At 71.0% G+C, this 115,343-nt stretch carries 93 protein-coding genes and 2 tRNA genes (1 of these 95 running past the window's edge); 50 read left to right on the forward strand and 45 right to left on the reverse strand.

The window, feature by feature from the left end:
- The first annotated feature begins 97 nt into the window (after window positions 1–97).
- Window positions 98–616, forward strand: a complete 519-nt coding sequence (locus tag N1031_RS02760) for a hypothetical protein (RefSeq protein ID WP_259478064.1) — start codon at window positions 98–100, stop codon at window positions 614–616.
- A 352-nt stretch (window positions 617–968) separates the two neighbouring features.
- Here N1031_RS02760 and N1031_RS02765 read toward each other — a convergent pair whose 3' ends face one another.
- From N1031_RS02765 to N1031_RS02785, 5 genes are all read right to left on the reverse strand, one after another.
- Window positions 969–3,425, reverse strand: coding sequence for a S8 family peptidase (locus N1031_RS02765; RefSeq protein ID WP_259478065.1), 2,457 nt, complete (start codon window positions 3,423–3,425; stop codon window positions 969–971).
- Window positions 3,426–3,519: 94 nt separating this feature from the next.
- Window positions 3,520–4,488: an AAA family ATPase gene (locus tag N1031_RS02770; RefSeq protein ID WP_259478066.1), complete on the reverse strand. Its 969-nt coding sequence runs from the start codon at window positions 4,486–4,488 to the stop codon at window positions 3,520–3,522.
- Window positions 4,489–5,118: 630 nt separating this feature from the next.
- Window positions 5,119–5,209: transfer RNA gene (locus tag N1031_RS02775), tRNA-Ser, on the reverse strand.
- Window positions 5,195–5,893, reverse strand: coding sequence for an alpha/beta family hydrolase (locus N1031_RS02780; protein WP_259478067.1), 699 nt, complete (start codon window positions 5,891–5,893; stop codon window positions 5,195–5,197). The genes N1031_RS02775 and N1031_RS02780 overlap by 15 nt, the downstream gene beginning before the upstream one ends.
- Window positions 5,894–5,900: 7 nt before the next feature.
- Complete coding sequence (locus tag N1031_RS02785; protein WP_259478068.1) at window positions 5,901–7,178, reverse strand: LCP family protein; 1,278 nt, start codon at window positions 7,176–7,178, stop codon at window positions 5,901–5,903.
- 117 nt (window positions 7,179–7,295) lie between these two features.
- On the opposite strand from N1031_RS02785, the gene N1031_RS02790 reads away from it, so the two are divergent.
- From N1031_RS02790 to N1031_RS02805, 4 genes are all read left to right on the forward strand, one after another.
- Window positions 7,296–7,676, forward strand: coding sequence for an ArsR/SmtB family transcription factor (locus tag N1031_RS02790; RefSeq protein ID WP_259478069.1), 381 nt, complete (start codon window positions 7,296–7,298; stop codon window positions 7,674–7,676).
- Window positions 7,673–8,143 (forward strand): SRPBCC family protein, encoded by a 471-nt coding sequence (locus N1031_RS02795; protein ID WP_259478070.1) that lies wholly within the window; start codon window positions 7,673–7,675, stop codon window positions 8,141–8,143. The genes N1031_RS02790 and N1031_RS02795 overlap by 4 nt, the downstream gene beginning before the upstream one ends.
- Before the next feature lie 84 nt (window positions 8,144–8,227).
- A complete protein-coding gene (locus N1031_RS02800; protein ID WP_259478071.1) occupies window positions 8,228–9,412 on the forward strand; it encodes a Fic family protein in 1,185 nt (394 codons plus the stop codon).
- Between the two features lie 167 nt (window positions 9,413–9,579).
- Window positions 9,580–10,311, forward strand: a complete 732-nt coding sequence (locus tag N1031_RS02805) for an alpha/beta fold hydrolase (protein ID WP_259478072.1) — start codon at window positions 9,580–9,582, stop codon at window positions 10,309–10,311.
- Here the strand turns inward: N1031_RS02805 and N1031_RS02810 are convergent.
- Entirely contained in the window at window positions 10,289–11,308 is a 1,020-nt protein-coding gene (locus tag N1031_RS02810; protein ID WP_259478073.1) for an AraC family transcriptional regulator, read from the reverse strand. The two genes, N1031_RS02805 and N1031_RS02810, sit on opposite strands and share 23 nt — an antisense overlap.
- Before the next feature lie 138 nt (window positions 11,309–11,446).
- On the opposite strand from N1031_RS02810, the gene N1031_RS02815 reads away from it, so the two are divergent.
- The 8 genes from N1031_RS02815 to N1031_RS02850 are packed head-to-tail and all read left to right on the forward strand — an operon-like array spanning window position 11,447 to window position 19,145.
- Window positions 11,447–12,793 (forward strand): phenylacetate--CoA ligase family protein, encoded by a 1,347-nt coding sequence (locus N1031_RS02815; protein WP_259478074.1) that lies wholly within the window; start codon window positions 11,447–11,449, stop codon window positions 12,791–12,793.
- A 53-nt stretch (window positions 12,794–12,846) separates the two neighbouring features.
- Window positions 12,847–13,053, forward strand: coding sequence for a hypothetical protein (locus N1031_RS02820; protein ID WP_259478075.1), 207 nt, complete (start codon window positions 12,847–12,849; stop codon window positions 13,051–13,053).
- 57 nt (window positions 13,054–13,110) lie between these two features.
- Window positions 13,111–13,548, forward strand: a complete 438-nt coding sequence (locus tag N1031_RS02825) for a cupin domain-containing protein (protein ID WP_259478076.1) — start codon at window positions 13,111–13,113, stop codon at window positions 13,546–13,548.
- The gene (locus N1031_RS02830; RefSeq protein ID WP_259478077.1) at window positions 13,548–14,513 is read left to right on the forward strand and encodes an acyl-CoA thioesterase; all 966 of its coding nucleotides are present in this window, start codon (window positions 13,548–13,550) and stop codon (window positions 14,511–14,513) included. Before N1031_RS02825 ends, N1031_RS02830 begins: the two co-directional genes overlap by 1 nt.
- The gene (locus N1031_RS02835) at window positions 14,510–16,909 is read left to right on the forward strand and encodes a bifunctional salicylyl-CoA 5-hydroxylase/oxidoreductase (RefSeq protein ID WP_259478078.1); all 2,400 of its coding nucleotides are present in this window, start codon (window positions 14,510–14,512) and stop codon (window positions 16,907–16,909) included. The genes N1031_RS02830 and N1031_RS02835 overlap by 4 nt, the downstream gene beginning before the upstream one ends.
- A 41-nt stretch (window positions 16,910–16,950) precedes the next feature.
- Window positions 16,951–17,409 (forward strand): RidA family protein, encoded by a 459-nt coding sequence (locus N1031_RS02840; protein ID WP_259478079.1) that lies wholly within the window; start codon window positions 16,951–16,953, stop codon window positions 17,407–17,409.
- Window positions 17,406–18,260, forward strand: coding sequence for a fumarylacetoacetate hydrolase family protein (locus tag N1031_RS02845; RefSeq protein WP_259478080.1), 855 nt, complete (start codon window positions 17,406–17,408; stop codon window positions 18,258–18,260). Before N1031_RS02840 ends, N1031_RS02845 begins: the two co-directional genes overlap by 4 nt.
- Window positions 18,261–18,293: 33 nt before the next feature.
- Entirely contained in the window at window positions 18,294–19,145 is an 852-nt protein-coding gene (locus tag N1031_RS02850) for a PaaX family transcriptional regulator (protein WP_259478081.1), read from the forward strand.
- Between the two features lie 32 nt (window positions 19,146–19,177).
- On the opposite strand, the gene N1031_RS02855 is transcribed toward N1031_RS02850, so the two are convergent.
- From N1031_RS02855 to N1031_RS02875, 5 genes are read right to left on the reverse strand one after another with little or no spacing between them, the layout of a single operon-like run.
- Window positions 19,178–20,410, reverse strand: a complete 1,233-nt coding sequence (locus tag N1031_RS02855; protein WP_259478082.1) for an amidohydrolase family protein — start codon at window positions 20,408–20,410, stop codon at window positions 19,178–19,180.
- A gap of 56 nt (window positions 20,411–20,466) precedes the next feature.
- Window positions 20,467–21,756: an ABC transporter permease gene (locus tag N1031_RS02860; protein ID WP_259478083.1), complete on the reverse strand. Its 1,290-nt coding sequence runs from the start codon at window positions 21,754–21,756 to the stop codon at window positions 20,467–20,469.
- Window positions 21,753–22,856: an ABC transporter permease gene (locus tag N1031_RS02865; RefSeq protein WP_259478084.1), complete on the reverse strand. Its 1,104-nt coding sequence runs from the start codon at window positions 22,854–22,856 to the stop codon at window positions 21,753–21,755. Before N1031_RS02865 ends, N1031_RS02860 begins: the two co-directional genes overlap by 4 nt.
- The gene (locus tag N1031_RS02870; protein WP_259478085.1) at window positions 22,853–24,382 is read right to left on the reverse strand and encodes an ABC transporter ATP-binding protein; all 1,530 of its coding nucleotides are present in this window, start codon (window positions 24,380–24,382) and stop codon (window positions 22,853–22,855) included. Before N1031_RS02870 ends, N1031_RS02865 begins: the two co-directional genes overlap by 4 nt.
- Window positions 24,383–24,405: 23 nt before the next feature.
- Window positions 24,406–25,446 carry a BMP family lipoprotein gene (locus N1031_RS02875; protein ID WP_259478086.1) on the reverse strand — a complete coding sequence of 347 codons (1,041 nt, stop codon included), beginning with the start codon at window positions 25,444–25,446 and terminating at the stop codon, window positions 24,406–24,408.
- A gap of 178 nt (window positions 25,447–25,624) precedes the next feature.
- Between N1031_RS02875 and N1031_RS02880 the strand changes: the two genes are divergently transcribed.
- Entirely contained in the window at window positions 25,625–26,665 is a 1,041-nt protein-coding gene (locus N1031_RS02880) for a LacI family DNA-binding transcriptional regulator (RefSeq protein ID WP_259478087.1), read from the forward strand.
- A complete protein-coding gene (locus N1031_RS02885; RefSeq protein WP_259478088.1) occupies window positions 26,662–27,402 on the forward strand; it encodes a creatininase family protein in 741 nt (246 codons plus the stop codon). The genes N1031_RS02880 and N1031_RS02885 overlap by 4 nt, the downstream gene beginning before the upstream one ends.
- A 24-nt stretch (window positions 27,403–27,426) precedes the next feature.
- Here N1031_RS02885 and N1031_RS02890 read toward each other — a convergent pair whose 3' ends face one another.
- Together N1031_RS02890 and N1031_RS02895 are read right to left on the reverse strand one after the other, a co-directional pair.
- Window positions 27,427–28,836: an amidohydrolase gene (locus N1031_RS02890; RefSeq protein ID WP_259478089.1), complete on the reverse strand. Its 1,410-nt coding sequence runs from the start codon at window positions 28,834–28,836 to the stop codon at window positions 27,427–27,429.
- 950 nt (window positions 28,837–29,786) lie between these two features.
- Window positions 29,787–29,874: transfer RNA gene (locus tag N1031_RS02895), tRNA-Ser, on the reverse strand.
- Window positions 29,875–30,018: 144 nt separating this feature from the next.
- Here N1031_RS02895 and N1031_RS02900 point away from each other — a divergent pair.
- The gene (locus N1031_RS02900) at window positions 30,019–30,282 is read left to right on the forward strand and encodes a hypothetical protein (RefSeq protein WP_259478090.1); all 264 of its coding nucleotides are present in this window, start codon (window positions 30,019–30,021) and stop codon (window positions 30,280–30,282) included.
- Window positions 30,283–30,361: 79 nt separating this feature from the next.
- The gene (locus N1031_RS02905) at window positions 30,362–30,847 is read left to right on the forward strand and encodes a hypothetical protein (RefSeq protein WP_259478091.1); all 486 of its coding nucleotides are present in this window, start codon (window positions 30,362–30,364) and stop codon (window positions 30,845–30,847) included.
- Window positions 30,848–30,885: 38 nt separating this feature from the next.
- Here N1031_RS02905 and N1031_RS02910 read toward each other — a convergent pair whose 3' ends face one another.
- Together N1031_RS02910 and serS are read right to left on the reverse strand one after the other, a co-directional pair.
- Window positions 30,886–31,695: an HAD family hydrolase gene (locus tag N1031_RS02910; protein WP_259478092.1), complete on the reverse strand. Its 810-nt coding sequence runs from the start codon at window positions 31,693–31,695 to the stop codon at window positions 30,886–30,888.
- On the reverse strand, window positions 31,692–32,954 hold the full coding sequence (gene serS / locus N1031_RS02915) for a serine--tRNA ligase (RefSeq protein ID WP_259478093.1): 1,263 nt from the start codon (window positions 32,952–32,954) through the stop codon (window positions 31,692–31,694). Before serS ends, N1031_RS02910 begins: the two co-directional genes overlap by 4 nt.
- Window positions 32,955–33,054: 100 nt before the next feature.
- On the opposite strand from serS, the gene N1031_RS02920 reads away from it, so the two are divergent.
- Entirely contained in the window at window positions 33,055–34,104 is a 1,050-nt protein-coding gene (locus N1031_RS02920) for a diacylglycerol/lipid kinase family protein (protein ID WP_259478094.1), read from the forward strand.
- 21 nt (window positions 34,105–34,125) lie between these two features.
- Here the strand turns inward: N1031_RS02920 and N1031_RS02925 are convergent, their stop codons facing one another.
- Window positions 34,126–34,944: a LysR family transcriptional regulator substrate-binding protein gene (locus N1031_RS02925; RefSeq protein ID WP_259478095.1), complete on the reverse strand. Its 819-nt coding sequence runs from the start codon at window positions 34,942–34,944 to the stop codon at window positions 34,126–34,128.
- 56 nt (window positions 34,945–35,000) lie between these two features.
- On the opposite strand from N1031_RS02925, the gene N1031_RS02930 reads away from it, so the two are divergent.
- Both N1031_RS02930 and N1031_RS02935 read left to right on the forward strand, forming a co-directional pair.
- Entirely contained in the window at window positions 35,001–35,408 is a 408-nt protein-coding gene (locus tag N1031_RS02930) for a DUF5997 family protein (RefSeq protein ID WP_259478096.1), read from the forward strand.
- Between the two features lie 133 nt (window positions 35,409–35,541).
- Entirely contained in the window at window positions 35,542–36,954 is a 1,413-nt protein-coding gene (locus N1031_RS02935; RefSeq protein ID WP_259478097.1) for a maltokinase N-terminal cap-like domain-containing protein, read from the forward strand.
- Between the two features lie 7 nt (window positions 36,955–36,961).
- On the opposite strand, the gene N1031_RS02940 is transcribed toward N1031_RS02935, so the two are convergent.
- Both N1031_RS02940 and pheA read right to left on the reverse strand, forming a co-directional pair.
- Entirely contained in the window at window positions 36,962–37,783 is an 822-nt protein-coding gene (locus N1031_RS02940) for an HAD hydrolase family protein (protein WP_259478098.1), read from the reverse strand.
- A complete protein-coding gene (gene pheA, locus N1031_RS02945) occupies window positions 37,780–38,712 on the reverse strand; it encodes a prephenate dehydratase (RefSeq protein WP_259478099.1) in 933 nt (310 codons plus the stop codon). The genes N1031_RS02940 and pheA overlap by 4 nt, the downstream gene beginning before the upstream one ends.
- 34 nt (window positions 38,713–38,746) lie before the next feature.
- Between pheA and pgm the strand changes: the two genes are divergently transcribed.
- Window positions 38,747–40,375, forward strand: a complete 1,629-nt coding sequence (pgm, locus tag N1031_RS02950) for a phosphoglucomutase (alpha-D-glucose-1,6-bisphosphate-dependent) (protein ID WP_259478100.1) — start codon at window positions 38,747–38,749, stop codon at window positions 40,373–40,375.
- Window position 40,376: 1 nt separating this feature from the next.
- Here pgm and N1031_RS02955 read toward each other — a convergent pair whose 3' ends face one another.
- Window positions 40,377–41,246 (reverse strand): DMT family transporter, encoded by an 870-nt coding sequence (locus N1031_RS02955; protein ID WP_259478101.1) that lies wholly within the window; start codon window positions 41,244–41,246, stop codon window positions 40,377–40,379.
- 87 nt (window positions 41,247–41,333) lie between these two features.
- Between N1031_RS02955 and N1031_RS02960 the strand changes: the two genes are divergently transcribed.
- On the forward strand, window positions 41,334–42,248 hold the full coding sequence (locus N1031_RS02960; RefSeq protein WP_259478102.1) for a LysR family transcriptional regulator: 915 nt from the start codon (window positions 41,334–41,336) through the stop codon (window positions 42,246–42,248).
- Here N1031_RS02960 and N1031_RS02965 read toward each other — a convergent pair.
- The 8 genes from N1031_RS02965 to N1031_RS03000 all read right to left on the reverse strand — a co-directional run bounded on the left by N1031_RS02965 (window position 42,238) and on the right by N1031_RS03000 (window position 53,195).
- Window positions 42,238–42,960 carry a helix-turn-helix domain-containing protein gene (locus N1031_RS02965; protein WP_259478103.1) on the reverse strand — a complete coding sequence of 241 codons (723 nt, stop codon included), beginning with the start codon at window positions 42,958–42,960 and terminating at the stop codon, window positions 42,238–42,240. The two genes, N1031_RS02960 and N1031_RS02965, sit on opposite strands and share 11 nt — an antisense overlap.
- Before the next feature lie 47 nt (window positions 42,961–43,007).
- Window positions 43,008–45,554: an ATP-binding cassette domain-containing protein gene (locus N1031_RS02970; protein ID WP_259478104.1), complete on the reverse strand. Its 2,547-nt coding sequence runs from the start codon at window positions 45,552–45,554 to the stop codon at window positions 43,008–43,010.
- Window positions 45,555–45,571: 17 nt separating this feature from the next.
- Window positions 45,572–46,753, reverse strand: coding sequence for a substrate-binding domain-containing protein (locus tag N1031_RS02975; RefSeq protein WP_259478105.1), 1,182 nt, complete (start codon window positions 46,751–46,753; stop codon window positions 45,572–45,574).
- On the reverse strand, window positions 46,750–47,838 hold the full coding sequence (locus tag N1031_RS02980; RefSeq protein ID WP_259478106.1) for an ABC transporter permease: 1,089 nt from the start codon (window positions 47,836–47,838) through the stop codon (window positions 46,750–46,752). The genes N1031_RS02975 and N1031_RS02980 overlap by 4 nt, the downstream gene beginning before the upstream one ends.
- A complete protein-coding gene (locus N1031_RS02985) occupies window positions 47,835–49,238 on the reverse strand; it encodes an amidohydrolase family protein (protein WP_259478107.1) in 1,404 nt (467 codons plus the stop codon). Before N1031_RS02985 ends, N1031_RS02980 begins: the two co-directional genes overlap by 4 nt.
- A gap of 44 nt (window positions 49,239–49,282) precedes the next feature.
- Window positions 49,283–50,785, reverse strand: a complete 1,503-nt coding sequence (locus tag N1031_RS02990; RefSeq protein ID WP_259478108.1) for an amidohydrolase family protein — start codon at window positions 50,783–50,785, stop codon at window positions 49,283–49,285.
- Between the two features lie 92 nt (window positions 50,786–50,877).
- Entirely contained in the window at window positions 50,878–51,903 is a 1,026-nt protein-coding gene (locus N1031_RS02995) for a ketopantoate reductase family protein (RefSeq protein WP_259478109.1), read from the reverse strand.
- 74 nt (window positions 51,904–51,977) lie between these two features.
- Window positions 51,978–53,195: an ROK family transcriptional regulator gene (locus N1031_RS03000; protein WP_259478110.1), complete on the reverse strand. Its 1,218-nt coding sequence runs from the start codon at window positions 53,193–53,195 to the stop codon at window positions 51,978–51,980.
- Window positions 53,196–53,274: 79 nt separating this feature from the next.
- Here N1031_RS03000 and N1031_RS03005 point away from each other — a divergent pair, with 79 nt between their 5' ends.
- Window positions 53,275–55,545 (forward strand): alpha-galactosidase, encoded by a 2,271-nt coding sequence (locus N1031_RS03005; protein WP_259478111.1) that lies wholly within the window; start codon window positions 53,275–53,277, stop codon window positions 55,543–55,545.
- Window positions 55,546–55,666: 121 nt separating this feature from the next.
- Here N1031_RS03005 and N1031_RS03010 read toward each other — a convergent pair whose 3' ends face one another.
- Window positions 55,667–56,152, reverse strand: a complete 486-nt coding sequence (locus N1031_RS03010) for a MarR family winged helix-turn-helix transcriptional regulator (RefSeq protein WP_259478112.1) — start codon at window positions 56,150–56,152, stop codon at window positions 55,667–55,669.
- 89 nt (window positions 56,153–56,241) lie between these two features.
- On the opposite strand from N1031_RS03010, the gene N1031_RS03015 reads away from it, so the two are divergent.
- Window positions 56,242–57,039: an SDR family NAD(P)-dependent oxidoreductase gene (locus N1031_RS03015; RefSeq protein WP_259478113.1), complete on the forward strand. Its 798-nt coding sequence runs from the start codon at window positions 56,242–56,244 to the stop codon at window positions 57,037–57,039.
- A 61-nt stretch (window positions 57,040–57,100) separates the two neighbouring features.
- Here the strand turns inward: N1031_RS03015 and N1031_RS03020 are convergent, their stop codons facing one another.
- The gene (locus N1031_RS03020) at window positions 57,101–57,730 is read right to left on the reverse strand and encodes a TetR/AcrR family transcriptional regulator (RefSeq protein WP_259478114.1); all 630 of its coding nucleotides are present in this window, start codon (window positions 57,728–57,730) and stop codon (window positions 57,101–57,103) included.
- Window positions 57,731–57,755: 25 nt separating this feature from the next.
- On the opposite strand from N1031_RS03020, the gene N1031_RS03025 reads away from it, so the two are divergent.
- The gene (locus N1031_RS03025; RefSeq protein WP_259478115.1) at window positions 57,756–58,595 is read left to right on the forward strand and encodes an alpha/beta fold hydrolase; all 840 of its coding nucleotides are present in this window, start codon (window positions 57,756–57,758) and stop codon (window positions 58,593–58,595) included.
- Window positions 58,596–58,632: 37 nt separating this feature from the next.
- Here N1031_RS03025 and N1031_RS03030 read toward each other — a convergent pair whose 3' ends face one another.
- Complete coding sequence (locus tag N1031_RS03030) at window positions 58,633–59,547, reverse strand: amidase domain-containing protein (RefSeq protein ID WP_259478116.1); 915 nt, start codon at window positions 59,545–59,547, stop codon at window positions 58,633–58,635.
- Window positions 59,548–59,669: 122 nt separating this feature from the next.
- Between N1031_RS03030 and N1031_RS03035 the strand changes: the two genes are divergently transcribed.
- Window positions 59,670–60,254 (forward strand): hypothetical protein, encoded by a 585-nt coding sequence (locus N1031_RS03035; RefSeq protein WP_259478117.1) that lies wholly within the window; start codon window positions 59,670–59,672, stop codon window positions 60,252–60,254.
- 9 nt (window positions 60,255–60,263) lie between these two features.
- Here N1031_RS03035 and N1031_RS03040 read toward each other — a convergent pair whose 3' ends face one another.
- Complete coding sequence (locus tag N1031_RS03040; RefSeq protein ID WP_259478118.1) at window positions 60,264–61,283, reverse strand: M15 family metallopeptidase; 1,020 nt, start codon at window positions 61,281–61,283, stop codon at window positions 60,264–60,266.
- A 92-nt stretch (window positions 61,284–61,375) separates the two neighbouring features.
- Between N1031_RS03040 and N1031_RS03045 the strand changes: the two genes are divergently transcribed.
- The 16 genes from N1031_RS03045 (at window position 61,376) to N1031_RS03120 (ending at window position 88,460) form a co-directional block, all read left to right on the forward strand.
- The gene (locus N1031_RS03045) at window positions 61,376–62,329 is read left to right on the forward strand and encodes a sigma factor (RefSeq protein WP_259478119.1); all 954 of its coding nucleotides are present in this window, start codon (window positions 61,376–61,378) and stop codon (window positions 62,327–62,329) included.
- Between the two features lie 195 nt (window positions 62,330–62,524).
- Window positions 62,525–68,602, forward strand: a complete 6,078-nt coding sequence (locus tag N1031_RS03050) for an Ig-like domain-containing protein (protein ID WP_259478120.1) — start codon at window positions 62,525–62,527, stop codon at window positions 68,600–68,602.
- A gap of 40 nt (window positions 68,603–68,642) precedes the next feature.
- Window positions 68,643–69,617: an AAA family ATPase gene (locus tag N1031_RS03055; RefSeq protein ID WP_259478121.1), complete on the forward strand. Its 975-nt coding sequence runs from the start codon at window positions 68,643–68,645 to the stop codon at window positions 69,615–69,617.
- Entirely contained in the window at window positions 69,614–70,867 is a 1,254-nt protein-coding gene (locus N1031_RS03060; protein WP_259478122.1) for a DUF58 domain-containing protein, read from the forward strand. Before N1031_RS03055 ends, N1031_RS03060 begins: the two co-directional genes overlap by 4 nt.
- An 11-nt stretch (window positions 70,868–70,878) precedes the next feature.
- The gene (locus tag N1031_RS03065; RefSeq protein ID WP_259478123.1) at window positions 70,879–73,323 is read left to right on the forward strand and encodes a transglutaminase-like domain-containing protein; all 2,445 of its coding nucleotides are present in this window, start codon (window positions 70,879–70,881) and stop codon (window positions 73,321–73,323) included.
- Window positions 73,320–74,708, forward strand: coding sequence for an RDD family protein (locus tag N1031_RS03070; RefSeq protein ID WP_259478124.1), 1,389 nt, complete (start codon window positions 73,320–73,322; stop codon window positions 74,706–74,708). The genes N1031_RS03065 and N1031_RS03070 overlap by 4 nt, the downstream gene beginning before the upstream one ends.
- Window positions 74,705–75,571, forward strand: a complete 867-nt coding sequence (locus tag N1031_RS03075; protein ID WP_259478125.1) for a PP2C family protein-serine/threonine phosphatase — start codon at window positions 74,705–74,707, stop codon at window positions 75,569–75,571. Before N1031_RS03070 ends, N1031_RS03075 begins: the two co-directional genes overlap by 4 nt.
- A gap of 1 nt (window position 75,572) precedes the next feature.
- Window positions 75,573–77,042 carry an FHA domain-containing protein gene (locus tag N1031_RS03080; protein WP_259478126.1) on the forward strand — a complete coding sequence of 490 codons (1,470 nt, stop codon included), beginning with the start codon at window positions 75,573–75,575 and terminating at the stop codon, window positions 77,040–77,042.
- The gene (locus tag N1031_RS03085) at window positions 77,039–78,748 is read left to right on the forward strand and encodes a serine/threonine-protein kinase (RefSeq protein ID WP_259478127.1); all 1,710 of its coding nucleotides are present in this window, start codon (window positions 77,039–77,041) and stop codon (window positions 78,746–78,748) included. The genes N1031_RS03080 and N1031_RS03085 overlap by 4 nt, the downstream gene beginning before the upstream one ends.
- A complete protein-coding gene (locus N1031_RS03090; protein ID WP_259478128.1) occupies window positions 78,745–79,467 on the forward strand; it encodes an FHA domain-containing protein in 723 nt (240 codons plus the stop codon). The genes N1031_RS03085 and N1031_RS03090 overlap by 4 nt, the downstream gene beginning before the upstream one ends.
- Before the next feature lie 5 nt (window positions 79,468–79,472).
- Window positions 79,473–83,972: a type VII secretion EssC family protein gene (locus N1031_RS03095; RefSeq protein WP_259478129.1), complete on the forward strand. Its 4,500-nt coding sequence runs from the start codon at window positions 79,473–79,475 to the stop codon at window positions 83,970–83,972.
- Between the two features lie 119 nt (window positions 83,973–84,091).
- Window positions 84,092–84,358, forward strand: coding sequence for a WXG100 family type VII secretion target (locus N1031_RS03100; RefSeq protein ID WP_259478130.1), 267 nt, complete (start codon window positions 84,092–84,094; stop codon window positions 84,356–84,358).
- A 72-nt stretch (window positions 84,359–84,430) separates the two neighbouring features.
- Entirely contained in the window at window positions 84,431–85,528 is a 1,098-nt protein-coding gene (locus N1031_RS03105; RefSeq protein ID WP_259478131.1) for a hypothetical protein, read from the forward strand.
- A 46-nt stretch (window positions 85,529–85,574) separates the two neighbouring features.
- Window positions 85,575–86,066, forward strand: a complete 492-nt coding sequence (locus tag N1031_RS03110; RefSeq protein ID WP_259478132.1) for a hypothetical protein — start codon at window positions 85,575–85,577, stop codon at window positions 86,064–86,066.
- A gap of 4 nt (window positions 86,067–86,070) precedes the next feature.
- A complete protein-coding gene (locus tag N1031_RS03115) occupies window positions 86,071–86,565 on the forward strand; it encodes a hypothetical protein (protein ID WP_259478133.1) in 495 nt (164 codons plus the stop codon).
- Between the two features lie 164 nt (window positions 86,566–86,729).
- Window positions 86,730–88,460, forward strand: a complete 1,731-nt coding sequence (locus N1031_RS03120; RefSeq protein WP_259478505.1) for an MDR family MFS transporter — start codon at window positions 86,730–86,732, stop codon at window positions 88,458–88,460.
- A gap of 34 nt (window positions 88,461–88,494) precedes the next feature.
- Here the strand turns inward: N1031_RS03120 and N1031_RS03125 are convergent, their stop codons facing one another.
- Window positions 88,495–89,826, reverse strand: a complete 1,332-nt coding sequence (locus N1031_RS03125) for an LLM class flavin-dependent oxidoreductase (protein WP_259478134.1) — start codon at window positions 89,824–89,826, stop codon at window positions 88,495–88,497.
- Window positions 89,823–91,319 (reverse strand): O-acetylhomoserine aminocarboxypropyltransferase/cysteine synthase family protein, encoded by a 1,497-nt coding sequence (locus N1031_RS03130; RefSeq protein WP_259478135.1) that lies wholly within the window; start codon window positions 91,317–91,319, stop codon window positions 89,823–89,825. Before N1031_RS03130 ends, N1031_RS03125 begins: the two co-directional genes overlap by 4 nt.
- A gap of 150 nt (window positions 91,320–91,469) precedes the next feature.
- On the opposite strand from N1031_RS03130, the gene N1031_RS03135 reads away from it, so the two are divergent.
- A complete protein-coding gene (locus N1031_RS03135) occupies window positions 91,470–92,918 on the forward strand; it encodes a glycoside hydrolase family 1 protein (protein ID WP_259478136.1) in 1,449 nt (482 codons plus the stop codon).
- A 46-nt stretch (window positions 92,919–92,964) separates the two neighbouring features.
- Window positions 92,965–94,008: a LacI family DNA-binding transcriptional regulator gene (locus N1031_RS03140; RefSeq protein WP_259478137.1), complete on the forward strand. Its 1,044-nt coding sequence runs from the start codon at window positions 92,965–92,967 to the stop codon at window positions 94,006–94,008.
- A 28-nt stretch (window positions 94,009–94,036) separates the two neighbouring features.
- On the opposite strand, the gene N1031_RS03145 is transcribed toward N1031_RS03140, so the two are convergent.
- Window positions 94,037–94,873, reverse strand: coding sequence for a DNA-methyltransferase (locus N1031_RS03145; protein WP_259478506.1), 837 nt, complete (start codon window positions 94,871–94,873; stop codon window positions 94,037–94,039).
- 129 nt (window positions 94,874–95,002) lie between these two features.
- On the opposite strand from N1031_RS03145, the gene N1031_RS03150 reads away from it, so the two are divergent.
- Window positions 95,003–95,290: a GNAT family N-acetyltransferase gene (locus N1031_RS03150; RefSeq protein ID WP_259478138.1), complete on the forward strand. Its 288-nt coding sequence runs from the start codon at window positions 95,003–95,005 to the stop codon at window positions 95,288–95,290.
- A gap of 59 nt (window positions 95,291–95,349) precedes the next feature.
- Entirely contained in the window at window positions 95,350–96,417 is a 1,068-nt protein-coding gene (locus N1031_RS03155; RefSeq protein ID WP_259478139.1) for a TIGR03617 family F420-dependent LLM class oxidoreductase, read from the forward strand.
- Here N1031_RS03155 and N1031_RS03160 read toward each other — a convergent pair.
- Both N1031_RS03160 and lplAB read right to left on the reverse strand, forming a co-directional pair.
- Window positions 96,397–96,912, reverse strand: coding sequence for a heme-binding protein (locus tag N1031_RS03160; protein WP_259478140.1), 516 nt, complete (start codon window positions 96,910–96,912; stop codon window positions 96,397–96,399). The genes N1031_RS03155 and N1031_RS03160 overlap by 21 nt on opposite strands.
- Window positions 96,909–97,958, reverse strand: coding sequence for a lipoate-protein ligase LplAB (gene lplAB, locus N1031_RS03165; RefSeq protein ID WP_259478141.1), 1,050 nt, complete (start codon window positions 97,956–97,958; stop codon window positions 96,909–96,911). Before lplAB ends, N1031_RS03160 begins: the two co-directional genes overlap by 4 nt.
- A gap of 93 nt (window positions 97,959–98,051) precedes the next feature.
- On the opposite strand from lplAB, the gene N1031_RS03170 reads away from it, so the two are divergent.
- From N1031_RS03170 to N1031_RS03180, 3 genes are all read left to right on the forward strand, one after another.
- Window positions 98,052–98,798 (forward strand): HAD family hydrolase, encoded by a 747-nt coding sequence (locus N1031_RS03170; RefSeq protein WP_259478142.1) that lies wholly within the window; start codon window positions 98,052–98,054, stop codon window positions 98,796–98,798.
- 137 nt (window positions 98,799–98,935) lie between these two features.
- A complete protein-coding gene (locus tag N1031_RS03175; RefSeq protein WP_259478143.1) occupies window positions 98,936–101,518 on the forward strand; it encodes a glycoside hydrolase family 65 protein in 2,583 nt (860 codons plus the stop codon).
- Between the two features lie 213 nt (window positions 101,519–101,731).
- Window positions 101,732–103,882, forward strand: a complete 2,151-nt coding sequence (locus tag N1031_RS03180; RefSeq protein WP_259478144.1) for a cell wall-binding repeat-containing protein — start codon at window positions 101,732–101,734, stop codon at window positions 103,880–103,882.
- Here N1031_RS03180 and N1031_RS03185 read toward each other — a convergent pair whose 3' ends face one another.
- The 5 genes from N1031_RS03185 to N1031_RS03205 are packed head-to-tail and all read right to left on the reverse strand — an operon-like array spanning window position 103,883 to window position 109,676.
- On the reverse strand, window positions 103,883–105,202 hold the full coding sequence (locus N1031_RS03185; RefSeq protein ID WP_259478145.1) for an alpha/beta hydrolase: 1,320 nt from the start codon (window positions 105,200–105,202) through the stop codon (window positions 103,883–103,885).
- Entirely contained in the window at window positions 105,199–106,167 is a 969-nt protein-coding gene (locus N1031_RS03190) for an alpha/beta fold hydrolase (RefSeq protein ID WP_259478146.1), read from the reverse strand. The genes N1031_RS03185 and N1031_RS03190 overlap by 4 nt, the downstream gene beginning before the upstream one ends.
- 52 nt (window positions 106,168–106,219) lie before the next feature.
- The gene (locus tag N1031_RS03195) at window positions 106,220–107,065 is read right to left on the reverse strand and encodes a transglutaminase family protein (protein ID WP_259478147.1); all 846 of its coding nucleotides are present in this window, start codon (window positions 107,063–107,065) and stop codon (window positions 106,220–106,222) included.
- Window positions 107,062–107,994 carry an alpha-E domain-containing protein gene (locus N1031_RS03200; RefSeq protein ID WP_259478507.1) on the reverse strand — a complete coding sequence of 311 codons (933 nt, stop codon included), beginning with the start codon at window positions 107,992–107,994 and terminating at the stop codon, window positions 107,062–107,064. Before N1031_RS03200 ends, N1031_RS03195 begins: the two co-directional genes overlap by 4 nt.
- Window positions 107,995–107,999: 5 nt before the next feature.
- The gene (locus N1031_RS03205) at window positions 108,000–109,676 is read right to left on the reverse strand and encodes a circularly permuted type 2 ATP-grasp protein (RefSeq protein ID WP_259478148.1); all 1,677 of its coding nucleotides are present in this window, start codon (window positions 109,674–109,676) and stop codon (window positions 108,000–108,002) included.
- A 98-nt stretch (window positions 109,677–109,774) separates the two neighbouring features.
- Between N1031_RS03205 and N1031_RS03210 the strand changes: the two genes are divergently transcribed.
- Window positions 109,775–111,946, forward strand: a complete 2,172-nt coding sequence (locus tag N1031_RS03210) for a putative Ig domain-containing protein (RefSeq protein WP_259478149.1) — start codon at window positions 109,775–109,777, stop codon at window positions 111,944–111,946.
- Between the two features lie 34 nt (window positions 111,947–111,980).
- On the opposite strand, the gene N1031_RS03215 is transcribed toward N1031_RS03210, so the two are convergent.
- From N1031_RS03215 to N1031_RS03230, 4 genes are all read right to left on the reverse strand, one after another.
- Window positions 111,981–112,565, reverse strand: coding sequence for a hypothetical protein (locus tag N1031_RS03215; protein WP_259478150.1), 585 nt, complete (start codon window positions 112,563–112,565; stop codon window positions 111,981–111,983).
- A gap of 263 nt (window positions 112,566–112,828) precedes the next feature.
- A complete protein-coding gene (locus N1031_RS03220; RefSeq protein WP_259478151.1) occupies window positions 112,829–114,025 on the reverse strand; it encodes an ABC transporter substrate-binding protein in 1,197 nt (398 codons plus the stop codon).
- A 55-nt stretch (window positions 114,026–114,080) separates the two neighbouring features.
- Window positions 114,081–114,809: a flavin reductase family protein gene (locus N1031_RS03225; RefSeq protein WP_259478152.1), complete on the reverse strand. Its 729-nt coding sequence runs from the start codon at window positions 114,807–114,809 to the stop codon at window positions 114,081–114,083.
- A protein-coding gene (locus N1031_RS03230; protein WP_259478153.1) for a DUF1989 domain-containing protein crosses the window boundary here: on the reverse strand, window positions 114,802–115,343 show its 3' portion. Its footprint extends 577 nt past the window's final position; the window shows 542 of its 1,119 coding nt (coding positions 578–1,119); its start codon lies beyond the right edge, outside the window — the gene reads right to left on this strand; the stop codon is at window positions 114,802–114,804. Before N1031_RS03230 ends, N1031_RS03225 begins: the two co-directional genes overlap by 8 nt.

Raw genomic sequence — 115,343 nt, forward strand, 5'->3', positions numbered from 1 at the left:
CTCCAATCGTCGAGTGTTCACTTTTCACCGCCACAACTGTCCAGTTTTCAACCGCCGCCGACAATCAAGAACTGGCAGCAAACTCTAGGATCGGGCCGTGGACTTCGCTGAATTGACCAGGGGCGTGCTCGCGACGCTCGCGTCAGCAGGAATCATCGCACTCGTTGCGCTCATGATGCCCGCTGTACGGTGGTCGCGTCAGTTGGCTCGCGAGGTGAGCATCGTCAATGGTTTACCCAAAGGGGAAGAACGGACGGCTTGGGAGGAGCGGGTCAACGCTCACGCACGACGGCTGCGACTCTTCAACGAGGTAATGCCTCTGCGGCACAAGATCACTCCCTGGGTGCCGGTTCTCCTCTTCGTCGGGTCCGTCGTCTGGCTCATTCTGGATCCGAGGCAGATCGACGGTGTTATTGCCGAAGGGCCGATAATGATCCCCTTCGCACTCATGGCGCTGCTCAGTACTGGCGTGTTCGTAATGACGGGAGTCCTCGGACTCACGCCCAATGCGCGCTCTGCGGAGGATCTCGCGCGGCAACGCGGTCTGGTAGTCGATGAAGCGATTCCGCAGCAGCCCCCAAGTCCCGATGTCGAGCCGCCGCCACCGGGCCAGTGACGGCTAGAAACCAGGACGTCAACCCACCTGATCTTCGACCATTTTGAGTGTCGCCGACGTGGAGCAGATCGCGACAAAAATGTAGTCACGTCCCCGAACTGGGAGAGCTAGCGCCTCGGCACGACTGGCGGAATGCGAGTCACCTGACGCAAGCACAGGAGGCCTGATGGCCAGCAATGTGGATCGCGGAGCGGTTGAGCGCTCAAGTCGTCAGAGGGCGCCTCCCAGTGGAGCAGGCATGAGCGACACGCTCAAATCGCGGACCGCATTGGTGACGGTTCGACGAGCAACATCGGCAAGGCGATCGCGCTGCAGTTCGGTGCGGAGGGCGCCCTGGTGATCACGGCTGCGCTCAGACGGTGTCGATTTCGATCGGCAGCTGCAGGTCAGTCGCGATCGGCGTGTAAAGATCGACGTCCTGTTCTTGAGACTTCAGAGAAACGATCAACGAGTAGCGCACAGGTAGGTCGAGTCGATCCTTTCGCTGATTGCGCTTCCACCATCCACCGACGGGATACACGCCGAGCACGCCGCTGGCTGCAAGTTCTTGACCTGAGCCCTCCCAGATATCTTGGTGGAGCGATCCCAGGTTGCGCTGATTGGGACCGATGAACCAATGGTCAGACCCCGACGCGGGCGAACCGGCGGCAGCATCCTCGTCGTTTTCCGCCTCCCGATTGATTCGAGAGATGAACTCGGCCTCGGTCTCCGTCGGCGATTTGAGTTCGAAGCGAAGCAGATGGGACGCATAGGAGTACCGCTGTCTCCAACCGCGTCGGGAGGCCGACGGCTCCACAAAGTAAGACAGCGTGACCTTAAGTGAAACGTCGCCGGGCCCGATTTCCTCTAGAACTTCCGTAGGCCATGGCATGGCGTGAAGTCTGAATCTGCGCATCTTGTACTCAGTTCCCTCGAACGGGACGAATGTGTCCTGCGTCACGAGAGTCACTGATTGCCGGGACGAACGCAGAACTGCATCCTCGGTGGGCACACCCCACCCGTACCGCCTGAGGAGTTCAAGCTTCGGTTCCTTCTTGGTGCCAGTCGCGTCGAACTCGGCACGCATGGCAGGAGTCCACTCGGCAGCATGTACCAGAAGACCTCGAACAGTTTCCGGCCAGTATTCGGGGTATTGCGCCATCGTGAGCGCGGCAAGGCGTGATGCTTGTGCTGTTGCCGCACTCGTAGCGTTGGCAGAGGTGAGGGAGAGGTCGTTGTGGAATCCCGTCGATCGCAGGGAGAGCAGTGGGTGACGATCCTCGAACCCCATCCCCCCGTCGGTTAGCACGTTGCCGCCCTCGAAGCAGATGTCGGGCTTGATCGGCCACGTTCTCTTGCCGAAGAGAAGTGAGGTCCGGCTGTGCGGTGATAGCTCTCCTTCTGCAGCCATCGCGGTCCATCCGGCATATTCGGGGTCACCAGGGACCGCGACGAGTTCTGTGTGCGCGCCGACGGTCAGGGCATTCCAGGACTGAGCAGGGTCTTCTACGGGAGACGTGTCGGACTCGAGTCGGTGATCCGAGTGGTACCCATCCACGTTCCCTGTGGCAATGACCAGCAATCGGCTGGCAGCGTGATCGGGCGCCGAGAGCAACCGGAGTTGATTACCGTCCCGGACGATTTCTGTTCCTGCTGCCAGGGCATCGACGCTCGCAGACCAGAGGGTGGGAACTCCTGGTCGGTCCGGATCTGTAGAGATCGGCATGCAGAACACGCGCCTACGCTGGGCTGTAACCTCGACGAGCGCTACTGCCTCGACAGTGACTGTCCCATAGTCGAGAGGATCGGTATCCGGCTCCCCAGGCTCAGGGAGGATGCGCACAGATTCGAGTCGGTGATGAAGGTGGACCGTCCCTGCGCCCGTGAGCAAATCTTCGAGGCCGCCGAACAACGCCAATCCGGCCATCGATGTACCGTGACCTTGCCTGTCGAACCCTGACGTTCCGACGACGGTGTGCATGTCCCCCGTGTTGAGAGAGTCGGCGAGTAGTCGGTGTGTGCGGGCGACACCCGTGTCGAGGTGACACACTGCTGGGGCATCGGTGGGCGCTGCCACCACCCGCATCACAAGATCTTCGACGTATTCATCTTGCTCATCCGGAAGAAGATCTTCGATGGTGTCGACGAACTCCGGGCGTCGGATTTCGGCAACTGGGATGCTCGTGAATGGCAGCACTTCCAACTGTTGCCATGTCGCTCTGATCCAGGCAACAACTCTGTCGTTCAGCGCGAGCGAACGGTCGAGGAGCCCGAGGTCGTAGGCGGTCGCGAACTTTTGGAGGAGGGTGATGTTCTCCTGCGAGGGATCAAGCCACAGTTCCCACCACCGGACTCCGCTCTTGGGCGGTTCACCTTCGGATTGCCAGAGATCGTCGAGTATCGCTCGTCGGATGCGGGAGATGTTGGCAACTAGCGCACGGTTCGCAGGATTGCCGTCGGGCGTCTCCCATGCATTTTCAGCTGCTCGGGTGCTCTTCTTCGCGAGATAATCTTCAAAGATCTTGAGGAACCGCGAACGGTAGGTGTCGGCAATCCAGACGACGGCCAGCTCCGGACTGGTCTCTGTCGCGGGTTGAACCGACAGCAGCAACCACTGCGGCACCTTCGGTGTTTTTCGGTGTCTCGAGAAAGCCTGAAGCGACTCGATCTTCAGTGGATACGCTGCATCGTCTCCTTCGAGAGTCACGATGGTTCCGAGCGCCTTAAGTTCGTCCGCGCTCAGGCTCGTGCGGCCACGCTCGTCGTCGACGTCGGAGAACGCTTGTTGAAGTTGTCCTTTGATCGCAAGACCATGGGCGCGGAACTCCACCGGTCGGATCTTGGGGTTGCCTTGCCCACCTCGGGAGAAGTTCTCATTGCGTGCTCGATCGAGGACGTAGAGATGGGTGAGGTGCCGTAGCCCGTCAGCCAATGCTCGCCGTTCGCCGGGTCTTCAGCGCAGCGATGAGATCGTCCGCCGTGACCTGCGTGTGCCCACGCATGAGCACAGACTTCGCCGAGGCTTCGGCGGCTTTGACCAAGTCGGCGTGGCTGAGTCCGTCGGTGTGAGAATCGACGATGTCCCAGCGCAGTCTTTTCATCAGTGAGCCCAGCCTGCCCTTGATGACTGACCTCGCCTCCATCCTGTCCGGGAGGTGGTAGGTGAGCACCATGTCGAAGCGCCGGAAGAGCGCCTTGTCCAGAATCGAACGGTGATTTGTCGCAGCGATGACGATGCTCTCCGGACTCGACTGCTCCAGGAAGACCAGAAAGGAATTCAGGATCCGTCGAGCTTCGCCGACATCGTTGCCAGACCGATCGGCTCCGAGAGCGTCGAACTCATCGAAGAGATATACGCCTCGACGTTCTGCTACCTCGTCGAACACCAACCGCAGCTTTCCCGCGGTCTCACCCATGTATTTGCTCAACAGGCTATCCAGCCGAACAGTGAACATCGGAAGTGCGAGCTCCCGCGCGAGAACCGCCGCAGTCATAGTCTTGCCGGTGCCCGGTGGGCCTTCGAGAAGAAGCCGGTGGGTGGGCTCAAACCCATGCTCGAGCAGGGTCATCCGTTGGCGTTGCTCTGCGATGACTTGCTTGAGGCGTTCGACGAGCTCGCTCGGACCCACCAGATTCTTCAGCGTGACTTCGGGGTGAGAAGTCTCGATGAGATCCGCGACCTCACCGCGAGGCTTCGCCAGTTTTGTGACATTGCTGCGCGGAGTTACTTGCCGAGAAGTGTCAACGGCCTTCTTGATGTCGTCCGCGAGCACGTGGTGACCCTGCCGGGCCTCACGTGCAGCGATCTGCAACGCCACCGAGTAGAACGCCGAATCGTCGCCTGACGCGTGGCTACGTACCATGGCCGTGATGTGTTCCCCCAAGCCAGCCATCACGCCTCCTCGCAAGTTCTGCTGATTCTGTCACTATCCCCGAGCCGAGTGTACGTGATGGGGATCCCTGAATCTTGATGACTCGATGGGGGAATCAGTATCGCAGTCGGCACCGACAGTGGGGGACCCGTAATCCCTTCCCCATCTAGGTGGCCCTCAATCTTCGGAGGACGGCAGCAGACGACTGATCTCGGGCACCACGATCTCGGGGTCGTTTGCGTGATCTCGCATATCCGAAGACGCGTCTTCTGCGAAGCGAGCATTGTGCCTACGAACGCGTGGGGGCCGGTGATCTTGTCGTTGACACCCACGACGAGGGAGCCACCTGCAGCGTTCGCAAGACAGGCGACCGCTTCTCCAAAGTTTTGCACAACCCTACACAGTGAAGGGTTCGGCAAAACTATTGCAAAACTCGAACACACGGTAGCGAACCGTAAACGGCATCGCCCGCGCATCCGGCGGACGGCGGATCGAAGGCCACCGGGCAACCCTAGACGAGGTCGACCCAATCTTCGAAGGCATTCACACAATCAGCTAAGACACGGAATGGCGGGAGTGCTCCGGCATGAAGTGTGGGCGAATTGTGGGCAAGAGCATACGAAAATCACCGCCTGACCAGGGATTCTACTGCGGAGACGGTGGGATTTGAACCCACGGTGCCCAATAAAGGGCACTCCACCTTAGCAGGGTGGTGCACTAGGCCGAACTATGCGACGTCTCCTTGGCTTGCGCCTTGGCCATCATAGCCGATGGTGTGCGTGAACTCGGCCACCGCATCCGCCGCCGCAGCGAGGTGTTCGGCGTGGGTGTGCCCCGAGATCTTCACGCGCGGCTTGAACTCGTGCTCGCCGTCGTCGAGCCAGAACACGCGGATGCTCGGCGGCAGCCCGTACCCCGGCACCTCGTCGATCGTGCCGAAAGGGTCGCGGGTGCCCTGGCAGATGAGGGCGGGGGTCTGCAGGTCGAACAGGTGGGCCGTGCGCGGCTTCGCGGACGACCCGGGCGGATGGAACGGATAGCCGAGGCAGACCAGACCCGCGACCGGGCCCGTCCCGCCGCCGTGCAGCTCGTCGGCGACGAGGCTGGCGACGCGACCGCCCATCGACTTGCCGCCGATCAGCAGGCGTGGTCGCGCATCCGGAGTCTCGGCTGTGAGCTGGGCGACGACCGCGTCGACGGCGTCGCGGTACTCCCCCGCGAGCGTCTCGGCCCGCGGGGGCGGCTTGCGCGCACCGGTGCGGCGGGCCGCCATGTAGGCGAACTCGAAGCGGGCTGTGCGCACCCGGCGCTCGGCGAGGAGCTCGGCGAAGGTGGTCATCCAGGCCGAGTCCATCGCGGCGCCCGCGCCGTGCGCGAGCACGAGCACGGGGGCGTCGACGGGGCCGGTCCAGAGGAGGTCGGTCATCGCACGTCTAATCGTTGCCGACCGAGCAGGTGTAGTCGGCGGCGCTCTGGCCCTTGACCGAGTCGGGGAGGACGGTGACTCCGGATGCGGCCGGGTCGACGGGCGCGGGGGTCGCGGCCGGGTCGACGGGTGCCGCAGGGTCGACGGGCACGGCAGGATCGACGGGCGCAGCCGGATCCGCCGTCACCACCGGCGCGTTCGGGTCGGGTACCGATGCGATCCCGCCCGCCGCGGCCACGGCCACCGGCTGGTCGGCCTGGATCGCCGCGAACAGGATGGCCGCCGCCTCCTCGTCGGGCGCCACCTTGCCCGCGGGCACCCAGTCGGCGTAGTAGTTCGGGTAGGCCACGAAGGTGAGCCGCGAGAGGTCCATGTCTTTCAGGCTCAGCGCGATCGACACCATCGTGTCGGGCGAGGCGAGCCGCTGCGAGAGGATCATGTTGCTCGCCGCCGCCTTCGCCAGCCCGTAGAGCTTGCCGAAGTCGGTGAGGGTGGAGTCGCTTGTGACGGTGCGCACGAGTGACGACAGGAACACCTGCTGCGACGAGATGCGCCCCAGGTCGCTGCCGTCGCCCACGCCGTGCCGGGTGCGCAGGAATCCCAGCGCATCCGCCCCCTGCAGCGGGTGCGTGCCGGGCTCGAGGTACACCCCGGTGTACGGGTCGTCGATCACCTCGGCCACGCACACCGGCACGCCGCCGAGCGCGTTCGACATCTCGATCACGCCGTTGAACTGGATCTCGGCGGCGAAAGGGATGCTGAGCCCCGACAGCGCCTCGACCGTCAGCACCGTGCAGGCGAGCCCGCCCTGCGAGAGCGACTCGTTGATCGGAGCGGTGTAGCCGCCGCCCTCGGGGCAGTCGGGGATGTCGACGACGAGGTCGCGCGGAAAGCTCACCACGGTCGCGTTCGAGTGGTCTTCGGAGATGTGGAGCAGCATCGTGACGTCGTTGAGCTCGCCGCCCTCGTCCTCACCGTAGGCGTCGCCCTGGCCGGTGCGGCTGTCGCTGCCCACGAGCAGCAGGTTGACCCCGCCGTCGATGGCCGAGATGGCCGGCGGGGGCTCGGCGCCGGCGGCTTGCGCGACGGCGGCCTCGTCGTCGGAGACGAGCGAGACCGTGGTGATGGAGCTCGTGACGTCCCACATGGCGTAGGCGGCGATCGACACCCCGCTCACGAGCACCACGGCGAGCGCGGCGGCGAGCATGGTCACGATGGCGCGGGCCGGATGCGGGGTGTGCTGGCGCCCGTGGCGCGCGACCGGCGCCGAACCGTCTCCGTGCATCCCCACCCCCGATGTCGTTCCGATTCTGGCAGAACACGACCCGCAACCCGGCATTGACGGGATGCGGGAGACGGCATACGCTTTATTCAATTAGTTAGTTGATAAAGGATGAACGCGATGGTCACCGACGACGAGCACCTCGACCGGGCCTTCCTGGCCCTGGCCGACCCCGTGCGCCGGGCGATCGTGGCCCGGCTCAGCAGAGGGCCCGCCACCGTGAACGAGCTCGCCGAACCGTTCGCCATCTCGTTGCAGGCGGTGTCAAAGCACATCCAGGTGCTCGAGCAGGCAGGCCTCGTGACCCGCACGCGTGACGCCCAGCGCCGGCCCGTGCACCTCGCGCCCGCCGCCCTGGAACGGCTGACCGCTTGGATCGACGGCTACCGACTCGCCCACGAGCAGAGCTTCCGCCGTCTCGACGCCGCACTGCGCTCATCCGCCACCCCACCGGCGACGCCGTCGTCGCCCCCGTCGAATCACAAGGAGAAGGAATCATGAGCAACCCCGTCACCATCACCGCCCCCGAGGGCCTGCCGTTCATCGAGATCGTGCGCGACTTCGACGCACCGGTCGACGCCGTCTACCGCGCCTACGCCGACCCCGAGCTGGTGCGGCAGTGGGTGGGCCCGAACGGTTACGAGACCACCGTCGACACCTACCGCCTCGAGACCGGCGGGCGCTGGCGCTACATTCAGCGCAATCCGGCGGGCGACGAGTTCGCGTTCAACGGCGTGTTCCACCGGGCGGTGCCGAATCAGGAGATCGTGCAGACGTTCGAGTGGGAGGGCCTGCCCGAGTTCGTCTCGATCGAGACGATGCGCTTCACCTCTCTCGGCGACGGGCGCTCGCGCGTGACCGGCTGGAGCGTCTTCCCCAGCGTCGAGTCGCGCGACGGCATGATCGACAACGGCATGGAGCACGGCGTCGTCGAGGGCTACGAACGCCTCGACGCCCTCCTCCGCTGACGCCTTCGCACCATGTCACCAAACGGCACATCTCGACCAACAATGTCCGTGATCGGCCCGTAGACTGACATTGTGGATGTGACTATGTTCGTCAAGGGCGCCCCGGGGGCACTTGTGCCCATCAGCGGCACCGACCCGACGCTGGGCGCCTGGACACACCGCGCATTCGTTCCCGACCCGCTCGCGCTGTCGATGCCTGCATTGACTCCCGAGACCTTCTTGGCGGTATCCGAAGCGCGAGCCGCTCTGGCCGCGCTCGACAGCACGGCACGGCAGCTGCCGAATCCGACGCTCCTCCGCATGCCGACCCTCCGCAGGGAAGCCCAGAGCACCTCCGCGCTCGAGGGAACCTATGCGCCTCTCGCCGATGTGCTGACCGCAGACGAGGATTCACCCGCGAGCGCAGAGCTGACGGAGGTCTTGAACTACGTGCGGATGGCGACCACGGGCTACGACCGCGTCGCCGAAGGACGCCGCCTCACACCGTCGCTCATCAGCGACCTCCAAGGCATCCTCATGAGAGGCACACCACTCGAATCCGTGTCGGGCCGCATCAGGGACGGTCAGGTCGTAGTCGGGAGGCGGCCGTCCGCCGACCCGTTCGGATTCCCCGTGCACGCCGCGAGATTCGTCCCCTCCCCGGCGGGACTTCCTTTGGAGGCAGGCGTTCGGGATCTCACCGACTGGATGCTCACCGATCACACCGGCCGAATCGATCCCGTCGTCGTGGCGGCGATGTCGCACTACCAGTTCGAGACCCTCCACCCGTTCCGCGACGGCAACGGCAGGTTGGGGCGCTTCCTCGTCGTGATCCAGCTGCTGCTCACAGGCGTCCTGAGCGAGCCGACTCTGACTGTGTCGCCTTGGTTCGAGGCACGGCGAACCGAGTACTACGACCACCTCCTCGGCGTGAGCGCCCGAGGGGATTGGGACTCGTTCGTGCGGTTCTTCGCCTCTGGCCTGCAGGCCGCCGCGCACCAGACGCGCGAGCAGATGATCGCTCTCGTGAAAACGCAGGGCGAACTGAAAGAGATCGTTTGCTCTTCGCGCCTGCGCGCAGACACCGCCCACGCCCTGGTCGACCTGGCTATCGCGAACCCGTCGTTCACAGTCCGCCGAGTGCAGGCAGAACTGGCCATCTCGTACGGCAGGGCGAACGCACTCGTGGCGCAGTTGACAGAGCTGGGTGTACTTGCAGTCGTCGACGCCCAGGCCTATGTTCGTCGCTTCTACTCACCCCAGGTTCTGGGCGTACTCACCTCGAACTGATCCGTCGGCAGCCGCGCGCGGTGTTTCGCGCGCATTTCGCGTTTTTCGGCCGTCGGGGGCGTGCTGGGCGTCTCTGCGGTGGAGCGGCGGATCCGTAGCGTCTCAGCTACCACAGCGGGTGGCCGCATCGAGAGCGGGCCACCCCTCACGAGGGAGCGAGATACGACATGACGGAATTCGTCCTGATCCACGGATCGTGGCACGACGGCGCACTCTGGGAGCCGGTGGCGACGCACCTGCGCGACGCCGGCCACACGGTGCACACCCCCACGGTCGCCGGGCACGGCGTCGGGGTGGACAAGGCGGTCGACCACGCCGACTGTGTGGCCTCGATCGTCGACTGGATGCTCGAGGCCGACCTGAGCGACGTGGTGCTGCTCGGCCACAGCTACGGCGGCACCATCATCGCGCGGGTGTTCGAGGAGATCCCCGAGCGCATCCGCCGACTCGTCTTCTGGAACGCGTTCGTGCCGGCGCCGGGCAACAGCCTGCTCGACGAGGTGCCGCCGCACTACCGCGAGCTGTTCTCGCAGCTGGCCGCCGCCTCCGACGACAACACCGTCTCGATGCCGTTCCCCATCTGGCGCGAAGCCTTCATCCAGGACGCCCCGCTCGAGCTCGCCCAGTCCACCTTCGAGCAGCTCTCCTCCGAGCCGTTCCAGCCCTTCGTCGACAAGCTGCCGCTCACCCGCTTCTACGAGCTGCTGCCCACCGTCGGCCGCAGCTACATCAACGCGACGGAGGACACCGCGCTGCCTCCGGGCGAGTGGGGCTGGCACCCGCGCATGTCGGGCCGCCTGCTCGGCGCCCGCCTGGTGCAGCTGCCGGGCAGCCACGAGGTGATGTTCACCGCGCCCGCGCTGCTCGCGCAGAAGATCATCGAGGCCGGACGGGACTGACGCGGGCACCCCGCCCGTGCAGCGCCTCATTCGGCGACATCCCGAAGGCCTCGCGATGCAGCTGCGCGAACCGGCCGAGGTTGCCGAACCCCCACGTCGCGGCCACCGACGACACGGTGACGGCGGAGCGGCCGTACGGATCGGCGTCCAGGAGATCCTGGTGCGCCCTCCGCAGCCGCTCCGCCCTCAGCACCGTGAGCGGTGTGGTGCCGAGGTGGCGTCGGAACCCCTCCTGCAGCGACCGCGGACTCGTGTGCACGGCCGCGGCGATGTCGGCGAGCGTCACGTCGTCGGCCGCCGAGGCCTCGATGAACTGCACCGCGCGGTCGATCACGGCCGACGGGGCGGCCGGCGCCACCTCTGCGGTGAGCACGGGGTAGGCCTGCAGCACGGCGGCGATGAGCAGCCGCTTCAGCTCGGTGCGGATGAGCGGGGCCTGGTCGAGCAGGCCCGTCTCGACGAAGTCACGCACCAGCACCGTGCTCACCTGGTTCCAGGCGGCCATCAGCTCGGGCGGGGGCGGCGCGACGGGGAAGGCGAGTGCGGCCCTCGAGCCCGAACGGCCACGACGGGGTCCGATCGCCGCCTCGACGTCGGCACGGTCGAGACGGACGGTGAGCAGCTCGCAGCCGTCGAGCCACCGCATGCGATAGGCCGACGACGGATCGAGTGCGACGGCCTGGCCGGGCCCGAGCACGGCCGACTCCCGGCCGCTGCTCACGGCGAACCTTCCCCGCAGCGGCCTGGACAGCAGCACGAAGTCACGGAACGGCTCCGCCTGCACCTGGGCGACGCCCTCGCCGTACGACAGACGGTAGAGATCGAGCTTCGCGGTGCCGCCGTGGAACTGGGTGGCCCGGAACCGTCCGGAGCGGGGCGAGACCGCGAGGGAGTGGGGGCAGTAGCTCGTGCTGAGCCGGCCTCGCGCCTCGTCGACGTCGGCGGTGTCGACCTGGAGGCTCATGCCTCGCGGAGCCGTCTGCGAGCGGTCGTGCATCAGGACCTCCCTCATCGGGCTCGAGGCCCGTAACGAGAATCTGACTCTCGTCAAAACCGTAACATGCTCCTATCATGGCGAAACATAACTGAAATTTGACGATCGTAGTGTCGGAGATGCGATCAATGAGCCCCACCGATGACAGTGAGGAAGTGGATGATGAACTCGGCGTTCTGGAACCCCAAGACGGAGACCCTCGAGCGCGACGAGCTGCGCGCCCTGCAGCTGGCGAAGCTGCGCCGGGTGGCGACCTGGGCCCAGGAGCGCAGTCCCTTCTACAAGAAGCACTTCGCGGCCGCGGGCTTCGACCCCGAGCAGCTGCGCACCTTCGCCGACATCGACCGCATCCCGTTCCTCACCCGTGAGGCCTGGATGGCGAGCCAGCTCGCGTTCCCGCCGTTCGGTGAGCTGCCGGTCGCCGGTGCCGACTCCGCCATCCGCCTGCACACCACCAGCGGCACCAGCGGCAAGCAGCCCCTGCGCGCGCTCGACAGTCGCAAGGACTGGTCGTGGTCGGCCGAGATGTGGTGCTACGCCCTCTGGGCCGCGGGCGTGCGGTCGACCGACATCGCCTACGTGGCGTTCGGCTACGGCTCGTTCATCGGTTTCTGGGGCCTGCACAACGGCCTGGAGAAGATCGGCGCGCTCACCATCCCGGGCGGCGCCCAGACCACCCCCGCCCGCGTGAAGCAGATCATCGACTTCGGCGCCACCGTAGTGGCCTCCACCCCCACCTATGCCCTCCGCCTCGCGCAGGAGGCCGAGGCCCTCGGCTACGACCTCGCGGCCTCACCGGTGCGTGTCGTGATGCTCTCGGGCGAGCCCGTGCCCGAGTCGACGCGCCAGCTGATCGAGCAGCAGTGGGGCGCCATCGCCCTCGACACCGCCGGCATGACCGAGATCTCGACCATCTTCATGTTCGAGCCCGCCGACAAGCCGGGCGGCTGCCACATCATCGAGGACAGCTTCATCGAGCAGGTCATCGATCCCGAGACCGGCCTCGAACTGCCCTACGGCGAGGCCGGCGAGCGGGTCACCACCTCCTTCGGGCGCGGCATGATTCCCCTGCTGCGCTATCGCACCGCCGACCTCGTGGTGAAGCTGCCGCACACCGCGGCGGCCAACGGGCGCACCTGGGACTTCTACGAGGGCGGCATCATCGGCCGGGTCGACGACATGAAGCTCGTGCGCGGCACCAACGTGTACCCGCGGGCGATCGAGGGCATCGTGCGCACCTACGCCGAGGTCGACGAGTTCCAGATCGAGATCCTGCGCGAGGGCATCCGCGACGAGATCGTGCTGCGGCTCGAGACCGTCGAGGCCTTCGACGACGAGCGCTGGGACTCGCTGCACGAGTCGCTGCGCGTCGACCTCGCCGACGCCCACGAGGGCCTGCGGTTCAAGATCGACCGCGCCGCGGCCGGCAGCCTGCCCCGCTACGAGCTCAAGGCGCGCCGCCTCACCGACTCGCGCCCGACGAACTGACCACCCGGACGAACCGACCACACCGGCGAACTGACCCCAGGGAGAAGAAGCAGATGACCGCCACCGACCTGATCGGCAACCCCCTCACCGCGCAGGAGCAAAGCCTCCTCGCGATCTACCGCGAGCTCGAGAGCTTCGCCGCCGACGACACCCTCGCCCCCACCACCCACGCGAACGTGCTCGCCGCCCTCGCCCCGCTCGGCGTGGCCGTGACGGGCCTCGGCATCACGCTTGAGCACCTGGTCGACATCGGGGCCTGAGAAACCCGGATGCGCGGCGCACCCGCCGCCGCATCCCACCCAGAGAGGAAGAACACCATGACCGATCAGCGAGGGCTCGACGTCGAGCCCGTCGTCACCCGAGCCGGGCACGAGTACGGCGACACCGGACAGTCCGGCGGAGCACACCGCGTCTCCGGCGTGAGCGTGCAGCACACGCCCGCCACCCGCATCTGGTTCGGGCGAGTGAGCAACGAACCCGGGTTCCGCTCGCTGCCGCACCACCACGGCGAGGCCGAGACCGGCGGCTACGTGCTCACCGGCCACGGCCGCATCTACTTCGGCGAGGGGTTCACGCGGTTCGTCGACCTCACGGCGGGCGACTTCGTGTTCGTGCCGCCGTTCATGCCGCACGTCGAAGCGAACATGTCGACCACCGACGAGCTCGTGTGGCTCACGGCGCGCACGCCCGACAACATCGTGGTCAACCTCGACGACGTGCCCGACGAGAGCCTCGAGGGGTACCGGCGCGCCTGATGAACACTCTCCCCTTTCTCTCGGCCATCGAGCTGACCGAGCTCCCCGGCACGGCTGAGACCAGCAGCACCGCCGTGTTCAGCGCGCGCACCCAGCACGTGCCGTGGCCGAAGTCGTACGGCGGCGACGTGCTGGCGCAGGCTGCGGCCGCGGGCATCCGCACCGTCGGCGACGACCGGAGCCTGCACGCGATGCACTCGCTGTTCGTGGCGCCGGCCTCGGTGGGCGAGGAGATCGAGTACCGGGTCACCTCGCTGCGCGACGGCCGCTCGTACTCCTCGCGCGAGGTGAAGGGATACCAGCACGGAGCCGTGGTGGTGTCGAGCGTGCTCTCCTTCCACGTGGGCGAGGAGTCCGCCACCGTCGCCGTGCCACTGCCCGAGGTGGCACAGTCGGAGGATCTGCCGTCGGCGGCCGAGGCGGTCGAGGCGCTCGACCGTGCGAACCCCGGGCGCATCCCGGCCGCCGCGGCCGCGTACTGGTCGGCGACGGGCGAGGGTGGGCGCAGCTTCGACCTGCGGCACGTCGAGGGGGCGCTCTACGCCTCGCCCGCGCATCCTGCCCACGCCTCGGTGGAGACGCCGACAGGCACCCCCACGGGCGCCCCCACCGTCGACCACGTCTGGGTGCGGCCGTTCGCGCCACTCCCCGCCGACCAGATCGTGCACGACCTCGCCCTCGTGCACGTGTGCGACTACTCCATCCTCGAACCCGTGCTGCGCGGCCAGGGTCGCGCCTGGACCGACCCGGGTCTCACCACCGCCAGCCTCGACCACTCGTTCTGGCTGCACGAGCGGGTGCCGTTCGACGACTGGGTGCTCTACACGCAGACGGTCGAGTCGTACGGCCACGGGCGCGCGCTCGTGCGCGGCACCATGCACAGCCGAGACGGGAGGCTGCTCGCCTCCGTCGCCCAGCAGGGAATGATCCGCGACCGCGGGCCGGAAAGGAACGAACGCTCATGAAGGTGGCCGTGATCGGCGGAGGCCCCGGAGGCCTCTACTTCGCCTGTCTGATGAAGCAGCTCGATCCCGAGCACCGCATCACCGTCTGGGAGCGCAACGCCGCCGACGACACCTTCGGCTTCGGCGTGGTGTTCAGCGACGAGACGCTGCAGGGCATCCGGGGCTCCGACCCCGTGTTCCTCGGCGAGATGGAGCGCTCGATGGCGCAGTGGAACGACATCGACATCGACTACCGCGGCGAGACCCACACGGTGGGCGGCCAGGGCTTCGCGGCCATGAGCCGGCGCGACCTGCTCGGCCTGCTGCAGGCCAGGGCGGTCGAGCTCGGCGTCGACGTGCGCTTCTCCACCGTGGCCCCCGACGTGGAGGAGCTCAGCCGCGACTTCGACCTCGCCATCGCCGCCGACGGGCTCAACTCGGCGGTGCGCACCCGCTTCGCCGACACCTTCCGCCCGGACCTCGACGTGCGCAAGTCGAAGTACATCTGGCTCGCGGTCGACGAGCCCTACGAGGCGTTCCGTTTCATCGTGAAGCAGACCCCCTACGGTGTGATGCAGGTGCACGCCTACCCGTACTCCGACACGGAGAGCACCTTCATCGTCGAGATGCACCCCGACGTGTGGGAGCGGGCCGGATTCGCGGCGTCGGCCGCGCAGACCCCCGCGGTGCCCGGGGTGAGCGACGAGGGCTCCATCGCCCTCATCCACGAGCTGTTCGCCGAGGAGCTGGGCGGAGCCCGCCTGCTCAGCAACAACTCGAAGTGGATCACCTTCACCACGGTGCGGAACGCGAGCTGGCGGCACGGCAACATCGTGCTGCTCGGCGACGCCGCGCACACCGCCCACTTTTCGATCGGCTCGGGCACCAAGCTGGCGCTGGAGGACGCGCTCGCCCTCGCCGCGAGCATCCACGAGAACGACACCCTCGACGCCGCGCTCGACTCCTACGACGCCGAACGGCGACCGGTCGTGGCGTCGATCCAGCGCGCGGCCCAGGCGAGCCTGGAGTGGTTCGAGAACATCGGCGTCTACGCCGACCAGGAGCCGGAGCAGTTCTGCTTCAACCTGCTGACCCGCAGCCGCCGCATCACGCTCGAGAACCTCAAGCTGCGCGACCCCGAGTTCGCCGCGCGGGTCACCTCCCACTTCGGGCGGGGCCAGGCCGATCCGAGCGCCCCGCCGATGTTCCAGCCGGTGTCGATCGGCGGCCTCGAGCTGCCGAACCGCGTGGTGCTTGCCCCCATGGACCAGTACTCGGCGGTCGAGGGCCTCGCCAACGACTTCCACCTCGTGCACCTGGGCTCGAAGGCGCTGGGCGGCGCCGGTCTCGTCATGACCGAGATGGTGTGCGTGAGTGCCGAGGGCCGCATCACGCTCGGATGCACGGGGCTGTACACGGATGCGCAGCGCGACGCCTACACGCGCGTGGTCGACTTCGTGCACGAGCGGTCCTCGGCCCGCATCGGGGTGCAGCTCGGCCACTCGGGCCGCAAGGGCTCCACCCGGCTCATGTGGGAGGGCATCGACGAGCCGCTCGACGAGGGCGGCTGGGAGCCCGTGGGCCCGTCTGCGGTGCCCTACGCATCCGGCGGCCGCCCGCCGCGCGAGATCTCGCGCGCCGAGATGGACGAGGTGCGCGAGCAGTTCGTGGCCGCCGCCCGCCGCGCGGGTGAGGCCGGCTTCGACCTGCTCGAGCTGCACGCCGCGCACGGCTACCTGCTCTCGTCGTTCCTCTCGCCGGTGTCGAACCACCGCACCGACGAGTACGGCGGCACGCTCGAGAACCGGCTGCGCTTTCCGCTCGAGGTGTTCGACGCCGTGCGCGCCGCGTTCCCCGCCGACCGCCCCGTCACCGTGCGGCTCTCCGCCGTCGACTGGGTGGAGGGCGGCAACGAGATCGACGACGCGGTGGCCATCGCGCGCGCCTTCGTCGAGCACGGGGCCGACGCCATCCACGTCTCCTCGGGCCAGGTGGCCAAGGAGGAGCGGCCCGCGTACGGGCGCAGCTACCAGGCGCCGTTCGCCGACCGCATCCGCAACGAGGTGGCGGCCGCCGCGGGTGTGCCCGTCATCACCGTGGGCGCGATCTCGTCGTTCGACGACGTGAACTCGCTCATCCTGGCGGGGCGCGCCGACCTCTGCGCGCTCGGCCGGCCGCACCTCTACGACCCGCAGTGGACGCTGCACGCCGCCGCCGACCAGGAGTACCGCGGGCCGGGAGCCGAGTGGCCGCTGCCGTTCCGGGCCGGGCGCCGCAAGCCGCCGACCGGGCGCACGGAGGCGGTGCGGCCGAGGCTCGAGCTCGTGCGCGCCTCCGCAGGCGACTCCTCCTCCGACGCCGCCGGCGCGGAGCACACCCGCTGGCGCCCGGCCACGCGCGTCGAGCCCGCCCGCTGACGCGGCATCCGCCTTTCACTCGCAACCGAACGGAGTCCTCTATGACCCACCGACTCGTCAACCCCGCCGAACTCGTCAAGCCCTCGGGGTTCGCCCACGCCGTGGTGGCCGGCCGGCACGTGCACCTCGCCGGGCAGACCGCCATGGACGCCTCGGGCTCGATCGTGCCGGGCGGCATCGTCGAGCAGTTCGCCCAGGCGTTCGGCAACCTGCTCACCGCGCTCCGCGCCGCCGGCGGGGCGCCGGACGACCTCGTGGAGGTGACGATCTACCTCACCGACGTCGACGACTACCAGGCCAACGGCCGCCGCATCGGGCAGGTGTGGCGCGAGCTCGCCGGTGCGCACTTCCCCGCCATGGCGGGCATCGGCATCACCCGGCTGTGGCAGCCGGAGGCGATGATCGAGATCGCGGGGGTCGCCATCCTGCCCGAGGATGCGCGCCAGGTCGTCGAGGGCGTCGAGGGCTCGGGCGACGGGGCCGACGAGGCGGCCGCGTGAGGCTCGCGACCCTGAGGATCGACGGCGGCACCCTGGCGGTGCGCGTCGACCCGGAGCACAGCTCGGCCGTCGCGATCGAGGGCGTCGCCGACGTCGGCGCCCTGCTCGCGGCCGGCCCCGACTGGCGCGAGCGCGCCCTCGCGGCCGACGGCCCGCGCATCCCGCTCGACTCGCTCGGCACCACGGCGTGGGCCCCGGTCGTGCCGCGGCCCTCCAAGATCGTGTGCGTGGGGCTCAACTACCGCGACCACATCCTCGAGATGGGGCGGGAGCTGCCCGCCTACCCCACCCTGTTCGCCAAGTTCGCCGAGGCCCTGATCGGGGCGGGGGACGACATCCGCGTGCCGGCGCACTCCGCAGAGGCGCTGGACTGGGAGGGTGAACTCGCGGTGGTCGTGGGCCGGGCCGTCCGCGACGTCGACCCGGCCACTGCGGCCTCCGCCATCGCCGGGTACAGCGTGCTCAACGACGTGACCATGCGCGACCGCCAGTACCGCACCACGCAGTGGCTGCAGGGCAAGACTCTCGAGGGCAGCTGCCCGTTCGGCCCGGTGCTCGTCACCGCCGACGAGTTCACGCCCGGCGCCGCGCTCACCACGAGCATCGACGGCGAGACGGTGCAGCACGCCGCCACCGACGACCTCGTGTTCGGGCCGGCCGAGCTGGTCTCCTACATCTCGTCGATCGTCACCCTCCAGCCGGGCGACGTGATCGCCACCGGCACCCCGGGCGGGGTCGGTCACGCCATGCCGACGCCCCGCCACCTCGCCCACGGCGAGACCGTGCGGGTGGAGATCGCGGGGATCGGGGCGGTCGGGAACCGCGTGGTCGTGCTCGACGGCGGGCACTGAGCCGGGTCTGCGGACTCGGTAGTGTGGAGCGCGATGAACCAGGAAGCACCGGCCAGGGGTATCGGCGCCCGCGACCTCCTCGTGGAGTTCCTCGGGGCGTTCGTGCGCGAGGAGGGCGACTGGTTCGCCGTCGCCCCGGTGGTGGCGCTGCTCGGCGAGGTGGGCATCGACGACTCGTCGGTGCGCATGGCGGTGTCGCGCCTCAAGACCCGCGGCTGGCTCGAGCAGAGCCGCCGCGAGGGCGCCTCGGGCTACTCGCTCACCCCGACCGCGCTCGAGCTGCTCGAGCAGGGTGACGCGTTCATCTACCACTCCCGCACCCTCACCGACCTCAGCGCCGGCTGGGTGATCGTGGCGTTCTCGGTGCCGGAGCACTCGCGCTCCAAACGCCACGCCCTCAAGTCGCGGCTGGTGTCGGCGGGGTTCGGGCACGCCGGGCCCGGTCTGCTGATCGCACCGGCCGGGATGCTCGGGGAAGCCCGCCGCATCGTGCACGAGCTCGAGGTCGACGAGTTCGTCGACCTGTTCACCGGCCGCTACGAGAGCGACGACCTCGCCCGCCTGGTGGCCAGGGGATGGGATCTCGCCGACCTCGGTGACCGGTATCGCGGTTTCCTCGCGGCGACCGATCCGCTCGTGCCGCTGTGGGCGGAGCCCGAGGAGAGGTCGGAGCGGTCCGGGCGGGAGGCGCTGCGCGACCTGCTGTCGGTACTGCACGAGTGGCGCACGGTCGCTTACTCCGACCCGGGTCTGCCCCGCGACCTGCTCGGCGAGGACTGGCCGGGCGACACGGCGCAGCAGCGCTTCACCGACCTCGTCTCGCGGGTGCAGCCGATCGCCACCCGCTACGTGCACGCCCGGCTGCGGCCTGCGCCGGAGGCCTGAAGCCGCCACGCACGCGCGATCGCGCTCCCGCCTCAGGCGGGCAGCGACCCCGCCACCACGCGCCCGCGCGAGACCACGGCGACGATGTTCGCCGTGTCGAGGTCGTCGAGGCGCTCCCACGGCCGGCCCCGCAGCACCACGAAGTCGGCGAGGTGCCCGGTGTCGAGACGGCCGATGCTCGACTCCCGCCCGATCGCGCTCGCGGCCCGAGTGGTGGCCGCCTGGAGGGCGCGTTCGGCGGTCCAGCCGAACACGGCGGCCATGTGCCGCACCTCCTCCATCTGGTCGCCGAAGCGCACGTGGTGGCCGTTGGCGTCGGTGCCCAGCACGAAGTCGACTCCCGCGGCCGCCGCCGCGGCGAAGAGCGCGTCGCGCGCCGCGATCAGCTCGGCGGCCTGCCCGGCCTGCTCCGGCGTCACCCCCGCCTCGCCGGCCGCGATGCGGTCGTTGATGAGCAGGGTGGGCGCCACGGTGATGCCCGCCGCGGCGATGCGCTCGGCCTGCTCGAGCGTGAGCTGCGTGGCGTGCTCGATGGAGTCGACGCCGTGCGCGATCGCCACCTCGATGCCGGCGGTCGTGTGCGCGTGGGCCGCCACGCGCATCCCCAGTGCGTGCGCCTCGTCGACGATCGTCTCGATCTCAGCGGCGGTGTAGTTGCGCCAAGCGCTCTTGTCGCCCACCGAGAGCACGCCGCCGCTCGTGGCGATCTTCACGCCGTCGGCCCCCGCTCTGGCCCAGTGCCGCACCAGCTTGCGGCATTCGTCGGGGCCGTCGGCGAGGAGCTTGCGCAGCGGGAAGGCCGGCGGGGTGAACAGGTCGCCGTGGCCGGCGGTCATGCTCACCATGCCGTGCGCCAGGGTGCGCGGGCCCTCCACCACGCCGTCGTCGATGGCGCGGCGCAGCGAGAACTGGGTGTCGTCGGCGGCGAGGTCGCGCACCGTGGTGACGCCGTTCACGAGCGCCGTGCGCGCGTTCGCGAGGCCGTGCAGGGTCTGCTCCTCGGGCCGGGTGACCAGCGGCCAGCTGAGGAAGTCGACGCGCCCGCGGCCGGCGTAGCCCATGAGGTGCACGTGGGTGTCGATGAGGCCCGGGATGACGCTGAACGGCGAGGCGGCGGCGCTCGCGCCCGCGGTGTCCGCAGCGCTCGTCCCGTCCGCGGGTGCGATCCCGGTGATGACCCCGTCGGTCTCGTCGGTCGCCCACGTCAGCGTCGAGGGGCCGAGGTCGCGCTCGCCGTTCCAGAGGTGTGCGGTGATGCGGTGCATGATGGTGCTCTTTCGGTGGATCGGGGGATCGGCGGGTCGGAGGGTCGGACCCGGGCTCAGCCGCGCGAGTTCTTGCGGGGGAACAGCTGCCCGAGCGCCGCCGGTGGGCGCATGGTGGTGCCCGCCACCACGAGCACCGCGAGGGTGACGAGGTAGGGGGCGGCCGTGGCCAGGGCGCTCGGCAGCGGCACGAACAGGAACACCACGAGCAGCACGACCCCGAGGGCGAGCGGCGCGATGCCGGCCTTGCGGGCGCCGCGGTAGACGCGCAGCAGACCCAGCACGATGAAGATCACCGCGAGGATGAACAGCAGCGCCCGGAAGGTCTCGGGCCGGCCGAGCCCGACGGCGTCGCTGAAGCCGAACAGCGACGAGCCGAGGAACACGCCCGAGGGCATCCAGTTGCCGAAGATGAGCGTCGCGAGGCCGATGAAGCCACGACCCGCCGTCTGGTTCTCGACGTAGGCCTGCGAGATGAGCGCGAGGTAGCCGCCCGCGAAGCCGGCGAGCCCGCTGCCCACGAGCAGGGCGATGTAGCGGGTGCGGTGAACCTTGCCGCCGAGCGCCTGCAGGGCGGCCGGCTGCTCGCCCGCCGCCCGCCAGCGCAGACCGAAGCGGGTGCGCCAGAGCACGTAGGCGGTGGCCGGGATGAGGAGCAGGCCGATGATCGCCGCCAGCGACACGTCGTGGGTGAGTCCGCCCACGATGCCGCCGATCTGGCTGACCACCGGGATGCCCGACGCCTCCATGGTGCGGGTGAGATCGGGGGTGCCGAGGCCGCCCGAGAGGAAGGGCACGCTGAGGTTCGGCAACGAGCCGTCGATGCGCGGCGAACGCGCGATCGTGCCCCCGTCGACGCCGTTGAACACGATGTCGGCCATGAACCGCGCGAGCGCGGCCGCGATCACATTGATGGCCACACCCACCACGAGCTGGTTGAGCCCCATCTCGATGCAGAGCACCGCCATCAGCAGCCCGAAGATCAGCCCGCCCACGATGCCGCCGCCGAGGGCCGCCCAGGGCCCCCACCACCAGCCGAACAGGCCGGCCACCCAGGTGCCGCCGATCATCATGCCCTCGAGCCCCACGTTGATGATGCCCGCGCGCTCCGAGTAGAGGCCGCCGATGGCGACGACCGCGATGGGGACGGTGAGCCGCAGCGCCGAACCCCAGGTCGACGAGGCGGCGATGCCGGGGGCGTCTGCCACGTACTGCGCCACGATGATGAGCCCGAGGCCGAGCAGTCCCCAGCGCAGCGCGGCGCGCATCCGCTGACGGCTCGGCGTGAGCGAGCGGGGCGCCGCAGCAGGGGCGGAGGGGCTCGCCGTGTCGAGGGTGCCGGTCATCGTGCCGTCTCCAATCCGGTCGTGGCCGCATCCGTTCGCCGGCGCCGCCGGAGGGCGTTCCAGAGGGCGATGCGCTGGTCGGCCCGCTCGGTGAGCCAGTAGCCGATGGCCGAGCTCAGCAGGATGACCGCCATGAACACCGAGCCCACCTCGGTGGGGAGCTTCACCAGCCCGAGCACCTGCGAGCTGCGCTCGACGAAGGCGAGGATGAACGCGCCCACGGCGATGCCGATCGGATGCGAGCGGCCGAGCAGCGCCGCGGCGAGACCGGTGAACATGAGGTCGGTGGGGAGGGTGCCGTCGAAGCGGAACGCCGTGCCGAGCACGTGCGGCAGCCCCACCAGGCCCGCGATCGCGCCCGAGCCGAGCATCGCCCAGATGATGCGGCGGTTCACGCCGATGCCGGCCGACTCCGCCGCCTCGGGCGAGCGGGCCGCCACCTGCAGGGTGAAACCGAACACCGTGCGGTACTGGAGGAGATAGAACAGTACGCCCACGACGATCGCGAGCACCAGGAAGCCCGAGATGGAGGTGCGGTTGCCGATGCCCAGGTCGATCAGCACCGGCATCGCGCCGTCGGCGCCGATGATCGCGGTGCCGGTGTTCTGGCCGCCCCCGTCGCGAAAGACGTCGGCGAGCAGGATGGCCACCACGGTGGTGGCGATGGCGTTCATGAGGATGGAGGTGATGACCTCGCTCACACCCCGGTACACCTTGAGCAGCGCGGGCACGAGCGCCCAGAGCGCACCCACCAGGCAGCACACGAGCAGTGTGATCGGCAGGCGCAGGTAGAGCGGAAGTGGCAGGTTCGCCGCCACGACGGCGCCCGCGAGCGCGGCGACGCGGTACTGCCCGTCGACGCCGATGTTGAACAGCCCCATGCGGAGGGCGAAGGCGGCGGCGACGCCGGCGAGGTAGAGCGGCACCGCGTTGTTGAGCGCCGAGACGAGGGAGGCCGGCTCGATGCCGTAGTTCCACATCACCTCGTAGGCCGAGGCCGCGGAGTAGCCGCTGAAGGTGAGGAAGAGGGTGGTCACCAGGAGAGCCAGCAGGACCGAGACCACGGGCCCGGCGAGGGTGACGGCGATGCGCCGGATCATGCGACTCCTCCCGTGCGGGTGCGCACACCCGTCATGTACTCCCCGAGCTCCTGGGCGTCGACCGCGCGCGGGTCGAGCTCGGCCACGATGCGCCCGCGGTAGAACACCAGCAGGCGGTCGGAGAGGGCGAGCAGCTCGTCGAGGTCGGCCGAAACGAGCAGGGTGCCGAGGCCCTTGTCGCGCGCGGCGGTGAGCTCGCTCCAGACGGCCGACTGGGCGCCGATGTCGACGCCTCGGGTGGGATGCGCGGCGATGAGCACGCGCGGGTCGGAACCGAGCTCGCGGCCCACGATGAACTTCTGCTGGTTGCCGCCCGAGAGCGCGGAGGCCGGAGTCGACACGTCGCCGCCGCGCACGTCGAAGCGGGAGATGATGGAGCGCGCCACACCCGCGGCGCCGCTGCGGCTGAACCACGGGCCCCGCTTCACGGGCGGTCTCGCGTGGTAGCCGAGCGCCGCGTTCTCGCGGAGCGCCATCGAGAGCACCACGCCGTCGCGGTGCCGGTCTTCGGGGATGTAGGCCATCCCCCGGGCCCGCCGGGTCTCGGTGGGCAGCGCGCTGATGTCGCGACCGCCCATGGCGATGGTGCCGGTGTGCCTGGCCCGGCCGAGCAGGGCCATCAGCAGCTCCGATTGGCCGTTGCCCTCGACACCGGCGATCCCGACGATCTCGCCGCTGTGCACGGCGAGGCTCACGTCGTCGAGCGCCGGCACCTCGCCGGCCTCGCCGACGGTGACGCCCTTCGCCTCGAGCACCACGTCGTCGCCTACAGGCACCTCGCGCGGGGCCACCGTGGGCATCGCCACCTTCACCATGAGGGCTGCGAGGTCGGAGGCCGACGAGTCGGCGGGGGTGGTGCGGCCCACGACCGCACCGGCCCTGATGACCGTGATCTCGTCGGCGAAGTCGAGCACCTCGTCGAGCTTGTGCGAGATGAAGATGACCGCGGCGCCCGCCTCGGTGAAGCGGCGCATGGCGGCGAACAGCGACTGCGCCTCGCTCGGCACGAGCACGGCGGTCGGCTCGTCGAGGATGATGATGCGCGCGTCGCGGTAGAGCACCTTGAGGATCTCGACCCGCTGACGGCCGCCCACCCCCAGGTCGCGCACCACCGCGTTCACGTCGACCAGGAAGTCGTTCTGCTCGGCCAGCGAGGCGACCCGCGACCGGGCCGCCTTGCTGTCGAGCCTGAACGCGGAGCCCGGCTCGTCGGCGAGGACGACGTTCTCCCACACCCGGAGGGCGTCGGCGAGCAGGAAGTGCTGGTGCACGATGCCGATCCCGGCCTGCTGGGCATCCCGCGGCGAGCGGAACGAGCGCGGGGTGCCCGCGATCTCGATCGTGCCCTCGTCGGGATGCTCCTCGCCCGCCAGGATCTTCATGAGAGTCGACTTGCCCGCGCCGTTCTCGCCGACGATCGCGTGCACCGTCCCCGCCTTCACGGTGAGGTCGATGCGGTCGTTGGCGACGAAGGCGCCGAACCTCTTCACGATGCCTGTGAGGCGCACCAGCACGTCCTGCTCCATCCGGATGCTCCCGGTGCTGTCCGCTAGACGGCCGACGGCACGGTGACGGTGCCGTCGATGATGTCCTGCTTGGCCTGCTCGAGCTGGTCGGCGTAGGCGTCGAGGAACCCGCCGCTGGTGGCGTAGCCGACACCGTCGTTGGAGAGGTCGAAGGCCTGCTCGCCGGGCTCGAGAGTGCCGTCGAGGTAGGCCGCGATGGAGTCCTCGACCGCCACGTTCACGTTCTTGATGGCCGAGGTGAGGATGAACGGCTTGATCGAGTCGTCGACCTGGCTGTAGACGTCGCCGTCGACCCCGATGGCCCAGTTCTTCTGCGCATCCGTCGAGCTGGCCGCGGCCTGCTCGTACACGCCCTGGCCCGAACCGCCGGCGGCGGCGTAGATGACGTCGGCGCCGCCGGCGTACATCGAGGCGGCGGCCTCCTTGCCCTTGGTGGGGTCGGAGAAGCCGGTGAAGTCGCCGAGCGGGGCGAGGTAGGTGGAGTCGACCACGATGTCGGGGTCGACCGACTTCGCGCCGGCCTCGTAGCCCACGAAGAAGTTCTGGATGCTCGGCTGGTCGACACCGCCGATGAAGCCGACGTGGCCGGTGGTGGAGGCCAGCGCCGCCGCGACGCCCACGAGGTACGACGACTGCTCGGCCGCGAACGAGATGGTGGTCACGTCGGGGATGACGGTGCCCTTGTCGATGTCGACGGCCACGAAGGCGGTGTCGGGGTGGTCGGTGGTCTGCTCCATCGGGGTCGCCCACTGGAAGCCGATGCCGATCGCGAGGCCGGCGTTCTGCGAGAGCGCGAGGTCGAGGCGGTCCTGGTAGTCGTCGGTGTTGGGGCTGGAGAGGTCGAGCGGGGTGAAGTCGAACTCGGCCTGAGCGGCGGTGAAGCCCTCGTAGGCGCTGTCCATGAACGAGAAGTCACCCGTGGTGCCGTAGAGCATGGCGATGGTGGGGCCGTCCGACGAGGCGGTCGACGAGGTGCTGGCCGTGGTGCCTGAACAACCGGTGAGCACGAGGGATGCGGCGAGGACGGTGCCGCCGAGGGCTGCCATCTTTCGGGTGAATGACATGGGTCTCCTTGGTAATCGTTTGCAAGACGAAACGTAGCTTAGTGCGCTGATGGAACCCACTCAGTGTTCGTGCTGGCCGTTGCAGCCTGATTTCTCGGATGTTTCCGGCGTGTTTAAGCTCGGCAAAAGCAGGCAAACGATTACCAGTCACTTGCCCCGGGTGCCCTAGTGTGTGGGTGTGGATCCGCACGAGCAACCGACCCTGGCCGACGTCGCCGAGCGCGCCGGAGTGAGCGTGGCCACGGCGTCGCGGGTGCTCACGGGTGCCCGTCCGGTGAGCGACGACCTCCAGCGTAAGGTGCGCGATGCGAGCCGCTCGCTCGGCTACCGGCGCAACACCGTGGCGAGCTCGCTGCGGCTGCAGCGCACCGAGACCGTCGGTCTCGTGCTGCCCCGCTACGCCACCAGCTTCCTCTCCGCGCTCATCGAGTCGGTCAGCACCGAGCTCGAACGCCACGAACTCTCGCTCGTGCTCCGCTACTCCGAACCCGACGCCCTGCACGACGCCGACAACATCGTCTCGCTGCTCGACCGGAGGGTCGACGGCATCATCGTGTGCCCGCCCTCGCTCGAGGTCAGCCGCGAGTCGATTCAGGCGGCGGCCTCGGTGCCGGTCGTGCAGGTGGGCCGCTTCGTCGACACCGACCGGTCGGACTCGGTGGGGCTCGACGAAGACCGCGCGACGGCCCTGCTCGTCACGCACCTCGCCGATCGCGGTGCCACGAGCATCCGGGCCGTCGGCTTCGACGAGTCGGTGCCCGCTGACGCACGCCGACTGCAGGCGCTCGGGTCGGCGGGGGCACCCCTGGGGGTCTCGCTGGCGGCGGCGCCGTTCACCCCCGCGGTGCTCGAGGGCGGCATCCGCGCGGCCGAGCGGCTGCTCGACGAGGGCGCCCTCCCCCGAGCGATCGTCTGCGCCAACGACGACGTGGCGTCGGGTGTGCTCGCGGTGCTCCGGATGCGCGGGGTCGCGGTGCCGGGATCGGTGCAGGTCGCGAGCATGCTCGACCTCTCCCCCGGTCGTGAAGACCACTCCATCACCACGCTTCGGCATCCGTGGCCCGAGATGGGCCGGGAGGCGGTGCGGCTGCTCGTCGACGCCGCCGCTCGCGGGAGCGACGACAGGATCGCGCGGCGGGTGAGCCTGGCGCCACAGCTCGTGCCGGGTGGGTCGACCCTCCCCTCACCCGTCATCACCCCGCAGGAGCAGAGCGCATGATCGAGGCGTACCGCGCGGCGTGGACCGACCTGGAAGCGCACTTCGCCGGCGCGACCGCGGCAGCCGGTCTCGCCTTCCTCCCCTTCGGCGCCCTCGAGCAGCACGGCCCGCACCTCCCGCTCGGCACCGACACCGCCACGGCCTCCGCTGTCGCGCGGCGGCTGGCGGAGCGGCTCGACGGCGTGCTGCTGCCGCCTGTGCACTACGGCGACACCTGGAACAACGCCGGCTACCCCGGCACCGTGGGTCTCTCGCCCGCCACCGTCACCGCCATCGCGGTCGACCTGGGCCGGGCTCTGGTGGGTTCGGGCGCCCGCGGTCTCGTCATCGTGAACGGCGACTGGGGCAACCGGCTGCCTCTCGCGTCGGCCGTGCGCATCCTGAACGACGAGGGCGTGCTGCCGGCGATCGCGCTCGACTACCCAGGCATGGCCGAGGCGATCGAGCTGGTGAGAGAGAGCGTTCCGGCGGCCCCCGGGCTCAACCACGCCGAAGAGGTGGAGACCTCGATCATGCTGGCACTCGAGCCGGAGCTGGTGCGCCGGGAGCGGTTCGTGGCGGAGTATCCCGAGTTCCCGAGCGACTTCGGGGTGCGGCCGATGCAGCTGCACGGGTTCTCGGCGTCGGGGGTGTTCGGCGACCCGGCGACGGCGTCGGCCGAGAAGGGCCAGGCCATCCTGGGCGCGACCGTCGAGGGGTCGCTCGCGGTGCTCGCCGACTTCATCCGGGGTCTCTGACCGGCTCGTTGCGGGCTCGCCCGCTCAGGCGTCGTAGTTCTGGATCGACCCGCCGTGGCTGCGGTCGGTCAGTCGCGCCAGGCGCGGCTGCAGCTCTGCCACGACCGCGGGCACGTCGACCGTGAGCAGCTGCTTGCCGCGCATGAGCACGCGGCCGTCGACGATGGTGGTGTCGATGTCGTTCGAGCGGGCGCTGTAGACAAGGGTGTTCGCGAGGTCGTGCACCGGTCGCGTGCGCGGCTCGGAGAGGTCGACGAGCACGAGGTCGGCGCGGTAGCCCGGGGCGATGCGCCCCACCGAGGAGCCGAGCTGCACCGCTTGGGCGCTCTGGGTCGTGGCGTGCTGCAGCAGCTCGCGCGAGGTCAGCCAGGAGTTGTCGTTCTCGGTGGCCTTCTGCACGAAGGCCATGTAGGTCATCGACTCCCACACGTCGAGGGTGTTGTTCGAGGCGGCGCCGTCGGTGGCGAGCCCCACCGGCACCCCGCCCGAGCGCAGCAGGCGCACCGGCGTGGTCTCAAGTCCGTTCTTGAGGTAGCCCTTCGGCCCACTGCCGATGCCGACCCGGCCCTCGGCGGCCGCCGGTGCGAGTAGCGGGATGTCCTCCGGCACGATGCCGATGCCGTGGGCGATGAGGGTCTTGCCGTCGAGCAGGCCGGTGCGGTGCAGCACGCCGATGGGGGTGGCGCCATGGCGCTCGCGGCTGTGGACGGTCTGCGAGCGGCCCTCGGAGGCGTGGATGTGCACGAGCAGGTCGTGCTCCTGGGCCGCGCGGGCGGTGCGCTCGAGGTCGTCGTCGGTGACGGTGTAGGGAGCGTGCGGGGCGAGCGCGGTCGTGATGCGGCCGCCGGCGGCGCCGTTCCAGCTCGTGGCGAACTCGAGCGAGCGCTCCAGCCCGGCCTGGCCGTCGGAGGAGAAGTAGGTCGAGCCGAGCACGCCGCGGAGGCCGGTCTCGTCGGTGACCCGGGCGATGCGGTCCATGCTGAAGTAGTGGTCGGCGAAGGTCGTGACACCGCTGCGGATCATCTCGGCCGCGGCGAGGCGGGCCGCGAGTTCCACGTCGTCGGCGGTGAGGTTCACCTCCATCGGCCAGATGAACTCGTTGAACCAGCGCTCGGGCTCGATGTCTTCGGCGGCGCCCCGGAACATCACCATGGGCGTGTGCGTGTGGCAGTTGATGAAGCCGGGCATCGCCACGAGGCCGGTGGCGTCGATCGTCTCCCGCGCCGGGGGAGTGACCGGTGCACCCGCGGCGTCGCGCGTCTCGCGCGCGTCCAGCACCGCGTCGATCGCGCCGTCGCGGACGACGATCACCCGGTCGGTCTCGAACGACACCGCCCCCGCGTCGTCATGCACGAGCACTGTCGCCCCCGTGATGACGAGATCGGCGGGCGGAAGCGACGCGACCTGCGCCGCCGAGTCAGAACGAGAAGCCATACGTCCTATTCTCCGCGACCCGGAGCCGCACCCGAGCGCACCGGCCTACCGGCCTACCGGCCTACCGGCCTACCGGCCTACCGGCCAGGCGTCGCTCAGGGTTGAGGTCGAAGCGCGAGAACCCTCCGCACACGATCGAGGTCCTTCAAGGCGAGAGCAGCCCCGGGGTTGATGCTGCGCAACAGCAGGGTGGTGTCTTTGAGCCGCCTGGCGTGTTGGACCCGGAAGGTCTGCTCGTGGTGGCCGACCCGATTGCGGAGTCGTCGCAGCCGCTCGAGCGCAAGCCCGACCGCATATCCGTCTTCGACACCGGCGGGGAGGCCCGCCGGGAGATGAGACTGCCAGCTCTTGGTCAAGTCGGGGGTCAGCCCGGGAAAGGCGGCACTCAGTCCGTGGGTCCAGAGATTCTCTCGTCCACTCCGACCAGACCCGCGCCGGCTGCGTTGGGTGGGCGGATCGACAGGAACAGATAGACGAGGCTTCCGAATTCGAGCTGCGCGACACGATCGTCCAGCACCACGGGAGCCTTGTGTCGGGGATGTGTCGGGCCAGTCGCGCAGCGTGCGATCCACCGCATGACGGACGATCGCTTCCGTGTAAGCCAAGACCTCGTACCAAGCGGAGCTGAGCGACACCTGCCACGCGTAGAGCGCCGCTAGCGCAGGTCTGCTGACATCAGCTGGCGTGGTGTTCGCGGCCCGGGCCCATTCCCCAGCGTAAGTCGCCAGGCGGGCGTCGTTCATCGCAGCAATCAGTCTCTGCGGCACTCTGCTTCCCCTTTGAAACAGCGAAAGCCCCACCTGATGTGGGGCTTTCACACTAATAACGAACAGATCCTGCCTGCCGTTGTTCACGACAAGAATAGCACGCGGTGTGTATCTTGTCGTGTTTTTCTCAGGAATTAAGGCGAGCTCGGTCGGGACGGACGAGAACCGTGGTGGTGCGCAGTATGGCGGAGGGCGTGGGATTCGAACCCACGAGACATTTCTGCCCACCAGTTTTCAAGACTGGCTCCATCGGCCGCTCGGACAGCCCTCCTTGCGCCTAACTTTAGGGCACATTGCTGATCCCTCTCGCGACTCGGCATGGCCGAGCAGCGTCGAGGTGCGAGACGGTCCGCCGCCGGGCGGTTACGATTCACCTGATCGGCCACCGTGGGCCGTAGGGGTGTCAGGGGCAATCATGGCGTCGGCCACATCGCGGGAGATGAAGTACGCAGCACCCGGGGAGAAGTATCCGGGCAAGACGCTGAGCACCATGGGAGTGATCTTCGTCTTCTTGGTCAGCCCTGTCGGCATCGTGTTGTGCATCATCGCCCTGGTCAAGTCACGCGAGGCCGGCTACAAGAACAGTCGCGCCTTGAGCGGGCTGATCCTGGGCAGCCTCCTGTTCCTCCTGGGCGTCGCGCTCGCCTTCGCCAGCGTTGCGGGCTACGGGAGCGCGTAGATACGTTCGCCGGGGTTCCGCTGCGCGCGGGGGTGGCCTACTCTGAGCGGCACGAGTATCCGTGGGGACGGAGAGGCGCATGACCGAAGACGACGGGCGACAGGGCGGAGTGAGCCGCCGCACGGTGGTGACGGCGGGAGCGTGGGCGCTGCCGGTGATCGCGGTGGCGGTCGGAGCGCCGGCCGCGGCGGCGAGCACGACCGGCGGTGTGTTGTATGTGACCGGGAACGCGTTCGGCGGTGCCGGCATCTTCTTGAGCGGGTCGAACTACAACGGGTTCGGTGCCAGCGGTGACTATGCGCCGGGTGAGGTGACCATCACGTTCGTGCTTCCTGAGGGGGTGGAGTTCACCGTGGACTCCCCCGACCTGTGGCTGGTGACGGTCACCGACAACGTCGTCACCATCTCCAACGGCGCCGCGCTCACCCCGAGCGAGACCGGCGATCTCGGAGACTTCTCGATCACCGGCGACTTCGCCCAGGGCAGCACCTACGACGTGAGCTCGGCGCCGCCGGGGCTCGACGTGCAGTACGTGGGCAACGTGGGCGGTGGAGTGTTCGCCTGAGCGAAGGATGCGCGTCGCGACCGGATGCGCGCAGCCGCTCAGAGGGTGGCGAGCACCTGGGCCACGCCGTCGTCGTCGATGGAGGCGGTGACCTCGGTGGCGACCGCGAGCACGTCGTCGGGCGACTGCGCCATCGCGACGGCGCGGCCCTGGGCGCCCGCCCAGCGGAACATGTCGATGTCGTTGCGGCCGTCGCCCACCGCCATCACCCTGGAGCGCGGAACGCCGAGGATATCGCGCACCCGCTCGAGCCCGGTGGCCTTGTTCACGCCGTCGGGGGCGATGTCGAGCCAGGCGGTCCAGCCGATGGAGTAGCTCACGCGGTGCAGGCCCATGCGCTCCACCACGGCGAGGAAGTCCTCCATGTCGTGGCCGGGCGAGATGACCACCACGCGGGTCGCCTCCACCTGCTGCAGCTCGTCGAAGCTCACCAGGGTGTTGCCCTCGCCGAGCACCGTCTCGGGAAAGGCCTCGGTGTGCAGGAACTGCCCGTTCGAGTCCTCCACAGCGAACAGCGCCTCGGTGAGGTGTGAACGGATGCGCGTGAGCACGGGGCCCGGATCGAACGTCTCGATGTGGAACGAGCGGTAACCGAGCGGCGCCTCGGGGTCGCGGATGAGCGTGACCGCACCGTTCGCGCACACGACATAGCGCGGTGTGATGCCGAGACGGTCGAGCACGGGCAGGGTGGAGCCCACCGAGCGCCCGGTGGCGAGCATGACCTCGTTGCCGTCGGCGACGACGCGGCGCACCTCGGCGCCGACGATGTCGCTCAGCGTGCCGTCTTCGTGCAGCACCGTGCCGTCGATGTCGAGCGCCACCAGCCAGCCGGGCGCCTCGACGCTCACGGGGCCTCGATCAGCTCGAGCCCGCCGAGGTAGGGCCTCAGCACCTCGGGCACCACCACGGTGCCGTCGGCCTGCTGGTGGGTCTCGAGCAGGGCGACGATCCAGCGCGTGGTGGCCAGCGTGCCGTTGAGCGTGGCGACGGGAGCCGTCTTGCCCGACTCGGTGCGGTAGCGGGTGTCGAGCCGGCGCGCCTGGTAGGTGGTGCAGTTCGAGGTGGAGGTGAGCTCGCGGTAGGTCTCCTGCGTGGGAACCCAGGCCTCGGTGTCGAACTTGCGCGCGGCACTCGACCCGAGGTCGCCGGCCGCCACGTCGATGACCCGGTAGCGCAGGCCCAGGTCGCTGAGCATGCCCTCCTGGTAGCCGAGCAGCGCCTCGTGCTCGGCCTCGGCGTTCTCGGGCAGCACGTAGCTGAACATCTCGAGCTTGTTGAACTGGTGCACGCGCAGGATGCCGCGGGTGTCTTTGCCGTGCGACCCGGCCTCGCGGCGGTAGCAGGTCGACCAGCCGGCGTAGCGCTTGGGCCCGGTGGACAGGTCGAGGATCTCGCCCATGTGGAACCCGGCGAGCGCCACCTCGCTCGTGCCGGTGAGGAACAGCTCGTCGGCCTCGAGGTAGTACACCTCGTCGGCGTGCTCGCCGAGGAAGCCCGTGCCGTCCATGGTCTCGGGGCGCACCAGCGTGGGCGTGATGAGCGGGGTGAAGCCGGCGGCCAGGGCGCGGTCGAGCGCGAGGTTCATGAGGGCGAGCTCGAGGCGCGCACCGACCCCGGTGAGGAAGTAGAAGCGGGCACCCGACACCTTCGCGCCGCGCGCCAGGTCGAACAGCTTGAGCGACTCGCCGAGCTCGACGTGGTCGCGCGGCTCGAAATCGAAGGTGGGCATCTCGCCCACCTCGCGGAGCGTGACGAAGTTCTCTTCTCCGCCCTCGGGCACGCCCTCGATGACGATGTTCTGAATCTGGCGGGCGGTCTCGGTGAACGCGCCCTCCGCATCCGTCACCCTCTGGTTGGCGGTCTTCACCTGGGCGGCCAGCTGTTGGGCCTGGGCGACGAGGGCCTTCTTCTCGTCTTTGGGGGCCGACGCCACCTGCTTGCCGAAGGCGTTCTGCTCGGCTCGCAGCCGCTCGAACTCGCCGATGGCGGCGCGTCGCTCGGTGTCGGCGGCGATGGCCGCATCGACCAGGGCGAGAGAGGAGCCACGCGCCCTCTGCGAGTCGCGGACGACGTCGGGGTTCTCGCGCAGGAGCAGGGGATCGATCACGCCCGACAGTCTACTTCGTGGCTCTCGCCGCACTCGCGGCCGACCACAAGCTGTGGAGAGGTACGTTATGCCTGGGACTTGTGCAGGAGGGGTGGATCCGATGGCTGACGAGACGGCCGGCCCGGCGGGCGACAGGCACGCCGCGATCGTGGTCAACCCCGTGAAGGTCGACGCCGAGAAACTGCGGCGCCTCGTGGAGGCCGCCGAGGAGCAGTCGGGCTGGGCACCCACCCGCTGGTACGAGACCACCGTCGAAGACGCGGGTGACGAGGTGACCCGCCGCGCGATCGCGGAGGGCGCCACCGTGGTGATGGCCGCGGGCGGAGACGGCACCGTGCGCGCGGTGGCGGAGGGCCTGCGCGGCTCGGGCGTGCCCCTCGGCCTGCTGCCCGTGGGCACCGGCAACCTGCTCGCCCGCAACCTCGGCCTCACGCTCACCAACGTTGAGCAGGCCATCGGCACGGTGTTCACCGGCACCGAACGCGCCATCGACGTGGGCGTCGCGCACTACACGCGCGAAGACGGGTCGGCCGGCGAGAACGTCTTCCTCGTCATGGCGGGCCTCGGGCTCGACGCGAAGATGATCGCGAAGACCAACACCAGGCTCAAGAAGGCCGTCGGCTGGCTCGCCTACGTCGATGGCATCGGGCGCGCGCTGCCCGAGCTCAAGCCGGTGAAGCTGCGGTTCAGCCGCGACGGCGGGCCGTGGAAGTCGACGACGGCGCACACGGTCATCGTGGGCAACTGCGGGGTGCTGCCCGGCGGCATCCTGCTGATTCCGGATGCGCGGCCCGACGACGGACTGCTCGACGTGGTGGCGCTGCGGCCGCAGGGCTGGTTCGGCTGGGTCAAGGTGTGGAACAAGATCGCCTTCGAGAACGGCGTGCTGCGCAAGTCGGCGGCGGGCCGGCGCATCATCGACCTCAACCACGACGTGCGCTCGGTGCGCTACAGCACCGCCCGGGAGTTCGAGCTCACGCTCGACGGCACCGAGGACATCCAGCTCGACGGTGACGCCTGGGGCCGCGCGACGGCCGTGCACACCTGGGTCGACCCGGGTGCGCTCCACGTGCGCGTGCCGCACGGCAGCACCGGCGAGCTCACCGGCGCGGCGAGCAGCGAGCTCGACGCCGCCGCCCCCGCGGCCTAGTCGGCGGACGCCGCCACCCGCTCAGCGCCCGCGGCCCCTCCCGCGCCCTCGGGCCGCGGGAGGGCGAGGACGCTTCTTCGATGACGGGGAGCCGCCACCGGACGCCTTCTGCTTCTTCGACCCCCCACCGCCGGCGGCCGCGGCGGCCCGCGCCTCCGCCGCCCGCGCCTTGGCGGCGGCGGTCGGCTTCTGCGCCGACGCCGCCGCGATCGCCGCCGTCGTCTCCGCCCCGCGCGTGCTGTTCGTGGTGCGCCCGCGCACCACCCCCACGAAGTCGTCCACCATCGCCGCCCGGTCCTCGCCCAGACCCCGCCGCCACACCAGCGCCACGCGCCGTCGCCACGGCTCCGCGTCGGCCTCGTCGAGCGCCCGCGCCACCACGTCGCGCCGCGAGAAGGCGCGCGCCACGGCCTTCGGCAGCACGAGGTACCCGACCCCGGCCGCCACCAGCTCCACCGCCGCCGCGACGTCGTCACCCGGCTCCAGCATCCCGAGCCCGGGCGCCCCGTTCTCGCGGTCGACCCGCGCCAGCTCCTCGAACGCCCCGAACGACACCGTCTCGAGCAGGGTCGCCTCGTGCTCCTTCGGCAGCACCACCACGGGCTCCTCGGTGTAGAGCGGGATGGCGTGCAGCTGCGACGCTGCGCCGGCCGAGAGCGGCAGCCTCACCAGGGCGACGTCGAGCTCGTCGGCGGCGAGCATCCGTTCGGCCTCGGCGGTGGCGTCGAGGTAGGAGGCCAGCGGATGCGCGTGGGCCGGGTCGTCGGGAAACCGCTCGTCCCAGATGCGCAGCCACTTCGCCGGCATCACACCGGGCGCGAACGCGAGTCGGAGTCGCATCGGCCGTTCCTCCCGTCGCTCAGCCACCACCCTACTCACCCGGCTACGCTGTGCAGATGAGCGCCGCGAAGACCCCGCAGACGATGAAGCCCGCCACGGCGGCCAAGAAGCTCGGCATCTACCTGCCCGCCGCCCCCGCCGAGTTCGCAGCGGCCCCCGTCTCCCGCGCCGCGCTCGACGAGCTGCTGCAGTCGCCGCCAGAGTGGCTCGTGCAGCTGCGGCTCGAGGGCCCGCACCCGCGCGACGTGGTGGCACGCAAGCTCGGCGTCTCCAACTCGGGCCTGGCCAGGGCGGGCGTGACGGATGCACTCACCACCGCCGAGATCTCGGCCCTCCTTCAGGCCCCGCCGGAGTGGCTCGTGACCGAGCGGGCGATCCAGGCGCAGGTGCGCGCCGAGAACCGGCGCATCAAAGAGGAGCGCCTCGGCAAGGCCGCCGCGGCGGTGTTCGACGACGAGGACTGACCGCCGCACACCGCGCCACTCGCCCCTGGCCCCTCGCACCGCGCGATGCACCGCGCATCCCGCCCGGCATTCTGAGGGGATGCCCAGGCCCGGGCCCCTGGCCGAACCGCCGGGCTCGGCGTAATGTCCGAGCATGAGCGTCTCTACGGTGAGCCTTCCTCCCGCCCGGAACGTGCGACCCGCGCTCGCCGACTGGATGCGAGCGCAGCGCTGGTTCACCTCGCCGCCCGACGCGGAGCTCATCCGCGTGGGGGTGTGGACGCTGCACGACCACCGGCATCAGGTGGCCATCGAGGTGCACCTCGTGCGCGACGACTCCGAGCCCGCGCCGACCGTCTACCAGGTGCCCCTCACGCTGCGCACGGCACCTCTCCTCGGCGGCGAGCGGGCCGCCATCGAGACCGCCACCATCGGCACCCGTCAGGTGTACGTCTACGACGGGCCGCATGACCCCGCCTTCACACGCGCGCTGCTCGCCCTCATGCTCGACGACGAGAGCGAGCAGGCCGGCGGCATCGACGACGTGGAGGTCGCCGGCCACCACTCGCTCACGACTTCCGACGTGCGGGTCGCCGACTCGCACGTGCTGCGCGGCGAGCAGTCCAACACCTCGATCGTCTACGACCTCGTGCACCCCAACGGCAAGCCGGCCGGCCCCGTCATCTGCAAGGTGTTCCGCACCCTCGCCGACGGGCAGAACCCCGACGTGGTGATGCAGTCGGCACTCTCCGACGCGGGGTCACGACTCGTGCCCCGGGCCGTCGGGCACGTCACCGGCGACTGGCTCGACGAGCGTCGTGAAGGAGGACGCGCCTCGGGGCACCTGGCGTTCGCGCAGGAGTTCATCCCCGAGGTGGAGGATGCGTGGCGCGTGGCGTTGCGGGCCGCCGACGCCGGGGAGTCGTTCCAGGCGCTCGCCGCGGCGCTGGGCGAGGCGACCGCGCAGGTGCACGCCGAGCTGGCGCAGCTGTTCCCCGTGCGGGCGGCCTCCGCGGCCGACGTGTCGACGATCGTGGCGAGCATGCGGCAGCGGGCCGCGCTGGCGGTGGCCGAGGTGCCCTCGCTCGCGGCGGAGTCGGAGGCGGTGGAGCGCGTGTTCGGCCTCGCGGAGGCCGCGGCGTGGCCCGCGTTCCAGCGCATCCACGGCGACTACCACCTCGGCCAGGTGCTGGCCGTGCCGGGCCGCGGGTGGGTGCTGCTCGACTTCGAGGGCGAACCGCTGCGGCCTCTGGCCGAGCGCCTGGCTCCGGATGTGACACTCCGCGACGTGGCCGGCATGCTGCGCTCGTTCGACTACGTGGCGGGGTCGCTCGCCGCCGGCGCCCACGCCGAGCGGGCGCGGGCGTGGGCGCACGAGGCGCGCGACGCTTTCCTCGACGGGTACATCGCACGGTCGGGCGTCGACCTGCGCGCGCAACGGGCGCTGCTCGACGCCTTCGAACTCGACAAGGCCCTCTACGAGGTCGTCTACGAGGCGCGCAACCGCCCCGACTGGGTCTCCATCCCCGCGAGCGCCATCCACTACCTAGCCCACCGGCCGCGCTGAGGCCCGGTCAGCGGTCGCGCAGGGCACCCTCGAGGTACTGGGCGACACCGTGGGCGTGGTTCATGGCGGTGACGACGCTGGCGGCAGCGAGCACGGGCGGCTGAGCGTTGGCCACGGCGACGGCGGTGCCCACGACGGCGAAGGCGGGGAGGTCGTTGTGGTTGTCGCCGAAGAACACGCACTCCGACGCGGGCACGCCCAGCGACTCCGCCACGGCCAGCACGCCAGACCCCTTCGAGCACGCGGCGTTCGCGATCTCGAGGTAGGTGGGCTTCGAGCGGTACCCCACGACCCCCGGCAGCCCGTCGACCACGGCGGCCATCGCGTCGATCGCGGCCGGCTCCCCCATCGCCATGATCTTGTGCGGCGGCCGCTGGTCGACGAGCCCCGACGAGACGTATTCCATCGCCGGCATACGCTCGGGATGCACGCCCGTGTTCGCGACCTCGCGCTCGGTGAAGCGATCATCGGCCCACGCGAACCACGAGTCGCCCGCGTAGAAGCTGCCGTGCACCCCGAGCCGGGCGCACGCCTCGTGCACCACCCGCGCGTCCGGGGCCGCGATCGGCACGTCGAGCACCACCGCGCCCGAGCCGTCGAGCACGAGCCCGCCGTTGTAGGCGATGAGCGGCCCAGCGGCTGCGGCCGACTCCCCCGGGGCACCCCACGCGCTCTCCACCAGCCGCATCGACTCCGGCATGCGAGACGACGCGAGAACGAAGGGATGACCCGCCGCCACCACCGCGGCGACCGCCCGCGCCGTGCGTTCGTTCACCCGCCGGGTGGAGTCGAGCAGCGTGCCGTCGATGTCGGAGAAGAACAGCGTCACAGCTCGGGCTCGCCCGACACGATCCCGCGCAGCCAGTCGCGCGCCTCGATGAACACCTCGTTGTCGTACCGGGCCACGTACTCCACCGGCACCCGGTCGGCGCGCGGATACGACCCCAAGAAGATGACGCCCGGGCTGAACCTCCGCACGCCGAGCAGGGCGTCGGCCACGCGCTCGTCGGTGACGTGCCCATCGGCGTCGATGACGAAGCGGTACCGCCCGAGCGCGTCGCCGATGGGCCGCGACTGCAGCAGCGACAGGTTCACCCCTCGGGTGGAGAACTGCTCGAGCAGCTCGAGCAGCGCACCCGCGCGATCGGCGGGCAGCTCGGCGATGATGCTCGTCTTGTCGGCACCGGTGGCGGCAGGGAGCGCGGTCGACGTCGACACGAGCACGAAGCGGGTGACGGCGTTCGCGTTGTCGGAGATGCCCTCGGCCAGCACCTCGAACTCCCCCTGCGACACGATCTGCGGCGGGGCCACGGCCGCGTCGGCGAGCTCGCTGTCGAACAGCGACAGCGCCGCGGCCACGTTCGAGGTCGACGGGATGTGCCCATGGGTCGGCAGGTGCGCATCCAGCCACCGCCTCGTCTGCGCGTAGGCGACCGGATGCGCGTTGACGACCCGCACATCCTGCAGCCGGGTGCCGGGCCTGGCCACCAGCACGAACTGCACCTTCACGAGGTACTCGCCCACGATGCGGAGGCCGGGGATGTTGGCGAGCGCGTCGAGCGTGGCGGTCACCCCGCCCTCGATGGAGTTCTCGATGGCGATCATGGCGGCGGTGGAGCGGCCGGACACGACGTCGTCGAGCGCCTCGCCCACGTTGTTCACCGAGCGCCAGGGCTTGCCGGCGGCCTCGGGCACCTGGGCGAGAGCGGCCTCGGTGAACGTGCCCGAGGGCCCCAGGTAGCTGTAGCTGTCGGACATGTACCGAGCCTATCGACCGTGCCAGACTTGGGGCATGCATGAGCGCGCCGGCACAGTCGCCCTTCCCGAAGACCTGATCGATCTCAACGCCCTGGTGAGCGCGTACTACGACCTGCATCCGGATGTCGACGACCCGGAGCAGAAGGTGATCTTCGGCACCAGCGGCCACCGCGGCTCGAGCCTGAAAACCGCGTTCAACGAAGACCACATCGCGGCGATCACCCAGGCGATCGTGGAGTACCGGGCCTCGCAGGGCATCACCGGCCCGCTCTTCATCGGCCGCGACACGCACGGCCTCTCCGCCCCGGCCGAGCACACCGCGCTCGAGGTGCTGAACGCGAACGGCGTGACGGTGTGGAACGACTCGCGCGACAGCTGGACCCCGACACCCGCCGTGTCGCACGCCATCCTGGCCTACAACAGAGCAGGGCACGACGACCAGGCCGACGGCATCGTCGTGACGCCGAGTCACAACCCGCCCGCCGACGGCGGCTTCAAGTACAACCCGCCGCACGGCGGCCCGGCCGACTCGGATGCGACGGGCTGGATCGCCGCGCGCGCCAACGAGCTCATCGCGGGCGGCCTGGCCGACGTGAAGCGCGTGGGGCGGGGCGAGGGCGTCGCGACCGCGGGCTACGACTTCCGCGAGCACTACGTGGCCGACCTGGTGAACGTGATCGACCTCGACGCGATCGCGAAGTCGAAGATCCACATCGGCGCCGACCCGCTAGGCGGGGCGAGCGTGGAGTACTGGGAGCTCATCCGCGACCGCTACGGCCTCAACATGGAGGTGGTGAACGAGACGGTCGACCCGCGCTGGGCGTTCATGACGCTCGACTGGGACGGCAAGATCCGGATGGACTGCAGCTCGCCCTACGCCATGGCCTCGCTGGTGTCGCGTCGGCACTCCTACGACATCGCCACGGGCAACGACGCCGATGCCGACCGGCACGGAGTGGTCACGCCCGACGCCGGCATCATGAACCCGAACCACTACCTCGCGGTCGCCATCCAGTACCTCTACTCACGGCGCGAGGGCTGGCAGCCGGATGCCGCGATCGGCAAGACCCTCGTGTCGTCGTCGATGATCGACCGCGTGGCGGAGTCGCTCGGGCGCACCCTGTGGGAGGTGCCGGTGGGCTTCAAGTGGTTCGTGCCCGGGCTCATCGACGGCTCGGTCGGCTTCGGCGGCGAGGAGTCGGCGGGGGCGTCGTTCCTGCGCTTCGACGGCTCGGTGTGGACGACCGATAAGGACGGCATCCTGCTGGCGCTGCTGGCGTCGGAGATCCTGGCCGTGACCGGAAAGACCCCCTCGCAGCTCTACGCCGAGCTCACCGAGGAGTTCGGGGCTCCCGTGTACGAGCGCGTCGACGCTCCGGCCTCGAAGGCGCAGAAGGCGGTGCTCGCGAAGCTCGACGGCGAAGCCATCACGGCGACCGAGCTGGCGGGCGACCCGATCGTGGCGAAGCTGTCGCACGCGCCGGGCAACGGCGCGGCGGTGGGCGGCGTGAAGGTCGTCACCGAGCGCGCTTGGTTCGCAGCTCGTCCGTCGGGAACCGAGGACGTGTACAAGATCTACGCCGAGAGCTTCGTGGGGCCCGAGCATCTCGCCGAGGTGCAGGCCGAGGCCAAGCGCATCGTCGACGCCGCCCTGGGGGCCTGACTCAGCGCCGCCGAGCGCGCGCCGCCCACGAGATGACGGCGACCCCCACGATCACCACAGCGCCTCCGAGCAGCTCGGCGGGGACGGGCAGCTCGCCGAGCCACACCCACGCGATCAGCACCGCGACCGGCGGCACCAGGTAGAGCAACGAGGTCGACACGACCACGGGCATGCGCGCCACCGCGTAGGCCCACAGCACGAACCCCGCCGCCGAGGGCAGCAGCCCCAGGTAGACGGCGGCCAGCCACGGGCCGGGCCCGGCGCCGAGGAGCCCCCCGAGATCGAACGGCACCAGGGGCAGCGTCATGACCGTGCCGGCGACCATGGCGTAGCAGGCGACCTCGACGCTGCTGTACCGCGCCAGCAGCGGCCGTTGCAGCGGGTGGTAGATGCCCTGCACCACCATGGCGGCGACCACGATCCACACCGAGGCCGACAGCGACACCCCGGTCCGGGCGAGGCACACGAACGCCACACCCCCGAGCGCGATCGCACTGCCGGCGATCATGACCGGCGAGACGCGCTCGCGGAACAGCACCCGGGCCACCGCGACGGACACCAGCGGCGCAGCCGCCACGATGATGCTGGCGGTGCCGGCCGGCACCGCCAGCTCGCCCGTGTTGAGCAGCAGCTGGTAGGCCGCCATGCCGAAGAAGCCGCACGCGGCGATCCAGCCCAGGTCGCGCGGCCTCGGCAGCCGGGCCCGGGTGATCGCCGCGAACGCGACCAGTGCGACCGTCGCCACCGCGAGGCGCGCGAACGACAGTCCGATCGCCCCCATCGCCGGCGCAGCCACCTGGATCGCCGGGAACGCCGAGGCCCAGAGCACCACGACCGCCAGGCCCGCCCACACCGCACCATGTCTACTCACGCGACCGATCGTGGCAGCGCAAAATCATCAGCACCAGTGACTATTTGTGATTGATGACCAAATTTGCGCTGAGCATAGACTGACGGCGTGATCGACGTCAGAAAACTCCGGATGCTCGCCGCGCTCGAGCGTCTGGGTACGATCGCGGCCGTGGCCGAGGAGCTCCACCTGACGGCCCCCGGGGTGTCGATGCAACTCGCCGCCCTGGAGCGAGAGCTCGGACTCGCGCTCACCCGGCGACAGGGCCGGCGGGTCGTGCTCACCCCGGCCGGCACCGTCCTCGCCCTGCACGGCCACGACATCCTCGACCGCCTCTCGATGGCGGAGCTCGAGCTGGAGGCGCTGCGAGCAGGATCGTCGGGGCGGTACGCACTGACGGCGTTCCCCTCGGCGGCCCGCACCATCATCGCCGAGGCCTGTCGTCATCTCCTCACCGACCCGGGCTCGGGACTCGAACTCACGCTCACCACCCTGGAACCCGAGGATGCGCTGAGCGCCCTCGCCACGGGAACGGCCGATCTCGCGGTCGTCCACTCCTACTCCAACGTCGCGCGCGAGCTGCCCGCGGGTGTGAACAGCACGATGCTCGGCTCCGAACCGGTGCGGCTCGCCGTGCGTTCGGCCGACCGCCGGAGCTCGACCGGCGGCACCATTGAACTCGGCGAGTACGACCGCACCCCCTGGATCACCCCGACCCGCGACGTCACCTGCTTCGACATGGTCGATCGCGCCTGCGGTCTGGCGGGGTTCCGCCCCCGAGTCGTCGCCGAGACGATGGACTTCGCCGTTCAGCTCGAACTCGTCGCCGCCGGTGTCGGCGTCGCCCTGGTGCCATCGCTCGCCGTCGAACGGCTCCCCGACGGCGTGGAATTGCTCGACCTGGCACACCCGGTCGAGAGGGCGCTGGCTCTGGCCGTCAGGGAGCCGAGCCGCGCCGACGCGGGAGTGCGCGCCATCTCGGGCGCGATCACCGCCGCGGCGGCGGCGCGGCTCACTCGGTGAAGTGGTGGGCGCCGCCGAAGTGCATGGTGGTGGAGCCGCCGCCGTGCTCGGCGAGGCGTTTGGCGATCTCGTGGGGGGCGGCGAAGCCGTGTCGGCCCACGACCGCCCACACCGAGACGCAGTCGACACCGTAGGGGTTCGCGATGCGGTGCGGCACCGCGGCGTCGAAGGTGAGGCTGTCTCCGGGCTGCACGGTGTCGTGGTCGAAGCCGACCTGCACGTCCATCTGCCCACTCACCACGTGCATGTACTCGAGGCCGGTGTGCCGCATCATGTTGTCGGCCGGGCTGGACTCGCTGCCCGGTGAGTAGGTGACCCGCACGAACTCCACGAGCGGGTCGTCTCCGGGCGTCAAGCGTTCCCAGCGCACCCCGCCGATGCGGATGTCGGGCGAGGTGCCTGCCCGGCGGAGGCCCGGGATGCCCACGGTGGTGAGACGCTCGGGTGCCGCCGCGCCGCCCGGCGCGAGGGCGGGGTCGCCGTTCGAGACGGTGCCGAGCAGGGCGTCGAACGAGAGGTCGAGCTCCGACACGATGGTCCACAGCGTGCCCATCGAGGGCATGGCCCGGCCGAGCTCCACCTGGGAGAGGAAGCTGGCCGAGACGCCGACCCGGCTGCCGAGCTCGCGCAGGGAGATGCCGGCGGCCTGTCTGGCCTCCCGGATGCGCTCTCCCACTCCCGCCGTCGCCCCCTGCGGTGTGCTGCTCGACATGGCCGCTCCTCGATGATCGTGCTCTCCAGGGTAGACCGAAGCACCCGCTACTCCGGGATCGCGCGCCTCCTCCGCAGCCTCAGCGCCATCGGCAGCACCGCCGCCACGAGCACGAAGATGCCCTGCAGCCAGTACTGCCACGACAGATTCACCCCGAGGAAGGGCAGCGCGCTCGTGATGGTCTGCAGCATCAGGGCGGCCGCGGCCACGGCGAGCGCCGACCCCGATCCACCGAAGATGCTCACCCCAGCGATCACGATCGCGGTGACCGAGGTGAGGGTGAACGCCTGCGCCGCCCCCGCGTCGCCGAGCCCGGTACGGGTGTAGAGCACCACGCCGGCGATCGCCGCGAGGGTGCCGGACCCGATCGTGGCGACCAGCCGCATCCGGCCCACGTCGACGCCCATGCGCGTGGCCTTCACCGCGTCGGAGCCGGCGGCGCGGAAGCCGCGGCCGAGCCCCGTGTTGGCGAGCACGAACCAGAGCAGCACCGCGACGAGCACGGCGACGACGAGCACGAGCGGCACCCCGGCGACCGCGGTGCCGAGAGCGGTCATGAGGTCGGCGCTGGCCTGCCCGCCCGGCTGCGGCCGCAGGAGCTGGGCGATGCCGAGCACGGCGATCGACGACACCAGGGTGGCGATGACCGGCGGCATGCCGAGGCGGGTGACCAGGATGCCGTTGACGACACCCACGACCGCACCGGCCACCAGTGCGAGCACGACGCCGAGCGCTAGCAGACCGGGCCCGCCCTCACCGAAGAACGAGAGGATGACCGCCGAGAGCGCCACCACCGACCCGATGGAGAGGTCGATGCCGCCCGTGATGACCACGACGAGCTGCGCGAGGCCGACCAGCACGAGGATGGCGGCCGAGGCGAGCAGCTGCCCCATGCTCAGCGGGCTGAGGAACGACGGCGCGATTCCCGTGGTGACCGCGGCGAGCGCCACGGAGATGAGCACGAGCGCCACCGTCTGCACCTCGCCGCGCTGCGTGAGGGGCAGCCCCTTCTTCGAGGTGAGCTCGGCCGCATCCGTCTCCTCCGAGATCGAGGTCTCCGTGGCGAGCACCGCGGCACCCGTGATGGCGCGCTCGGTGAGGGCCGAACCGGCGAGCTCGGCCTGCACCCGCCCGCGCGAGAACACGACGACCCGATCGCAGAGCCCCTCGAGCTCGACGGCGTCGGTGGAGAGGATGACCACGGCCACGCCGTCGTCGGCCATCGCCCGCAAGAAGGAGTAGATCTCCACGCGGGCACCCGCGTCGACACCCTGCGTGGGGTCTTCGACGAGCAGCACCGCGGGGCTGCCGAGGCGCGCCCGTGCGAGAAGCACCTTCTGCTGACTGCCGCCGGAGAGGGAGGTGATGGGGGTCTCGATGGTGGGGGTCTTCACGGCGAGGCCGCCGATGGCCTGGTGCACGAGGCGTTCCTCGGTGCGCGGGGCCACCACGCCCGCGGGCATGGCCTGCCCGAGGTTGGGGGCGATCACGTTCTCGCGCACGCTGAGCTGGCCGAACATGGCCTCGCCGATGCGGTCGCCGGGCAGGTACACGATGCCCGAGCCCGCCGCCCGCTTCGCGGTGAGCCCGCGCAGCTCGCGGCCGTTCAACCGCATCCCGCCCGCCGCCCGCACCGAGCCCGCGAGCGCCTTCATGAACTCGCGCTGCCCGTTGCCCTCCACCCCGGCGAGGCCCACGATCTCGCCGCCGCGGGCCGCGAACGACACCTCGCGGAAGGCCCGTCCGGTGAGCCCTTCGACGGTGAGCACCTCGGCCCCCTCGCCGGCCGCCTTGGCCGGGAAGGTGGTCTCGAGCGAGCGCCCCACGATGAGTTCGACGATCTCGTCGGCCGTGAGGCCCTCCACGTCGCCGCGCCCCACGACCCGGCCGTCGCGCAGCACCGTCATGCGGTCGCCGATCTCGAGCACCTCGGGGATGCGGTGGGTGATGTACACCACGGCCGCGCCCCGGGCCAGCAGCCCGCGCACCTGCTCGAACAGCCACGCCGTCTCGTCGGCGCCGAGCGCCTCGGTCGGCTCGTCGAGCACGAGCACCGTGGGGTCGGAGGCGAGCGCCGCCGCGATCTCCACCAGGTGCGCGTCGCGCTGCGAGATGGCCGACACCCTCCGCCGCACGTCGATCTCGAGCCCGAGCCGGGCGAACAGCTCCGCGGTCCACCGGGTGGCCTCGCGGCGGCGGGGCCGCACGGCGTCGGGCAGCAGGAGCAGCATGGCGTCGACGACCGTGAGCGAGGGCGCGAGCGCGGGGATCTGGTAGACGATCGCCAGCCCGCGCTCGCGGGCGTCGCGCGGGTGCATGCGCGGCGCCGAGACCCCGCCGAAGTCGATCGTGCCCGTCGTGGGCACGACCGACCCGGCGGCGATGCCCACCAGGGTCGACTTGCCGGCGCCGTTCTCGCCGAGGATCGCGTGCACTTCGCCGGGCAGCACCGCGACGGAGACGTCGTCGAGCGCCCGCACCCCCGGGTACTGCTTCGTGATGCCCGAGAGGGTGAGGAGGGCGCCGCCCGGCGCACCCGGCGCGGGGGATGCGGCGGGCGCATCGGATGCGGCGGGTGCGGCCGGAACGACCATGGCGGTTGTCTCCTTCATCAGTTCGCGAACGTCGTCTCGACCTCGTCGGGCGTGAGCAGCGACGACGGCGAGCCGTCGGCCGGCGCACCCTCGGAGCACACCTCGCTCGGCGTGGAGGCCCCGGCGGTGCCGCCGGTCGAGTCCTCGGCCAGGGAGAGGTTGTAGATCGAGGGCTCGGTGTCCGACTCCCCGGCGAGCGAGGCGAGTGCCTTGCGGAGGGCGACGCGGCCCACCCAGGTGCGCGACGAGACGGTCGCGAGCTCGTAGGTGGGGTTGTCGGCCTTGAGCGCGTCGAAGCCGCAGCTGAGGCTGTTCTGGTCGGTCGTGGCGATGGGGGGCAGCGGGATGCCGGCGGCCTGGTAGGCGCGGATCACGCCGTCGGTCGACGCCCCGTAGTCCACGATCACCGCGTCGATCTGCGGGTACTGCGAGAGCAGACCGCTCATGGCCTGCTGGGCCTGGGCCGGGTCCCAGTTGGTGGTGACGGGCTCGTCGGTGAGCAGGGTGATCTGCGGGTTGTCGGCGAACACCGCCTTGATGCCCTCGAGCTCCTGCGCCGCCACGGCGCTGCCGGCCGGGCCGCCGAGGAAGACGACGTTGCCGCCGGCCTCGCCCAGCTGGTCGACCACCCACTGCGCCCAGGTGCCGCCGCTGAAGGTGGGCGACCAGTCGGTGTAGTCGAGGTAGTCGGCACCGGCCGAGCCCTCGGGGTCGGAGGCGAAGGTGACGACGGTCGAGCCCGACGACACGGCCGTGCGGAGGGCCGACAGGTGCGCCTCGCCGGGTCCCGCATCCGGGATCACCAGCACGATGTCGGTGCCCTGGGCGGCCATGCTCGTGATGGCGGCGGTGGTGGCCTGCAGATCTCCGCGGCCGGCCTCGTAGCTGATGTCGGTGATGGCCGGGCACTTCGCGGCCTCGGCCTCGATCTCGGCGCGCACGGTCTTCGACCACGAGTTGGTGCCGAAGCCGTCGACGATGCCGAGCGTGTACTCGCCCTCGGAGGGGCAGATGTCGCTGATGTCGATCATCTGGTCCATGGTGCCGACGCTGCCCACGGCGATGTCGGCGGCGGATGCGGTCGACGCGGCCCCGGAGGAATTGGTCGACGAGCACCCCCCGAGCGCGAAGGCGAGCGCGGTGACCGTGACGGCGCTGCCGACGACGAGAGGGATGCGGTGGCGGGGTGCTGTGTTCATGATGACTCCTCGTTGAGTGCTGTGGATTTCTTGGACGGGGACCGGGTGACCATCGCGCGCAGGCGCGAGGTGTTGCCGCCGAGCTTGATCTGCACGACGATGCCGACGGCGATGATGACGGCCTGGATGATGTTCTGGGCCGCGGTGGTCTGGGTGAAGGTCTGCACCAGCTGACCGAGCTGGCCGAGGAAGAGGGCGCCGAGTGCTGTGCCCACCACGCTGCCCTTGCCGCCGGTGAGGGCGGTGCCACCGAGCACGACGGCTGCGATGGAGGGCAGCAGGTAGGCGTCTCCGGCGGTGAGGGTGGGCGAGCGCAGCAGCCCGGCGAGCAGCACGCCGCAGGCGGCGGCGAGCAGGGCCGACAGCGTGTAGGCGCCGACCACGTAGGCGTTGGTGGAGAAGCCGATGGTGCGGGCGGCGCGCGGGTTGGCGCCCACGAGCTCGAATCGTCGGCCCACCCGGATGGCCTTGAGCAGCACGTGCACGACCAGCACCACGATGGTGGCGATGATGGCGAGCACCGGGATGCCGAGCCAGCGCGAGAGCGAGAACTGCGAGAGCGAGTCGACCACCTGCCCGCCGTAGCCGCCCGACACCGCCTGCACGGTGCCCACCATGAGCGCGTTGCTCGCGATGGTGACGACCAGCGGGGGCAGGCCGAACAGGGCGATGACCAGACCGCTCAGCAGACCGAAGAGGGCGGGCACCACGAGCGCCACCACGATGGCGAGCCCCAACCCGAGCTGGTCGGGGCCGCCGAACTTGGCCACGATGAGCGCGCCGAGCGTGATGGCGCCGGCCACCGACAGGTCGAGACCGCCCTGCATGATGACGAGGGTCTGCCCCACGGCCACCACCGCGGTGAGGGCGGCGAACGGCAGCATCGACGACATCGCGGTGGCCGACACGCTGCCGGGCGCGATGAGCGGGCTGATGGCGAAGAGCACCGCCACGGCCACGAACGCCCGGGCCGCGGGCCACGACGCGACGCGGGCCCACGGGGTGACCGGCTTGATCGGCGGCCTCCCGCCTCCCTCCGCCACGGCCGCGGGCCCGGCCGGAGGCCGCGCCGAGTCGATGCTCATGCGTGCGCCACTTCGGGGTGCCAGGCTCCGTCGACCGAGGCCGCCGGCATCTGCGACAGGATGTAGTCGCGCGCCTCCGCCGCCTCGTCGCGCAGCTTCTTCACGTCGACGCCCACGAGCCGGCCGTCGCGCTTGCGCACGACGCCGTCGACGATCACGTCGGTGACGAGGCCGGGATGCGCGTTGTAGACGATGCCGCCGAAGGGGTTGTTGAGCGGCGACATGGCGAGCGAGTTGCCGCTCACCACGATCACGTCGGCCTTCTTGCCCACCTCGAGCGAGCCGGTCTGGCCGCCGAGGCCCGCCGCGTTCGCACCGTCGAGGGTGGCGAACTGGATGACGTCGGCGCAGCCGAGGCCGATGCGCTCGATGATGACGCCCGCGTCCACCAGCTCCTTGTTGTCGGCCGCGCGCTGCAGGCCGATGGCGGTGCGCATGGTGCCGAACATGTCGCCGCCGTTCGACGAGCAGACGTCGATGGAGAAGGAGGGACGCACCCCGGCGGCGAGCAGCCGCCCGGTGGCGGGGTAGCCGTGCCCCATCTGCGCCTCCACGTCGGGCGCCACGGAGGCGGATCCTCCGGTGGCGGCGATGATGCGCAGCTCCTCGTCGGAGAGGGTGGTGCAGTGCACGTAGGTGATGGTGTCCGAGAGCAGGCCGTCCTCCTGCAGCATGATGATGGGGCGCATCTTGCCCCAGTGGCCGTCGCCCACGTGCACCGTCACGCGCAGGTCGAGGTCGCGGGCGAGGGCGAAGTCGGCTCGGTTCACCTCGCGGGTGGTGAACTGGGGGCCGCGGAGCGCCAACGCCATCGTCACCAGGCCGTCGTTCGAGGCGAAGTGCTCGGTGCGCAGTCGCGTGGCGTCGTCGCGCGGGTGCTCGACCGGGGAGGGCATCTCGCCGCCCCACTGCGCCGCGCCGCCGCCGTGGGCGAACACCGCGCGCATCCCGGTGTCTTCGAGGGCCTTCACCGCCGCATCCGCGTGCTCGGTGGTGCGCAGGTTGTGCGACCAGTCGACGAGGGTGGTGATGCCCGAGTCGAGCGCCTCGAGGGCGCCGAGGTAGTTGCTCACGTAGGTGTCTTCGGGGCGGAAATGGCGGCTGAGCCCCACGTGCAGGCCGGCCATGTACTCGTCGAGCGACCAGTCGGAGGCGATGTTGCGCACGATCGCCTGCCAGGTGTGGCGGTGGGTGTCGACGAAACCGGGCATCACCACGCTGCCGGCGGCGTCGATCACCTCGGTACCGGCCGGCACGATGCCCGTGGCCGCGAGGTCGGGGCCGATCGCGGCGATGCGGCCGTCGAGAATGAGCACGTCGGCGCCCGGCTGGGCGGGATCGGTGGCGACGCCCGTCAGCACGGTGCCTCCGGTGATGAGGATGTCTTTCGACTCGGTCATTCCATAGCTCCTTCGGGATGGATGTGAGGCGGAGAGGTAAGCGTTCAGGCCCGTTCGCGGTAGAGCGGGATGTCGATGGGAGGCTGCGGGATGAACCCTCCGTGGCGGTCCATCTGCTCGTAGAGATAGTCGTGCGAGGCGCGGGTGCGCGCCAGGGCGGCGTCGACGTCGACGTGAACGAGCCGCCCGCCGCGCTTCACGACCCGGCCGTCGACGAGCACGGTGTCGACGTCGCCGGAGTTCGCCTGCGAGATGACGGCGCCGGTGGGGTCGCGGCGGTTCCATCCGGCTTTGCTGATGCCGCCCATGTCGAGCAGCACCACGTCGGCGCGCTTGCCCGGGGTGAGCGAGCCCACCTCGTCGCCGATGCCGGCGGCCACGGCGCCGTTGAGGGTGATCCATGAGAGCGCGTCGCGCGTGGTCCAGCGCATCTCCTGCGGGGCCACGAGCCGCTCGTAGCCGGCGGCGTCGTCGCGCCAGCGGGTGGCCTGCAGCACGAGACGGGCGTGCGAGAGCATATCGCCGCTGTCGCCGCTCACGCAGTCGATGCCGAGGCTCGGCCCGGGCGTGAACTCGGTGGCCTCGCGGATGGCGGGGAACCCCATCCCCATCTGCATCTCGGTCTCGGCGCACACCGACACGGTCGTGCCGGTGCCGCGCAGCAGCTCCCACTCCTCCGGGGTGTTGAAGGTGCAGTGCACGAGCAGCAGGTCGGGGCCGAGCAGGCCGTGCTCGGCGAGCACCTTGACGTCTTGGAAGAGCTGGCGCACGGCCACCTGGTTGGCGTGCATCGTGAGGCGGGCGCCGAGCTCGCGGGCGAGGGCGAACTCGGTCGCCACGTCGGCCACGGGGGCGATCGGCAGCTCCTGCGGGGCCATCCCGAAGCGCAGCGGCTGCGACTCGTCGCGGAAGTACTGCTCGCGGATCTCGCGGGCCAGCCGCGCCCGCGGCTCGAACGCGGCGGGGTCGGCGACGCCCTCGCGCCCGCCCGCGCTCTCCGACCAGGTGTTCGAGGTGACCGGCGTCATCCCGTGCCCGTAGAGGCCCCGGATGCCCGCATCCAGCAGACCCGTCACCGCGCCGTGGGCGCACTCGGGGTCGAGGATGTTGTGGCAGTAGTCGACGATCGAGGTCACGCCGCAGTTGAGGGCGTCGAGGGCGCCCGCGTAGTTGCCGGCGTACATGTCCTCGGCGCGGTAGCGGATCGCCATCTGCAGGCGCATGCCGCGGAGGTAGTCGGGGATGGTGCCGTCGGCCAGGATGCCGCGCAGCTGCGCCTGCCAGGTGTGCCGGTGGGTGTCGACGAGTCCGGGGATGGCGATCATCTCGCCGGCGTCGATGACCTCGGCGTCTCCACCCGCATCCTGGCCGGCGGTGTTCAGGATGCTCGTGCCGGTCTCGGCCGACCACCCCTCGACGGCGGCGATGCGGTCGCCCTCGATCAGGATGTCGGCCCGCTCCAGGTCGCCCAGGGCCGGGTCGACCGTCGCGACCGCCGCGCCCCGGATGAGGGTGCGGTGCGCGGGGACTCCGTCGTGTGCAGCCATGATTCTCCTCGTTGAGCAGCTGGTTCTGAATCAGTATGTGAAGTGAGACGACGTTTGTCAATCAGCACTTTACATTGTCATACAGTCTGAATTCACACTGTGGTGGCGGGCGCGAGCAGTAGCTCGATGTTCTCCGGGGCGGGGCGCAGTTCGCCCGCCTCGACTCGGGCGGCCAGCTCGACGACGAGCGCGTTGTACGGCGCTTCGGCGCCCACCGCGGCGAGCTCCTCCACGACGCGGCCGTTGATCTCGGCCACCTCGCTGCGACGGCCCTTCAGCCAGTCCTGCAGCGACGTGGTCTTCGTGTCGGGCAGCGAGTACTGGGTGAGCACGATGTGGAACAGCTGCTCGGCGAAGGCGTCGGGGTCGCCCACGTTCTCGTCGCCCATGCCGAAGATCGGCCGCACCCTGCTGCCGCTCGCGGTCGCGGCGCGCACGGCCTCCTTGCCGCACTCGAGCATGAAGTCGTACATGCCGGGCACCTCGGCCGCCGTGTTGAGCTCGAGGTTCAGCAGGGCCGAGGGCACGAGCTCGGCGGCGTTCACCACGAGCTTCATCCACTTCGAGGAGCGGATGTCGTCGGAGACCTCGACGGTGCCCGCGTGGCCCAGCACCGCGGCCACCTCGTGCACGCGGTCGGCCGTGGCGGGGTGGATGCTGCCCACGGCGAACCAGGCCTCCTCCGGCGGGTTCTGCCGGTTCGTGATGCCCGGCTCCCACATGTTCGACGCCATCTCGATGACGGCGCCGATCGTGCGCTCCGGTCCCACCACATCCGCGATGTCGTCGACCGACATGCCGTTCTGGAGGCCCACGACGAGGCTGTCGGGGTTCAGCAGGGGCTTGATCAGCTCGCACGCCCAGCGGGTGTCGTAAGCCTTCACACCGAGGAAGACGAGGTCGAAGCGGTCATGGAGCGTCGCGACCTCGCAGAGCTGATAGGCGGGCACCTTCGTGATCTCGGTGCGGTTCGGCATGCGCACCTCGATGCCGCGCTCCCGGATGGCGTCCACGTGCGGCGGCCACTGTTCGATGAACGTCACGTCGAGGCCGGCCCTGGCCATGTCTGCCCCCACACCCGCTCCGTTGGCGCCCGTTCCCAGCACGGCGATCTTCATCATCGAATCCTCGCTTGTCACTTATTAGTTCACAACCAGTGTGAAGTAATAGTACACACGAGTGCAGGTGGAGCCTAGGTGCGCCCCCGAACGGCAGAGCGGATGAGGGCCGCGGCCGCGCCGCGGGCCCAGTCGTCGAAGCTGTGGGGGCGCACCTCGATGGCGCAGCGGACCGCGGCACCGAAGGCGTTGTCGGCGAAGGCTTCTCGCAGCGCCGGCTCGTAGAGGTCGAACTCGTCCGTCCCCTCGCCCGCCAGCACGATGGTGTCGGGCCCGACGAGGTTCGCCACGGCGGCGAGCGCCGTTCCGATGGCGGCCCCGGCGCGGTCGAACACCGCCCGCACGACGGGGTGTGCGCCCGACCGGGCGAGCTCCGCCGCCTCACCCAGAGCGAGCTCCGGATCGCCGGTCGCCTCCCGCGCCCCGCGAAGGATCGCCCACGTCGCCGCGACCGCCTCCACGCACCCGCTCCGGCCGCAGCGGCAGGGCGCTCCGCCTCCCCCACCGCCCGCGCCGGCAGCTCCGCCCGCGCCGGCCGCGAGCGGCAGGTGGCCGAGTTCGCCGGCCACGCCATGCGCGCCCGACACCACGTCGCCGTTGACGTACAGACCGCATCCGATGCCCGCCCCGATGGTGACCACCGCGAACGTGGTCGACCGCACGCCGAGTCCGAACCAGTGCTCGGCGATGGTGAGGGCCCGCACGTCGTTCTCGAGGCGCACCGGCAGCCCGAGCCGACGTTCGAGCAGCGCCACGAGCGGCACGTCCTCCCACCCGAGCAGCGGGGAGTGCCGCACGACGCCCGCACCAGAGTCGATGTCGCCCGAGACCGCGACGCCCACCCCGAGGAGCGACGCAGGTGCGGAGTCGAGCAGCGTGCCCGCCACCTCGCCGACAGCCTCCACCACCGTCGGCACCGCGCTGTCGGCGAGCGACACTCGGGCGACCCGCTCCACCTCGGCCGTGAGCCCGGTGACCACCCCGATCACCTCGTCGTCGGTCACCTTGACCCCGACGGCCGACCTCGCCCCGGGCACGGCGGCGAGCGGATGCACGGGGCGACCGGGTGCGGGGACGCGGACGGGGGCACCCGAAGGCCCGGCGGCCGTGAGCGTCCCGTCGTGCCGCACGATTCCGGCCTCGAGCAACGGCGCCACCGCCTTCGTGACGGCGGCCTGCGAGAGCCCTGTGCGGCGTCCCACCTCGATCCGTCCGAGGGGACCCTGCGTGAGGATGCAGGTGAAGATCGCCACCGACGCCGGAGAGCGAAGAGGGAGGTCGCTCGCGCTCATCGCCGCCTCCCTTCCCGCTTGCGCTCCAGCCTACGGGATGGTTAATTTACATCGTCAATTAAAGCGAGGAGACGCGCCCATGGGCCTGCCCACCACGACCATCGTGCACCTGCGTGCGGCAGGGGTCTCGCTCGCGCTCGACCTCCGCGGCCCGCACCCCGAGGTGCTGCACTGGGGCTCCGACCTGGGCGACCTCGACCACGACGCACTCGAGGCGCTGGCGTTCACCGCCGGAGCGGCCCGGCTGCACAACGCTCCCGACGTACCCCGCCGGTTCGGGCTGCTGGCCGGTGAGGACACCGACTGGGCCGGCACCCCGAGCCTCGCGGGCCACCGTGCCGGGCGCGGCACCACGCCGCGGCTGCGGGCGACGGATGCGGTGGTGACTCCGTCCGGCGCAGCTGACGCGACCGGCGGGGGTTCCGTGGAACTGCTCTACACCGACGAGGTGCGGATGCTCGGCCTCCGCGTGCGCATCGCGCTCACCCCCGAGGGCCTGGTGGAGCTCGACCAGACGCTCACGTCGACCGCGTCGCCTGAGGCGCCGGTCTACGACCTGAGCCGTCTGACCGCCCGCCTGCCCGTGCCCTCCCGAGCGGCCGAGCTGCTCGACTTCACGGGGAAGTGGAGCCGCGAACGCCAGCCCCAGCGCATCCCGCTCGTCGACGGCTCGCACGTGCGAGAGAGCCGGCGGGGCAAGCCCGGCGCCGACTCGGCCTACCTGATGGCGCTCGGCACCCCCGGGTTCGGCTCGCGCCACGGCGAGGTGTGGGCGGTGCACGTGGCGTGGAGCGGCGACCAGCAGTGGTTCGCCGAGCGGCTGCCCGAGGGCGCGGGCGTGTTCTCGGCAGCGCTCGGCGGCGGCGAGCTCGTGCGTCCCGGCGAGGTGCGGCTGACGGGCGGCGAGAGCTACACGGCACCGCGTCTGGTGTTCTCGTACTCGGGGGAAGGTCTCGACGGCGTGGCCGACCGATTCCATGGGCGGGTGCGGTCGACCAGGCGCCGGGCCGGGGCGCAGCCGCTCGTGCTCAACACCTGGGAGGCGGTGTACTTCGACCACCAGCTCCCCCGCCTGCTCGAGCTCGTCGACCGCGCCGCCCGCGTGGGCGTGGAGCGCATCGTGCTCGACGACGGGTGGTTCCGCGGGCGTCGCGGCGACGACGCGGGGCTCGGCGACTGGCAGATCGACGAGGCTGTGTGGCCCGGCGGGCTCGATCCGTTCGTCGACCGGGTGCGGGAGCACGGCATGCAGTTCGGGCTGTGGTTCGAGCCCGAGATGGTGAACCTCGACTCGGAGCTCGCCCGCGAGCATCCGGAGTGGATCCTCGGGCCGGCAGAGGGACTTGGATCGTCGTTCCGCAACCAGTACGTGGTCGACCTCGCGCATCCGGAGGCCTTCACCTACCTGCTCGAGTCGATCTCGGCCCTGGTGTCGCGGTACTCGATCGACTTCCTCAAGTGGGACCACAACCGCGAGCTCGCCGAGGCGGTGCGGCGTTCGGACGGCGGGAGCGTGGGGGTGCGCTCGCAGACGCTGGCGCTGTACGCGCTGCTCGACGACCTGCGGATGCGGTTCCCGCTGCTCGAGATCGAGTCGTGCGCCTCGGGCGGCGGGCGGGTCGACCTCGGGGTGCTGGAGCGCACCGACCGGGTGTGGACCTCCGACTGCAACGACCCCGTCGAGCGGCAGTCCATCCAGCGCTGGAGCGAGCTGCTGCTGCCGCCCGAGCTGCTCGGCTCGCACGTGGGCGCCCCGCGCTCGCACACCACGCACCGGGTGGCCGACCAGTCGTTCCGGCTCGCCACCACACTCTTCGCCTCGGCCGGCGTCGAGTGGGACCTCACGGCGTGCACCGACGCGGAGCTCGACGATCTGGCGCGCTGGGCCTCCCTCTACAAGGAGACCCGCGCGCTCGTGGCCACAGGGCGCCGCGTGCACGCCGACCTCGCCGACGCCGAGACCGCCCTGCACGGGAGCGTCGCGGCCGACGGGTCGCGGGCGCTGTTCGCGTGGGTGCGGCTCGGCACCTCGCGGGCGGGGCAGGCCGGGCGGGTGCCGTTCCCGGGGCTCGCCGAGGACGCCGTGTACGAGGTGCGCGTGCGCGACGAGCTCGGGGCTGTGGCGCTGCACGAGGTGTCGGGCCCGGCCTGGTTCGAGGCGGCCCGCGGCGCCGGCGCGGCCGCCGCCGGTGCCGCTGCCGCGGCTGCGCCCGGTGCGGACGCCGCCGGTTCCATCGCGCCCGCCGCTCCACTCCGCGTGCCCGGCAGCATCCTCGCCCGCGTCGGCCTGCCCCTCCCCACCCTCGAGCCCGCGCAGGCCCTCCTCCTCGACTTCGTGCGCGTCGCCTGAGCCGCGGCGGCACCCGAGTGCGCAGTTCTGCATAAGATTCCGGGGTGGCGAGCTCTCAGGGGGCCTGCCACCGCGGAATCTTATGCAGAACTGCGCGGGGGCCTCGGCCGAGGGCGCACGGTCAGGAGGGGCGCCAGCCGTCGTCGGGGCGGACGGCGCGGGCGATGCGCTGGGCGATGTCGCGGAGCTGGCGGCGCTGGGCGGCGGTGAGGGCGTCGAGCACGAGACTGTCGACGGACTGCACGTGCACGGGAGTGGCGCGCCGGTAGACGGCGTCGCCCTCGTCGGTGAGGGTGACGAGCATCGATCGGCCGTCGTCGGGATCGCGGGCGCGGTCGGCCCAGCCGCGCTCCTGCAGCCGCGAGACCGCCCGCGAGACGCGCGAGAGCGAGCTGTTGGCGTAGTCGGCCAGGGTGCCGATGCGCAGTCGGCGGCCCGGTGCGGCGGCGAGCGCGTAGAGCACGCCGTACTCGAAATGCGTGAGGCCGAAGTCGCGCATCAGCGGCGCGTCGAGCGCGGGCGGCAGCCACTCGAGCACCGTCGCGAGCGCCGCCCAGGTCTCGAGATCGTCGCCCTCCAGCGCCTCTCGCCCGCTGCTTTCCACCATGCCGCACAGCTTAGCCGTTATTTGACTGAGCAAATGAGTCCGTCTACAGTTAATTTGACTGAGCAAATAAATGTGAAAGGTGGATCGGCATGGACATGCGACTCGCGGGCGCGAAGGCGTTCATCAGTGGATCGACCCAGGGCATCGGATTCGCGATCGCCAGAGCCCTCGTGGAGGGAGGCGCCGAGGTGACGATCTCGGGGCGGGACGCGGCGAGGGTCGACGCATCCGTCGCCGCGCTGCGCGCCAGTGCCCCGGGCGCGACCGCATCCGGAGTCGTCGTCGACTTCCGTGACGCGCACGCCACCACCGCCCTGGCCGACGAACTGGCACAGAGGCGGCTCGACATCCTGGTGAACAATGTCGGCCTCTTCGGCGTCGCCGACTTCGCGGAGATCTCCGACGAGGAGTGGCTCGACTACCTCACGGTCAACGTCATGAGCGGCGTGCGGCTCTCCCGCGCCGTGCTGCCCGGGATGCTCGCGGCGGGCACCGGGCGCATCCTCTTCGTCAGCAGCGAGTCGGGCGTCAACGTACCCGCCGACATGGTGCACTACGGCACCACCAAGGCGGCCATGCTCGGCCTCGCCAACGGGCTGGCGAAACTCACCCGTGGCACCGGCGTGACGGTGAACACCATCCTCGGCGGCCCCACCTATTCCGACGGCGTGGCTCAGGCGGTCGAGCAGATCGCGGCGGCGCAGCAGACGTCGCCCGAGCAGCTGAAGGCGGCCATCGCCGAGGGGCACCCCACGTCGCTGGTGCGGCGATTCCTCGAGCCCGACGAGATCGCGCGGCTCGCCGTCTACCTGGCGAGCCCGCTCTCCGGTGCCACCAACGGCGCGGCGTTGCGGGCCGACGGGGGCGCGCTCACAGGCACGCTGTAAGACCGGGAAGCCGGGGCGCCCTGCCGACCGATCGCGCGGAGCTCGTCCTCCTCTGCCCGGCTCAGGTCAGCAGCGGTGCCAGCAGCTCGCCCAGAGCACGCTCGGTCTCGGCCGGGTCGAGCCCGCCGTCGAACCTCAGGATGCGCCAGGTCGTCGCGTCGCAGATGGCCACCACCTGCGCCGACCGCACCCGGTGAAGCACCGGATCGTCGGTGGCGATCCGCGCATCGAACACGCGGCGGCACCAGTCGACGTGAAACCCGCGGCCCTGCACCGCCAGTTCGGGCAACCCCTCCACGAGCGGCGCCTCGGCGTAGAACTTGAGGATCAGCAGGCCGTAGTGCTCGTAATGGTCCACCAGTGCCGCCAGCGTCTGCGCGGCGGAGTCGCGCATCGTCCCCTCCCGGGCGGCCGCGATGCGGCCGAGCTCGCGGGCCACGACGGCGCGCAGCACCCCCGCCTTTCCACCGAAGCGCCGGATGACGGTCTGGACCGTCACCCCGGCCTCGTTCGCGATCTCGTCAAGGGTGATCGCGTCGAAGGGCGCCACGGCGAATCTCGCGAGCATCGCGTCGAGGATGCGCTCCCCCGTGACCTCCGCCGACCGCGCCCGCGCCGACATGCGATACGGCCGCGCCGCACCGACCCGACCCGGCGTGGGCGACTCGGGCTCGAGCTCGTACATTTTCATGTGAATTAGGCTAACATCTAATTTCATGTCAATTCAGCACACTTCGAATCCGGGCCGGGATCGCGTCGAGACGCGGCTCGGTCACCTGCACGTCCGCCACTACGGCGGCGACGGGCAGGCCACCGTGCTGTGGCCGTCGATGTTCGTGGACGGCCACAGCTGGAACCTCCTCATCCCGCTCCTGCTCGCCGCCGACCACGACCGCCACCTGATCGTGGTCGACCCTCCCGGGCTGGGCGCGAGCGATCCCCTGACGCGGGTGAGCTCGATCGCCGAGGCCGCAGACGCCGCGGTCGACCTGCTCACGGCGTCGGGACTCGAACACACCGCGGTCGACTGGGTCGGCAACGCCTTCGGCGGCCACGTCGGGTTCGAGCTCGCCACCCGGCCCGGCGTCGTGCGCAGTCTCGCCGCCATCAGCTCTCCCGCGGAGGCGATCCCGGCCGGCCTCCGCCGCCAGATCACCCTGCTCGCGCCGCTGCTGCGGACGTTCGGCCCCATCGGCCCCGTGCGCCGAGCCGTGGTGACGGCGATGCTCACCGAGCGCTCCGCGGCTCGCCCCGAGCTCGTGCGGATCGTGCGGGAGAGCCTCGAGCGGCCCACCCGCCGCAGCCTGGCGCGGGCACTGCGGTCGTTCATCCTCGACCGCGTCGACGTGTCGGAGAGCCTTGGGCGCATCCGGGTTCCCGCCCTCTACCTCGCGTCGGACGACCGGGGAGACTGGAGCCCGTCCGACGCGGCACGATCGGCCGCCGCGACGCCGCACGCCCGTGCCGTGACGATCGCGGGGGCGCGCACCCTGATTCCGCTCGAGCAGCCCGAAGCGCTCTGCCGCGAACTTATGCGGTTCTGGAAGGGGCTCTAGACGCGACCCGGACGATCGCGACCAGGTCGCCCGCGAATCAGGCGATCGACCAGAAGTGCGCGGTGCCGCCCGGCTTCTCGACCGTCACCGCGTTGTCGAGGTCGCGGTAGGTGGCATCGAGCGTGTGCCCCACCATCGCGATCGAGATGGAGCCGTCGGCGTTGGTCGTGACCTTCGAGATCATCATGGTGTGGTCGACCCCGTTGTCGTTCTGCGGGTCCCAGTCGAACATCACCACGTCGCCGATCTTCAGCTGCGACCGGTCGGAGAACTCGTACCGCGTGGTGTCGGGGCGCGAGGCGTAGTAGGCGTCCATCTGGTTGCCGCGGATCCAGCTGTAGCTGTAGTCGCCCGTGGCCACGTAGTCGCTGTACCAGTCGGCGTTCTGCTCCCAGCCGCGCTGCAGCATGGTCTGGTTCACGAAGTTGCCGCAGTCGTTGTCGGGGAACTGGCCCCACTCGGCGAGGTTGTAGTCCTGCCAGTAGGTGAAGGCGTACTGCATCTGGGCGTCGACGGGGGTCTGCACCTCGTAGGCGTAGGCCGCATCCGCCACCACCTGCGTGCCGTCGGCGAGCACGACGGTCACGGGCACGGCTCCCACGGCGAAGTTGAACGAGGCGGGGGTGGTGAGCGTGATGGTCGAGTCGTCGACGACGGTGAAGGATGCGGCGGGCTCGCTGCCGAACGAGACGGAGGCGACGGCCGAGTCGCCGTCGAAGCCGGCGCCGCTGAGGGTGACCGCGGTGGAGCCTGCGAGGGCGCCGACGGCGGGGGTGACCGCGCCGAGCGAGACGCGCTCTCCGGCGGCCGCGGCGTCGGCTGCGGATGCGGCCCCCGCGCTCCCGGAGCCGCTCGCGTCGCCTGCGGAGTCGGTCGCGCATCCGGCCAGCGCGAGCGCCGTCGCGGCGGCGAATCCGGTGAACAGGGTGCGGCGGGAGATCTCGGGAGTCACTCCACCATGCGAACACATCAACATTTGTGTCCCCTATGAGGGGGACATCACGCGCTTGGGAGTGGGAGTCCCATCGCATTCCCGCTAGCCTCACCACATCTGTTGAAGAGAGGGGGAGCGGGATGCGCCTCACAGCCGTTCGACTCGCGCTCGGCCCGGCACCGAGCCGTGCACTCGTGGCGCTCGCGGCCGTCGCCTTCCTCGGAGGGTGCGTGGCGACCTCGAACGCCGACGCGGCCACCTCGGCCACCCCGCCCACCCCGGGCGGCAGCGCGCATCCGGTCGCTGGCGATGGCGATGACCTCCACTACCCCGACGGCGCCGATGCGACGACGCCCGCGTGCCAGCCGGCGAGCGCGGCCGTGGTGACGGCGGTGAACGCCGCGATGACGCCGCCCGACTACCACCCCGAGGGCACCCCGCTCTGGGTCTCGTCGCTCACGGCGGCACCCGATCCCGAGCATGCCGTGTGGCTGCTCTCCGGCACGGTGCGGCAGGACAGCACCACCGACGGATACGTGGTCGCCTGGGCCACAACAGCCGACCCCACCCTCGACGACTTCGACGCGCCCCTCCGCTCCATCGGCTACGCCACCGCCGCGATCACCTCGGCGCCCGCGCTCCAGTTCGCCGACGGCGACGTCGCGGGCGGCCTGCCCCCTGCCGCGCTGGCGTGCGCGGCGCAGTCTGCGGCCCGGGTGGGCTGACGCCCGGCCTCAGTAGCCCGGCGCCGGCGGCAGTCCGAAGAACTCCTCCAGCGTGGTGACACCGGTGGCGTGCATCTCGGTCGCGAGCTCGACGCCCACCCACCGGTAGTGCCACGGCTCGAACTCGTAGCCCGTGATGGGCGTGGCGCCGTCGGGGTAGCGCAGGATCCACCCGAACCGCCACGCGTTCGCCGCCAGCCACTGTCCGGAGGCCGCCGTCGAGAAGCACGGGCCGTCGTCGAGGGTGCACGAGGAGTCCTGCCCGAGGATGTCCATCGCCATGCCGGTCTGGTGCTCGCTGTAGCCGGGGCGCGCGCTGGTGAGATCGGCCCCGTCGACCCCGAGCAGGTTCACGTAGTAGTTGTACGCATACACCTGGGAGTCGTAGGAGCGGTAGCCGCTCTGCGCCACCAGCTGCACCCCGATCTCGGCCCGCGCCGCGGCGAACATCTGCTCGAGCGAGGCCGCGGCGTCGGCGCGCAGCAGGTGCCCGTTGGGGTTCGGGATGTCCGGGGCCAGTTCCACGAGATCGGGCGGCACGTAGCCGGCGGCACCGGCGAGCGGTCTCAGCTTGTCCACCACCACCCACGGGCTCGTGGGGTCGTCGATCGACTTCGCGGCCTTGTCGAACGCGGGTGGCGGTGGGGGTGAGGCCGGTTCGGATGCGGGGGGTTCGGATGCAGGGGGCGACTGCCCGGCATCCGTCGCCGGCGCCTCGGTGAAACTCGGCGCCGGGATCGTGGTGGTCGCGACCCCCGTGGCCGACACGGGCGTGCCCGCCGGCGCCGCCCCGAACCGGATGACACCGCCCGCCGACAACGCCCCGACCGTCACGACCGCCGCCACGAGCACCGTGGCCCCTGCCGCGAGGAGCGCCTGCCGCGTGGCCCGCTTCCTGCGCGCCGCCCGCACCTGCGCCCGAGTGCCGGCACCGGCTCCCGCCCGCACGCCGCGCCCGGAAGGCACGTCGCTGTCGCTGCGCCAGGCGGAGCGCTCCCCTGACCCGCGCTCACCGCCCTGCCCCGACACCGCCCCAGCCTATCCACCCGACCTCGCTCTCCCGACCGGGCAGCGCTGCGGGCCGTGCGACGCAGCACATCACCTGCGGGCAGGATGGGGGCATGGCCGACGAATTGGATGCGCCTCACCCGCGGGATGCGCGCGACGGGCTCGTGCTGGCCGAGCGCCGCAACCTGCTCGGGCTCGGGTACCGCATGACGGGAACGCTCGCCGACGCCGAGGACGTGGTGCAGGAGAGCTACGCGCGCTGGTACCGGCTCACCCCCGCCGAACGCGACGCCGTCCTCAATCCCGCGGCGTGGCTCACCCGCGTGGCCGGCCGGGTGGCGCTCGACCTGCTCGGCTCGGCGCGCGCCCGCCGCGAGCACTACGTGGGCCAGTGGCTGCCCGAACCGCTGCCCGCCGGCCTCTTCACCGGTACCGGTTCCGCAGCGCCGGCCTCGCTCGACCCGCTCGAACGCGTCGCCCTCGACGACACCGTCGGGTCGGCCCTGCTGCTCGTGCTCGAGACCATGACCCCGGCCGAGCGGGTGGCGTTCGTGCTGCACGACGTCTTCGCCGTGCCCTTCGACCAGATCGCCTCGATCGTCGACCGCTCCCCGGCAGCGGCGCGCCAGCTCGCGAGCGCCGCACGCAGCCGACTCCGCAGCACCCGCACCGCTACCTCCCGCAACCCCAACCCCGTTTCCCCGCGCCACCACGACGACACCGTCCGCGCCTTCCTCTCTGCAGCCCGCACGGGCGACCTCCTCACCCTCATGGCGGTCCTCTCCCCCGAGATCGAGCTCCGCTCCGACGGCGGAGGCGTCGTGAACGCCGCCCGCCAGGCCGTGCACGGCACCGACCACGTGGCCCGTTTCGTGCTCGGTGTGCTCTCCAAGAACCCGCACACCACGTTCACCGAGCAGCCCACCGCCGACGGCCTCGGCTACCGCCTCGACGTCGGCGGCCGCCTCTACGGGATCGTCACCTTCGACGTCGCCGACGGCCTCGTGACGTCCGTTCGCCTGATGCTCAATCCCGCCAAACTCACCAGCTGGCCCTCCCTCCCCTGACCCCTCAGCACATCCCGCACCGGATGTCACATGGGGACTTCTCCCCAGACGGCCGTTTTGGCGACCTCTCGCCGATCATGCTTGAATGACCCCTGTACGGGGTACGCCCGACCCGAAGGGCCGTACCGAAGGTCGCTCCCGGGCGACCCCGCACAGTCTTGCCCTCGCCGTGACCACCCGACGATCGGAGACCGTGTGAGGCTGTTCCAGGCCATCCGCCGCCACAAGGCCACCAGTGCCTCTGTCGCCACGGTCGCCGCGGCCTCGATCGCCGTCACCACGATGGCCTTCCTCTACGAGGGCGTCGAGACCGCCGACGTCGATCTCAACGACGGCGGCGTCTGGGTCACGAAGCCCTCCGCCCTGCTACTCGGGCACCTCAACCACCCGGCCCAGGTCATCGACGGCGGTCTCCGCACCTCCTCCACCGACTTCGACGTGCTGCAGAACGGCGACACCGTGCTGCTGCTCGACTCGGCCGGCGCGACGCTCACCCCGGTCAACCCCATGACGGTGGCCCTCGAGTCGCCCGTCAACCTCCCGCCCGAGGCCTCGGTCTCCCTCGGCGGCGACTCCGTCACCCTGCTCGACCGCCAGACCGGCGGCCTCTGGGCCGTCGACTCGGCCCAGGTCGGCTCATTCACCCCCGACCCCGAGGAGCCGATGGCCGAGCTCGGCGCCGGTGCCGCCGCGGTGGCCGACTCCGAGGGCACGGTGCACGCCCTCTCCACCTCCGACGGCCGGCTGCTCAGCTACGAGCGCGACGAGGCGACCGGCGCCTTCCCCGAGGAGCCCACGGCCTCGACCGCCTTCCCCGAGGTCGAGCAGAGCGCCCAGCTGACCCTCACCACCGTCGGCGACCAGGCCGTCGTCTTCGACTCCGCCACGGGCACCCTCTACCTGCCGGGCGGCGGTGTCGCCGAGCTCCCGGATGCTCAGGGCGGCATCGTGCAGGCCTCCGGCCCCGCCTCCGACGACGTGCTCGTCTCCACCGCGACCACCCTCATCCGCCAGCCCCTCGCCGGCGGCGAGCCGGTCGTGCTGCAGACCACCGGCGAGCCCGGCGACCCGGCCGCGCCCGTCTTCCTCAACGGATGCGCCTACGCGGCCTGGTCGGGCTCGGGATCGTACCTGCGCGACTGCGCGGGCGACGCCGACGACGTCGAGAGCGAGGTTCCCGATCTCGCGGCGAACGCCTCGCTGCGATTCCGCGTGAACCGCGACGTGGTGGTGCTCAACGACGTGGCGACCGGCGTGGTGTACCTGGTGAACCAGGACATGAAGAAGGTCGACAACTGGGACGACATCGCCCCGCCGCCCGAGGAGAGCGACTCCGAAGAGGAGGAGGACAGCACCGAGGAGGAGCTGCAGGTGCTGCTCCCCGACCGCTCCGAGGAGAACACCCCGCCCACCGCGGTCGACGACTCGTTCGGCGTGCGGGCAGGCCGCACCGTCATCCTCCCGGTGCTGAACAACGACACCGACCCCGACGGCGACGTGCTGACGGCGTCGCTGAGCGGCAACGGCCCCTCGTTCGGCGAGGTGCAGCGCATCCTCAACGGCGCGGCGTTGCAGGTGGTGGTGGAGCCGGATGCGCGGGGCGCGTCGAGCTTCAGCTACACCGCCGACGACGGCCGCGGCGGCACCGACACGGCGACGGTGTCGCTCACGGTGCGGGGCGACGGCGAGAACTCGCCGCCGAAGCAGCGGCAGGTCTCCGACGTGCTGGTGGAGCTCGGCGCCACGGTGAAGCACAACGCGCTGCCCGACTTCGAGGACCCCGACGGCGACGACCTGTACGTCACGGCGGCGTCGACCGGCACGGCCGACCAGGTGCAGTTCCGGCCCGACGGCGAGATCACGTTCACGAGCATCGACCCCAACACCGGGCCGAAGGACGTGACGGTCACGATCTCCGACGGGCGCTCCGAGATCGAGGGCACCATCCGGTTCGTGGTGCGCGACAAGGGTGCGCTCGCCCCGGTGACCACGCCCGACGCCGTGGTGGCCACGGTCGGCGAGCGGGTCACCGTCGCCCCGCTCGAGAACGACCTGAGCCCCTCCGGCGCCCCGCTGCGGCTCGCGAAGGTGAACGAGACGCCCGGGCTCACTCTCGAGCCCGACTACACGACCGGCACCTTCGCCGTGACGGGCGCCTCGGTGGGCGTGTTCTACGTGCAGTACCTGGTGGCCGACGGCCCCAAGACGGCGGAGGGACTCGTGCGGGTCGACGTGGTGGCCGATGAGGACACCGAAGACCCGCCGATCGCCGTGCGCGACACCGCGCAGCTGCCCACCGGGCGCACGACGCTCGTGAACGTGCTAGCCAACGACACCGACCCGAACGGCGGCATCCTCGCCGTGCAGTCGGTGCAGACCGACCCCGACTCGGGTATCTCGGTGGAGGTGCTCGAGCACCAGATCCTGCGCATCGCCGACCGGGGCCTCGTCGGACCCACGACCGTGCGCTACACGGTCTCCAACGGCTACGCGAGCGCGGTCGGCGAGGTGTTCGTCACCCCGATCGCCTCGCCCGAACGGCTGCAGCCGCCGGTCGCGGTCGACGACACCGTGACCGTGCGGGTGAACGACGTCGCGACCATCCCGGTGCTGGCCAACGACTATCACCCCGACGGCGACACCATCCGCCTCTCCGAGACCCTCATCGAGCCGCTCGTTGCCCCGGCCGACGGGCAGATCTTCGTGGCCGAAGACGTGGTGCGGTTCCGCGCCGGCCCCGAGCCCAAGACCGTCTACGCCACCTACGAGGTGGTCGACTCGCAGGGCCAGAAGGACGCGGGCTACATCACCATCCGCGTGGTCGGCGACGACGGGGCGAACTCCCCACCCCGTCCGGAGGACGTGACGATCCGCGCCCTGCAGGGCACCAGCGTGCGCATCCCGATCCCGCTCGACGGCATCGACCCCGACGGCGACTCCGTGCGCCTCGTGGGCCAGAGCTCGGCGCCCGCGAAGGGCCGCATCACCGAGGTGGGCGAGTCGTGGCTGGTGTACGAGGCCTACCCCGACGCGACCGGCACCGACACCTTCACCTACGCCGTGCAAGACCGCCTCGGCGGCCTCGCCACCGCCACCGTGCTGGTGGGCATCATCCCCGCCTCCGACGCCAACCAGGCGCCCTACGCCCAGAAGGACACGGTGCAGGCCCGCCCCGGGCGCACCCTCGCGGTCGACGTGATGGCGAACGACTCCGACCCGGACGGCGACCCGATCGCCATCCGCGAGAACGGCCTCGAGGTGCCCGACGGCGTCACCGCGGAGGTCGACGGCGGCCGAGTGGTGGTCACCGCACCCGACCAGGCCGGCGACTACACGGTGCTCTACACGATCGTCGACCGCTGGGGCGCCGCCTCGACCGGGTCGCTGCTCGTGAGCGTGAGCCCCGACGCGCCCCTGCAGGCCCCGATCGCCCGCGACGACACCGTCCCCGTCTCCGATGTGCTCGACCGTCCCTACGTCGACATCGACGTGCGCGAGAACGACGACGACCCCGACGGCACCATCGACGAGTTGGTGGTCTCGACGGCCGACGCCACGGCGACCGTGCAGCCGAACCAGAACCTGCGCATCGAGCTGCTGCCCACGGAGCAGATCGTGAGCTACACGGTCACCGATCAGGACGGCCTCACCGCCTCGGCGTTCGTGACCGTTCCGGGCATGGACACCCTCCCGCCGGTGCTCCGCCCCGGCATCGAGCCGATCGTGGTGAACGACGGCGAGACCATCGACCTCGAGCTCGGCGACTACGTGCTCGTGGCCGAGGGCAAGTCGGTGCGCATCACGGAGGCCGAGAAGGTGCGTGCCTCGAACTCCAACGGCGACAACCTCGTGGCGGGCGAGACCACGCTGCGCTACACCCCGAAGGCGCGCTACGACGGCCCGGATGCGATCAGCTTCGAGGTGACCGACGGAACGGGCCCCGACGACCCGGCCGGACACAAGGCCACCCTCGTCATCCCGATCCAGGTGGTCTCCGACTACAACACCCCGCCGAGCTTCGTGAACACCGCCGTCTCGGTGGCGGCCGGCGACGGCGAGGGCACGGTCGACCTGCGCGCCAACTCGCAGGACCCCGACGAGGGCGAGCTCGACGCGCTCACCTACACGATCGCGGGCGACACCGGAGCGGGCGTGAACGCTCGCATAGAAGGCGCCACCCTGGTGGTGACCGCCGATGTCGACGCCCCGCGCACCTCGTCGCCCGTGGAGATCGACGTCTCCGACGGCGTGAACCCGCCCGTGCGCGGCACCGTGACGGTGACCGTGCTCGCCACCACACGCAACCCTCCGAGCGCCACCGACGACGTGGTGCCGCAGGCGAACCAGGGCCAGACGGTGACGGTCGACGTGCTGAGCAACGACTACAACCCCTTCCCCGAGTCGCCGCTCGAGATCACCCAGGTAGTGGTGGAGACCGGCTCGGGCAACGCCTCGGCGAACGGCTCCTCGGTCGACGTCACGCCGGCGGGCGACTTCGTCGGCACCATGGTGGTGCGCTACCGGGTGGCCGACGTCACGGGCGAGCCCGACCGCGTGGCCGACGGGCGCATCCGCCTCACCGTGCAGGGCCGGCCCGACGCGCCGGCCACGCCGACGGTCACGAGCATCCAGGACCGCACGGTGGTGCTCTCGTGGTCGCCGCCCATCAACAACGGCGCCGAGATCACGGGCTACACCGTGACGAGCCCGCAGGGCTACTCGAAGCAGTGCGCCTCCACCACCTGCACCCTCGACGGGCTTACCAACGACGTGGAGTACACCTTCACGGTCACGGCCACGAACTCGGTCGGCGTCTCCGACGCCTCGCCGCCCTCGGCGGTGGCACGGCCGGATGCGCGGCCCGACCAGCCGGAAGCCCCGAAACTGGTGTTCGGCGACGAGAGCCTCACGGTGACCTGGGTCACCCCGCCCACGCCCGGCTCCGCCGTGGAGTCGTTCAATCTCGAGATCTCTCCCGCCCCGGCCCGCGGTGCCGCCACGCGCTACGACGTCACCGGCAACTCCCTGGTGTGGGAGGGGCTGGAGAACGGCACCGCCTACCAGGTGCGGGTGCAGGCGGTGAACCGGGCTCCCGAGCCGAGCGAGTTCAGCACCTTCTCGGCCGAGGAGATCCCGGCCAGGGCCCCGGATGCGGCGGCCGCGCCCACGACGACCCGCCTCAACCCGGTGGGCGACCGCGCCCAGCTGCAGGTGGCCTGGACCCCGCCGGCGAACAACGGCGACGCCATCAGCGCCTACACCCTCGAGGTGCTGCGCGGCGGCAGCGTGGTGAGCACGATCGACGCGGGCACCTCCACCGAGCAGGCCGTGCCGCTCGACATCTCCGAGACCGACTACACCTTCCGGGTGACCGCCGAGAACAAGGCGGGTGCGGGCGAGCCGTCGCCGCAGTCCGCCCCGCGCCGCGCGTTCCTCGCGCCGACCGCGCCGGGCGCCCCGTCTCTGGCCGAGGGCGACCGCCAGATCACGATGACCGTCGGCTCGCCGGCCGACGGCCGCGGCGCGCGGCAGGACGAGTTGACGTACCAGTACCGCCTCAACGGCGGCGGCTGGAGCTCGCTGCCCTCGGGCGGCGTGATCGGCGGGCTGCAGAACGGCCAGAGCTACTCGGTGGAGACCCGTGCGGTCACCCCGCTCGACGGCACGAACTACGAGGGCCCGCCGAGTGCGGCGTCGAACACGGTGGTGCCCTACGGCCCGCTCGGCCAGCCCAGCGCCTCGGCGTCGGGCGGGGCGACCACGGTGTCGCTGTCGTGGCAGGCTCCGCAGCCCAACGGCCGCGACATCACCTCGATCCAGGTGCTGGTCGACGGTGCCGCCTACTCCAGCGCCCCGAGCGGCTCGGTGACGGTGGGCAACGGTTACAGCCAGACCCACTCCGTGCGCATCACGGTGACGGATGCGGCCGGCCAGACGGTGTCGGCCGAGGCGAGCGCCACGAGCGACCCCGAACCCCCACCGCCCCCGAAGGGTGCGTTCCTCTCGTCGTGGACCTCGTGCGATGGCGAGAACCTCGTGAACGGGCCGCCCTGCGTGCGCATGAAGCTCACGGTCGAGAACTTCCTCGGCCAGGGCAGTGTGCACTGCACCTGGTCGGGCGGCAACAACCTCTCCACCGACATCTCCGTCGACGGCAACGGCAACGGCTCGAAGAACCTCAGCTGGTTCACCCAGGACAGCGGCGCGTACTCGCTCGAGAACCAGGCCGCCCGCATGCAGTGCGACGGCGTGCAGGTGGTGGCACGACGATGACCCGACCCCTCCCGCTCCCCCCGAAAGGAAGCCCCCTCCCATGACGATGACCCCCGAGCAGGCGAGCTGGTTCGCCGGCACCTTCGACCGACTCGTGCAGAACGTCGGCCTGGCGGTGCTCGGCAAGGAGCACGTCATCCGTCTCACCCTCATGGCCATGATCTCCGAGGGCCACGTGCTGCTCGAAGACGCCCCCGGCACCGGCAAGACCAGCCTGGCCAAGGCGATCGCCGCCACGGTGCAGGGCACCCACCAGCGCATCCAGTTCACCCCCGACCTGCTGCCCTCCGACGTGACGGGGGTGACGATCTACGACCAGGAGACGCACCGCTTCGACTTCCACAGGGGGCCGATCTTCGCCTCGATCGTGCTGGCCGACGAGATCAACCGGGCCTCGCCCAAGACGCAGTCGGCGCTGCTGGAGGTGATGGAGGAGTCGCGGGTGTCGGTCGACGGCGTCACGCACGAGGTGGGCCGCCCGTTCCTCGTGATCGCCACGCAGAACCCCATCGAGCAGGCCGGCACCTACCGGCTGCCCGAGGCCCAGCTGGACCGCTTCCTCATCAAGACGAGCATCGGCTACCCCGACCTCGCCTCGGCCGAGCAGATCCTCGCGGGTTCGTCGAACCGCAACCCCTCGTCGTCGCTCTCGCCGGTCATCACCACCTCCGCGGTGGCCGACATGGCCGACCTCGCCTCCACGGTGCACGTCGACCCCGCGGTGCTGCGGTACACGGCACAGCTCGCCGAGGAGACGCGGCTGGCCACCGAGACCCGCCTGGGCGTCTCGGTGCGCGGCGCGATGGCGCTCGTGCGCGCGGCGAAGGTGTGGGCGGCCGCACAGGGGCGCCACTACGTGCTGCCCGACGACATCCGCGAGCTGGCCGGGCCGGTGTGGACCCACCGCTTCGTGCTCGACGCCGAGGCCGAGTTCCAGGGCGCCACGGCCGAGCGCGTGCTCGCCCGCGTGCTCGCCGACGTCGCCGCTCCGCAGTCGAGGCAACCGGCCGCATGAGACGACTGCTGCACCGGATGCGCGCGGCGCCCGTGTGGGCGGCGTCGCGCGAGCGCGTGGCCGCCGGCGGGCGGGGCGTACGGCGTGCGGCCGGCCCGGTTCTCTCGACCGTCTCGGGCTTCGGCTGGGGCGTGCTCGCGGCCACGATCGTCGCCCTCGTGGCCGGCGTGGTGCTGGGCTGGCGGGAACTGCTCGTGGTGGGGGCGGTGCTGCTCGCGGCTCTGCTCATCGCCGTGGGCTTCGCGATCGGCCGTTCGGCCTATGCGGTGTCGCTCGACCTCGCGCTCACGCGGGTGGTCGTGGGCGAGCGCGCGGTGGGCCGCGTCGCGGTGGCGAACACCGCCTCGCGGTCGATGGCGCCCGCCCGCATCGAGCTGCCGGTGGGCGCGTCGTTCGCCTCGTTCGCCCTGCCGAGGCTCGCACCGGGTGCCGAGCACGACGAGCTCTTCGGCATCCCGACCCACCGCCGATCGGTCATCACGGTGGGCCCCGTGCGATCGGTGCGGGGAGACCCGCTGGGCCTCCTGCGCCGCGTGGTGCGCTGGACCGACCCGGTCGACCTGTACGTGCATCCGAAGACCATCTCGCTCGGCGGCTCGTCGTCGGGCTTCCTGCGCGACCTCGAGGGCATCGAGTCGCGGGTGCTGAGCGAGAACGATGTGTCGTTCCACGCCCTGCGCGAGTACGTGCCCGGCGACGACCGGCGCTACATCCACTGGAAGACCTCGGCGCGCACGGGCACCCTCATGGTGCGCCAGTTCGAGGAGACGCGGCGTTCGCATCTCGCCGTCGCGTTGTCGACGAGCACGGCCGACTACGCCGATCCCGAGGAGTTCGAACTCGCGGTCTCGGTGTGCGGGTCGCTCGGCGTGCAGGCCCTGCGCGAGGAGCGCGAGCTCACCGTGCTCACGCAGACCAGCACGCTGCGCACGCAGACGGGGCGACTGCTGCTCGACGACCTCTCCGGCGTCGAGACGGCCGAGCGGCGCGGCACGGTGACCTCGCTCGCTCAGTCGACAGGCTCGGCGGTGCCAGGGGCGTCGGTGGCCTTCCTGCTCTTCGGCGGGCCGGTGTCCGCGCGGCAGCTGCAGGCCGCGAGCGTGCACATCCCGCTCGGTGTGCGGGTGATCGCGGTGAGCGCCCAGCCGGGCGCCGCGCTGTCGCTGCGGCACATCGGCGACGTGACGCTGCTGACGGTGGGCGAGCTGAGCGAGTTCCCGCTCGCGCTGCGGAGGGCGAACAGCGGATGAGTGGCGATCGGATGAACGGGCGGCCCCGGGCGGGCGAGCGGTCGGCGGGCGAGCGGCCGGCCGGGGAGCGCAGGCGCGCGCGGCCACGGCGAGCGCCCGCACGGGTGCGGCCGGCCTGGGCGAAGGCCGTCGACTGCGGCGTGCTCGCCGCACTGCTGGTGATCGGCGTGCTCGGTTTCGGGCCGGCCTTCGGCGGCTCGGGTTATCTCGTCGCGGGCGTCGGAGGGATCGTGCTCGGTCTCGCGCTCGGCGTCGCGGGAGCCCTGCTGCGCTGGAACGGCATCGTGCTCACCGCCGTCGCGCTCGGCGTCTATCTCGTGTTCGGCGGGCCGCTCGCCGCACCCGGCACCACGATCCTCGGGGTCGTGCCCACCCTCGACACGCTCCGCACCCTGGTGCTGGGGCTCGTGTTCTCGTGGAAGGACGTGCTCACCCTCGTCACCCCCGTGGGGCAGTTCGACTCCGTGCTCGTGGTGCCCTTCGTCTCGGCGCTGGTCACCTCGGTCGTGGCCGTGAGCCTCGCCCTCCGGCTGCGGCCGTCGCGCGCCGCCTGGGCGCTGGTGCCCGCGGCGGCACTGCTCGTGACGGGTATCGCCTTCGGCACGCGCGAGGCGGCCTTCCCCGCCGTGCTCGGGCTCGTGTTCGTGGGTCTCGCGCTGTGCTGGGCCGCGTGGCGGCGGCAGGATGCGCGGGCCTGGGCAGCGCGCGAGACCGCGGTCGGCGGGGCGGACGGTTCCGCGCCACCCGCGGGGAACGGCACTTCGGCCCGGCGCACCCGGCTCGCCGCCGCGGCGGGGATGGTGGTGGCCGCCCTCGCGGCGGGTTTCGTGGCTGGAGGACTCCTCGTTCCCGCCACGGCCCGCGAGGTGCTGCGCGATCACATCGAGCCGCCGCTCGACCTGCACGACTACGCCAGTCCGCTGGTCGGGTTCCGGAGCGTGGTGCGCGACCAGGGAGACGAGTCGCTGTTCGAGGTGACGGGCCTGCCCGATGGCGCGCGCATCCGGCTCGCCACGCTCGACGGATACGACGGCACGGTCTACGACGTGGCGGGCGACGGGTCGAACGGATCGGGACAGTTCGTGCGGGTGTCGAGCGACATCGCGAACGACGCCGAGGGCGAGCGCACCACCCTGGAGGTCAGCATCACCGGCCTCGACGGCGTGTGGCTGCCCGACGCCGGGCAGCTCGACTCGCTCGAGTTCACCGACGGCCGGGTGGAGCAGCTCGAGGGCGCGCTGCACTACAACGCCGCCACCGGCACCGCGCTCGACACGGCGGGACTGGCCGAGGGCGACTCCTACACGCTCGAGACCGTGCTGCCGCCGGTGTTCAACGACGAGCAGCTGTCGAGCCGAGCCGTCTCGTCGGTGACGCTGCCCCGCGCATCCGGAGTGCCCGACGACATCGGCGCACTGGCCGCCGAGTACGTGGCCGATGCCGAGACGCCCGTGCAGCAGGTGCGCAACATCGCGGCCGGGCTCGCGGCCGACGGGTTCTTCAGCCACGGGCTCGAGGGCGAGGCGGTGTCGCGGGCCGGACACGGTGCCGAGCGCATCGCGAGCCTCGTGGGAGCCGAGCAGATGGTGGGCGACGACGAGCAGTACGCCGTGACGATGGCGCTCATGGTGCGCTCGCTGGGGATGCCGGCGCGCGTGGTGATGGGCTTCTATCCGTCGCAGTACGCCGCCGCGGGCGAGTCGCTCGAGATCACCGGCGACGACGTGCACGCCTGGGTGGAGGTGCCGTTCGACGGAGCCGGCTGGGTGGCCTTCGACCCCACGCCGCCCGAAGACCAGGTGCCCCTCGACGAGGCGCCCCAACCGAAGTCCGACCCGAAGGCGCAGGTGCTGCAGCCGCCGCCCCCGCCGCAGGAGCCGGCCGAGCTGCCGCCGGACATCCGCACCGAGGACACCGCGCAGGACGAGGTGGAGGAGGAGGGGTTCGACTACCTCCCCGTCTTCCTCGCCGCTGGCGGGGTGCTCGGGCTGCTGATCGTGGTGTTCGGGCCGCTCGTCGTGATCGCGCTGGTCAAGCTGGCGCAGAGGCGCCGCCGGCGGCGAGCGCCGCGAGCCGCCGACCGCGTGAGCGGAGGCTGGGACGAGATCGTCGACCGTGCCGGCGACCTCGGTTCTCGCACCCCCGCCGGTGCCACGCGCCGCGACGACGCCCGGCAGCTGTCGGCGGCCTACCCCACCGCGGGCCTCGTGGCGGTCGCGGAGCGTGCCGATGGCACGGTGTTCGGCCCCGGCGAACCGACGGCGGCCGAGGTGGAGCAGTATTGGACGGAGGTCGACGCGGCCGTGCGCAGCATGACCCGCTCGACCCGGTGGTGGCGACGGATCGCGGCGAGGTGGTCTGTGCGCTCGCTCGCACGACGGTCGCGCGAGCGGCGCCAGGCGGCGAGAGCGCGCCGCGCCGCCGCCCGGACGGCGCGAACAGGAGACGACCAGTGACGGATGCCACCTTCCCGTGCGTGCAGTGCGGCTCGGCCGTACCGCGGAGCGCGCAGTTCTGCCTCGTGTGCGGCACTCCCGTGTCGTCGCGGAGCCAGGCAGCGGCGCTCGGAGCGGCCGCGGGGCAGGCACCGGCGGCCGGCGCAGACGGGCGACCTCTCGACAGCTGGCGGCCCACCCCCGCCGCCCCTCCCATCCGGCGCGGCGATCTGATGCCGAGCGGCTACGGCCGCCGCGTCGTGGCCTTCCTGCTCGACGGCGTGATCGGCGCCGCGGTGTGGCTGGCGGTCACGATGCCCCTCATCGGGCTCGGTGTCATCGCGGTGCAGACCACCGAGTCGGCGATCTCGGTGTCGGGTCTCAGCGCGGTGCTGCTCATCCTGCCCGCCGTCCTCTACCCCGTCGCCGAGCTGCTGCTGCAGGCCTTCCTCGGCTTCAGTCTCGGCAAGCTCGCGCTCGGGCTGAGGATCGTCAACGTCACGTCGCTCGGCAGACCCGGGCTCGGCTGGATGCTGCTGCGCGACGTGTTCGTGGCGGCGGCGTCGCTGGTGTTCTTCATCGGCCAGTACATCGTGTACCTCTCGCCGCTCTGGGATTCCGAGCGCATCGGGCGCGGCTGGCACGACCGGCTGGCGCGCACCTGGGTCATCGACGTGAAGGCCGGGCCGAACCCGCTCAAGGCCCGGCCGGGGCAGCTGGTGCTCGACGAGCCGGTGCAGGATGCGGTGGAGCCGGCGGGGTTCGGTGGCGGGCGGGCGTTCACGCCGGGGTCGGCGGCGTCGACGGCCGCGATGGCGGGGGGAGCCGCTCCGGTGGCGTCTGCTGCGCGTGTGGTGCCTGCGCCCGTCGTTCCCGCTCCTGTCGCGCCTGCGCCCGTTGCGCCCGTACCCGCGGCGCCCATCGATCGCGTGCCGGGATTCGCGCCGCCGGTCGACGACGACGCGGAGAGCACCCGGCTGTCGCAGCCCCGGGCTGCCGTGCGCGCATCCGCACCCGGTGCCCTGGCGCTCGCCTTCCGGCTCGATACGGGGGAGCTCATCCCGATCGTCGGGCACGGCGTGCTCGGGCGCGACCCCGTGTCGCCCACGGGCGACGCCGCCGACCTCGTCGTCGCCCTCACCGGCGACACGCTCTCGGTGTCGAAGACGCACCTCGAGTTCGGGCTCGACCGCGCCGCCGACGGGAGCGCGACCGCGGTGTGGGTGAGCGACCGCGGGTCGACCAACGGCACGGCGCTGGTGCGGGCCGACGGGGAGAGGCTGCCCCTCGACCCGGGCGAGCGCATCCCGGTGCAGGCGGGCGACCGGGTGCAGGTGGGTACGCGGGTGATCTCGGTCGTGGCGGCGGGTGGCGACGCGGCGGCGGGCGGCGGGGCTACGGCATGACCGATCCCGCCACCATCCCCCTCTCCGAGCTGCGCCTCGGAGCCGGGAGCGCGACGCATCCCGGTCTCCGCCGGCGCAGCAACGAGGACTCCCTGCTCACCGCCTCGCCCGTGTTCCTCGTCGCCGACGGCATGGGCGGTCACGAGGCGGGCGAGGTGGCGAGCGCCCTCGCGGTGGAGTCGTTCGGCGCGCTCGCCGGCCGGCCGTCGGTCGCGCCCGCGGAGGTGCGCGACGCCTTCGACCGCGCTCGCACCGCCATCGCACGCCTGGCCCACGCGGGATCCCGGCGGGCCGGCACGACCGTCTCGGGCGTCGCCGTCACCGATGTCGACGGGGTGGCGCACTGGCTCGTCTTCAACCTCGGCGATTCGCGCACCTACCGTTTCGGAGGGGGTGAGCTCGAGCAGATCAGCGTCGATCACTCGGTCGTGCAGGAGTTGCTCGACGAGGGCTCGCTCGACTCCGCCGCGGCGGCCGTGCACCCCGAGCGCAACGTCATCACCCGCGCTCTCGGCGGAGGCGGGGCCTCGCAGCCCGACTACTGGGTGGTGCCCGTGCAGCACGGCGACCGCATCCTGGTGTGCTCCGACGGCGTCTCGGGCGAGCTCGACCGGGCGGCGCTCGAGCGGGTGCTCCGCGAGGAGCCCGTGCCGCAGGAGGCCGCGGTGCGGCTCGTGCACGAGGGGGTGCTGCGCGGAGGGCGCGACAACCTCACGGCCGTGGTGGTCGACGCGACGGATGCGCGGGTCACCGCCGCAGAGGGCGACGGGCAGGATGCGCAGCCGGGTTCGGCCGAGAGCGGGAGCGCGCACGACGAGGACACCATCCCGCGGGGCCGCGTGGGTGCAGGGGGCAGGAGCTGAGATGACGACCATCCACTACACACCGGGACCGTGGCGCGCCGCCGTGACGCCGCAGGGCGTCGCCGTGCTGCCCTCGGGGGTGACCGGTGAGACGCTCGAGCGCATCCGCGCGTCGCTCGCCGCCGGACACGGGCTGGGCGCGGTGCTCGAGTCGCTGACGGGGGCGTTCGGCACTAGTCTGCGGTCGATCCCGCCGTTCGCCGTGGCTGCGGTGGAAGGCGGGTCGGTGCGGCTGGCGGTGCGGGGGCCGCTGGTGGCCGCGGTGACCGAGTCGGGCGGCGGCTACGAGGTCTCCGGGGCCGACGTGACGACGTGGAGCGAACGCGTGGTGGCGTCGGCGGTCGGCGTGGTGATCGAGACGGGTGCGGAGACGCACGCGCCGGGCGAGCGGTTCGTGATCGCAGACGGCGTGGTGCTCTGCTCGCGGGTGGAGCTCACTCCGGATGGGAGCGGCGGTGCTGTGGAGGTGCAGCCGGATGAGGCATCCATGGCAGCGGCCCCCACGACATCGATCCCCACCCCGCCGGCCCTCTCCACCGAGGCACCCACCGGAGATGCGCCCACGTCGGCCGCCTCCCCGGTCGCTTCGCCGGCCGTCTCCCCCGCGGTGGAGGCGGTGATCGACGATCTGGAGAGCACGCGCGACGAACTGCCCGACGACGCCTACGACCACCTCTGGGGGGCCACCGTCGTCAAGTCGGTCGAGGACGCCGCCGTGCGCGACCTCGACGACGAGGAACCCGTCGAGGTCGCGCCGGCACCGTCGACCGCGCCCGACATCGTCGCCGCGGCTCCGTCGTCATCCACGACGGCCCCGGAGCCGCCCGCACCGGCGGCACCGGCGGCACCTGTGGCGCCGAGCACGGGACTCATCGACTCGCTCCCCGACTTCGGAGCAGTGGGCGCCCCCACCCCCGGGTTCGATGCCCGCACCGTGCCCCCCGCGCCCGCCGCGCCCGCCCCTGCCCTCGCGCCCGAAGCCTCCGCCGTCACGCCCGGTGCGGCGGCGGTCGCCGACGACGACCACGACGGCCTGACCGTGACGGTGTCCGAGCTCGAGGCCCTGCGCCGGCTGGAGTCGGCCGCGCCGGCGCCGGCCGCGGATTCCGGCGACGGAGCCGACGCGGTCTCGCTGGGGCGCATCGTGCTGAGCACCGGCGACGTGCATCCGCTCGACCGCCCGGTGGTGATCGGCCGGCGCCCCCGCGCCAACCGGGTGCAGCCCGACCACGTGCCGCTGCTCGTCACCGTGCCCAGCCCCGAGCAGGACATCTCGCGCAACCACCTCGAGGTGCGGCTGGAGGGCCGGCACGTGCTCGTCGTCGACCTCGACACCACGAACGGTTCGGTGCGCCACCGCGTGGGCGCTCCCCCGCTGCGTCTCGCCCCGAACGAGCCCGTGCTCGTGCTCGACGGCGACGTGGTCGACCTCGGCGACGGAGTGACCGTCACCTTCGAGGACATCCCGTGAACGCGCGCCGGCCTCCCTCCTCGCCCCCGAGCATCCCGGGGTTCGACTACGTCGAACTGCTGGGCTCCGGTGGATTCGCCGACGTCTTCCTCTACGAGCAGCGACTGCCCCGTCGCCGTGTGGCCATCAAGGTGCTGCTGAGCGAGTCGCTCACCCCCGGGGCGCGGGAGAGCTTCGACGCCGAGGCGAACCTCATGGCGCAGCTGTCGACGCATCCGTCGATCGTCACGATCTACCAGGCGGGCATCGCCGACGACGGCCGGCCCTACCTCGCGATGGAGTACTGCCCGAAGCCGAACCTCGGTGCGCGCTACCGCCGGGAGCGCATCGGCGTCGCCGAGGCGCTGCGCATCGGCGTGCAGGTGGCGGGCGCGGTCGAGACCTCGCACCGCGCGGGGATCCTCCACCGCGACATCAAGCCGGCCAATATTCTCGTGACGGAATACAACCGGCCCGCGCTCACCGACTTCGGCATCTCGGTTGCCCTCGTCGGGGGCGGGGCCGAGCAGGAGTCGGTCGGGATGTCGATCCCGTGGTCGCCGCCGGAGGTGTTCGCCGCCGATCCGTCGTCGGGTGCACCGGCCGACATCTACTCGCTCGGCGCCACCGTCTACACGCTGCTCGCGGGCCGCTCGCCGTTCGAAGTGCCCGGTGGCGCGAACTCGGGGCTCGACCTCATCGCCCGCATCCAGACCGCCCGGCTGCTGCCGACCGGCCGCGCCGACGTGCCGCCCTCGCTCGAGCAGGTTCTCGCGACGGCCATGGCTCCGGCCGAGGCCGGTCGCTACGACTCCGCGCTCGAGTTCGCGCGCGCGCTGCAGAAGGTGCAGCTCGAGCTGAGCATGGCGGTGACGCCGGTCGACGTGCTCGACGAGCACGTTCCCGAGGCCCGCGACGACGAGGAGGACGAGGGCAGCACGCGCGTGCGCGGGATCGTGACGATCGATCCGACGGGTCCGTCGCGGCCGACCGCGGGGGCACCCGGACACACGCAGACCCGCCCGGGTACGCCGCCCGCGCCGGCCTCCGCGCCCTCGTCGCCGCACTCGCCTTCGTCCCCGTCCTCGCCGAGCCCGGCGACCCTGCCGCCGACACCGGCCCGCCCCTCCCCTACCCCCTCGAGTTCACCAGGCGCATCCGATCCCGGCCCCCGGCCCCGCGCATCCGCCTCTCACGCCGTGCCGCTCGAACCGGCCGTCGACACCACTCTGCGCCGCCCGCCGGCCCTTGCCGGAGAAGTCGGCGACAGCGCGCATCCAGACACCCACCGCCCGCCGCGCCGGCGGGCCCTCCCCTACCTCGTCGCCGGCGCCGTGGTGGTGGTGCTGCTCGGTGTCGGTGGACTCGTCTTCGCCCTCTCGCCCGCCGGCTCCCCGGCGCAGCAGAGCGCCGACGACGCCGAGCAGGCCTCGAGCGCCCCGGTCGACGAGATCGCGGTCGAGACTGTCGCGGCACCGGCCGAGCTCACCGGCGCTCTCTCCCCCGCGGGCGACTCGGTGGAGTTCACCTGGACGAACCCCGACCCCCGCGACGGCGACACCTACTCCTGGGCCCAGACCACCGCGACCGAGACCGGACAGGCCTCGCGCACCGACCAGCCCATGGCCGTGCTGCCCACCACCGCCGGCGCCCCGGTGTGCATCGAGGTGGTCGTCGTGCGCGGTGACGGCCGGGCCTCCGAACCGGCGAGAGGATGCGCGCCATGACCGAGACGGCACCCGCGACGAGCGTCGAGTTCTGCGGCGAGTGGTTCGCGCTCGACCCCGCGCGACCGTTCGAGATCGGGCGCGACGCCGATCTCGACATCGACGACAACCAGTACCTGCACCGGCGTTTTCTGCAGATCTCGCAGATCGACGGCATGTGGTGGCTCGCCAACGTGGGGTCGCGACTGTCGGCGACCGTCTCCGACTCGTCTCGCACCATGCAGGCTTGGCTCGCACCGGGCGCCCGCATGCCGATCGTGTTCGGTCTCACCACGGTCGTGTTCACCGCCGGTCCCACCAGCTACGAGTTCACGGTGCACACCTCGGCGCCCACCTTCGTCGACCTGGCCCCCGTCGTCGACGCGGGCGGCGCCACCACCGTCGGAGCGGTGACCTTCACCGCCTCGCAGAAGCTGCTCATCCTGGCCCTCGCCGAGACGATGCTGCGGCGCGAGGGCACCGGCACGAGCGAGATCCCGTCGTCGCAGGCGGCAGCGGAGCGGCTCGGGTGGGCGCTCAGCCGCTTCAACCGCAAGCTCGACAACGTGTGCGACAAGCTGAGCCGCAGCGGTGTCGAGGGACTCCGCGGTGGCGTCGGCGCTCTCGCGACGAACCGCCGGGCGCGCCTGGTGGAGTACGCGGTGCTCTCGCGCCTGGTCACCCGGGCCGACCTCCCGCTGCTCGACGCCCCCCACCCCGACACCGACGACAGGCAGTAACCCGGATGCGCATCAAGGCCAGCTTCGTCCGCCCCGGCGGCAGCACGAGTCAGCTCCAGATCACGGCCGACGCCACCGCGACCGTCGGCGACGTGGCGGCGGCGATCGCGCTGGCCGATCCCCAGCGGAGCACTCCTGCACAGGCACCCGCGGCTGTCGGATCGTCCACAGATTCGGTCGCTCGCGCCGAGGCTCTGCCTGCAGGGCTCACGCTGAAGGTCACCGACATCAGTGGAGGCCAGCGCGTGATCGACCCCGCATCCGACCTGCTCGACTCGGGCGTGCGGTCCGGGGCCGTGCTCGAGCTGGCCACGCACAGCCCCGAGTTCGCGTCGCCCGGCGCGACCGGTCCTGCCGCGGCCACGCTGCGCGTGCTGAGCGGGCCGGATGCGGGGGCCGAGTTCGCGCTGCCGTTCGGCACCAGCTACATCGGCCGCGAGCGCGGCATCGACGTGCGGCTGAGCGACGGCCTGGTCTCGAAGCGGCACGCCAGGGTGACCGTCGGCGACCAGGTCGAGATCTCCGACCTCAACTCGGCCAATGGTCTGCTCATGGGCGGCGAGCCGGTCGCCCGTGCCGCGCTGTCGTCGGCCGACGTGGTGGTGCTGGGCGACACGGCCGTGAGCGTGGTGCCCTTGCGCCGGCTCGGCGGCACCGCACCGTCCACTCCCGTGGTCGAGTTCAATCGGTCGCCGCGTGTGGTCGCGCGCTACCCCGGCGACGAGGTGCCCGCGCCGGTTCCTCCGAAGAAGCCGCAGCCGCTGCGGTTCCCCATCATCGCGCTCATCGCCCCGCTGCTCATGGGGCCGATCCTCTTCCTCGCCACCGGGTCGGCGCTCAGCCTCGTCTTCATCGCGCTGAGCCCGCTCATCATGATCGGCACCTGGGCCGACCACACGCTGCAGAGCAGGCGGCAGCTGCGCGACGCCATCGCGCAGTTCACCTCCTCTCTCGACGCCTTCGTCTCGTCGATGCACGAGCGGCAGCGGGTGCAGCGCGCCGTGCGGCTCACCGAGGCGCCCGCCGTCGGCGCGACCATCGACGCCGTGGAGCGCCTCGGGCCGCTGCTGTGGACGCACCGGCCCGAGCACCCCGCATTCCTCACGGCGAGGCTCGGTGTCGGCACGGCCCCGAGCCGCGACCGCATCCGGCTGCCGAACGACAACGACGCCCTGCCCGAGTACTGGGCGCAGGTCTCCGAGACGGCCGAGCGGTTCGAGCGCATCGACGGGGTGCCGATCGTCGTGGAGCTGCGGCGCGCGGGCGCGCTCGGGGTGGCCGGCGCCACCGCCGACCGCGCGGGCGTCGCCCGCGGGCTCGTGGTGCAGCTGGCGGCCCTGCACTCCCCCGCCGAGCTGGTGCTCTGCGGTCTCGCCTCGCCGTCGTCGAGGTCGGAGTGGGAGTGGCTGGAATGGCTGCCGCACACCAGCTCGCCGCACAGCCCTCTCGACGGAGACCACCTCGCCGACAGCCCCGGCAGCGGGGCAGCCCTCCTGTCGCGGCTCGAGCACCTGATCGACGAGCGCGGCGCGGGTGCTCCCACCCTCCGCGGACCGCTCGGTGAGAAGGGCGCCGGCGAGAAGGAGGAGCTGCCCCGACCGCACGTGCCCACGGTGGTGGTCGTGGTCGAGAACGACGCGCCGGTCGACCGCGGCCGGCTCACCCGGCTGGTCGAGCGTGGCGCCGACGCCGGCGTGCACGTGCTCTGGTCGGCACCCTCGATCGGCGACCTGCCCGCGGCGTGCCGCAGCTTCGTCAGCCTCGACCAGGGGGCTCCCGGCAGTGCCACCGCGGGCCAGGTGCGGCTGGGCGAGCACACCTTCCCGCTCGACTGCGAGACCGTCGACGACTCCACGGCCTCGCGGCTCGCCCGGCGCCTCGCCCCGGTGGTCGACGTGGGGGCCCCGGTCGACGACGAGTCCGATCTCCCCCGGTCGGTCTCCTACCTCGCCCTCACCGGGTCGGAGCTCGCCGATGTTCCCGAGGCCGTGATCGACCGGTGGCGGGAGAGCGGCTCGATCGCGGCCCGCGACGGCGCTCCCCGCGTGCGCCGGGCGAAGGAGGGGTCGCTCAGGGCCCTGGTGGGCCACACGGGCACCGAGCCGTTCCATCTCGATCTGCGCGCCCAGGGCCCGCACGCCCTCGTCGGCGGCACGACGGGTGCGGGCAAGTCGGAGTTCCTGCAGTCGTGGGTGCTCGGGATGGCTGCGGCGCACAGCCCCGACCGCGCCACCTTCCTCTTCGTCGACTACAAGGGCGGTGCCGCCTTCGCCGACTGCGTCGATCTGCCGCACACGGTAGGCCTGGTCACCGACCTCAGCCCCCACCTGGTGAGACGAGCGCTCACGAGCCTCCGTGCCGAGCTCCGCCACCGCGAGCACCTGCTCAACCGCAAGAAGGCGAAAGACCTGGTCTCGCTCGAGAAGACGGGAGACCCCGACACGCCACCGAGCCTCATCATCGTCGTCGACGAGTTCGCCGCGCTCGTGCAGGAGGTTCCCGAGTTCGTCGACGGTGTCGTCGACGTCGCGCAGCGCGGGCGATCGCTCGGGCTCCACCTCGTGCTCGCCACCCAGCGGCCGGCTGGGGTCATCAAAGACAACCTGCGCGCCAACACCAACCTGCGCATCGCCCTGCGCATGGCCGACGCCGACGACTCCGCCGACATCCTGGGCGATCCGATGGCGGCCTACTTCGACCAGTCCGTGCCCGGCCGCGGCGCGGCGAAGACGGGTCCCGGCCGCATCGCCGCCTTCCAGACCGCCTACGCGGGCGGGCACACGAGCTCCGAGCCCGAACCCACGCGGGTCGATCTGGTCGAGTTCGGATTCGGCACCGGCGCCAGCTGGGAGCCGGCGCAGTCCGGCGTCGCGGAGGAGTCCGAACCCGGCCCCACCGACATCGCCCGGCTCGTGCGATCCATCGGCACGGCCGCCGAGCTCGCCCGGATCCCCGCACCCCGCCGCCCCTGGCTCGACGAACTCGCCTCCGTCTACGACCTCTCGCTGCTCCCGAACCCCCGCACCGACGAGCGGCTGCTGCTCGGTGTCATCGACGATCCGGCCCATCAGAGCCAGCCGACCGTGTTCTACGAGCCCGACCGCGACGGCAACATGGCCGTCTACGGCACCGGGGGCGCCGGCAAGAGCAGCACCCTGCGCACCCTCGCCGTCGCCGCCGCGATCACTCCGCGCGGCGGTCCGGTGCACGTCTACGGGCTCGAATTCGGCTCCAGCGGACTGAGCATGCTCGACGAGCTGCCGCACGTGGGTGCCGTCATCTCGGGCGACGACGAGGAGCGGGTCATCCGCCTGCTCCGCATGCTCCGCGACCTCGTCGACGACCGGTCGGCCCGGTACTCCGCGGTGCGCGCCGGCAGCATCGGCGACTACCGCCGTCTGGCCGGCAAACCCGACGAGGCGCGCATCCTGGTGCTCGTCGACGGAATCGGTGCGTTCCGCGAGCAGTACGAGTTCGGCGGGCACTCCGCCTGGTTCACCACGTTCTCGCAGATCGCCACCGACGGGCGGCAGGTCGGCGTGCACATCGTGATCGCCGGCGACCGGCCGAACTCGGTTCCCGCCTCGCTCGGGTCGACGGTGCAGAAGAAGCTCGTGCTGCGCATGGCGAGCGATGACGACTACACCCTGATGGGCGCCCCGAAAGACACTCTCTCGGCCGTCTCGCCCCCCGGCCGCGGCGTGCAGGGCGGCGACGAGGTGCAGGTGGCGGTGCTGGGCGGCGACTCCAACGTCGCGGTGCAGGCACGCGAGATCGCCAAGCTCGCCGAGGCCATGACGAGGCAGGGGATTCCGCCGGCACCACCCGTGCTGACGCTGTCCGAGTCCATCCCGCTCGGTTCCCTCCCGGCGACAGCGGCGGGCCGGCCCGTGGTCGGAGTGCGCGACGACGACCTCCAGCCGTTCGCGGTCGAGCCTCGGGGGGCTCTGCTCGTCGCCGGCACGCCCGGCAGCGGCCGGTCGACGGCGCTGGCCACGGTGGCCTCGGCGCTGCGTCGAGCGAATCCGGGCATCCGCCTGGTGCACCTCTCACCGAGAGCTACCAGCCTCACCGCACTGCCGCTGTGGTCGCTGAGCCTCCACGACCCGGCGCAGATCGGGGCCTTCGCCGACGACGTGGCCGCCCAGCTCGACGCGGGCACCCTGCGGCCCGAGCAGTTCGCGGTGTTCGTCGAGAACGTGGGAGACCTCAACGGTTCACCCGCCGAAGCCGACGTCGACCGGCTGGTCAAGCGCGCGCTCCGCGACGACGTCTTCGTCGTGGGCGAGAGCGAGAGCTCCACCTGGTCGGCGGCGTGGACTCTCGCGGCACCCTTCAAGAACTCCAAACGGGGCCTGCTGCTGGTGCCGGGAGAGCTCGACGGCGACTCGCTTCTGGGCACCTCGCTCGGACGGTTCAAGCGGGCGGATCTCCCGGCTGGCCGGGGGTTCTTCGTGCAGGGGGGCCGGGTCTCGAAGGTGCAGGTGGCGCAGCATGAGGGATGAATGGGGAGTTCTCCCCATCGCCGTCTTCGACACCCGTCCGTATGGTCTTTCTCGTGGGAACGCCCCACAGGAAGTAGCGGGTCCGGAATTCCCGGCCCGCGGAGAGTAAGGAGAGAACAATGGCCGTCTGGGGTCTCGATGTCGAACAGGTCCGCTCGCTCAGCAAGCAGCTGAACACGCAGTCGCAGCAGGTGCAGCAGATCCTCACCACCCTCACCAGCGCCCTCCAGAGCGTGCAGTGGACCGGTCCCGACGCGGAGAACTTCCGCAACGAGTGGAACACCACGCACACCGCCGCGCTCAAGCAGGTCATCACCGCTCTCGAAGACGCCTCGCAGAAGGCCGCGAAGAACGCCAACGACCAGGAGGCCACCTCCAACGTCTGATCGGTCACCTCGACCGATCGCGTGTTCGCCTCACCACTCGCCCCATCCGCCCCGCACGTCTGAGAGGAAGCCATGACCGGAGGTTTCTACGGCGCCGACGTCGCCGAACTGCGCCGCCTGGCGAAGCAGTTCGAGTCGGCCGCCGACCGGCTCACCACGGTCGGCACCACGCTCACCACGAGCGTGAACCACACTCAGGCGTGGCAGGGGCCGGATGCGGTGGAGTTCCGCTCCGAGTGGAACTCCACCTACGCCTCGCAGCTGAAGGCCGCGGCGCAGGCTCTTCGCACGGGCGGCGGCGACCTGGTGCGCAACGCCGACGAGCAAGACCGCGCGTCGACCGACGCCGGTGCATTCGGTGGCGGGTCGGGCGGACTTCCCGGCATCCCGGGCCTCCCCGGGGTGCCGGGTGCACCGGGCGTGCCGGGTGGCGGCAGCACCGGTGGCGGCTCGGCGGGCGGCGGCGCAGGTGGCGGCGGCGGGGGCGGCTTAGGCGATTTCGCCACAGGCACCGGCTCCGGCGACCTCTACGGCGGCGAGGGCTACGCGAACGCCGACAGCACCTACGGGCCCGGAGGCGAGGTCGATCACCGCGCCTCTGCGGGCTGGCAGTGGGGAGCGGGCGCCGAGGCGTCGGGCGAGTTCCAGTCCGGCCACGTCTCGGGTGAAGGATCGGCCGACGCCTTCGCGGGAGTGGAAGGTCTCGCCGAGGCCGGCGCCGGGGTCGACGCCAACGGCAACTACGTCGCCGATGCGTCGGCCGAGGCACTGGTCGGTGCCGAGGCGAATGCCGAGGGGTCGATCGACACGGGCATCGGCAGCGTGGCGGGCGAAGCCCACGCGATGGCCGGCGCTGAGGTCGACGCCGAGGTCGGCGGCACCATCGGCCCGAACGGCGTCGGGGTGAACGCCGGTGTCGATGCCTTCGCCGGCGCCCGCGCCGGAGGCGACGTCGATCTCTCCGTGGGAGGTGTCGGTGCCGGGATCGGCGGCGAGGTCTGGGCCGGAGTCGGCGCCAAGGCCGAGGCCGACGTGCAGCTCACCTACGAGGAGATCAGCTTCTCGATCGACGCCGGTGTGGCACTCGGTGTCGGAGGCAGCGTCTCGATGGACTTCTCCCTGAGCCCCAAGCAGTTCGTCGAGGGCCTGGAGTCGGTCTGGCCGTTCTGACGCACCCTCCCCTCCACCTGACCCTCTCCGTGCAGAAAGGCACATCATGACCCACACGATCTCCTTCCCGAGCGAGGCCGCTCCGGCGTTCCCCTCCCTCTCCCTCTCGGTCCCCGATGACTGGAAGCCGCTCGCCGTGTCGGGCGCCGTGCTGGCGGCGGGCAAATCGGTGGAGCAGGGCCAGTTCCGACCGAACGTGGTCGTGGCCGTCTCCCGCTTCGCTCCCGGCTATGCCCTCGCCACCGCCGTCGAGGGCGTCATCAAGCGTGTCGAGGCGATCGAGGGCGTGGCCGAACTGGGGCGCGACGAGCTCGACGTGCTCGGACAGCCCGGCTACCGGATCGAGTTCAGCTATCCCGATCCTCGCGTCGGGCTGCTCATGCAGGCGGTGCGGATCGCCGTGATCGATCACGGCACCGCCGTCGACCTCGTGCAGATCACCGCCACGGCCTCGGGGCCCCAAGCGCAGGAGTACTGGGGCGAGCTCCGCGAGGTGCAGGCGAGCGCATCGCTCGGCGGGGCTACCGGGGCGGCCTGAGCCTGTGACCGCCACGTTCGACCAGGTTCAGGCGAGCATCCTCGCACTCAACGGCCCCGAGCGTCCCTTCGTCTACGAGGCCACCCCCACCGGGGTCGTGGGGCGCTGGAACTACGCCGACCAGAAATGGGCCGCCCTCCTCGGCGCGGGCTCGGTCGACGCCGACTACGTACTCGAGGTCGTGCTCGACGAGACCGAGTCCACCTTCGCGTTCGAGGAGGCCGAGGTCGTGGAGGAGACCGGCCTCACGGCCGGAGGCGACGGCATCGGCTTCTCCTACGAGCGCTCGACGTTCAAGGGCCACAAGAAGTCGTACAAGTTCGACCTGGGCGCGGCCATCCTCGCCAAGGTCACCGACCGGCAGGGCGACCACGTCGGCCAGAGCTACGGCTACCGCTTCGACACCGACGAGATCAAAGACCCGCTCCTGCGAGTGTTCGACGAGGCCGGCTGGGAGCCCCGGCGCAAGGGCCTGTTCTCGCGTCTCTTCGGCGGCTGAGGGTGCCCTGCGTTGAGCAGATAGTTGACCGGGTGTAACTTTGCAGTGTGCGCACGTTTCGCGCCCTCCCCCTCCGCTTCGTCCTGAGGACACCCATGTCTCGCACCAACCCCTCGTCGTCCGCCCAGGCCCGCGCCGATCAGCTGCGCGAGTCCGGCGGCAAGATGACCCACCGCCAGATCCTCTTCATCATCTTCGGGCTCATGGCGGGCATGTTCCTCGCCTCGCTCGACCAGACCATCGTCGGCACCTCGATGCGCACCATCGGCGACGACCTCGACGGCATCAGCCTGCAGGCCTGGGTCACCACGGGCTACCTCATCCTGTCGACCATCTCCACCCCGCTCTACGGCAAGCTCTCCGACATCTTCGGCCGCCGCCCGCTCTACATCATCGCCATCGCCATCTTCCTCGTGGGCTCCCTGCTCGCCGGCCTCGCGATGGACATGTACCAGCTCGCCATCTACCGCGCCATCCAGGGCCTCGGCGCCGGCGGCCTCATGTCGCTCGCGCTCACGGTGATGGGCGACATCCTCGCGCCGCGCGAGCGCGCGAAGTACCAGGGCTACTTCCTCGCCACCTTCGGCATCTCGAGCGTCATCGGCCCGCTGCTCGGCGGCCTGCTCTCCGGCGCCGACCAGATCCTCGGCATCACCGGCTGGCGCTGGATCTTCCTGCTCAACCTGCCCATCGGTGCCATCGCGATGGTGATCGTGCTGCTGTTCCTCCACATCCCGCACACCAAGCGCACCGTGCGCATCGACTGGTGGGGGGTGGCGGCCGTCGTGCTCACGGTCGTGCCGATCCTGCTGGTGGCCGAGCAGGGCCGCGAGTGGGGCTGGGGCTCGTGGGGCGCCATCGCCTGCTACGTCATCGCGCCGCTCGGCCTCATCCTGTTCATCGTGGTCGAGCGCCAGATGGGCGACGACGCCATCATCCCGCTCAAGCTGTTCAAGTCGTCCACCTTCTCGATGGCCACCATCCTCGGCGTGCTCGTGGGCTTCGGCATGTTCGGTGCCATGATGACGCTGCCCAACTACCTGCAGATCGCCACCGGCGCCACGCCCACCGAGGCGGGCCTCATGATGATCCCGATGGTGCTCGGTCTCATGATCGCCTCGATCGTGTCGGGTCAGCTCATCTCGCGCACCGGGCGCTACAAGCTGTTCCCCATCCTCGGCACCGGTCTGCTCGTCGCTGCCTTCTTCTACCTCACCTTCGTCTCGGCCGACAAACCCGTCTGGTACGTGCTGCTCGGCATGCTCGTGATCGGTCTCGGTCTCGGTCAGCTCATGCAGACCCTCACGATCGCCTCGCAGAACTCGGCCGGCCCGCGCGACATCGGTGTGGCCACCTCGGCCTCCACGTTCTTCCGCTCCATCGGCGGAACGCTGGGCACCGCCGTGGTGTTCTCGGTACTGTTCTCGCGCCTCGGCACCACTCTGCCCGCGGCGTTCACGAACCCCGACATCATCGCGGGGGCGCAGGCCGCCGTCGCCGACCCGGCCGTGCAGAGCGACCCGGCCAATGCCGCGATCCTGCAGATCCTGGCCAACGCGCAGACCGACCCGTCGTCGATCGGCGACGCCCTGAGCGGCGACACCTCGTTCCTCGTCGGGGCCGACCCACGGCTCACGCTGCCCTTCGTCGACGCCTGGGCGAACGCCACCTCCACCGTCTTCTGGGTGTGCCTGGCCGTGGTGGCCGTCGCGTTCATCCTGAGCTTCTTCCTCAAGGCCACACCGCTGCGCGCGAAGTCGGCCCTCGAGGAGGCGCACGCCGACGACGCCGCCATCCAGGCGCAGCTGGCGGCCGAGGAGATGGGCGCGATGGTGCTCCCCGACACCGCGAGCACCCCCGTGCAGCGCCCTGCCGCCCCCGACTCCGGCAAGTAGGTTCACTCACGCAGGAATCGCGGAGCAGGCGCCGTCAGAAGTCGCGGAGGTTGCCGCGCAGACCGCCGGCACCGTAGCTGCGGCGGAGCACGCCGCGGCGGCGCAGCTCGGGCACGAGCTCGTCGAGCATGCGGTGCACGGTCACGGGGTGCAGGTCGCCCGAGAAGATGAAGCCGTCGTTGTCGGCCTCCTCGCCGATCTCCTCGATGAAGTCGGCGATCTCGCCCGCCGTGCCCACGAAGCCGTCGCGCGTGGCGATCCGCCCGAGCCGCGCCTTGGCGGTGAGCAGCTCGCGCAGCGTGGCGTCGGCGAAGGAGTCGAACCCGCCGAGCAGCCCCTTGATCGACCCGCGCGAGACGTGATCGCCGAAGATCGCCGGGTCGACGGGCCGGTCGAGGTCGAGCGAGAGCAGGTCGGTCTCGAGGTCGCTCGACTGCCCCGCCGCCACCGACCGCAGCACGTCGTCATCCGGCGACGACGACGCCTCGACGAGCCGCCGCGCCTCCTCGGCGCTCGACACCACGATCGGCTTGAACACGAAGAGCACGTCGATGTCGGCCGGCGTACGCCCCGCAGCGGCCGCCGCCTCGTGCACTCGGGCTCGGTAGTCCCGGATGCTCGCCGCATCCAGCGATGCCAGCGCCAGCTGCACCTGCGAGTTCGCGCCCGCGAACCCGAGCCCGCGCGGCGATCCCCCCGGCGACACCACGATCGGGTCTCCCGCATCCCCCGCGCCCCCGAACGGCAGCGCGTTGAGCGGCCCGTCGAACGAGAACGCCGCCCCCCGGTGCTCGAACGCGTCGAGCCGCGACCCGTCGGCGAAGTGTCCGGTGGCCGCATCCGCCACCAGCGCATCCTCACCCCAGCTCGCCCACAGCCGCTTCACCGCGGCGAGCCACTCCTCAGCGCGGTCGTAGGCTCCGTCGTGGTCGAGCGCGGGCACGCCGAAGTGCCGCGACGATCCCACATCCGTCACCACGTTGATGCCGAAGCGCGACCCGCTGAGGTGCTGCAGCGTCGCGAACTGCCGCGCCGCCTGATAGGGCGAGTAGGCGAGCGGGTTCACCGTGGGGGCGATGCCGATGTGTGACGTGACGTCGAAGAGGTAGGGCGCGAGCAACAGCGGGTCGTGCTTCGGCCCGCCGTAGGCACTCCGGATGCGCAGGTCGAGCGTCTCGGCGTTGCCGAGCGAGAGGGCGTCTTCGATGATGACGAGGTCGAAGCCCGCCTGCTCGAGCGTGCGCACCGACTGCTGGTAGAGCTCGGGGCGGGTCCAGTCGTAGTCCCAGTCGAGGGAGGGGTGGCCCCACCCGTGCGGCCCGAAGCCGCGCGAGAGGAACCAGCCGAAGTGCTGCAGCCGGCTCACGCCGCCCCCGCGAACAGGGCGGTGTCGGATGCGCGGGGCGCGTCGGTGCCGGATGCACCGGGCGCGTCGGCTTCGGTTCCGGATGCACGGTGCGCATCCGCCGCGGCCGCGACGGCACGGCCCGCCTCGCCCGCGAGCACCGCGCCGAAGGCCTGCTCCAGGTCGTCGAGCAGGTCGTCCACGTCCTCCACCCCGATCGACAGCCGCAACAGCCCGTCGCCGATGCCGGCGGCCGCGCGCTGCTCGGGCGTGCGCTGCGCGTGCGTGGTCGACGCCGGGTGGATGATGAGCGACCGCACGTCGCCGAGGTGGGTCATGCGGGTGAACAGCCCGACCGAGTCGAAGAAGGTGCGCGCCGCCTCGGCGCCGCCCCGCAGCGTGAACGCGAACACCGAGCCCTGCCCCCTCGGCAGGTACCGCGCGGCCAGCGCCCGGTAGGGGCTCGACTCGAGTCCCGCGTAGTCGACCGACTCCACGAGCGGGTGGCGCTCGAGCCAGCGGGCCACGGCGAGCGCCGACTCCGACTGGCGCGACACCCGCAGCGACAGTGTCTCGATGCCCTGCTGGATGAGGAAGGCGTTGAGCGGCGAGGGCGTCGGCCCGAACCGCGACACCACCACGTCGCGCGCGTAGACGGCGAGCGCGTCGCGCCCGAACCGCTCGACGTAGCTCGACCCGCCGAGCGCGGCCACCGGAGAGGTGAGGTGCGGGAACCGCGCGCCCCGCGCATCCGTCACCGCCCAGTCGAAGCCGTCACCCGTCACCACCACGCCGCCCAGCACGGTGCCGTGACCGGCGAGGAACTTGCTCGCCGAGTGCACCACGAGGTCGGCGCCGTGCTCGAGCGGGCGCTCGAGATAGGGCGTGGCGAAGGTGTTGTCGACGATGAGGGCGATGCCGTGGCGGTGCGCCACCTCGGCCACGAGGGCGATGTCGACGATGTCGTTCTTCGGGTTCGGGATCGACTCCACGAAGAACGCCTTGGTGGAGGGGCGCACGGCGGCGTCCCACTCGGCAGCGTCGTTGGCGTCGGCCACGAAGGAGGTCTCGATGCCGAGGCGGCCGAAGTTGTCGAGGAAGAGGCCGCGTGAGCCCTCGTAGATGCTGGTCGCCGACACGAGGTGGTCGCCTGCGGCGAGGAGGGCGAGCACGGCGGTGGAGACGGCGGCCTGCCCGCTGCCGACGAGGATGGCGCCGCGGCCGCCCTCGAGCGCGGCGATGCGCCCCTCGAGGGCCGAGGTGGTGGGGTTGCCGATGCGCGTGTAGGTGAAGCCGTCGTCGGTGCCGGCGAAGCGGTCGCGGGCCTGCTCGAAGTCGTCGAACACGAAGCCCGCGCTGAGGTGGATGGGGGTCGCCCGCGGGTTCACGCCGCCGGCCTGCGGACCGCCGGCGACGGCGCTGCCGTCGGCACCCGCCCCCGGCACCCCGGCGTGCACCTGCTGGGTCGCGAAGCCGGGTCGGCGCGAGGTGGGCGGGAGGTGCTGGTCGGTCATGATGCATCAGACTCGCACGACCACCTGCGCGGGAGGCCCTTTGTGGACTTCTGTTACAGCGACAGCGGGCGCGCGGGCCTCACGCTAGGCTGGGAGAGCGCTCTCACCGCCGACCAGCGCAGCGGCGCATCCGTTTCGAGGAGTATTCCGATGACATCGTTTCCCCCTGGTTTCCTCTGGGGTTCCGCCACCGCAGCCGCCCAGATCGAGGGCGCGGCCTTCGAAGACGGCAAGGAGGCGTCGATCTGGGACGCGTTCGCGCGCATCCCAGGCGCCATCCTGAACGGCGACACCCCCGACGTGGCGGTCGACCACTACCACCGCATGCCGGCCGACGTGGCGCTCATGAAGGAGCTGGGGCTGCAGTCGTACCGCTTCTCGACCAGCTGGGCGCGCATCCGGCCCGGTGACGCCTACACCAACCAAGCCGGGCTCGACTTCTACTCGCGGCTCGTCGACGAGCTGCTGGGCGCGGGCATCCTGCCATGGCTCACGCTCTACCACTGGGATCTGCCGCAGGCGCTGGAGGAGAAGGGCGGATGGGCGAATCGCGACACCGCCTACCGGTTCCGCGACTACGCCGAGGTCGTGTACGAGGCGCTCGGCGATCGGGTGCAGCACTGGACCACCTTCAACGAGCCGTTCTGCTCGTCGCTGCTCGGCTACGCCTCGGGCGTGCACGCGCCCGGGCGCCAGGAGCCGGCGGCCGCCGTCGCCGCCGTGCACCACCAGCACCTCGGGCACGGCCTGGCGGTCGCGCGCCTGCGCGAACTGGGGGCTCAGAACCTCGGCATCACGCTCAACCTCACCAACGCGGTGCCGCGCGACCCTTCCGACCCGGTCGACCTCGAGGCGGCGCGGCGCATCGACGCGCTCAACAACCGCATCTTCCTCGACCCGCTGCTGCGCGGCGAGTACCCGGCCGACATTCGCGCCGACCTCGCCGAGTTCGGGCTCGACACCGTGAGCGAGACCGGGCTGGTGCGGCCGGGCGACCTGGAGATCATCGCGCAGCCGCTGGAGTTCCTCGGGGTGAACCACTACCACGACGACCAGGTGAGCGGTCATTCGCTGGGCGGCGGCGGCGCGGACGACGCCGGCGACCCGCACGGCGTGAAGGGCGGACGAGCGGTGTCGTCGCCGTTCGTGAACGCCGAGTACGTCACGTTCCCGCTGCGCGACCTGCCGCTCACGGCGATGGGCTGGGAGGTGCACCCCGCGGGGCTGCGCACGCTGCTCGTGCGGCTGGGGCAGGAGTATCCGACGCTGCCGCCGCTGTACGTCACCGAGAACGGTGCGGCGTACGACGACGTGGTGTCGCACGACGGGGCCGCGGCCGACGGTTCCGAGGGTGCCGAGGCCGTGCACGACGAGCTGCGCACGAGCTACATCGAGCAGCACGTCGCCGCGGTGTCGGACGCGATCGCCGACGGGGCCGACGTGCGCGGCTACTTCGTGTGGTCGCTGCTCGACAACTACGAGTGGGCCTGGGGCTACGGCAAGCGCTTCGGCATCGTGCGGGTCGACTACGACACCCTCGTGCGCACCCCGAAGGACAGCGCCCACGCCTACGCGGCGATCATCGCCGCCGCCGGGTGAGAACGCGCTTCGCGAGCGGGTACGGTGGGCTCGTGAGGGCGTGGAGATGAAGGGCGCGGCGCCGGGCGGGCGCACGCCCACGCTCGAGATGGTGGCGGCCGCGGCCGGGGTGTCGAGGGCCACGGTGTCACGGGTGGTCAACGGCTCGACCTCGGTCGCGCCCGAGGCCGCCGCGGCCGTGCACGCCGCGGTCGAGGCGCTCAACTACGTGCCGAACCGCATGGCGCGGTCGCTCGCGAGCCGCCGCACCGACGTGATCGCGCTCATCGTGCCCGAGTCGACCTCGACCGTGTTCGCCGACCCGTTCTTCGCCCCCGTGGTGCGCGGTGTCGCCCGGGCGCTCAGCGACACGGACTACACGCTGAACCTCCTCATAGCGTCGGAGTCGCGCCCCGAGAAGACCCGCCGCTACCTCCTCGGCGGCAACGTCGACGGCGCCCTCGTGGTGTCGCACCACGCCTCCGACCACTCCTACCTCGGGCTCGGCGACACCCTCCCGATCGTCTTCGGCGGCCGGCCCGTCAACCCCGAACTGGCCGACGCCTGGTTCGTCGACGTCGACAACCGCGCCAGCGCGCGCCTCGCCACCGAGCACCTGCTCGCGCGGGGGCGCACCCGCATCGCCACGATCGCCGGCCGGCAGGACATGCCCGCCGGCATCGACCGCCTCGAAGGGTGGCGCGACGCACTGGGGGCGGCCGGCGCCCCCGCCGACCGCGTGGAGTTCGGCGACTTCACGCAGGCTTCGGGTGCCGCCGCGATGGAACGACTGCTCGCGGCGACGGAGTCGACGGGGGCGGCTACGGGCACCGGGCTCGACGGCGTGTTCGTGGCGAACGACCAGATGGCGGCGGGTGCGATCCGCACGCTCCTCTCACACGGGCTGTCGGTGCCGGGTGACGTCGCGGTCGTCGGCTACGACGACGATACCTTCGCCGCCACGATCACGCCGCCGCTCACCACGGTGCACCAGCCCTCCGCCGAGCTCGGCGCCCAGATGGCGCAGGTGCTCGTCCGCCGCCTCGCCGGCGACACCCCGCCGCACCGCACCCTCATCCCCACCCACCTCGTCGAGCGCGACAGCAGCTGACCCGCCGCGGTCGCGCGGATGCCGGACGTCACACCACCCGCACCCCGGGCAACCGCTCCCGGATCACCCGCACCGCATCCGCACTCTCGTCGACGAGCACGTAGTTCCGCCCGAGCGCCGCCGCCACCGCCCCCGTCGTGCCGCTGCCCGCGAAGAAGTCGAGCACCCAGTCCCCCTCGCGCGACGACGCCTGCACGATCCGCCGCAGCACCCCCTCCGGCTTCTGCGTCGGGTATCCCGTCTTCTCGCGCCCCGTCGGCGACACGATCGTGTGCCACCACACGTCGGTCGGCAGCTTGCCCCGCGCCGCCCGCTCGGGCGTCACCAGCCCCGGCGCCATGTACGGCTCCCGGTCGACCGCCACCGAGTCGAACCAATACCCCTTCGGGTTCTTCACGTACACCAGGATCGTGTCGTGCTTCGTCGGCCACCGGCTCTTCGACTTCGCCCCGTAGTCGTACGCCCAGATGATCTCGTTGAGAAAGCTCTCCCGCCCGAACAGCGCGTCGAGCAGCACCTTCGCGTAGTGCGCCTCCCGGTAGTCGAGGTGCAGGTACAGCGTGCCGTCGTCGGCGAGCAGCCGCCACGCCTCCACGAGCCGCGGCTCGAGAAAGGCCCAGTAGTCGTCGAACCGGTCGTCGTAGCTCAGCAGGTCGCCCTTGATGCGGTCATAGCGCTGGCCTTTGAACCCGGTGACCCGGTCGCGCCGGCGCTCCTGGGGCTCCGCATCCGGTGCCGTGCGCGTCGAGGTGATGGGCTGCCGGCCCTGCTGCCGCCCCGTGTTGAACGGCGGATCGAGGTAGATGAGGGTGAAGGATGCGTCCGCGAACGCGGGCAGCACCGAGAGGTTGTCGGCGTGGTGCAGAAGGCCCTCGCCGCGTGCGTCGGGCGCGAACTCCGCCCGGGGGTCGAGGGGCGGATCTCCGACTGGCACCGTGCAATTCTGACAGTTCCGAGACTCGGGGCGTATCCTCGCCTCACGATGAGCACCTCCATGAGCACCTCGATCCGCAACGACGTCCGCCGCAATCGCTACACGATCGCCCTCGACGACGAGCTCGCCGGCTTCGCCGACTACCGCCTCGAGGGTTCCCGCATCGTGTTCACCCGCACCGAGGTCGACCCCGCCCGCCGCCAGAGCGGGCTCGCCGGCCGCCTCGTGGAGTACGCCCTCGACGACGTGCGCACCTCGAGCGCCCTCACCGTCGTGCCGCAGTGCACCTTCGTCGCCCACTTCATCGACGAGCACCCCGACTACCAGGAGCTCGTCGACCGCGGCTGACGCTGTCGGAACCCCACAGCCCGGATGCGCCCGGCCACCGGATGCGCTGCAATGGGCGCATGCCCGACGACGCGCAGCCCGCAGAACCCACCCCGTCCGTTCCGTTCGCGATCGACGCGGGCGGCGACGTCTCCGCCGGTCCGCTCGAGCTCGAACTCGCCGCCACGCAGGCCGAGGCGGCCGGTTTCGACGGGGTGCTCGGTGTGGAGCTCGGGCACGATCCGTTCGTCGCGCTCGCCCTCGCCGCCCGCGCCACGAGCCGGGTGCGCCTCACCACGTCGATCGCCGTGGCCTTCGCCCGCAGCCCCATGAGCACCGCGGTGCTCGCCAACGACCTCCAGCTCGTGTCGTCAGGCCGTTTCGTGCTGGGGCTCGGGTCGCAGGTGAAGCCGCACATCGAACGCCGTTTCTCGATGCCGTGGTCGCGGCCCGCCGCCCGGATGCGCGAGTACGTGCGCGCGCTCCGTGCGATCCAGGAGGCGTGGGACACCGGAACCCGCCTGAACTTCGCCGGCGAGTTCTACACGCACACGCTCATGCCCCCGATGTTCAGCCCCGGCCCGAACCCGTTCGGGCCGCCTCCCGTCACGATCGCGGCGGTGGGGCCGGGCATGGCCGAGGTGGCGGGCGAGGTGGCCGACGGGATGCTCGCGCACCCGTTCACGACGGAGCGGTACCTGCGCGAGGTGAGCCTGCCCGCCATCGCGCGCGGTCGCGCTGCGGCGGGCGACTGCGCCGTCGCACACCGCACCTTCGAGGTGAGCCTGCCCGCGTTCATCGCGATCGGCGACACCCCCGACGCCGTGCGGAAGGCGCAGCGCGCGGTGAAGCGGCAGATCGCGTTCTATGGATCGACGCCCACCTACCTCCCGGTGCTCGAACTCCACGGGTGGGAGTCCGTGCACTCCGCCCTGCACGCGGGCTCGCTGCGCGGGGAGTGGGAGGCGATGGCCGACCTCGTCACCGACGAGATGCTCGACGCCTTCGCCATCTCAGGCACTCCCCCCGAGGTCGCCGCGGGGCTCCACGCCCGCTTCGACGGGCTGGTTCAGCGCCTGTCGTTCAGCGCGCCCTACCGGGTCGCACCGGAGCTGTGGGGCGAATTGCTACGTGAGCTGAGGGGCTGAGGCGCGGCGCGCCAGGAAGGCGGCCACCGCATCCGCCGTCGTCTGGTGGTCGATGACGTCGGGCTCGCCCGAGGTGGTGATGGTGCCGACGAGCTGGCCGGCCGCGAAGATCGGCACCGAGCCGCCGTGGGCGCGCATCACCTCGTGGTCGATGTCGGGGTCCTCCGCCTCGGTGAACTCGCGGCCCGCCTCTTCGAAGCGGCGCTTCACCAGCAACGACGGCACCTTGAAGTGCCGCACCACCGCCGCCTTGCCCGCGAGCCAGGGATCGTTGCCGAGGCCGGTGTCGCCGAGCTTCGCGCGGTATACGGTGTCGTCGCCGAGCAGCACCTCCACCGCGAGGTCGAGACCGCGCTCGCGGATGAGGTCGACCGCGATCGACCCGAGCTCGACCGCGTCGTCGTTGCCGAACTCCGGCACGTCGAGCGGGGCGACCGCCTCGAGGTCGGTGGTAGTGAACACCGGCAGCGAGGGGTCGTCGAAGGCGTATTTCATGGAACTCGTCCTATCCATTCGGGGGTGGAGAACTTGGTGCGCACCAGCTCTTCGGCGGCCGCGCGCTCCGCATCCGTGATCTGCGAGGGATGCGCACCGTAGAGGCCGGTGAAGGTCGCGACGAGGCGGTCGATGATCTCGGCGCGCGGCAGACCGGTCTGGCTGCGCAGCGGGTCGACGCGCTTGGCGGCCGAGGTGGTGCCCTTGTCGCTCATCTTCTCGCGACCGATGCGGAGCACCTCCGTCATCTTCTCGCCGTCCATGTCGTAACTCAGCGTGGCGTGGTGCAGCACGGCTCCGTTGCCGAGGCGCTTCTGGGCGGCGCCGCCGATCTTGCCCTTGGTGGAGGAGATGTCGTTGAGCGGCTGGTAGAACGCCTCGATGCCGAGCGACTTGAGGGCGGTGATGACCCACTCGTCGAGGAAGGCGTAGGAGTCGGCGAAGGTCATGCCCTGCACGAGGGCCGCGGGGGCGTAGATGGAGTAGGTGACGACGGAGTTCGCGTCCATGAACATGGCGCCGCCGCCCGAGATGCGGCGCACCACCTCGAAGCCGTACTTCTCGGCGTTGGCGGGGTCGACCTCGTTCTTCAGCGACTGGAAGCTGCCGATCACCACGGCGGGCCGGTTCCACTCCCAGATACGGAGGGTCGGTTTGCGGCGGCCCTCGCCGACCTCGTTGGTGAGCACCTCGTCGAGGGCGAGCTGCATCTGCGGGGTCTCGGGGCCGGAGTGGATGAGCTGCCACTCGTAGGCGTCCCAGCTCGTGGCCTTGGCGAGGGCGCGGCGGATGGCGACCGCGACGGCTTCGGGCGAGAAGCCGAGCAGCTGCGCGCCCTCGGGCAGCGCGCCGCGGACGGCGGTGGCGAGGGTGGCGGCGTCGCTGTCGCTCGGCAGGCCCTCGACGGCGGCGTCGATCAGCGGGAGCGCGCTGTCGGGCTCGAGGAAGAAGTCGCCCGCGAGGCGGAAGCCCGTGATGCGGCCGTCGACCTCGTCGAGGTCGACGACGACCAGCTTCCCCCCGGGCACCTTGTACTCACCGTGCATTCCCCCAGCGTATCGGCGGGCGGGTGGCCATGGGGCGCAACTCGAAACGCACCGATAACACGGTGTTCACGCCCACCCCGTAACGTTGATCGCATGACCGAGACCGTGCTGCGCGACGCGAGCCGCCTGCAGACCGCCCGTGCCCTCCTGTTCGACCTCGACGGGGTGCTCACCCCCACAGTCGAGGTGCACATGCGCGCGTGGGCCAGACTCTTCGCGCCCTACCTCGAGGCCCAGGGCGCCGCCGCATACACCGACGACGACTACTACCTCTCCATCGACGGCAAGCCCCGCGTCGACGGCGTGCGCTCGCTCCTGACCTCCCGCGGCATTACGCTGCCCGACGGCACCGCCGACGACCCGGCCGGCGAAGACACCGTCTGGGCCCTCGGCAACCGCAAGAACGACGCCTTCGCCGCCGAGCTCGCCGAGAACGGTGTGGCCCCCTACCCCGGCTCGCTCGACTTCCTCACCGCGGCCCTCGCCGCCGGGTACGAGGTGGCCGTCGTGTCGAGCTCGCGCAACGCCGAGCCCGTGCTCCGCGCCGCCGGCATCCGCGACCGCTTCGAGGTCATCGTCGACGGCCTCGTGGCCGCCGCCGAAGGCCTCCCCGGCAAGCCGGCACCCGACACGTACCTCCGCGCCGCCGAACTCCTCGGCCTCACCGCCGACGAGTGCGTGGTGGTCGAGGATGCGCACTCCGGCGTGCAGGCGGGCCGCGACGGCGCGTTCGGGCTGGTGGTCGGCATCGACCGCGGTGTCGGGGCGCAGGAGCTGCTCGACTCGGGTGCCGACGTGGTGGTCGAAGACCTCGACGAACTCGTGGCCTCGCTCCGCTAGCATCGCAGACACGCCACGTCGCGCATCCCGCTCGCCGCCGGCCGCGCGGACCTCCGCGCCCGCCCCGCCCCGTCCCGCCGCAGCTCGCGCATCCGCACCACCACCGCCGCCCCGCCCGCTCGCCACGAAAGAGCCCGATGAACCCCATCACCGACGACCCCATCGACCGCTCCCAGTTCCCGCTCGACGAGTGGGCGCTCACCGAGGCCGAGTTCCACACCTCGACGCAGGGCCGCACCGAGACGCTGTTCGCGATCGGCAACGGCTACCTCGGGCTCCGCGGCAACTTCGAGGAGGGGCACAAGGCGCACGCCGAGGGCACCTTCATCAACGGGTTCCACGACACCTGGCAGATCCGTCACGCCGAGGAGGCGTACGGGTTCGCGCGGGTCGGGCAGACGATCGTGAACGCTCCGGATGCGCGGGTCATCCGCCTCTACGTCGACGACGAGCCGTTCGTGCTGGCCGACGCCGACACCATCGAGTACTCGCGCACGCTCGACTTCCGCACGGGCGTGCTGGAGCGGGTCGTGGAGTGGCGCACGCCGTCGGGCAAGCGCGTGCTCGTGCGCTCGCGGCGGCTGGTGTCGTTCACCGACCGGCACCTCGCGGTGATCGACTACGAGGTCACGATGCTCGATGCGGATGCGTCGATCCTCATCTCGAGCCAGATCCTCAACCGGCAGGACAAGGTCGACGAGTTCTCGGCGGCGGGCGGCGCCGCGACGGGCGGGGCCGGTGGCGCCGGCGGGGCCATCGCCGACCCGCGCAAGGCCTCCGGTTTCGCCGACCGCGTGCTGCTCCCCCGCTTCAAGTGGGTGCACGAGGGCCGCTACGTGCTCGGCTACCGCACCGCCAACTCGGGCATGACGATCGCCTGCGGCGCCGAGCACCACCTCGAGACCGACAACGAGTGGGACGAGACCTCCCAGATCGACGACGACATCGCCAAGCACGTCTATCGCGTGCGCGCGAAGGCCGGCCAGCGCATCCGTCTGGTGAAGACCCTCGCCTACCACACCTCGTCGACCGTGCCCACGACCGAGCTCGCCGACCGCACCAACCGCACGCTCGACCGCATCGGCGAAGCCCCCATCGAGGAGGTGTTCGAGCGCCAGCGGGAGTGGCTCGACGACTTCTGGCGGCGGTCGGACGTGGTGATCGCCGGGCAACCGGATGTGCAGCAGGCGGTGCGCTGGAACATCTTCCAGCTGGCGCAGTCGACGGCCCGCACCGACGGCGGCGGCATCGCGGCGAAGGGCGTGTCGGGCTCGGGCTACGGCGGGCACTACTTCTGGGACACCGAGATCTACGTGCTGCCCTTCCTCACCTACACCTCGCCGCAGGTGGCGCGGAACGCCCTCCGGTTCAGAGAAGGGATGCTCGACGCGGCCCGCGACCGGGCGGTCGAACTCAACCAGAGGGGCGCCCTCTTCCCGTGGCGCACCATCAACGGTCTCGAGTCGTCGGCGTACTACGCGGCGGGCACGGCGCAGTACCACATCGACGCCGACATCTCGCACGCGCTGTCGCAGTACGTGGCGGCCACGGGTGACCGCGACTTCCTCAACCGCGGGGCCATCGACATCCTGGTGGAGACGGCGCGCATGTGGGCCGACCTGGGGTTCTGGCGCGGGCGCGGCAGCTCGCGGGGGCCCGGCGGACGCGGCGCTCCCGTCTCGGAGACGTTCCACATCCACGGTGTGACCGGACCCGACGAGTACACCACCGTCGTCAACGACAACCTCTTCACCAACGTGATGGCGCGCGCGAACCTGCGCGCCGCGGTGCGGCAGACCCGGCGCATGGCGCTCGAGGAGCCGGCGGCCTACGAGGCCATGGTGAAGCGGCTCTCGCTCGAGCCGGGCGAGATCGAGGAGTGGTCGGCCGCGGCGGAGGCGATGCACATCCTCTACGACGCCGACCTCGGCATCCACCCGCAAGACGCGCAGTTCCTCGAGAAGGAGCTGTGGGACCTCGACAACACCCCCGACTCCAAGCGGCCTCTGCTGCTGCACTTCCACCCGCTGGTGATCTACCGCTTCCAGGTGATCAAGCAGGCCGACGTGGTGCTCGCGCTGCTGCTGCAGGGCGACGAGTTCACCACGGCCGAGAAGCGCGCCGACTTCGAGTACTACGACGCGCTCACCACGGGCGACTCCACCCTGTCGGCGTCGACCCAGTCGATCATCGCGGCCGAGGTGGGCTACCGGGAGCTCGCGCTCGGGTACTTCCGCGGCGCGCTGTTCGTCGACCTCGGCGACCTGCACAACAACACGGCCGACGGCATCCACGTGGCGTCGACCGGTGGCGTGTGGAGCGCGCTGGCGTTCGGGTTCGGCGGGATGCGCGACTACCTCGGCAAGTTCACGTTCGACCCGAGGCTGCCCGAGGAGTGGGAGTCGCTGGTGTTCCACGTGACGATCCTGGGGGCGCTCGTGGAGGTGACGCTGACGCAGGAGGCGATCGCGTTCGCGATCCTGTCATCGTCGTCTCACGATTCGGTCGAGCTATGGGTGCGCGGCGAGCGCGTGCTGGTGACCCAGGATGCGCCCATCACCGTCCCTTTGAAAGACGACCGCCCCACCATCGAGGGCGCCCCCACCACCTCCGACATCGAGGGCACCGTCCGCGCCGACGGCACCGTCATCACCGCCTCCATGCCCACCATCGTCTCCGACCTCGACGACCTCCCCGAGGGCCTCGTCGGCATGGACTGAGTAGTTTTTACTCGGGTGCCCCCTACGCCCTAACGCGATACATTCTCAGCTCGACCGGAGCGACCCACGCCCCGCCTCACGCCGGGAGTCCCCATGCGCACCCGCCCCGCCCCTTTTCTTTCGGCGTTCGCTGTGCTGGCAGTGGCGGTTGCGTCGCTGGCGCCAGCACAACTCTCGCTAGCGGCACCCTCGACGCTGGGTTCGCCTCTGCTGGTGAGCGTCGCCCCAGATGGCACTACTCCAGGAAACAACGCCTCGGGCTCTCCCTCGGTCTCCGCGGACGGTCGGTTCGTCGTCTTCGCGTCGCAGTCCTCGAATCTGAGATCCGTTCCTGGTTCTCGCACGAGTCAGGTCTATCTGCGCGATCTGCGGTCCGGCGAGACTGAGATGGTCACCGAGTACGGCGGTGCTGAGGGAAACGATGAGTCGGTCGACCCGGTGATATCAGCTGGAGGCGACTTCGTCGCTTTCGCCACTTCGGCCACGAACCTCGGCATCGCCATCCCCACGGGCACGAGGCAGATCGTGGTCTGGAACAGGAAGACAGGGGTGTTCGGAGTTGCCAGCCTCAGTGGAGGGACCGGCTCGATCGCCGCGAACTCGGGAACAGGGCACCCCACGATTTCCGATGACGGATCAGTGATCGCGTTCGAAAGCACCGCCTCGAATCTCACCCCGGAATCGAACTCCGGGGTCCAACAGATCTTCGTTCGCGATCTCGCCCGCGAGACGACGACATTGGTGAGCATCGACGAGACGGCCGGGACAGCGTCAGGAGGAAGCAAGGTCTCCACTTCGCCTTCGATCTCCGGCGACGGTCACACAGTCACCTTCATCACTGAATCGCTGCTCACGAGCACTCCAACACGAGGCTTCGTCCAAGCGTACGCACGCAACCTCTCGCTCCGGCAGACGACGATGATCAGCATCGATACCGCCGGCACCGGAGGTGCGAATGCGCAAGTCTCGTCCGTTGACATCTCTGCCGACGGAACAAAAGCCGTCTTCGATACAGCAGCTACAAATCAGACTCCCGATCACCTCGTCGGCGGTAGCCATGTCTTCTTGCGTGACTCCGGGCTGCGGGCCACGAAGATCGTCAGCAGAGACGAGTACGGCGACCTCGCTCTGGGCGTCCTTCCAACGATCGCGGGGTCGGGGGCGGTTGTAGCGTTCTCTTCCTCATCCTCAGGTGTGACGAGCGGCCTGTCCTCGTCAAGCATGCAGGTGTTCGTAAGAGACCTCACAACGGCCGATACGACTCTAATCTCTGGCCCTCTCGGAATCGGGGGTGGCGCAGACCCGGGCAATGTGAACCCCCTTAGTGTTGCGCTCTCGGAGGGTGGCGATTTCGCGGCCTTCACAATGACAGCGAACAACCTCGTCAGTGGGGGAGCATCCATCTTCTCCCAGGTCTATGCGCGAGGGGTAGCCGATGATCCTTCAGTCGTTCGAGTTTCTGGACCCGACCGGTACTCGGTCGCCGAATCGATCGCCACGCGGCTGTTCACCGCGGATAGTCATTCCATCGTGTTCGTGACCTCGGGCGAGGGCTACCCAGATGCACTCTCGGCTTCCGCCGCTGCTGCGTCCATTCGTGCGGTCGGCGCGCCTGTTGTACTCGTGCGCCGAGACTCAGTGCCGACGGGGGTTGCCGCCGAGATCCTTCGAGAAGGTCCTCGCAATGTGGTGATCGTGGGAGGGCCTGCCACAGTCAGCGAGGGTGTCGTGGACGAGCTCCGCAGATTGACTGGCAAAAGTCCAATCACGATCGATGGAGCGAACCGGTACACCGCTTCGACGGCGACGTCGGCGTTCTTCTTCCAGCCCGGAGTGCCGGTTGCGTATGTGGCTTCGGGGGAAGGGTTTGCGGATGCGTTGGCGGGTGGGGCTGTGGCGGGGGCCGGGAAGGGGCCCGTGCTTCTGACGCCGAAGGGTGGGGTGACGGCGGAGGTGAAGGCGGAGCTGGAGCGGCTGAAGCCGGGGAAGATCGTGGTGCTCGGTGGGGCGGGGACGGTGAGCGATGCGGTCGTGACCGAACTGCAGGGCATCGCGCCGACGACGCGGGTGGCCGGGGCCGATCGGTTCGCGACCGCGGTGGAGGCGTCGAAGTCGGTGTTCGGGGCGAACACGAGGAACGTGTACATCGCGTCGGGCGAGACGTTCCCCGATGCGCTGTCGGCGTCGGCGGCTGCGGCTGCCAGCCACGGGCCGTTGCTGCTGGTGGCGAAAGACGGGATTCCCGCGTCGGTGGTGGCTGAGCTGAAGCGGCTGAATCCACGGAAGATCACCGTGGTGGGCGGGCCCAACACCGTGTCCGACCGGGTCGTCACCGAGCTGAAGAACTACCTGCGAAAGGAGTAGTCACGACGCAGGGGCCGCGAGGCCGAGGCGCGGGTAGAGGATCTCGAAGCCCTTCTCGAAGCCGCCGTGGAGGGCGTCGAGCACGTGGCCGGCGTCGGGGATGACGTAGTACGTGGTCTGCCAGCCCGCCGCCTGCGCCGCAGCAGCCGCCGCCTGCGCCGCCGGGATGAACACCGGGTCGGCGCCGCCGACCGTGAAGATCCCCACGGTGTCGGGATAGGCGTGCGCCCCCGACGCCAGGATCGACGCTGGCTTCGTCGCCTCGAACGCCGCTGCGTCACCCCCGAACAACTGGTCGATCACGGTCGACGGATCCTCCGACCCCGGGTACTCCTCCCCCGAGATCGACAGCACGTTCTCCCACAGCTCCGGATACTCCGCCCCGTACTTGAACGCGCATCCGCCCCCGTTCGAATACCCCGCGATCACCCAGTGCGCCGGATCCTGATCGATGCGCAGATTCGCCCGCGCCCACGCCACCACGTCCTGCACGATGAACGTCTCCGCGTTCCCGTACTTCGCCGTGTCGGCGCACACCGGGTCGATGCTCTCGTCGCCCAGCTGATCGGCCACGATCACGATCGGCGCCAGCCCCTGGTGCGCGGCCGCGTACTCGTCGAGCACCGACGCCACGTACTGCGGGTCGGGGTCGCCGGGCTGCCCCATCATGAGGATCATCAGCGGCAGGTCGGGCGGGTCGGCCACCTGCGCGGCCGGCGGCAGGTAGATGCCCGCGGGCCTCGACGAGAACCCGGATGCGGTGGCCGGGATCACCTGCGTGCCCGTCGTCCCCGTGGCCGGCATGTCCGCGGGCGGCGTCCATGTCTCGTACACCGGCCGCCCTGCATCCGGGTCATCCGTGGGCCGCGGCGTCGGCGACCCCGTCGGCCGGTTGATGTCGATCGGATGCTCCACCACGATCCCGAGGAACGACGCCACCGTCGGCTTCAGCCCGAAGTACGCGTTGATGCCGAGCGTGCCCGACAGCGCGAACAGCACCGCTCCCACCGCCGCCACGACCTTGCGCCACCACCGCGACCGCCACAGGTTCACCACCGCGAGCCCGATCGCGGCGAAGGTCACGACGACCCACGCATCCGTCTGCACGGTGAGCGGCACACCGAACAGGTTGAACGCCTCGACCACCCAGATCGTAGCGAACGCAACAAGGGCACCCGCGAGCAAGCCGATCAGCGCGGTGAGCACCCACCGGATGCGCGGGGGCCGCGCGAGCAGGTACACGAACGCGACAGCGGAGAGGGTCCACACGATCCACGGCAACGGCCCGTCGATGATGGGCAGCTCGAGCAACCAGGTCACACGTCACCGCCCGCCGGCCCCGAGGAACCGGCGCCACCCGCAGCACCGCCACCCGAGCCACCCGAGACACCACCCCCGACCCGCTCGTCGAGCCACGCCACCAGATCGGCAACCACCTCGGCCCGGTTCGTCTCGTTCAGCACCTCGTGCCGCGCATCCGGATACACCCGCAATGTCACGTCACTCAGCCGCGACCGCCGCGTGAACACCCCCACGAGCTTCTGCGCCGACCGCTCCCCACCGAGCGTGTCATCGGTTCCGACGAGGATCAGCACCGGCACGTCGGCCACGAGATCGAGCCGCCGCCCCGGCCGCCCGAACAGCCGCAACCCGTCGACGAGCCCGAACAGCTTCGCCACCTCGGCCGGGAACATCAGCGGATCGGCCGCCGCCCCCTCCTGCACCGCCACGTCGCGCGACAGCCACTCGTACCCGTTGCCGGCCGAACCATCGGTGGGCTTGTGCTTGCGGTTGAGGTCGCCGCCGTCCATGTGCCCGGGCATCCGGTAGGCGGTGCCCACGAGCACCACCCCCGAGTAATGCGCGAGCGCGGGCGTGTTCATCAGCTTCTGCAGCATCAGCGACCCCCAGCTCTGCCCCATCGCCACCAGCGGAACCTCGGGATGCTCGCGCGCGATCACGAGACCGAACTGGCGGATGTCGTCGATGGTCGCCCGCAACCCGCCGACCCCGAGCCGGCCGAGCCGGGAGTGGTCGCCGCCGTGCTGGGCGAGCCCGGTGGCACCGTGCCCGCGCTGATCGGCGGCGTACACGCTGTAACCGGCGGCGTTGAGGTCGCGGGCGAGCTTCGGGTAGCGTCCGGCGTGCTCGCCGAGGCCGTGCACGAGCTGCACGACGGCCCGCGGATGCTCGACCGTCCACCCGTAGTAGGTGATCTCCACCCCGAGCTGATCGACGAAGCTGTCGGTGAAGTGGGCAGAACGCGGCGCCGCGGGCTCAGACATGCCTCATCCTCCCACGCCCCCGAACGCCCGCGCGATCACGCGCGAGGCACCGTCACGACTCCCGCGTGATCTCGACCTTCACGAACAGCTCCGACCCGAACGGCCCCGCGTACACGCCCCGCAGCGGCGCGACGTCGTTGTAGTCGCGCCCGCGCCCCACCACCACGTGCCGCTCGCCGATGTCGATGAGGTTGGTGGGGTCGAACCCGCGCCAGTCCCCGCAGAACCACTCCACCCACGCGTGCGACTCGCCCGCGATGGTCTCGCCGATCGCCGCATCCGGCTTCGGGTGCAGGTAGCCCGACACGTACCGCGCCGGAATCCCGACCGACCGCAGCGCCCCGAGAGCGATGTGCGTGATGTCCTGGCACACCCCCCGCTTGTCGGTCCATGCCTCGTGCGCGGTCGACTGCACCCCGGTCACGCCCTGCACGTACTCCACCTGCCGACCGATCTCGGTGCAGATCTCCAGCGCCGCCTCGCACGGCGACACGTGCCGCGCCGCGATCTCCTCGGCGAGCGCCGCGAGGTCGGGCGAGGGGTCGGTGAGCTTGGTCTGCTTGGTCTGCTCCACGTAGCTGGTGGAGGTGGCGGCCTCGTTGGCGAGCAGCTCCCAGTCGACCGGATGCGCGGCGTGCGGCCGGTTGCGCACCTCCACGAGCGAGGTGGCGGTGAGGGAGAGCTCCTTGTGCGGCGTGAGTACCTCGAACGAGGAGACCCTGGTGCCCCAGTAGTCCACGTAGTTGTGCGACGACGACACCGGTGCGATCTCGAGCGAGGAGTGCAGCACGAACTGCCCCTCCGAGCTGATGGGCAGCATGCGCGCCTCGTTGTAGGAGGCCTGCACCTCGCCCTCGTAGCGGTAGCCGGTGATGTGGCGAACGCGGAGGCGGTTCATGCGCTCTCTCCGATCCAGCTGGGGGCGTTGTTCGTGGGGAAGTACCGCTGCCGGATGGCCTCGGAGGCGGCGCTGGTGGCGTCTTGCACGCTGTCCATGTGCCGTGGCAGCTCCTGCAGGATGTCGGTGATGGGCCGGTACTCCAGCTGCGAGCGGATCTGCCCGAGCAGCCGCTGCGCCGAGTCGGTCACACCGATGCGCTCGTTGCGCGGGCCGAGGTCGCGCAGGCACTGCTCGGCGCGAGTGACCGAGTAGAGGATGGAGCGGGGGAACAGCCGGTCGAGCAGCAGGAACTCGGCCGCGTTGCGGGCCGACGGCACGCCGCGGTAGGTGCGCAGGTAGGCCTCGTAGGCGCCGCAGGAGCGCAGGATCGTCGTCCACGACGGCCCCGAAGCCTCGGTGAGGCTGCGAGTGGCGAGAAGGCGCGCGGTCATGTCGGCGCGCTCGATGGAGCGGCCGAGGGTGAAGAAGTGCCAGGCCTCGTCGCGCGAGGCCGACGACTCCATGATGCCCACGGCGAGCGCCGCGCGGTCGCGCACCCAGCCGAAGAACTCGTGCGTCTTCTCCCCCGTGACCTTGCGGGGCATGCGCGCCCGCGTGGTGTTGAGGCACTCCCAGAGCTCGGTCGACACGATCTCGCGGGCTCGTCGCGCGTTCTCGCGGGCGGCTCCGAGCGAGTAGGCGATGGAGGCGGGATGCGTGCGGTCGACCGCGAGCGAGGCGAGCACGTCGGCACGGGTGAGGGAGCGCCCGTCGTCGGGCACGTCGGAGCCCATGACGCTGAGGAGGGACCGGCAGGCGAGGTTCTCCTCGATCCACGGGTCTTCGAGCAGCAGCTGCAGGTGCACGTCGAGGATGCGCGCGGTGCCGTCGGAGCGCTCGATGTAGCGGCCGATCCAGAACAGGGACTCCGCGATGCGGGAGAGCATGGCCATCAGAGCACCTCGCCTTCTGCGGTGGGGCGCGCATCCTGAGCCCGCGACTGCTGTTGCTGCTGCGCCTGGTCCTGGTTGCGCGGCCGGTCTTCGGGCGAATGGTCGGGCACGTGCCCGATGATCGGTATCGCCTGCGTCACCGCAGCCTGCTCGGCCACGAGTCCCTGGATGTTGTGCCCGTCGTTCGACGAGAACAGCGGCTCCTGCCCCACCACCCAGGTGTCCTTCGACCCGCCGCCCTGCGAGCTGTTCACCACGAGCTGGCCCTCGGGCAGCGCCACACGGGTGAGCCCGCCGGGCAGCACCCACACGTCGGTGCCGTCGTTCACCGCGAAGGGGCGCAGGTCGGCGTGGCGCGGGCGCATGCCATCTTCGACCAGTGTGGGGATGGTCGACAGCTGCACCACGGGCTGCGCGATCCAGCCGCGCGGGTCGGCGATGAGCCGGTTGCGCAGCGTCTCGAGCTCCTTGGCCGACGCATCCGGCCCCACCACGAGACCCTTGCCGCCCGAGCCGTCGACGGGCTTCACCACGAGTTCGTCGAGCCGGTCGAGCACCTCCTCCAGCGCGCCGGGCTCCTCGAGCCGCCAAGTGTCGACGTTCTTGATGATGGGCTTCTCGCCCAGGTAGTACTCGATGAGGTCGGGCATGTAGGTGTAGACGAGCTTGTCGTCGGCCACGCCGTTGCCGACCGCGTTGGCGATGGTGACGTTGCCGAGGCGCGCCGCCATGAGGAGCCCCGGGCTGCCGAGCATGGAGTCGGCGCGGAACTGCAGCGGGTCGATGAACTCGTCGTCGACCCGGCGGTAGATCACGTCGACGCGTTGCGGTCCGGCCGTGGTGCGCATCCACACCTTGCCGCCCGAGCAGAACAGGTCGCGGCCCTCGACGAGCTCCACGCCCATGAGCCGGGCGAGCAGCGTGTGCTCGAAGTAGGCCGAGTTGTAGACGCCCGGGGTGAGCACCACGACGGTGGGGTCGTCGATGCCGTTGGGGGCGGATGCGCGCAGCGCCTGCAGGAGCTTGTTGGGGTAGTCGCCCACCGGCCGCACGCGCATCGACACGAACAGCTCGGGCAGGGTCTGCGCCATGACGCGGCGGTTGGAGATGACGTACGAGACACCGCTCGGCACCCGCACGTTGTCTTCGAGCACGCGCCAGTCGCCGTGCTCGTCGCGGATGAGGTCGATGCCCGACACCTGGATGCGCACGTTGTTGGGCGACACGATCCCCGCGGCCTCGCGATGGAAGTGCGTGCTCGAGCTGATGAGGGCGGCGGGGATGACGCCGTCGCGCACGGCGACCTGGTTGCCGTAGATGTCCGAGAGGAAGGCCTCGAGCGCCTTGACGCGCTGCTTGATGCCGGCCTCGACGTCGACCCACTCCTTCTGCTCGATCACGCGCGGCACGGCGTCGAGGGGGAAGGGCCGCTCCTCGCCGGCGAAGTCGAAGGTGACGCCCTGGGCGAGGTACGAGCTGGCCAGCGCGTCGGTGCGGCCGCGCAGTTCCTCCTGCGTCATGCGGGCCAGGGCGTTGTAGATGTCCTTGTAAGCTGCGCGCGCCTCCACCGGGTCCTGCGACTTCGGCTCGGGGAACATCTCGTCCCAAGGGGAGGAGCTGCCACGCCGCTTGGCCGGGGTGAGTGTGGCGCCGTAGCCGTCGAACAGGTCAACCATGAGGGCGAGCCTACTGCCCGGGTGTTGCGGCGGTGTTTCCGCCCGATTCCGGATGCACGGCCTGGCGCGCGCGTTCGAACCTGAGGTACGCTCGCTTCATGAACACGAGTCGCACTCATCTTCATCGGGTCACCCGTCGGGCCATCGCGCTGGGCATCGCGGCCGCCGTGTGCGCGGGTGCGACCACGCTCGGCGCCGTGGCCACCGATGCGAGACCGGCGCAGGCCGCAGTCACGCGCGCCATCTCCTTCACCGCCACCGCCACTCTCCACGACGCAGCGTCGCGGTCGCTCGTCTCGCTCGAGGTCGACCCCGGCACGGGCCGCGCCTACGCGATCGAGCGGCCCTCGGGCGATGTAGTGGTGTACGACACCTCGGGTTCCGGCCTCCGATCGGTCGCCCGGGTGGCGGTGGGAGGAGACGCGGTCGACCTCGCGGTCAACACCGCCACCCACCAGGTCTACGTCTCCGACCACGCGGGCGACTCCGTCGTCGTGATCGACGGGCACCCCGCCTCTCCCACGGCGAACACCGTGGTCGACAGCATCCCCACGACAGGGAGCGGGGCGCGCGGCATCGCAGTGGATTCGGGTGCCGGCGTGGCCTACGTCGCGAACGAGGACTCGGTCGACCTCAGCCGCATCGATCTCGGCACCCGGGCGATCGCACGCATCGCGATGCCGAACGTGCCGTTCGACGTAGGGGTCTCCTCGAGCGACCACCGGGTGTACGTGACGAGCCAGGTCGCGGGCACGCTCATCCCGGTCAGCTCCGACGTGGCGGGCAGCCCGGTCTCGCTGGGCGGTGGTGCGATCCCGACCGCGCTCGACGTGGGCGCGGGTGAGGTGCTGGTGGGCACGTCGGCGGGATCCGACTACCGGGTGCGGCGTTTCGATGCCCTGCTCGCCCCGGCGGCCACCTCGACCCCCCTCGACGCACCGGCCACCACCCTCGCGTCCGACGGGTCGGTGCAGCTCGCCTACGTGACCACCGGGTCGGGGGCGCTGCGCACCTTCCTTCTCGACACCCTCTCCGACGTCGGCGACTCCACCACCTATCCCGCGGACCTCAGCGCGATGACCGTCGATCAGGGCAGTCACCATCTCCTGGGCGTCACCGCCTCGCTCACGGGCGCCACCATCACGTCGTACGACGTCGCCGCCAGCCCACTGATCCTGTCGCCGCGTGATCTCGCGGGAGAGGTGGGCGCCGCCTACACGTCGGCAGTGGTGGCGTCGGGCCGCCCCGAGACCACCGCGTTCTCGGTGACGTCGGGCACTCTCCCGCCCGGCATCTCCCTCGACACCGCCGGCGTGTTCTCCGGCATCCCCACGGTCGCGGGCGTCTTCACCTTCACGGTCACCGCGGACAACAGCTCCCCCACCACCGATTCGGTGACCTTCACGTTCACCGTCGCGTCGAAGGCACCATCGGCTCCGGTCGTCTCGAGCACGCCGCCGCCCGGGGGCACGGTCGGCGCGGCCTACGGCCCGTTCACCTTCACCGCATCCGGTGTGCCCCAGCCCTCGCTCATCGTGAAGGGCGGGACACTGCCTCCGGGCCTCCTGTTCGACGAGATCACGTATCAACTGCGGGGCACCCCGACGACGGCGGGCAGTTACACCTTCGTCATCACCGCCGACAACGGTGTGGGCTCGAACTCGCGGCCGTTCACCGTGGTCATCGCACCGGCCGCGGGCACCGCACCCACCATCACCTCGGCGGCCCCGCCGGCCGGCCGAGCCGGCGAACCCTACGGTCCCTTCAGCGTCACGGCATCGGGCGCGCCCGCACCGACCATCTCCATCGTGGCCGGGTCGCTGCCCACGGGTCTTACCCTCGACCCTCGCACCCATCAGCTGAGCGGCACGCCCACCGAGTGGGGCACGTTCCGCTTCCGCATCGAGGCGAAGAACGCCCTCGGCACCGACTCGCGCTTCTACGCTCTCGTCATCGAGGAGGGCACGCCCACCCCCGCGACGCCCACACCGACGCCCACCCCGTCGCCGAGCGCGTCAGCGACCCCAGACGACGGTGGTGACGGCGACGGGCACCGGGGTCTGGGTGGTGCCGGTGGGGCGGGATCGGGGGCCGACCCGCTCGGCGGCGGCACCGTAGCGGGGTCTCAGCCTTCCGCGGCGCGTGCATCGGGCTCCCTCGCACAAACCGGCCTCTCTCCGGTCACCGGTCTGACCTGGGGCACCCTCGCGCTCGCAGGCGGTCTCTTCCTGGCCACCCTCGTCACGGTTCGCCGTCGCCGCCGTTCGTGAAGATCGCCCCCGCGCCTCTCGCGACGCGGGGCGGTCAGGCGGCGGCGCAGTTGGGGAGGGTGGGGCCCGTAGGGTCCGGGTACGCGTAGGTCCAGGCGATCTCGGCGAAGTCACCGGTGCTGCCGAGTACGACGTCGGCGCCGAGTTCGCCGTGGAGGCCGGCAGCCGGAGCCTGCGCGATCGTGATGAGCAGCGTTCCGGAGTAACCGGCCGTGATCGCGGTCGCGTTGAACACGAACACCTCGCCGCCCTCGAAGCCCGCCGACCCGTCGGTGAACGCCCAGCCCACGCCGTCACCTGAGCTCGCACCCGTCACTTCGAGTCCCTCGGGCAGACACAGAACCACCAAGAGACCTACGAAGTCGCCGTCCTCCGAGGCGGGCTGTGCCGGAACCTCGCTCATGAGGAGCGGGAACACCAGTGAATCCGGCTCGCCGCCCACGGTCAGCGGGGCGAGGGTGGTGAAGCTCGGCTCCCCCGTGCTCGCGGATGCGCGCGGTGCGGCCACGGCGAGTGCCACCACCGGCAGGGTCCAGGCGCCCGCCCCGAGCACCGCCCTCCGCGAGACCCGCGCCGGGTGCGGCACCGCATCCGGCACCGAGCCCCCGTCGAACGTCATCGCACCAGGCTACGAACCCCACCCACCCCGGTCACTCCCCAGAACAGGTCACCCCGCAGCCGCGCCCGCCACCAGCAGCGGCCGCCACCAGCCGCGGCTGGCACCAGGCGGGCGGACAGGCCGCGGCCGGCACGGAGTGGGCAGGCTGCGGCCGGCACGGAATGGGCAGGCCTGGGCCGGCGCCGGGCGGGCGAGCTACGGCCCGCACCGGGCAGGCGGGCCGCGGCGAACCGAGCCCGCCAGCGCCGAGCGCGACCGCCGCGTCAGAACCCGATCGCGGGGTCGATGAACTCGTTCGTGACGAGGTCGTCGGGCGTGAGTCCGGAGGCCGGCGACGAACCGAGCTTCTCGAACAGCGGCGTGGTGATGTCGACGATCTCCTGCACCCGGTCGAGATCGAAGTCGCCCACGGTGTCGTTCGATCCGTTGCCCACGAGACCGAGATCCACCTGTGCCTGCACCGAGTACGCGGCGACCCCCGGTGTGTACACCCATCCGTTGTCGAACTCCTCGACGGCCCGCAGGATGAGCTCGTTCGTCGCGGCCGGGTCGGCGTAGTAGTCGACGGTGGCCTGCTGGATCACCGGCACCAGCTCCGTGAGGCACGGCGACAGCGCCTCGAGCTCACCGGTGCGCACAGACAGCGCCGAGGCATAGATCGGGTAGCCTGCGTCGTGGATGAGCTGGAACGCCACCGGCTTGCCCCAGTCGGCGATCTCGTTCTCGTACACGTACGGTTCCACGGTCGCGAAGCCCTGCTGCGCATCCGCCCCACCGGCCGCGATGAACGACGCGGGCGTGCCGTCGTAGCTGCCGTCGACCTGCGCCGGGTCGAGGATGCCCGAGCCCGTGAGGTACTCCATGTACGCGGCGCCGCCGAAGTAGCGCACCACCGCGTCGGTCTCGCCGAGGTCGGCGATGGTCTCCACCTCGGGGTAGGTCTCCGGGTCCCACATGATGATCTGCGGACCCACCTCGAACGGCGCGAACACGGCCGTCGTGGGCATCTCGGCCGAGAGCTGCACAGCCTCGTCGGTGTTGGCGTAGCCGAGCGTGATCGAGGGGTCGGTGTACTGCTGACTGGTGACGGTCTGGAACCCGATCGCCGGCCCGCCCGAGCGCACCTCCACGTTCACACCGGTGTACTCGCCCGCCGCGAAGAGCGGGCCCGAGACGGCCTTGTTCTGGGCGTCGATGACGGCGCCGGGCCCGAGGAGCTGGTAGAGGTTGCCCTGCTCGGCCTCGGGGTTCCAGTCGGTCTGAATGACGACGGTGGCCGGGCAACCCGCCGCCGCGAGGTCGACCGCTCCGATGGGCAGGTCGGTGGCGGCGGCGGCGGCACCGGTTCCGGATGCGGGCGCCGAGCACGCGGTGAGGGCGAGCGCCGAGAGGGCGAGGGCCCCCACGGCCGCGGGCCGGAGGCCACGGCGGGAGAGGCGGGATGCAGTGCGATGGGACATGGGGTTCTCCTTGCTGAAGGGGTGGGTGCAGAACAGGCGGTGCGGGAAGAGACGTTCAGAGCTCGTCGATCGCGGTCGCGGCGGGTGCGTCGCGCACCGTGAACCGCTCCCGCGTGGTGGTGTAGAAACTGGCACCGAACCGCGCCACCGGTGCGTAGTCGGTGAGCCGCACCCGCCAGCGCTCCGTGTCGACGAGCTCGTCGCGGGTGTGCAGCGACACGATCCGGCCGATGATGATCTCGCGGCTCGCGGTGTCGAGCTTCTCGTGCAGCACGCACTCGAAGGCCACCGGGGCCGCGGCGATCGTGGGCGCCGACACCCGCAGCGACGGCCGTGTCGCGAGGCCGACGGCCGCGAGCTCGCTCACGCCGTGCGGCAGGGTGTCTCCGCACCGGTCGGCGGCCGCGGCGAGCGCCTCGTCGACCATGTGCACCACGAACGAGCCGGTGTCGTCGATGTTGCGCGCGGTGTCGCGGCGCCCGTGCTCGCCGCCGCGGTTGAGACTGATGAGCAGCAGCGGCGGCTCCTCCCCCAGCATGCAGAACATGCTGAAGGGCGCCGCGTTCACGGCCCCGGAGCCGTCGACCGTGGTGACCAGCGCGATCGGCCGCGGCACGATGAGACTCGCCATGAGCTTGTAGCGCTCGTACTCGCCGAGCTCCCCGAAGTCGACGTCGAATCCGCCCGCGCGACCGGCGACACCGCCGACGCCGCCGTCAACTGCGTCACCGACGCCGGCCGCGATCACACCTGCCCGCGCATCCGCGACCCCCACCTCACCCACGATGACTCGCCGCCCACCAGCTGAACACCACGTCGCGCAGTGCCTCCCCGGCGTCGCTGTACAACTCCCGCCGCCACAGCTCCTCGAGCGCCGACGCGCCCGCGGCCGACAGCGACACCGCAACGCCCTCGTAGGCGATGGGCGCGTTCGCGAACGCCGGAACGTACGACGGGTCGCGCCGCAGCGCCCGTTCCGAGCGGATGCGCGGCTGCGCGAACTGCGCCACCGTGCGCTGCGTGTCGTAGGCCACGAGCGGCGGCACCGCCTCGAGGTCGGCCGCAGACGCCCGCCACCGCTGCACGAGCACGGGCCGGATGGCGTAGTTCGACGTGGGCATCACGTCGGCCCCGCACACGTTGGGCACCGCGAGCACGTCCATGAGCGCGAGCAGTTCGACGTGGTCGCCCGGCACCGAGGCCTGCCGGCGGATCGCGGGCATCCCGTCGTCGACGACCGTGGCCATGAAGAGGTTGAACGAGTCGTGCACGTCGTCGGGCGTGAGCCCGTACTCGCGCTGCGCCTCTGCCTGGATGT

This window comes from Herbiconiux moechotypicola (genome assembly GCF_024979255.1).
Lineage (GTDB): Bacteria > Actinomycetota > Actinomycetes > Actinomycetales > Microbacteriaceae > Herbiconiux > Herbiconiux moechotypicola.

Coding starts and splice junctions, on each gene's coding strand:
- pgm (WP_259478100.1), top strand. CDS start 38,747: ATGCATGAGCGCGCCGGCACAGTCGCCCTTCCCGAAGACCTGATCGAT.
- N1031_RS02985 (WP_259478107.1), bottom strand. CDS start 49,238: ATGACCGAGTCGAAAGACATCCTCATCACCGGAGGCACCGTGCTGACG.
- N1031_RS03120 (WP_259478505.1), top strand. CDS start 86,730: ATGACCCACCGCCAGATCCTCTTCATCATCTTCGGGCTCATGGCGGGC.
- N1031_RS02825 (WP_259478076.1), top strand. CDS start 13,111: ATGACCGATCAGCGAGGGCTCGACGTCGAGCCCGTCGTCACCCGAGCC.
- N1031_RS02805 (WP_259478072.1), top strand. CDS start 9,580: ATGACGGAATTCGTCCTGATCCACGGATCGTGGCACGACGGCGCACTC.
- N1031_RS03045 (WP_259478119.1), top strand. CDS start 61,376: ATGGCCGACGAATTGGATGCGCCTCACCCGCGGGATGCGCGCGACGGG.
- N1031_RS02875 (WP_259478086.1), bottom strand. CDS start 25,446: ATGTCATTCACCCGAAAGATGGCAGCCCTCGGCGGCACCGTCCTCGCC.
- N1031_RS03175 (WP_259478143.1), top strand. CDS start 98,936: ATGAACCCCATCACCGACGACCCCATCGACCGCTCCCAGTTCCCGCTC.
- N1031_RS03155 (WP_259478139.1), top strand. CDS start 95,350: ATGCCCGACGACGCGCAGCCCGCAGAACCCACCCCGTCCGTTCCGTTC.
- N1031_RS02885 (WP_259478088.1), top strand. CDS start 26,662: ATGATCGAGGCGTACCGCGCGGCGTGGACCGACCTGGAAGCGCACTTC.
- N1031_RS02870 (WP_259478085.1), bottom strand. CDS start 24,382: ATGGAGCAGGACGTGCTGGTGCGCCTCACAGGCATCGTGAAGAGGTTC.
- N1031_RS02840 (WP_259478079.1), top strand. CDS start 16,951: ATGACCCACCGACTCGTCAACCCCGCCGAACTCGTCAAGCCCTCGGGG.
- N1031_RS03150 (WP_259478138.1), top strand. CDS start 95,003: ATGAGCACCTCGATCCGCAACGACGTCCGCCGCAATCGCTACACGATC.
- N1031_RS02980 (WP_259478106.1), bottom strand. CDS start 47,838: ATGAGCATCGACTCGGCGCGGCCTCCGGCCGGGCCCGCGGCCGTGGCG.
- N1031_RS02900 (WP_259478090.1), top strand. CDS start 30,019: ATGGCGTCGGCCACATCGCGGGAGATGAAGTACGCAGCACCCGGGGAG.
- N1031_RS02770 (WP_259478066.1), bottom strand. CDS start 4,488: ATGGCTGGCTTGGGGGAACACATCACGGCCATGGTACGTAGCCACGCG.
- N1031_RS03015 (WP_259478113.1), top strand. CDS start 56,242: ATGGACATGCGACTCGCGGGCGCGAAGGCGTTCATCAGTGGATCGACC.
- N1031_RS02855 (WP_259478082.1), bottom strand. CDS start 20,410: ATGCACCGCATCACCGCACACCTCTGGAACGGCGAGCGCGACCTCGGC.
- N1031_RS03025 (WP_259478115.1), top strand. CDS start 57,756: ATGTCAATTCAGCACACTTCGAATCCGGGCCGGGATCGCGTCGAGACG.
- lplAB (WP_259478141.1), bottom strand. CDS start 97,958: ATGCACGGTGAGTACAAGGTGCCCGGGGGGAAGCTGGTCGTCGTCGAC.
- N1031_RS03090 (WP_259478128.1), top strand. CDS start 78,745: ATGACCGAGACGGCACCCGCGACGAGCGTCGAGTTCTGCGGCGAGTGG.
- N1031_RS02970 (WP_259478104.1), bottom strand. CDS start 45,554: ATGGTCGTTCCGGCCGCACCCGCCGCATCCGATGCGCCCGCCGCATCC.
- N1031_RS02850 (WP_259478081.1), top strand. CDS start 18,294: ATGAACCAGGAAGCACCGGCCAGGGGTATCGGCGCCCGCGACCTCCTC.
- N1031_RS02830 (WP_259478077.1), top strand. CDS start 13,548: ATGAACACTCTCCCCTTTCTCTCGGCCATCGAGCTGACCGAGCTCCCC.
- N1031_RS03010 (WP_259478112.1), bottom strand. CDS start 56,152: ATGGTGGAAAGCAGCGGGCGAGAGGCGCTGGAGGGCGACGATCTCGAG.
- N1031_RS02790 (WP_259478069.1), top strand. CDS start 7,296: ATGGTCACCGACGACGAGCACCTCGACCGGGCCTTCCTGGCCCTGGCC.
- N1031_RS03065 (WP_259478123.1), top strand. CDS start 70,879: ATGAACGGGCGGCCCCGGGCGGGCGAGCGGTCGGCGGGCGAGCGGCCG.
- N1031_RS03080 (WP_259478126.1), top strand. CDS start 75,573: ATGACGACCATCCACTACACACCGGGACCGTGGCGCGCCGCCGTGACG.
- N1031_RS03000 (WP_259478110.1), bottom strand. CDS start 53,195: ATGAGCGCGAGCGACCTCCCTCTTCGCTCTCCGGCGTCGGTGGCGATC.
- N1031_RS03205 (WP_259478148.1), bottom strand. CDS start 109,676: ATGGTTGACCTGTTCGACGGCTACGGCGCCACACTCACCCCGGCCAAG.
- N1031_RS03190 (WP_259478146.1), bottom strand. CDS start 106,167: ATGTCTGAGCCCGCGGCGCCGCGTTCTGCCCACTTCACCGACAGCTTC.
- N1031_RS03135 (WP_259478136.1), top strand. CDS start 91,470: ATGACATCGTTTCCCCCTGGTTTCCTCTGGGGTTCCGCCACCGCAGCC.
- N1031_RS02815 (WP_259478074.1), top strand. CDS start 11,447: ATGACAGTGAGGAAGTGGATGATGAACTCGGCGTTCTGGAACCCCAAG.
- N1031_RS02935 (WP_259478097.1), top strand. CDS start 35,542: ATGAGCGTCTCTACGGTGAGCCTTCCTCCCGCCCGGAACGTGCGACCC.
- N1031_RS03060 (WP_259478122.1), top strand. CDS start 69,614: ATGAGACGACTGCTGCACCGGATGCGCGCGGCGCCCGTGTGGGCGGCG.
- N1031_RS02990 (WP_259478108.1), bottom strand. CDS start 50,785: ATGGCTGCACACGACGGAGTCCCCGCGCACCGCACCCTCATCCGGGGC.
- N1031_RS02810 (WP_259478073.1), bottom strand. CDS start 11,308: ATGCACGACCGCTCGCAGACGGCTCCGCGAGGCATGAGCCTCCAGGTC.
- N1031_RS02860 (WP_259478083.1), bottom strand. CDS start 21,756: ATGACCGGCACCCTCGACACGGCGAGCCCCTCCGCCCCTGCTGCGGCG.
- N1031_RS02800 (WP_259478071.1), top strand. CDS start 8,228: ATGTTCGTCAAGGGCGCCCCGGGGGCACTTGTGCCCATCAGCGGCACC.
- N1031_RS03100 (WP_259478130.1), top strand. CDS start 84,092: ATGGCCGTCTGGGGTCTCGATGTCGAACAGGTCCGCTCGCTCAGCAAG.
- pheA (WP_259478099.1), bottom strand. CDS start 38,712: ATGTCCGACAGCTACAGCTACCTGGGGCCCTCGGGCACGTTCACCGAG.
- N1031_RS03160 (WP_259478140.1), bottom strand. CDS start 96,912: ATGAAATACGCCTTCGACGACCCCTCGCTGCCGGTGTTCACTACCACC.
- N1031_RS02835 (WP_259478078.1), top strand. CDS start 14,510: ATGAAGGTGGCCGTGATCGGCGGAGGCCCCGGAGGCCTCTACTTCGCC.
- N1031_RS02995 (WP_259478109.1), bottom strand. CDS start 51,903: ATGAAGATCGCCGTGCTGGGAACGGGCGCCAACGGAGCGGGTGTGGGG.
- N1031_RS02965 (WP_259478103.1), bottom strand. CDS start 42,960: ATGTCGAGCAGCACACCGCAGGGGGCGACGGCGGGAGTGGGAGAGCGC.
- N1031_RS03095 (WP_259478129.1), top strand. CDS start 79,473: ATGCGCATCAAGGCCAGCTTCGTCCGCCCCGGCGGCAGCACGAGTCAG.
- N1031_RS03005 (WP_259478111.1), top strand. CDS start 53,275: ATGGGCCTGCCCACCACGACCATCGTGCACCTGCGTGCGGCAGGGGTC.
- N1031_RS02820 (WP_259478075.1), top strand. CDS start 12,847: ATGACCGCCACCGACCTGATCGGCAACCCCCTCACCGCGCAGGAGCAA.
- N1031_RS03130 (WP_259478135.1), bottom strand. CDS start 91,319: ATGACCGACCAGCACCTCCCGCCCACCTCGCGCCGACCCGGCTTCGCG.
- N1031_RS02795 (WP_259478070.1), top strand. CDS start 7,673: ATGAGCAACCCCGTCACCATCACCGCCCCCGAGGGCCTGCCGTTCATC.
- N1031_RS03200 (WP_259478507.1), bottom strand. CDS start 107,994: ATGCTCTCCCGCATCGCGGAGTCCCTGTTCTGGATCGGCCGCTACATC.
- N1031_RS02925 (WP_259478095.1), bottom strand. CDS start 34,944: ATGCGACTCCGACTCGCGTTCGCGCCCGGTGTGATGCCGGCGAAGTGG.
- N1031_RS02785 (WP_259478068.1), bottom strand. CDS start 7,178: ATGCACGGAGACGGTTCGGCGCCGGTCGCGCGCCACGGGCGCCAGCAC.
- N1031_RS03220 (WP_259478151.1), bottom strand. CDS start 114,025: ATGTCCCATCGCACTGCATCCCGCCTCTCCCGCCGTGGCCTCCGGCCC.
- N1031_RS03055 (WP_259478121.1), top strand. CDS start 68,643: ATGACGATGACCCCCGAGCAGGCGAGCTGGTTCGCCGGCACCTTCGAC.
- N1031_RS02920 (WP_259478094.1), top strand. CDS start 33,055: ATGGCTGACGAGACGGCCGGCCCGGCGGGCGACAGGCACGCCGCGATC.
- N1031_RS02890 (WP_259478089.1), bottom strand. CDS start 28,836: ATGGCTTCTCGTTCTGACTCGGCGGCGCAGGTCGCGTCGCTTCCGCCC.
- N1031_RS02930 (WP_259478096.1), top strand. CDS start 35,001: ATGAGCGCCGCGAAGACCCCGCAGACGATGAAGCCCGCCACGGCGGCC.
- N1031_RS03075 (WP_259478125.1), top strand. CDS start 74,705: ATGACCGATCCCGCCACCATCCCCCTCTCCGAGCTGCGCCTCGGAGCC.
- N1031_RS03035 (WP_259478117.1), top strand. CDS start 59,670: ATGCGCCTCACAGCCGTTCGACTCGCGCTCGGCCCGGCACCGAGCCGT.
- N1031_RS02865 (WP_259478084.1), bottom strand. CDS start 22,856: ATGATCCGGCGCATCGCCGTCACCCTCGCCGGGCCCGTGGTCTCGGTC.
- N1031_RS03215 (WP_259478150.1), bottom strand. CDS start 112,565: ATGACGTTCGACGGGGGCTCGGTGCCGGATGCGGTGCCGCACCCGGCG.
- N1031_RS03105 (WP_259478131.1), top strand. CDS start 84,431: ATGACCGGAGGTTTCTACGGCGCCGACGTCGCCGAACTGCGCCGCCTG.
- N1031_RS02975 (WP_259478105.1), bottom strand. CDS start 46,753: ATGAACACAGCACCCCGCCACCGCATCCCTCTCGTCGTCGGCAGCGCC.
- N1031_RS02905 (WP_259478091.1), top strand. CDS start 30,362: ATGACCGAAGACGACGGGCGACAGGGCGGAGTGAGCCGCCGCACGGTG.
- N1031_RS03140 (WP_259478137.1), top strand. CDS start 92,965: ATGAAGGGCGCGGCGCCGGGCGGGCGCACGCCCACGCTCGAGATGGTG.
- N1031_RS03195 (WP_259478147.1), bottom strand. CDS start 107,065: ATGAACCGCCTCCGCGTTCGCCACATCACCGGCTACCGCTACGAGGGC.
- N1031_RS02780 (WP_259478067.1), bottom strand. CDS start 5,893: ATGACCGACCTCCTCTGGACCGGCCCCGTCGACGCCCCCGTGCTCGTG.
- N1031_RS03110 (WP_259478132.1), top strand. CDS start 85,575: ATGACCCACACGATCTCCTTCCCGAGCGAGGCCGCTCCGGCGTTCCCC.
- N1031_RS03020 (WP_259478114.1), bottom strand. CDS start 57,730: ATGAAAATGTACGAGCTCGAGCCCGAGTCGCCCACGCCGGGTCGGGTC.
- N1031_RS03170 (WP_259478142.1), top strand. CDS start 98,052: ATGACCGAGACCGTGCTGCGCGACGCGAGCCGCCTGCAGACCGCCCGT.
- N1031_RS03210 (WP_259478149.1), top strand. CDS start 109,775: ATGAACACGAGTCGCACTCATCTTCATCGGGTCACCCGTCGGGCCATC.